The sequence below is a fragment of the Nitratidesulfovibrio sp. D1 genome (genome assembly GCF_051133415.1).
GTDB lineage: Bacteria > Desulfobacterota > Desulfovibrionia > Desulfovibrionales > Desulfovibrionaceae > Cupidesulfovibrio.
In genome coordinates this window covers 1-114278 of the sequence record NZ_JBPGNZ010000006.1, presented here as the reverse complement: position 1 = coordinate 114278, position 114278 = coordinate 1, and the positions used below count along the sequence as shown (strand labels likewise).

Below are 114278 nucleotides of genomic sequence, written 5' to 3'. Positions count from 1 at the left end.
CTCGACACCATGCACATCAGCCAGATCGTCGGCCGTCAGCTGCCGTTCCTGTCGATCATCGTGCCCATGTGGCTGTGCGTGACCATGTGCGGCTTCAAGCGCTCGCTGGAAGTGCTGCCCGCCGTCCTCGTGGCCGGCGTGTGCTTCGCCGGTTCGCAGTACGCCTTCTCGAACTTCCACGGCCCGACCCTGCCCGACATCATGTCGGCCATCATCACCATCATCGGCATGGTGCTGCTGCTGCGCGTGTGGAAGCCCGCCAGCACCTGGCACTTCCCCGACGAAACCCCCTCGGCCCTCACCGGTCCCTCGCCCTACTCCCTCGGTGAAATCATCCGCGCCTGGACGCCCTACATCATCCTGGCCATCATGGTGTTCTTCTGGGGCCTGCCGGAAATCAAGCCCTACCTCGACGGCGCCCTGGGCGGCGGGTTCGCCCCGCTGGCCGCCAAGGGCTTTGCCTGGCCGGGCCTGCACAACGCCATCGAAAAGACCATGCCCATCGTGGCCGCCAACGCTCCGTACGGCGCCATGTACAAGCTGAACGTCATCTCCGCCGCCGGTACCGCGATCCTGTTCACCGGCCTGCTCGCGGTGCCCATGATGCCCAAGTACGGCTACGGCCAGGCCATCCCCTGCCTGTTCCGCACCATGCATCAGCTGCGCTTCCCCATCCTGACCATCGCCATGATCCTTGGCCTGGCCCAGATCATGAACTACTCCGGCATGAGCTCGACCATGGGCCTCGCCTTCACCAAGACCGGCTGGCTGTTCCCGTTCTTCTCGCCGCTGCTGGGCTGGCTGGGCGTGTTCCTGACCGGTTCGGACACCTCGTCCAACGCGCTCTTCAGCGGTCTGCAGCGCACCACCGCCACCAGCGTGGGCATGGATCCGCACCTGGCCGTTGCCGCCAACTCCTCGGGTGGCGTCACCGGCAAGATGATCTCGCCCCAGTCCATCTCGGTCGCCACCGCGGCCACCAAGATGGTGGGCCAGGAAGGCCAGCTGTTCCGCTTCACCCTGTGGCACTCCGTGGGCATGACGCTGTTCATCTGCGTGCTCACCATGCTCCAGGCCTACCCGCTGAAGTGGATGCTGCCGTAGCGTGACGGACTTTCGTCCGAAAGCGCGGGGCGGGCATGAATGCTCCCGCCCGCCCCGCGCCCCGCGTGCACCCGCCGGGCGAAAAAAAAGCACCCCCTGGACCTGGTCCGGGGGGTGTCCTTTTTTGTCCGATGCCTGGACCCGCCTTGCGGGCGCGGTCCGGGCGGGCCCCTAGCGCCTGCTGACCGCCAGCATGCCCGCCGCGCCGAACAGGATGGCGGCCGTGGCCTTGTGCTGGACGTGCTCCAGCGACCGGCGCCGCAGCCAGCGGAACACCCGCGCCCCGAACAGGGCGTAGGACACCGCGCTGCTGCCCTGGATGACGAAGAAGCTGGCCGCCAGGATGCAGAAGTGCGCGGTGTAGCGGGCGGGCTCGATGAACTGCGGGAAGAGCACGGTGAACACCAGGATGGACTTGGGGTTGGACATGCCCGTGGCGAAGCCCAGGCAGAACTGCCTGCGCGGCGTGGGGGCCGGGCGGGCGTCCGCGCCGTCCCCGGCCATGGGCGCGGCACGCCAGTTCTTCAGGGCCAGCGCCACCAGGTAGGCCACGCCCACCCACTTGATGCAGTTGAACACCGCCACCGAGCCCTGCACGATGGCCCCCAGCCCGAAATACACCACCACCATCTGCGCGCAGTAGGCGCACGAGCCGCCCAGGATGGCGGGCACGGTGCGCGCGAAGCCGTTGCGCACGCTGGTGGACATGGAGAACATGGTCATGGGCCCCGGCGTGTACGCGATGGCCGTCATGAGCAGGAAATAGGTGAACCAGACGGTGGGCGCCATGCTGCCTCCCTGTGGGGCACGAAAAGGCGCAGGGGTTACCCTTTCGGATAACCCCTGCGAAATTCTGGTGGAGCTGAGGAGAATTGAACTCCTGACCTCTTGAATGCCATTCAAGCGCTCTCCCAACTGAGCTACAGCCCCAAGCGGAAGTAGGTTCTTGCCCGAAACCCCTGGGGTTGTCAACAACCTTGTGCCGAATCGGCGCGGGACGGATGGAAATTCCGGCGGACCGGGTCCGCGTTCATGGCCCGGCATTGACGGATGCGGGCGCTGGTCGTACCACAGCCTCGGGTGTTTCGCCCTTGCGCGCGCCCCGTCGCGCCAGCCTTTTCCGCAACCACAAGCAGCTCCGGAGCCCCGATGCTCACGTTTCCCCGCATAGACCCCGTGGCCATCTCCATCGGCCCGTTGCAGTTCCGCTGGTACGGGCTGATGTACCTGTTCGGCTTCGTCTCCGGGTGGTGGCTGGGCCGCCGCCGCGCCGCCCGGCCCGGCAGCGGCTGGCAGCCGCAGGAAGTGGACGACATGGTTACCTGGGCCATCTTCGGCGTGGTGCTGGGCGGGCGGCTGGGCTACATCCTGTTCTACGACCTGGCCTATTACGTCAGCCAGCCCGCCGCCATCTTCCAGATCTGGCACGGGGGCATGTCCTTCCACGGCGGCCTGCTGGGCGTGCTGTTCGCGGTGTGGATGTACGCCCGGCGCACCGGGCGCGAATTCATGTCCGTGGTGGACTTCGTGGCGCCGCTGATTCCGCCGGGGCTGTTCTTCGGCCGCATCGGCAACTTCATCAATGGCGAACTGTGGGGCGCGCCCACCACGCTGCCGTGGGCCATGGAGTTCCCCGACGGCGGTCCCTTCCCCCGCCATCCCTCGCAGTTGTACGAGGCCGCGCTGGAAGGCGTGGCGCTGTTCGCGGCGGTATGGTGGTTCTCCGGCCGCAAACGGCCGGTGGGCGCGGTGTCCGGCCTGTTCGGCGTGCTGTACGCGGTGTTCCGCTTTGCCGTGGAGTTCGTGCGCGAGCCCGACCCGCAACTGGGCTACCTGGCCTTCGGCTGGCTGACCATGGGCCAGGTGCTGTGCCTGCCGCTGTTCGGCGTGGGGCTGTGGCTGCTGCTGCGCGACCGTGGCGCGGCGGAGAGCCCCCCGTCGGCCACGTGACCGTTCCGTCCGGCTCCGCTGCGGGGAGGGGCCGCGAACCCTTGTGCGGCGCGGTTTTGTTGACAAAACCGGCGTTATGTGAAATGGCGGTGCAGTTGATTTGCCCCGCCAGCACGGGGTCCGCGAGAACGAGACGGAGGAACCATGGCAAAGGAAGATGCCATCGAGGTTGACGGCGTGGTGCAGGAAGCCCTGCCCAACGCGATGTTCCGCGTGGAGCTCGAGAACGGCCACGAAGTGCTGGCCCACATCTCCGGCAAGATGCGCAAGTTCTACATCCGCATCCTGCCCGGCGACCGCGTGAAGGTGGAACTTTCGCCGTACGACCTGACGCGCGGCCGCATCACCTACCGCATGAAGTAGCCTCCGTCCCCCGCCGCCACCCCGTTCCGCATGCCGGACGGATGGTGCGGCCTCCCCGGTCTTGCCTTCCTTGCCCGCCGTTTCCGCGCCCCGCGCGGCAGTGGCGGGCTCGTTGCGTCTGGAGGCGTGTCCGCCCGGCAGCGTTGTGGGGGAGACGGGCTGCCATCACGCCGTGCGCGGTGGTCCGGGCGATCCGTCCGTGCCCTGCTCCGTGTCCGCGTCTTCGGTCACGCCGTCGTCCATGCCATCATCCGGGCCATCATCCGGGCCGTCGCCGGGGCCGTCATCGTACGGGGCGTCGCCGTCCGGTTCCTCGTCATCGGCGTCCTCGGCGTCCTCGGGTCGGGGCGCGAACAGCATGACGAAAAACGCGGCCCCGGTGCGGGTGGCGGCATCCAGCGGGCTTTCCACCCAGATGTCGCCGCCGTGGCTCATGACGATGCGGCGGCAGATGGCGAGGCCCAGGCCCGCGCTGCCGTTCTTGGCCCCGTCGCCGTCGCGGTCCAGCCGGTAGAACCGCTCGAAGATGCGTTCGCGGCTCTTTTCCGGAATGCCCGGCCCCTGGTCGCTCACGCACAGGGTCACCCGGCCGTCGGCGGCGGTGGCGGAAACCCCCACCCGCGTGCGCGGCGGGCTGTACTTGATGGCGTTGTCCAGCAGGTTGCGGAACACCTCCACCAGCCCGTCGCGGTCGGCCAGCACCGGCAGCGGGGCGGCTCCCACGCCGTTTTCCAGCACGATTTCCTTGCGCGCGGCCACCGGCTCCAGTTCGCGCAGGGTCTGGCGCAACACCTCGGCGGCGTCCACGCCGGTCAGGGCCACCTTGTCGCCCTTGTGCTCCGAGCGGGCCAGCACCAGCAGGCTGTTGACCATCTTGGTCATGTGGTTGGCGTTCTTGAGGATGGTGCGCAGGAAGGCGGACATCTGGCCGGGCGAGGCGGGCGGCCCTTCCAACAGCGTTTCGGCGTAGCCCTTGATGCTGGTGAGCGGGGTCTTGAGTTCGTGCGAGACGTTGGCCACGAAGTCGCGGCGGATGTGCTCCAGCTTTTCGCGCTCGCTGATGTCGTGGAACACCAGCACCATGCGCTGGCCCGAGGCGTCGCGGAAGGGCACCAGCGAAATCTCGAAGGCGCGCCCCTCGCCCAGGTCGGTCTGCATGCTGGCGCCGCGCGGGTCGGGCGACACCAGCATTTCGTCCACCATGCGTTGCAGTTCGGGCTTCATGGTGGCCTCCAGCGGGGTGGCCCCCAGCTTGTTGCCGATGCCCGTGAACATGGCGGTGAGCGCGCGGTTCATGGAGTCGATGCGCCCGGCGGCGTCCAGCACCATGACCCCTTCGTGCATGCCGTTGAACACGGCCTCCAGCCGCCCCTTCTGCTCGTTGAGCTGGTGCAGGTGCTGTTCGATGTTATGGGCCATGCCGTTGATGGCGTGGGCCAGCGGCCGCAACTCGCGGCCGGGTATGTCGCGGATGCGCCGGCCGAATTCGCCCTGCCCGATGGCCTGCGCGGCCATGGCCATGGTCTCCATGCCGCGCAGCAGCGGCCGGGTGACCAGCAGGCCCAGCGCGCCGCTGGCCATCAGCGAGAACAGGAAGGCCCACACCAGCCCCTTTTCCATGCGGTCCAGCCGGTCGTGCACCACGGACAGCGGCAGGGCCAGGCGCAGGGTGCCGGGGTCCAGCCCGGCGATGCCGTCCACCTTGCGGGCGGCGTAGATCAGGTCCTTGCCCAGGGTGGCGCTGAAGCGCACGTCGGTGCCCAGCGTGCCGGACCGGGCCTCCACCACCTCCGGCCGGTTGGCGTGGTCCTCCAGCGTGGACAGGCGCTCGTAGGGCACGTCGGAGTCGGCCGTGACGTGGCCGTCCACGATGTAGGTGATGCGGGTGCCCGTGCGGCGCGAGAGTTCCGTGACCCAGCCGTTGAGATGCCGGTACGACGGGAAGGGCGGGTGCTCGCGCAGCAGCCAGTAGGTGGTGTCCACGTCCTCGGCGGCGCGGGCCTTGGCCTCCAGCAGCACGTCGCGGCGCAGGGTCTTGTCGAAATAGAGATAGGGCGGCAGCAGCGCCACGATCAGCAGCAGCCAGGTGCCCACGACGAGCCGTTTGCGCAGGGAGTACTGTTTCATCGTCCTTGTCTCGCGCCGGTTCGTGTCGCGTCCGTCACGCGGATGTTACAATTCGTCGAACGTGTGTCGGCCCGCGCCAGCCGTGGGTCTGCCCGCCCGGATGTGGCAACGGCGGCAGGCCCTAACCCTGCACCGCGCGCAGGAACCCGTAAATCTCCGTGGGGTGGCTTTCCACGCCGTTGGCCACGTAACGGCGCACCACGGCCACCTGGTTGCCGCGCGGGGTGACCGACTCGTCCACCAGCAGGACCACGTCGTAGGGTTCGGCGGCCTGGGGCTGTTCCAGGGTCAGCCACCATCCCCCGTCTTCGGCGGGCTCGCTGCGCAGGGCGTAGTGGTCCGGCGGCTGGAAGGCGAAGGCCAGCATGGCCTTCAGGTCGTTGATGCAGAAGCGGCCGCGCGCCCGCCCGGCCACGCCCAGGAATTCGCCCTGGGGCGACTGCACCACCAGCGGCAGGGCCAGCAGGTGGCGCGGCGGGTCCTGCGGGGCGGGAAAGGCGGCCTCGGGCATGTCGGGCGCGCCGGGCGCGTCGGACGCCGGGACGGCCATGCCGCCGGGGAAGGGCACCACCCGGCCGCCGGAGGTGGCGGCGTGGGAGAGCTTGGCTGAAGTGGCCCCGTCGTCCCCGCCGGTCTCGCCTGCGGGAGCGGCAGGCGCGGATACGGCGGGGGCTTCGGGCTGGGTGGACAGAGTGGGGGCCGTGGGAACCGTGGCGCGGGGAGCGCCCACCGGCGCGGGCGCGTCCAGTCCGGCGTCGCCCGGCGCGGTGCCCAGCAGGGCTTCGAACCGGGCGGCCAGGGCCTGCGCCTCGTCCAGCCAGGCGGGACGGCCAACCGCGCCGACTGCGCCGTCGCCGAGGGGGGCCAGGCCGCCGACCAGGGTTTCGATGTGCTGCACCCGCTTCAGGATGGCGTTCTGTTGTTGGGTAAGCCCCACCATGCTCTTGGCCAGGTTGCTCACCGCCAGGGTGAAGTCCTGCGGCAGTTCCACGCGCGCGGGCTGCGGCGGCGCGGGGGGGACGGCGTCTTCCGCGTCGTCCCGGGCGTCCCTGGACGGGGCCTCCGGCGATATCCACGCGAATTCGGCGGCCAGGCGGGCGCGCACCTCTTCCACCGACATGCCCATCTCGAACAGGTCGCGGATGCGCAGGGACACCGCCGCCGCCTCGGCCGTGAAGCGGATGGGCTTGCCCTGGCTGGCCACCGGGATGCAGTCCGGGAACTTGCGGCGGTAGCTCTTGACCGTGGTTTCGGAGACGCCCAGCATGCGGGCGAGGTCGCGGTGGGTGAGGTTGCCTTCGGTCATGGGAAATCCTTTGCTGTGTCTCGGATGGTGCGATGGCGTGCCGCGCGGCGGCGGTGGCGGGGCGATCACGCGATGGCGCGGGCCCCGTACCCACCGTACCCACCGGCCGGGCGCGGGTGCGCGCTGCGGCGTTGTGTGCTAGGCTGAATCCGTCCGGAAAATCCGGCGCGACGGCCAACGGAACGCGACGGGGGTTGAACCCCGCCGCCCGAGCGGCTATGGTGCGCGCCCGCCGCCGGGCCGCCCCTGCCGGGTGAACGGATATCGCATGCTTATCATGCGACTATCGGTATTTCAACCTGTGATGACAAGGGGTTCGAGTCAAGATATCGTGCGCTTTCCGCAGGGTTTATGATATGACGCCCGGATTCTTTCCGCCATCCGGCGAGGACCGCCCATGCACCGCCTTTTCCGCGCCATCCGTCCGTTGCCGTCCATCCCGGCCTGCTGCCGCCGGGGGCGCGTCCTGCGCCGTGTCCTAGCGGCGGCCCTGACAGTGGCCTGCCTGGCGGCCCTCCTGCCCGGAACGTCCCGCGCCGCCAGTGCCGCCGTCGAACTGACCCTGGCCGTGGTGACCACGCCCGGCTCGGCCCAGCACGTCTGCGCCGAGCGGTTCCGCCAGTTGCTGGAAGAGCGCTCGCAGGGGGCGTACCGGGTGGTGGTGCACCATTCCGGCACCCTGGGCACCGAGACCGAAATCCTGCAACAGCTGCAACTGGGCGGGGTGCAACTGGCCATCATCACCCTGGGCGTGCTCGACCCGTTCGTGCCCGAGGTGAAGGTGCTGGACTACCCCTTCCTGTTCCGCGACGCGGCCGAGGCCGACCGCGTGCTGGACGGGCCGGTGGGAAGGGCGCTGCTGGATACGCTGGAGCGGGTGGGCCTGAAGGGGCTGCACTTTTCCGAGAACGGCTTCCGCCACCTGACCAACAACGTGCGCCCGGTGCGCACCGTGGACGACGTGCGTGGCCTGAAGATCCGCGTGCTGGAATCGACCCTGCACCGCGAACTGTGGCGCGCCCTGGACGCCAACCCCACGCCCATGGGCTGGCCCGTCTACGCGGAATTGCAGCAAGGCGCCATCGACGGGCAGGAGAACCCCCTGTGGGTCATCGCGGAATACCGCATGCCCGAGGTGCAGCGGCATCTTTCGCTGACCGGGCACGTCTATTCCGCCCACGCGGACCTGGCCAACCTGGCCTGGTTCAACGGGCTGCCCCAGGCGGACCGCGCGCTGGTCATGCAGTGCATGGCCAACGCCGCCGCGCACCAGCGGGCGTACAACCGCGAGAAGGACGCCGGCTACCTGCGCCGCCTGCGCGAGGCGGGCATGCAGGTGGTGGACGCGCCGGACCTGGCCTCGTTCCGCGCCCGCGCCGACGCGTTGCGCCAAAGCCCCCTGTTCGCCGAACCGCGCACCCGCGACATGCTGGCCCGCGTGCTGGCGGCGGTGGGGCGCTAGGGGCCGGGCATGACCGCCGAACCAATGTCCGCACCCCCCGCGCCCGAGTTCATGACCACGGACAACGGGAACGGGGGCAACGGCGCGGGCGGGCGGGGTCCCGGCCCTGCCGCGACGCGGGCGCTGCTGGCCGTGGCCGCGCGCTGCGACGCCGTGGCCCGCGTCTGGCTGGCCGGAACCACCCTGGCCATGGCCGGGCTGCTCACCGCGCAGGTGGTCTTTCGCTACGCGTTCAATCATTCGCTGTTCTGGTCCGAAGAACTGGGCCGCGCCCTGCTGGTGCAACTGACCTTCATCGGCGCGTCGGTGGCCTGGCGCGGCCGGGCGCACATCGGCATGGACGCGCTGGTGGCGCGGTTTTCCCCGGAGTGGGCATGGCGGGCGCGGCTGCTGGTGCTGTGCGTGTGCGTGGCCTTTTTCGCGGCCGTGGCCTGGCACGGCGCGCGGTTCACCCTGTTCTTGCTGCCGCAGCAGACGGCGGCCCTTGGCGTGTCGCGGGCCGTGGTCTTCATGGCCGTGCCCGTGGGCGGCGCCCTGCTGACCCTGCACGGGGTGGCGGACCTGCTGGCCCACCTGTGGCCCGGCCCGAATACGTCCGGCCCGAATACGTCCGGTGGGGATGCCCCCGCGCGGGAGGGCTGCTGACATGGTGGGCCTGATCCTGTTCGGCGGCATGGTGCTGCTGTTCGCGCTCAATGCGCCGGTGGCCGTGGCCCTGGGCGGGGCGGCTTTTGCCGCCGTGCTGGCCAAGGGGCTGTCCATGCCCGCCGGGCTGGAGCCCATGCTGGCCGTACAGCGGCTGTACGCCGGGGCGGATTCCTTTCCGCTGCTGGCCGTGCCGCTGTTCATGCTGGCCGGGGAACTGATGTCCGCCGGGGGCATCTCGCGGCGCATCGTGGCCCTGGCCGATGCCCTGGTGGGCCACCTGCCGGGCGGACTGGCGGCGGTTTCGGTGGTGTCGGCCATGTTCTTCGCCGGGGTGTCCGGTTCCGCCGCCGCCGACACGGCGGCCGTGGGGTCCATCCTCATCCCGGCCATGATCCGGCGCGGCTATCCGGCCCCGCTGGCGGGCGCGGTGCAGGCCGCCGGGGGGTGCATCGGGGTGATCATCCCGCCCAGCATCCCCATGATCGTGTTCGGCGCGCTGACCGGTGCCTCCATCGGGCGGCTGTTCGCGGGCGGAGTGCTGCCGGGGCTGCTCATGGGCGCGTCGCTGGTGGCCCTGTGCGTGGTGGAGGCGCGCCGCTCCGGCCGGGCGCCGGAACGGCGCTTCGACGCGCGGGCCCTGTGGCCCGCCATCCGCTCCGGCGCGTGGGCGCTGGGCGCGCCCGCCATCATCCTGGGGTCCATCATCGGCGGGGTGGCCACGGCCACCGAGTCGGCGGCCATGGCCGTGGCCTACGCCCTGCCCGTGGGCCTGTACGCCCACCGCGAACTGCGCTGGCGCGACCTGCCGCGCCTGGCCCGGTGCGCGGGGGTGACCTCGTCGGTGGTCATGCTGATCATCGCCGCCGCCTCGCTGTTCGGGTGGGTGATGGCGCTGGAACGGCTGCCCCAGTCCATCGCGTCGTGGATGCTCTCCCTGTCCGGCGACCGGGTGGCGCTGTTGCTGCTGGTGAATCTGCTGCTGCTGGTGGTGGGCACCTTTCTGGAAACCACCGCCGCCATCCTGCTCTTCGTGCCGGTGCTGGTGCCCCTGCTGCCCGCGCTGGGCATCGACCTGGTGCACCTGGGGGTCATCGTGGTGGTGAACCTGGCCATCGGCATGCTCACCCCGCCGCTGGGGGTGTGCCTGGTGGTGTCATGCTCCATCGCGCGCATTCCGCTGTCGGCCATCAGCCGGGCCATCGTGCCCATGCTGGTGGTGCTGGTCATCGACCTGCTGCTGGTGACCTTCTGCCCGCCGCTGGTGCTCTGGCTGGGCGGGTAATCCGTCCCACAAGGGCCGCGCGCGGGCCCCGCGCGGTCCTAGTCCGCCGGGTCTTCGTTTTCCGCGTCCTCTCCGGACGTTTCGTCACGGCGCGACGGGGCATCGCCATCGGGCATGCCTCCGCCCCCTTCCCCGCTGAAGCCGCCCACCACGTCCAGAAAGCCGCGCAGCAGGGCGTCGTCGCGCCCGGCGCGCCACACCAGGTCCAACCGGATGTCCGGCAGGCCGGGCGCGCCTCCCGGAACATGGGCGGCGTGCTCCACGTCGCGGTACACCACGCCCTCGCGCGGTTCGCTGCGGGCGGAGGCGGGCACGATGGCCGCGCCCACCCCCGCCGCCACCAGGGCGCGCTGGGTGTTCAGTCCCACCGCCTCCTGCGCCACCTCGGGCGAGAAGCCCGCCGCGCGGCACGCGGCAATGACGGCGTCGTACGCCGCCGGGAACACCCGGCGCGGATAGAGGATCAGCGGCACCCCGGCCAGCGCGGACAGGGGCACCGCCGTGCGCGCCGCCAGCGGGTGACGCGCGGGCAGGGCCACCACCTGCGGCTCGTGCAGGAACGGCGCATGGTCGAAGCCGTCCGGCAACCCGTCCAGGTTGCGCAGCAGGCCCACGTCCAGTTCGCCGGATTCGATGCGCCGCAGTTGCAGCAGGGTGCCCATTTCGCGCAGTTCCAGCCGCACGCCGGGGCAGCGCGCCCGGTAGGCGGCCACCGCCCGTGGAAAGCGCGTGGCCGCCGCGCTGACCACGAAGCCCAGCCGCAGCCGCCCCCGCTCGCCCCGTGCCGTGCCGCGCGCCCGTTCCACCGCCGCGTCCAGCCCGGCCAGCAGGTCGCACACGTCGTCGCGTAGGGCCTCGCCCGTCGGGGTGGTCCGCACGGTACGGCTGGTGCGCTCGAACAGGCGTACCCCCAGTTCTTCTTCCAGCGCCTGGATCTGCTGGCTGAGCGGCGGCTGCGAGACGTGCATGCGCCGGGCGGCCCGCCCGAAGTGCAGTTCTTCCGCCACGGCCAGGAAGTAGCGCAACTGGCGCAGTTCCATGATTGATATCCATTGCGTATTGATTATCGAGAAAATTCGAATTGGACATATCATTCGGTGCGCCGTAGCGTCCAGACCATGGACGCGGCCTTCCGGCCGGTTGGTGCCATACGGACAGGTGGAGCACGACAGGCGGTTCGGGATGTTCCCGGCCGCCCGCTCCATCCACCCGCACGCCATGGGAGCACGCCATGTTCGCCTTCGCCATCATCCAGCCCCGCCCCGACAGACGCCCGCCCGTACTGGTGCGCCTGGCCCTGGCCGTGCTGATGGGTCTGGTGCTGGGCGTGGCCATGGGGCTCGGCCCCACGCTGGCCCCCTGACGCTCTCTCCGTTCGACCGCCACGCGCCCACGGGTCCGCCTGAAGCCCGGACGCGCGAAACAGGACGCCCCCTACCTGCCGGAGGGGGCGTCTTTTGTCGTGCCGTGACCGGGGCGGCGCAGTGGCGAAGCATGCCGCCGGGGCAGAGCGCCAGACCCACGCACCAAAAAGTGCCTGCTTGACCGGGGAGCCCGGCGGAATATTCTGGAGACAGTGACAAAATGCGCCCGGCCCTTTCCGGCAACGCACCAACGCCGTCGATCCCCCCGCCCCCGGCCGTTGGGGGCCGTTCGGGACGGCCGCCGCACGGGCGGGCGCACAGCCGCAGCGAGGTTGCCATGAACGTCCTGATCATCAACGGGCACGAGCCCTATCCCCATTCGCCCGGCGCGCTGAACCGCCACCTGACCGAACTGGCCCGCGCCACGCTGGAAGGGCTGGGCCACGCCGTGCAGGTGACCGAAACCAGCAAGCCCTACGACGTGGAGGCGGAAATCGCCCACCACCAGTGGGCCGACCGGATCATCGTGCAGTCGCCGGTGAACTGGATGGGCTTTGCGTGGAGTTGCAAGAAGTACATGGACCATGTCTATTCCATGGGCACCGACGGCAGGCTGTGCAAGGGCGACGGGCGCAGCCGTTCCGCGCCGGAGTTGCAGTACGGCTCGGGCGGGGCGCTGCGCGGCAGGCAGTACATGCTTTCGCTGACCTTCAACGCGCCCGCCGAGGCCTTCGGCGACGCCGGGCAGTACCTGTTCGGCGGCAAGACCGTGGACGACCTGTTCTTTCCCGCGCACATGAACTTCCGGTTCTTCGGCATGACGCCGCTGGAAACCTTCTGCTGCCACGACGTGATCAAGAACCCGCGCATCGAAGAGGATTGCGGGCGGTACCGGGCGCACCTCACGCGGCTGTTCGGGTAGCGCGTTGTTTCGTGCGAAGAAAAAAGACGCCCCCTGCCAGGGGGCGTCTTTGCTTCGGGCGGGCGAGGGGACGATCCGGCGTTACAGCAGCGGAATGTCCCAGTTGAAGGGGCTGGTCCTGCGGGGTTCGGGCACGGTCTGGGGCGGGTGCTCGTCGATGCGCACGAACAGGGTGTATCCGGCGGCCTCCAGTTGCGGGCGGCGGTCCTCGATGTCCAGCGGCCAGCCGGGGTAGATCCAGGTGTTCTGGCCGTAGCGGCGGGCCCAGAACACCTCGTTCTTGGGGCTGGTGAAGGGCTCGCCCGGCTTCAGCCCTTCCAGGTGATGGCGGGTGACGCCCATGGGCCAGTAGCCGGACAGCACCACGCCCAGCGGCAGGCAGCTCTGGCGCGGCAGGGCCAGGATGTCCTCTCCGGGCAGTTCGGGGCTGACGATGGCGGCGGCGAAGCCCAGCGTGCGCAGCACGGCCAGCGCGGCCGGGTTGGACGTGTTGCAGAAGGGACCGGCGGTCAGCACCAGGTCGCGCCGGGCCTTGTCGTCTCCCGGTTCGCCGAACAGGGCCACCTGCCACGGCGCGTTGAGCACGAAGTGGCGCGCCCCGTCGCGGGCGGCCTGCCGGGCCATGCGCACCCACTGGGCCTCCTCGTCCGGCCAGATCACCGGCGGCAGCCACCACGAGATGCGCGGGTACAGCGTGCGCGACACCTCGCGCAGGGCCTTGGGCGACAGCCACAGGCCCATCACCGTGCCGGGGCGCACCCCGGCCTTGCCCTCGCGGCCGTGCGGCAGCGAGCCGCGCAGGATGACGTCCAGCGGCCGGGCGGGCTTGCCGGGGGCGGGGTATGCCGGGGTGAAGTCCACTGCGCCGCCTTCGCGGTCCCCATTGCGCATGGCCCCCCGATGGCGCTCCAGCTTGGCCTGCCAGGCGCGCACCTCGCGCGTCAGTTCCGGCTCGCGGCGGTCGATGAGGAACACCGGCGTGCCCGATTTCGGCGTCTTGTGGCGCGGCAGGCGCAGGGTGAAGGTGCCCGCCTTGGGCACGTGGCGCGCCACTGGCAGGGTGGAATGCCACGATTCGTCCTCGTAGCCGATGCGCAGCAGGTCCTGCGGCAGCAGATTGAAGCGGGGCTTGAAGAAGATGTCGCCCTCGGGGTTCTGGCCGATCTTGCCCGCCAGCAGACCGGAACTGGTCTGCTCGCCGGGGGCGGTGGGGTCGTCTCCGCGCTGGGGCAGGAACCGGGAGTGGGTGCCGGGGCGGCCAAGGGCCATTTCCAGAATGTCCTCGGCCTGCTTGCGGGCCTTGGGGTCGTCCGGATTGTCGCGCAGCAGCCGGTAGGCCGACACCGCGTAGTACACGTAGTGCGGCCCCTTCTTGCGGCCTTCGATCTTCCACGAGGCCATGTGCGGCACCGAGAGCAGCGTTTTCGCCAGCACGTCCAGGGAAAGGTCGAGGCACGAGAAGAAGCGCCCCTCGCGGCCCTTCTGGCGGTACACCCGGCGGCAAGGCTGCACGCAGCGGCCGCGCAGGCCGCTTTTGCCGCCCATGTAGCTGGACCAGTAGCAGCGGCCGGACACGCAGTAGCACAGCGCGCCGTGCACGAAGAATTCAAGGTCCAGGCCGTCGGGGCAGGCGGCCCCGCAGGCGCGGATTTCGTCGATGTTCAGTTCGCGCGGCAGGATCACCCGGCTGGCCCCCAGGTCGCGCGCCACGGCGAGCGCGGCGGGGTGGGTGACGTTGGCCAGGGTGGACAGGTGCAGTTCGCCCGCGAACCTGGCCTGCCGGGCGATGTCCAGCATGCCGAGGTCCTGCACGATGAGCGCGTCGGGCCGCACGTCGCGGGCCAGGCGGGCCACAAGGCGTCCCGCGGCGCCGGGATCGCCGGGCTTGAGCATGGAGTTCATGGCCACGTAGATGCGGCGGCCTTCGGCGTGGGCCAGGTCCGTCAGCGCGGCCAGTTCGCCGGTGGCGAAGTTTTCCGCCTGCATGCGGGCCGAAAAGTGCTTCAGGCCCAGGTACACCGCGTCGGCACCGGCGGCGAAGGCGGCCAGCGCGGCCTGCATGTCGCCCGCCGGGGCGAGGATTTCGGGCGTGCGCAGGCCGTCGTCCGTTTGGGCGGTGGTGGAGGGGGCGTCGTCGGAACGGGCCGGTGCTCCGGATGCGGCAGCCCCCGTGGACGCGCCGGAGGGCAGCAGTTCCGCCAGTTCCGCCTCGGTCAGGCGGACGCGGCGGTGTTCGCGTTCCGGCGCGCGGCTGTCCACGAAGTCGTCGGCCTTGTTTGCCGGGCGCGCCGGACCGGAAGGACGGGCCGGGCGAGAAGGCCGATCCGTCCGGCGATCGGAGCGGTCGTCCGGCCGCCCTTTGGAGCGGCGGCCGCCGTCGCCGGATGCGCCGCCCCCGGCGCGCGGGTCGGTTGACCAGTCGTTGTCGTGGTCCCGCTTGCCGGGCTTTTTCGGACCGGCCGGGCGCTTGCCCGTGGCGGCGGCGCCCTTTGGGCCGGATGCGGGGCGTGAAGGCTTGCTGGACATGGATATGTTTCTCCGCGGGGGATGAAATATGCGTGGGGGAGGCCCGCCGGGCGAAAAGGCCGGATATGGCCGACGTGCCGGGGGCGGCGTTGCGGCGGGGACGCGGGGGCGTCGCGGTGGCCGCACGGGGAGCAGTGCATCTAACCATAGAACGCCCGCATGGCAACCGCAATGACCCGCGCCCCGGAAACCCGCGCCGCCGCATCCTCCCGGCCCCCCACCGCTTGACCCGGCCCGCGCCGCCGACTACACCGGTATGCACGGGGGGCACGCGCGGTTTCCGTCTCGAGGCGCGCCCGCCCCCCGGCGGCCACACGACGCGGCCACATTCTTTTCGAGGACACCATCACCGCCATGAACACACCCGCCTGCACCGACCTCAAGGTGCTCGACCTCGTTCCCTTCGGACAGACCGGCGGCGAGGCCCGCTTCTTCGCCCTGCGTCTGGAGCGCCCCCAGTGGGCCGACTGGAAGCCCGGCCAGTTCGTCATGCTGCGCCCGGCCGGATGGGCGCTGGACATGCTCTGGGCGCGGCCCTTCTCCATCTGCCGCATCAGCGCCCGCGACCTGGTCATCTTCTTCCAGGTGGTGGGGCGCGGCACCGCGCGCCTTGCCCAACTGCGCACCGGCGACGTGGTGCACGTGTGGGGGCCGCTGGGCAACGCCTTCGCCATGGAGCCGGACACCCCCACCCTGATGCTGGCCGGGGGCATCGGCATCGCGCCGTTCATCGGCTATGCCCACACCCACCCCAAGCCGTGGAATCTGTGGATGGACTTCGGCCACCGCATGCCGCTGGGGTGCTACCCCTTCGAGAGCATCAACGAAAAGATCATGGCTGACAGCCACCACGAGGAAGGCCCCGAGGACCTTTCGCGGTTCATCGAGACCATGGGCCGCCGGATGCGCGAGTTCCGCGACCAGAACGGGCTGGTGCTGGCCTGCGGGCCCACCCCCTTCCTGCGCACGGTGCGCTCGTTCGCGCTGGAATACGGCGTGCGCACCCAGCTTTCGCTGGAAACGCGCATGGCCTGCGGCGTGGGCGCGTGCCTGGGCTGCGTGTGCCGCACCACCGAACGGTGGCCCGACCCGGCCAAGGCGGGCGGCAACGTGCAGACCTGCACGCAGGGCCCCGTGTTCTGGGCCGAGCAGATCACCTTCGACGACGAAACCGCCGCCCCGCCCACGGCCGCCGATGCGCCCGTGCAGGCCTGCGAACGCTAGGGCAAGGGCCAGGATACAATCATGATCGACATGCACGTTACCCTTCCCGGCGGACTGCACCCGCTGACCCTGAACAACCCGGTCATGACCGCCTCGGGCACCTTCGGGTACGGGGTGGAATTCACCCCCTACGGCGACCTGACCAAGCTGGGCGGCATCGTGGTCAAGGGCCTGTCCCTGTCCCCGCGCCGGGGCAACCCCATGCCCCGCGTGGCCGAAACCCCCTGCGGCATGCTGAACGCCGTGGGGTTGCAGAACGACGGCGCGGACTACTTCGTGCGCAACACCCTGCCGAAGCTGCCGTGGCGCGAGGTGCCCGTCGTGGCCAACCTGTACGCCTGCGACCCCGGCGAGTTCGGCGAACTGGCCGGGGTGCTGGCCGCCGAAGAGGGCGTGGCCGCGCTGGAAGTGAACATCTCGTGCCCCAACGTGAAGGAGGGCGGGGTGATCTTCGGCCAGGACCCGCGCCAGGCCGCCAAGGTGACCGAGGCGGTGAAGCTGCGCGCGGGCAGCAAGCCGGTGATGGTCAAGCTGTCCCCCAACGTCACCGACATCGCGCTCATGGCCCGCGCCGTGGAAGACGCCGGGGCCGATGTGCTGTCGTGCATCAACACCCTGACCGGCATGGGCGTGGACATCAGCACCCGCAAGCCCCTGCTGGCCAACGTGGTGGGCGGCCTGTCCGGCCCGGCCATCAAGCCCGTGGCCCTGCGCTGCGTGTGGCAGGTGGCGAAAGCCGTGTCCATCCCGGTCATCGGCATCGGCGGCATCACCAGCGCGGAGGACGTGCTGGAATTCCTGCTGGTGGGCGCGCACGCCGTGCAGGTGGGCACCGCCAACTTCATCCGCCCCGACTTCGCCTTCCGCCTCGTGGACGAACTGGCCGCCCTGTGCGAGCGCATGGGCATCGAGCAGTGGGATGATTTCAGGGGCACGCTGAAGGTGTAGCGCCGCGCGCTGCATGGTCCTGAAGGAAAAAGCACGGCAACGATTTGCCGTGCTTTTTGTTGGTGGGCATTGCTGTGTGGCGGGGAGAAGTTCGTCCGGCATCACCTGCCGTGTCGCGGGCTCAGGTATTGTCGCACCTCTTCCATCCGCAGCATCAGCGTCAGCGGGCTTACGGGAGAAGGCTGAAACCCGCAGCCCGCGTAAAAGGCGGCCGCACGTTCGTGCAGCGCATGCACCAGAATGGCCCGGATGCCCGCGATGTCCGCAGCCTGGACGGTTCGCAGCAGCGCATCGCGCACCAGCGCCCTGCCGATGCCCCGTCCCTGCATGCCGCGGTCAACGGCAAGGCGGGCCAGGATCATCACCGGTACGGGGTCGGGCATGTTCCGCCTGATGCCGCCGGGGGCGATTTCGTGGGCCACGCTGCCCACCGCCAGCGAATAGAAGCCGACGACCCGCTCGACCAGGCTCGTCACGTAGGTGCGGGTGGCCTTGCCTTCGTTCCTGGCCGCTCTTGTGCGCAGCCAATCATCCAGTGCGGGCTCGCCACTGCAGAATTCCGTCAGGTCATGCCGTGGGGTCAGCGCTTCCGGGGCGGCAACGCGTCCGCTCATTCGCCGTCATTCCACGGCGCGGGCGTGGCAAGCAGGCGCTTCAGGGCCGGGTTGTCACGGACCGGCGCATCCAGTGCGGCCTGAAAGGCGTTCCACTGCGCCGTGGAAAGCTGGAAGTGGGTCTTTTCCAGCAACAGTGCCTCGGCGGAGCGCACGGCATGCTCCAGGATGAAGGCCGTGCGGTTCTTGCCCGCCAGCGCTGCGGCCAGATCGATGATGGCCTTCTGCTCCGGGGGAACGCGCAGGTTGATGATGTCGGTGCTTGCCATGGCGGCCTCCTTTGCGGAAAGGCTAAAGCGGGGCGACCTATTTGTCAATACAATGTATCTACGCAAAGGGGCGGGGTTGCGGCGTGCGCCCCATTTGAAAGGCTTTGGGGAAGGCGGGAGGACTTTCCCCCCAATTCTTTTTTCAATGTCATGAACAAAACGGGCCGCGCACCATGAGGTGCGCGGCCCTTGTCTTTCATTGTCTTTTTTCGCGGGTTGCGGGGGCCTACCCGATCCAGTCGTCGTCTTCCTCGATGGGGGCAAAGCCCCGGCGCATGGTGTTTTCGGTCACGCAGCGCGGGTCCATGAACTGCAACAGGTAGTCGGGGCCGCCGGTCTTGGAGCCCACGCCGGACATCTTGAACCCACCGAAGGGCTGGCGTTCCACCATGGCCCCGGTGGAGCCGCGGTTCAGGTACAGGTTGCCCACGCGGAATTCGCGCCGCGCCTTGGCGAGGTTTTCGGGGCTGCGCGAGAACACGCCGCCGGTCAGGGCGAAGCGGGTGCCGTTGGCGATGCCGAGCGCCTCGTCGAAGCTGCCCGCGCGCATCACGGCCAGCACCGGGCCGAAGATTTCCTCCTGCGCGATGCGGTGGTGCGGCTTGATGCCCTCCACGATGGTCAGCGGCACGTAGCAGCCCTCTGCCGGGACGTCGGTGCGCTTCACCAGCACCTTGCCTTCCTGTTCGGCGATCTTCACGTATTCCATGATGTTCTTTTGCAGGGACGCGTCGGCCACCGGCCCCATGTAGTTGGCCGGGTCTTCCGAGGGGCCGATCTTGATGGCCTGCGCCGCCTTGACCAGGCGCTCCACGAAGCGGTCGTAGATGGGGTCGAGCACGATGACCCGCGAGCAGGCCGAGCACTTCTGGCCCTGGAAGCCGAACGCGGAATACAGCACCTGCAACACGGCCTCGTCGAGGTCGGCGTCGTCATCGATGATGATGGCGTTCTTGCCGCCCATTTCGGCGATGACCCGCTTGCACTGCACCTGGCCGGGCTGCACTTTCGCGGCCTTTTCCTGGATGCGCAGCCCCACTTCCATGGAGCCGGTGAAGCAGATCATGCTCACCTGCGGATGTTCCACCAGATAGTCGCCCATCACCGAACTGCGGCCCGGCACGTAGTTGAACACGCCCTCGGGCAGGCCCGCCTCGCGGAAGATTTCCGTGAGGTTGTACCCGATGCGCGAGGCGATGGACGACGGCTTGAAGATCACCGGGTTGCCGGTGACGATGGCGGCGGCGGCCATGCCGATGGCGATGGCGAAGGGGAAGTTCCACGGCGCGATGACCGCGGCGATGCCCTTGGGCTGGTAGAACAGGTGGTTCAGTTCGCCGGGGGCGCGGCCCATGCGGCGCGGCGCGCCGAGGCGCAGCATTTCGCGGGCGTAGTAGTCCAGGAAGTCGATGCCCTCGCCCACGTCATGGAAGGCCTGGTCCCACTGCTTGCCCACTTCCAGCACCTGCCAGGCGGACAGCTCGAACATGCGGCGGCGGGCGATGTCCGCCGCGCGGCGCAGGTACATGGCCCGGTCGGCCGGGGAGGTGTCGCGCCAGGCCGGGAAGGCCTTTTCGGCGGCCTCGATGGCGGCGTCCACTTCCGGCTTGCCGCCCTGGCAGACCTTGGCGATGACCTCGGCCGGGCTCGCCGGGTTGGTGGAGGCGATGGTGTCGTCGGTGGTCACGTCCCTGCCGCCGATGAACAGCGGAATCACGCCGCCCGCCTTGCCGCGCACTTCCGCGATGGCCTTCACGAAGCCCTCGCGGTTGGCGGGTATGGTCAGGTCCAGCATGCTTTCGTTGACGAACGGGGGCAGGCCGTCGGGGCTGGCCTGCATGGGGCGCGGCGGCGGGGTGGCGGCCAGTTCGCGCTCCAGGGTGGCCTGGGGGTTTTCCAGCAGCCGTTCCAGTTCCGCGCCGTCCACGAAGCTCTGGCGCAGGAAGGATTCGTTGGCGGTGTTTTCCAGCAGGCGGCGCACCAGGTAGGCCATGCCGGGGATCAGTTCGCCGTAGGGGCAGTACAGGCGCACGCGCCCGGCCACGTTCTTCAGCCCCTTCCGCACCGGCTCGGCCATGCCGTACAGCACCTGGAACTCGTAGCGGTGGGCGGGCACGTTGAGCGCGCGGGCCGTTTCCATCACCGTGGCGATGGTGCGCACGTTGTGCGAGGCGCAGGCGAAGTAGACGAGGTCGTTGTTTTCAAGGATGCGGCGGGCCAGCTTTTCGTAGCAGATGTCCGATTCCGGCTTGCGGGTCCACACGGGAATCTCCCAGCCGTTCTGCTTGGCCATCACCGTTTCGTAGTCCCAGTACGCGCCCTTCACCAGGCGGATGCCGAAGGGCAGCTTTTCGGCGCGGCCCCAGGCCAGCAGGTCGTCCAGGTCGTGTTCGGTGCAGCGCAGGTAGGCCTGCAAGACGATGGACAGGTGCGGATGGTCGCGGAATTCGGGCATGGTGCGCAGCCGCTTGAACAGTTCCAGCGTCATTTCGCGGTACTTCAGCTGCTCCATGTCGATGCACAGGAAGCCCCCCATCTCCACGATCTTGCGGTAGATGGGCGCCAGGCGCGACAGGATGCCCTGCACGGAGCCTTCCACGTCGCCGGGCTTGGCCTGCGAGTAGAGGGCCGAGGGCTTGATGGACACGTTCACCTTGGGGGTGTGGCCCCAGTCCTGGGCGGCGTCGGGCCCGGCGGTGGCCCCCGTGGAATCGGCCAGTGGGGCCCACTTGGCGTGCTCCTTGGCGATGGCGTCCAGCACTTCAAGGTAGCCGTCGCGGTAGGCGTCGGCCTCTTCCTCGCTCACCGTGGCCTCGCCCAGCAGGTCCACGGTGAAGGCAAAGCCTTCCTTGCGCAGCTTGGCCAGGCCCTTGATGGCTTCCTTGGTGTTTTCGCCGATGATGAAGGTGCGGGCCATGCCTTCGATGTTGGACCGGATGAACTTGCCCATGAGCATGCCGGTGAACGCTCCGCCGAAACCGGCGGCGCCCGCGCCCCACTTCAGCACGGGGGGCACGTCCGCTCCGTCGGCCGAGAAATATTCGCGGATGTGGCGGGTGAGCGCCTCGGAAGTGTTCAGGTAGGGCAGGACGTCCACGAAGCGGAACAGCTGGACCTTGAAGCCCTCGTTCTGCATGGCCCAATCCATGACCTTGCCGGTCCAGAAGCCCTTGTTGAAGATGGACGGGGCCTCGCCGCTGATGCTCTTGAAGAATTCCTTGCCGCGCTCGACGATGCGCGCATCAAGATGCTGTTCCATGCGGTTCCTCCTGGGCGTCGCTCGGGTGTGGTCCCGGCGGATGTGGTGTGGCGGGTCGTGCGGTGTGGTGGAAAAGGCTCCTGCTGTGTCGCGCGGCGGCGGTGCGGGCGGACCCCGGAGATCAGGGAAGGGCCTGTGCCGCCGTGAGGCATGATTTTTCGATATTCGGAACGGTTGTAGGCGCTGGAATGCCAGAAATCAACCCCGTGCGGGCCGGAGAGGGGCGGTCGGTCCCGCGCCAAGACGGGCCGGGGACTGGCGGGCGGCGGGATGGAGAAAACGGCGAGGGCCGCCGGCACCTCGTGGTGCCGGCGGCCCTGTGTTTCGATCATGCGGCCGTTGGATTCAGGCTACTGGTTGGCCTGCGGGGCCTGGCCGTCATGCATGGGGCCGTGGCCGTAGCCCTGGCCGCCCATCATGCCGCCCATTCCGCCATGGCCCATGCCGTGGCCGCCCATCATGCCGCCGCCCATGCCCCTATGGCCCATGCGGCCGTAACCGGGGTTCACGCCCACTTCCTTTTCCAGGCGGGTGTCGAGGGCGGTGTATTCGTTGCGGATCTGGGTGCGCAGGTCGGCCAGTTCGTTCGTCAGCTTGGAAATGGCTTCAGGCTTGGTGTTGGGGTTCACCGACAGGGCGCGCAGTTCGGTGTTCTTGGCCCAGGCCTTGTCCTTCAGCGGCTGGATGCGGGCGTCCGCTTCCTTGTAGATGGCGTCGAACCTGGCCTGCTTTTCCGGGGTCAGGGAGTTGTACACCGCGCCGGTGGCGCAGCCGCCGCCCATGCCCATGCCGCCCATACGGGCGAAGGCGCTGTCGGTGATGCCGGTAAAGGCGAGCAGGCCCGCGAGGGCGACGGTGCCGAGGACGAGATGCTTGGTCTTCATGATGTGTGCTCCTGTTTGGTTGATTCGTTGCCGCCCCTGGCGTCTTCGCTGCATCCGCGATGGATGGCGCGGCCGTGTACTGTGGTGCGGGGCTGGTGCGCTTGTTGCTTGCCCGGGTATGAGCAACCGGCGTGCCAAGGCGCGGTATGTTCAGATAATAATGTGTAATTACACATGAAAAAATCTTGTGATACGCCCGGAAAGACTCCCGGCCGCCTGCACGAAACTCGTGCACATGTATAAAAACTATACGCCACCCCGTGGAAGGCGTATGAAAATCGAACAGGTGTCGCGGCCTCGACCAGCACCGCTCCGGCGGACGCCGCCACGCCGCAAGGAACATCCCAAAGGAACATCCCATGCCTACCGGCAACGCGGCCAATGCGCCGCATGCGACATATGAAGGTTCCGGCCAATCGGGCCAGCGCGGCCCGTCGGGCTTCCTTGGCCTGTCTAGCCTGTCTGGCCGGGGCGGGACCGGTGGCGGCGGCAGCGGCGGCGTGAATGGGCGGCTGCCCTCGCCGTGGCTGATCATCGGGGCCACGGCGGCCCTGGCCCTGGTGCTGGCCGTGCTCACCATGCTCAACCACGACGGCGAGCAGGAATCCATGCGGCGCATCCTTTCGGAAAAGGGGGCCTCGCTGATCCGGGCCTTCGAGGCCGGTGCGCGCACCGGCCTGCGCGGCCGCGCCGGGGGCGAACTGCGGTTGCAGGTCCTGCTGGAGGAAATGGCCGACCAGCCGGACATCCATTTCATCGCCGTCACCGACAGGCAGGGCGTGGTGCTGGCCCACAGCGACCCGCAATGGATCGGCCGCCCCCTGGCCGATCCGGCCACCATGGAGGCCCTGGCCGTGCCCCCGGCCCCTTCGCCGGGCAATGACGGCGGCGGCCAGCAGGCCCGCGACGAGGTGGGCTGGCGGCTCATGGAGGCGGGCGGCCAACGCGCCTTTCTGGTGTACCGCACCTTCATTCCGCTGCGGCCCACCGCGCGGCATATGGGCATGGGCGGGCACATGATGGGCCACGGCATGCGCGCGCCAGAGCACGGCATGGGCGGCATGCCCGGCTGGCTGCGCCGCGAGATGGAGGCGGACACGCAGGCCGGGCGCGACGTCCCGCCGCCGGTGATCGTCGTGGCGCTGGACACGGCCCCCTTTGACGCGGCCCGCGCGGCGGACCGCCAGCACACCCTGATCATGCTGTCCATCCTGGCCCTGCTGGGCGGGGCCGGGGCGCTTTCGCTGCTGTGGTCGCGCCATGCCCGCGCCTCGCGCAGGCTGGTGCGGCAGGCCCAGTCCTTCGCCCTGCACGTGGTCACCAGCCTGCCCGACGGGCTGGTGGTGCTGGACGGCGCGGGCCGCGTGGCCACCTGCAACGCGGCGGCGCGCGACCTGCTGCGCCTGGGCGACGGGGTGCCCGCCGGGGCCTTGCCGGATGCGGTGCTGCCCGCCCCGCTGGCCGGACTGGCCGCCCGGCTGACCGGCGGAACGCACGGCGGCGGGGACGCCCGCCCCGGCGTGCCTCCCGACGTCGCCCCCGGCCTTGGGGCGGAGGTGACCATGGACTGTCCCGTGGCGGGCGGCCCGCCCGTGCCCATGAGCGTGCGCGGGGTGCGCATCGCCGCCGGGGACAGGGACGAGGCCGGGGCCATCCTGATCCTGCGCGACCTGCGCGAGGTGCGCCGCCTTCAGGACGAGGTGCGCCGCCGCGAAAAGCTGGCCGCCATCGGCAGCCTGGCCGCCGGGGTGGCCCACGAGCTGCGCAATCCGCTCAGTTCCATCAAGGGGTACGCCACCTATTTCGGCAGCCGCTTCGCCGAGGGCAGCGAGGACCGCGAGGCCGCGCGGGTCATGGTGCAGGAGGTGGAACGGCTGAACCGGGTCATTTCCGACCTCATCGGCCTGGCCCGGCCGTCGGACATCGCCCCCCGCCCGGTGGACGCCGGGTTCCTGGTGCGCCACGTGCTGCGGCTGGTGCGTCAGGACGCCGCCCACCGGGGCGTGACCGTGCGCGTGGAGCCGGAGGAGGGCCAGGACGCCGCCGGGCCGGAAGGTTCCGTGCCCCGCGACCCGACGCATGACGGCGCGTCGCACGGCCTGCAAGAGCAGCCCGTGCCCCGCGCCTTGCTGGACCCGGACCGCTTCTCGCAGGCGCTGCTCAACGTGTTCCTGAACGCGCTGGAGGCCATGCCGAACGGCGGCGAGCTTTCCGTGCGCCTGGCCGCCGCGCCGGGCGACCGCATCGCGGTCTCGGTGCGCGACACGGGCGGGGGCATCGCGCCGGAACACCTGGCCACCATCTTCGACCCGTACTTTACCACCAAAAGCCAGGGCACGGGCCTGGGCCTCGCCATCGTGCACAAGATCGTGGAGGCCCACGGCGGCGAGGTGTCGCTGCGCTCCGTCCCCGGCCAGGGCACGGAGGTCACCTTCCTGCTGCCCGCCGAACCGGAGGCGGCGCGGGACGAGACACCGGACGGCGCGCGGCCCCGCGCGGATGACGCCGCCCCGGCCGCATCCGGCCTGCCCGGCCCGCCCGCAAAGGACGACGAGATATGACCACAGCCACCATCCTCATCGTGGACGACGACGCGGCGCACCGCTCCATGCTGCGCACCATGCTGCGCGGCTGGGGCTACGCCACCGAAGAGGCCGACGACGGCGAATCCGCCGTGGAAAAGGTGCGCCAGCGCGCCTGGGACGCCGTGCTCATGGACGTGCGCATGGCCCGCATGGACGGCATCGAGGCGTTGCACCGCATCCTGGACTGGAACCCGGCCACGCCGGTGCTGATCATGACCGCGTTTTCCTCGGTGGACACCGCCGTGGAGGCGTTGCGCACCGGGGCTTACGACTACCTGACCAAGCCGCTGGACTTCGACGTACTGCGCCACACCTTGGAGCGCGCCCTGGACCACACCCGCCTGGCCAGCGAAAACCGCGAACTGCGCGAACGCCTGACCGCGCAGGCGGGGCAGGGGGCATCGGGCGCGTTGTACGGCATCATCGGCCGCAGCGCGCCCATGCGCGAACTGGTGGAGATGATCGCCACCGTGGCCCCGTCCGAAGCCACCGTGCTCATCACCGGAGAATCGGGCACCGGCAAGGAACTGGTGGCCCGCGCCCTGCACGCGGCCAGCCACCGCGCCGCGCGGCAGCTGGTGACCGTGAACTGCGCCGCGCTGACCGAAACCCTGCTGGAATCGGAACTGTTCGGCCACGAGCGCGGGGCCTTCACCGGGGCCGACCGGCGGCGCGAGGGCCGCTTCGTGCAGGCCGACGGCGGCACCCTGTTCCTGGACGAGATCGGCGAGATGCCCCTGCCGTTGCAGGCCAAGCTGCTGCGCGCCCTGCAACAGGGCGAGGTGCAGCGGGTGGGCAGCGACACCCCGCTCACCGTGGACGTGCGGGTCATCGCCGCCACCAACCGCGACCTGCGCGAAGAGGCGGCGGCCGGGCGGTTTCGCGAGGACCTGTACTACCGGCTCAACGTCATCACCGTGCACGTGCCCGCCCTGCGCGAGCGCGCGGGCGACGTGCCCCTGCTGGCCGCGTTCTTCCTGGACCGGTACACCGAAAAGAACCGCAAGCACCTCAAGGGGTTCTCTCCCCAGGCCATGGACATCCTGCTGCGCCACGACTGGCCCGGCAACGTGCGCGAACTGGAGAACGCCATCGAGCGCGCCGTCATTCTCGCCACCGGCGACTACGTGACCGAGCGCGAACTGCCGCTGCATCTCGGGACTGGAGGGACGGGGGGGACCGCAGGGACCGGGGGGGGCGGGGGCAACGGCGGAAGCGCTGGGACCGGCGGCTCGGGAAACGCCCCGGCCGACGGCGACGGGCTGGCCCCCTACGCCGGGCTGTCGCTGGAAGACCTGGAGCGCCGGGCCATCGTCGCCACCCTGCGCGAGACCGGCGACAACAAGAGCGAGGCCGCCCGGCGGCTAGGCATTACCCGCGCCACCCTGCACAACAAGCTGAAGAAGTACGATCTGGAATAGGCGTCCGGAACGCGGCACCGTGGGTGCCGGTCAGAGGCGGGTGGGGCTGTGGATGTCCTTCAGGGGCTGTTCCCAAATTAGGGTTTTCGTCCGTTGGCAAGGAAAACGAGCCTGCCATGAGGGAGCATACTCTTCTCGTATTCGACCGATATGGCAGGCGAAGTTTGACGACGCCAACGGGCGAAAGGACAATTTGGGACAGCCCCTACAGTCCCGCGCGGGAGAACACCTCCCCTGCCCGCGCCGCGCCCATACGGGCCACGAACAGTTCGCGCAGGGCGCGGATGTCGGCGGCGCGGGGAATGATGCCCCGGCCGAAGGGGGCGGCCCACGGTTCGCCGCGCAGGAGGGCGCGCGCCCAGGCCCGCACCTCGGACTCGAAGAAGCCCGGGTTGTCGCGCACGATGCGCGCCTTGGCCCTGCCGTCGTCGGCGCGGGCCGCCAGCGAGTAGTTGGCGTCGTGGAACACGTAGTGCAGCAGCGGTTCCGCCACGCGCGCCACCCCGAACCCGGCCATGGCCGCCTGCACCCAGAAGTCCCAGTCCTCGTAGGCCGTGGCGGCGCGGAAGCCCCGGCTGGCCAGCCATACCTCGCGCCGCATCAGCGAGGTGGTGTGGAACAGGTTCTGGGTGCGCAAGAGGTCCGGATGAAAGTCCGGCACCCGCACCACCCGTGAGCCGGTGGGCGATTCCTCGATGTAGTCGGTGCAGGCGATGTGCGGCGAGGGGATGTCGGTGGGCAGGCCGTCACCGGCCCCGGCGGCCAGCAGGGCCGCGTGGGTGCGGCGCAGAAAGTCCGGGGCCAGGTAGTCGTCCGGGTCGCAGAACAGCAGAAAGGGACCGCGCGCCGCCTCGGCCCCGGCGTTGCGCACCGGGCCCGGTCTGCCCACGCGGGGCAGGGCCAGCACGCGGAACGCAGCCCACGGGCCGTCCGTCTGCCAGCGCAGGGCGCGCTCGCGCGAATCGTCGCTGCTGGCGTCGTCCACGAAGACCACTTCCACCGCGTCGGGCGGAAAGGTCTGCGCGGCCAGCGCGCCGAAGAAGCGGTCGAGAAAGCGGCCGTAGTCGTGGTTGGCCACCACCACGGAAATGCGCGGCGTACGCATGTGTTGCTCCCCCTCCCTTGGCATGGTTGCCCGGCGCGCTCGGCGTCCGCCGTTCTTTTCGGCGTATCGGGGGGAAGGTTTAGCGCTCCCGCGCCACGATGCAGCGGGTGGACGGCATGAGCCGGGCGCGCGGCGTTGCCTCTCGACAAGTCGGGGGTCCTGCCGCTACGGTGCGCCTTGCGGCCCGTCCGTTTCACGCTTTCGTGAACCGGGCCTTTCCCGCACACGCCGGATGCGCGCGCCCCGCGCGGAGACGCCATGTCAGCCACACCGCCCGTCCCGACTTCCGCAGATTCCGCCCCGTCCGGCCTGTCCGGCTCTTCCGGCCCGTCCGGTCCTTCCGGGCAGGACGGCGGCATGGAGCACGTCCGCCGCTTCATCGCCGAGCGCGACACCTTTGCCAAGCACCTCGGCATCGAGATCACCGAGGCCGCGCGCGGCTACGCCCGCGCGGTGATGCCGCTGGACGCGCACCACCGCAACGGCGTGGGCATGGCCCATGGCGGGGCCATCTTCGCCGTGGCCGACCTGGCCTTTGCCGTGGCCTGCAACACGCGTGGCAAGGTGAGCGTGAACCTGAACACCGCCATCTCGTTCCTGGCGCCCGGCAGGCGCGGGCCACTGACGGCCGAGGCGCGCGAGATCAGCGCCGCCAGCCGGGTGGCCACCTACGAGATACGCGTCACCGACGGCGAGGGCACGCTCATCGCCATCTGCCAGGCCACGGCCTACAGCAAGAACCAGCCCGTACCCGGACTGGCCGCCGAAGGCGCTGCCGAAGCCGCCAGCACCCCCGGTTCCGCAACCGGTCCCGCATCCGCTCCGGCCTCTTCCGCCAACGCGCGGAGCGCGGACTGAGCCGCACGAAACATAACAGGGAAGCCGCCACGCCCACCCCGTACCGGAAGACGCACGCATGAAACTACGAATGGAATGCATCTTTCGAGACAGGGTGGGCATCGTTTCCGACCTGTCCTCGCTGCTGGCCGGGCAGGCCCTGTCCATCGTCTCCATGGAAGTGGAGCGCCGCGCGGGCGGCGTCACGCCAGCCCCGCCTATCCCGTCAACTTCGCCGAATCCGGCGGACCCGGTCACCGGCCCGGCTCCTGGCCCAATTCCCGGCCCGGCTCCCGGCATGGACCGCGCCTTCGTGTACCTGGAGGCGGACAGCCCCAGCGACGTGGACCGCGCCGCCCTGTTCGAAACCCTGGGCCGCATCCCCGACCTGCTGGAATTCCGCATCGTGGACACCCTGCCCGCCGAGGAGCGCGCCAACCGCTTTCTGGTGCTGCTGGACAACCTGCGCGACGGGGTGCTGTCCATCGACGCGCAGGGGCGGCTGACCTCCATCAACAAGGTGGCCCGCGAGGCATACGGCTGCACGGCGTCCGGTTCCGGCCCGGCTGACCTGTCCGGCCTGCCGCTGGACGCGCTGGGCCTGTCCGACCGGGGCATCCTGGACTGCCTGTCCGGCCGCGAACTGGTGGACGCCAAGCGCGAGGTGGCCACCCCCGGCGGCGGGCGGCTGCAATTCTTCGTCACCCGCAGGCCCATCCGCGACGGCGAGGGCCGCATCATCGGCGCGGTGGAAGTGGCCCGCGACATGCGCGAGATCCGCAAGCTGGCGCGCTCCATCACCGAGCCCGCGCAGGTCACCTTCGGCGACATCGTGGGCCAGCACCCGGCCATCGGGTTCGCCATCGCCTTTGCCCGGCGCGTGGCCGCGACGGATTCCATCATCGCCATCCGGGGCGAGAGCGGCACCGGCAAGGAACTGTTCGCGCGGGCCATCCACACCGCAAGCAGGCGGCAGGGGCCGTTCGTGCCGGTGAACTGCGCGGCCCTGCCGGAACAGCTGCTGGAAAGCGAGCTGTTCGGCTACGAGGCCGGGGCCTTCACCGGCGGGCGGCGCGAGGGCAAGCCCGGCCTGTTCGAGACGGCGCGCGGCGGCACCGTGCTGTTGGACGAGATCGGCGACATGCCGCTGGCCTCGCAGGCCAAGATGCTGCGGGTGATGCAGGAAGGCAGCGTGCGCCGGGTGGGCGGCACGGCCGAGGTGCCCGTGGACGTGCGCATCATCACCGCCACCAACCGCACCCTGGAACGGCTGGTGGAGGAGGGGCGCTTCCGGCAGGATTTGTACTACCGCATCAACGTGCTGCCCATTCACATTCCGCCGCTGAAGGAACGGCCGGAGGACATCGCCGTGCTGGCCGAGCACTTCCTGCTGGGGCTGGCGGCGCGGCTGGGCGGGCCGGTGCGCGCACTGTCGCCGGGGGCGCTGGCGCGCCTTGCGGCGCACCACTGGCCGGGCAACGTGCGCGAACTGAAGAACGTGGTGGAGCGCGCGGCCATCCTGTGTCCGGACGAGGTGGTGGGGGCGCGGTTCATCCTCTTCGCGCATGAACTGGAGGGCGGGCTGTTCGGCGAGTCGGCCCGGTTGGCCGACGGCGTGGCCGACACCGTGGCCGACGCGGCGGCCCTGGCGTCCGGCCATGAGCACCGCCATGAGCTTCGCCATGACGGGGAAGGGCGGCTCAAGGACATGATTGCCGTTTTTGAAAAACGGATCGTCTCCGATGCCGTCGCTGCTGCGGGCAGTGTGCGCAAGGCAGCAAGAAAGCTGGGTATTTCTCACACCGCCCTGCTCGCCAAGCTGCGTCGGCACGGCCTGAAGCCGGTCTGAAAACTTTCCAGCGGTCTGAAAAGTTTCCAATTGCCCGGCAACGTGATTCCGGGTCTTCTACGCTGTTTATTTGAACAGTGGTGTGAATTACTTCCACTTTGCCGTTCGCCCCTTGTGGCGTCATTCCAATTTTCCGCCCCTCTTCGCTTCTTCCCTCCTCTTTTTTGCTCGTGCAACTCACCGGTCCGATTTGCGTTTTTGTGACTCGCCCGGGAATTTCGGCGTTTCGTCCGATTTTCCGGCAAGTTGGCAAGGTGTTTGCTCTAGGAAAACCGCGCCCGCGCGGGCGCGCCCTGTCCGGGGTTTTCATGCGCGCCGAAACGCACCGCAACACGCCGCACCACCGGCGTATCTGGAGGCTCAGATGATCGTTGGCATCCTGAAGGAGATCAAGAAGGAAGAAAACCGCGTCGCCATGACCCCCGCCGGGGTCGAGGTGATGGTGCACGCCGGGCACACCCTGCTGGTGGAAAAGAACGCCGGTGCGGGCAGCGGCTTTGCCGACGAAGCCTATGCGGAAGCGGGCGCGACCATCGTGGCCACCCCGGCCGAAATCTACGCCAAGTCCGACATGGTCATGCACGTCAAGGAGCCGCAGGCGTCCGAATACGGCCTGATCCGCCCCGGCCAGATCGTGTTCACCTACCTGCACCTGGCCGCCGACGAGCCACAGACCCAGGCCCTGATCAAGAGCGGCGCGGTGTGCATCGCCTACGAAACCATCCAGAAGGCCGACGGCAGCCTGCCCCTGCTCACCCCCATGAGCGAAGTGGCCGGACGCATGGCCATCCAGCAGGGGGCCAAGTACCTGGAAATGGCCCAGGGCGGCAACGGCGTGCTGCTGGGCGGCGTGCCCGGCGTGGACCCGGCCACCGTCGTGGTCATCGGCGGCGGCGTGGTGGGCACCCACGCGGCCCGCATGGCCTGCGGCCTGGGCGCCAAGGTGTACATCCTGGACATGAACCTGGACCGCCTGCGCCACCTCAGCGAAGTGATGCCCTCCAACTGCTTCCCGCTCATGTCGTCCCCGGCCACCCTGCGCAGGCTGGTGCGCGAGGCCGACGTGGTGGTGGGCGCGGTGCTGGTCACCGGCGCCAAGGCCCCCAAGCTGGTCACCCGCGACATGCTGAAGACCATGAAGAAGGGCGCGGTGCTGGTGGACGTGGCCATCGACCAGGGCGGCTGCTTCGAAACCTCCAAGGCCACCACCCACACCGACCCCACCTTCGTGGTGGACGGCGTGGTGCACTACTGCGTGGCCAACATGCCCGGCGCGGTGGCCAAGACTTCCACCCTGGCCCTGACCAACGCCACCCTGCCCTACGCGCTGACCATCGCCAACAAGGGCTGGAAGCGCGCCATGCAGGACAGCTGCGAAATGGCCAAGGGCGCCAACGTCATCGACGGCAAGGTCACCTACAAGGGCGTGGCCGAGGCCTTCGGGCTGGACTACGTGTCCGTGGATACGTTCCTGAACTAGGTTTCACCTCTCCGGGCGCACTGCACTCCGCACCTCCGCGCGGGGCCGGGCGGACCGCCCGCCGCCCGGCTCGCGCACCGCATTTCCCCGACCCTGCCTTTGCATTCCCGGCCCGCCGCGGACGTTCGTCGCGTCCGCGGCCAAAGGCCCGCCCTACGGGGGGCGGGCCTTTTTTCTTTGCCTACTGGATGCGGTGGCGGAACAGCCACCCGGCGGCGGCCATGCACACCGCGCCGATGAGCGCCAGCGGCCACAGTTGCGGGGCCAGCAGGGCCAGGTCCGCCCCTTCCAGGAACACCCCGCGCACGATGATCAGCACGTAGCGCATGGGGTTGACCCAGGTCAGCCACTGCACCGGTTCGGCCATGTTGGCGATGGGCGTGGCGAACCCGGACAGGATGGCGGCGGGCATGGTGAACAGGAACATGCCCAGCAGTCCCTGCTGCATGGTCACCGACAGGGACGAGATCATCAGGCCGATGCCCACCACCGAGAACAGGAACAGCACCAGCCCGGCGTACAGGGTCAGCAGGCTGCCGCGCAGGGGCACCCCGAACCAGAACACCGCCAGGGCCACGATGAACGTGGCTTCGACCAGCCCCACGAGAAAGCCGGGGGCCGCCTTGCCGATCAGCAGTTCCGTGGGGCGGTAGGGGGTGACCAGCATCTGGTCGAAGGTGCCCTGTTCGCGCTCGCGGGCCACGGACAGGGCGGTGATGATCAGCGTGACCACCATGGTCACCATGACCACGATGCCCGGCACGAAGAACCACCGGCTGAGCAGGTTGGGGTTGTGCCAGGCGCGCGTCATCAGCGTGGAGGGCCGTGGCTGCCCGCCGTGGGCGGCCACGTACCGCGCGCCGAAGTCGTCCACGATGGAGGCCATGTAGTTGAGGGCAAGCCCGGCGGTGTTGGAGTTGCGCCCGTCGGCGATGGCCTGGATGGCGGCCTGCGAGGGGGCGGGGGGCGGAACGGAGGATGTGTCCGTGGCATCCCCCCCTGCGGCCTCGGAAGCCGTGCCCCCCACCCCGCCGCGCAGGGTCAGGGCGCGCTCGAAGCCCTGCCCGATGCGCAGCACCAGCCGCACCTGCCCGGCGTCGAGGTAGTGGGCCATGTCCGCGTCGCGGCGCAGTTCCGCCACCACCCGGAAGGTGGGCGACCCGGCCACCCGCGCGGCCAGCTCGCGCGAGGCGGCGCTGCGGTCCTCGTCGTAGATGGCGCAGGGCACGTCCACCAGGTCGAAGGTGGCGGCATAGCCGAAGATGATGGTCTGGAGCAGCGGCGGCAGGATGACCACCGTGCGGCTCTTGGGGTCTTTCAGCAGGGTCAGGAATTCCTTGGCGACAAGCGCCAGCAGGCGGTGCAGCACGGCCAGCGGGCCGGGTGTGGCGGCGGGTGCGTGCGGGGCTGGGGGCATGCGGTCATACATGGTGTTCTCTCCCAGGGGCTGCAACGCCAGAAGGATTTTTGTTCTCTGCCGAGGAAGAATGGTTTTTTATGGAGGGAGTATACTCTTATGGTATTCGGCCGGAATAAAAAACCATTCTGACGACGGCAGAGGGAAAAAGGACCATGGCGTTGACGCCCCCTAATCCAGCCGCTTGCGGCAGCGCAGCCGCGCCACGGTCAGAAAGAACGCCGCCAGCGCGGCCAGGGCCAGCGCGTTGGGCACGATGACCTCCCACACCTCGCCCGCCAGGAAGATGGTCTTCAGCAGGGTGGCGAAGTAGCGCGCCGCGATGATGTACGACACCACCTGCACGAAGGCGGGGGTGCTTTCCAGGTCGAAGATGAACCCCGACAGGAACAGCGCGGGCAGGAAGGTGGCCAGCAGCGCGGCCTGCCCGGCGATGAACTGGTTGCGCGCCAGCACCGAAATCAGCAGCCCCATGCCCAGCGCCGCCGTGAGGAACAGCGACGACGCCCCGGCCAGCACCGCCAGCGAGCCGCGCAGGGGCACCCCGAACAGGTACAGGGCCATGAGCACGGTCAGCACCATGCCGCCCATGCCCAGCACGAAATAGGGCAGCAGCTTGCCGGTGAGCAGTTCGCCCATGCGCACCGGGGTCACCAGCAGGGCCTCCATGGTGCCGCGTTCCCATTCGCGGGCCATGACCATGGCGGTCAGCAGCGCGCCGGTCAGGGTCATGATCAGCACCATCAGCCCCGGCACCAGGAAATGGCGGCTGTCCGAGGTGGGGTTGAACCACATGCGCGTGTCCAGCCGCACCGCCGGAACCTGACCGGCGGCGGCCACCCGGCCGGACAGCCAGCCTTGCCACACCGAGGTGACGTAGCCGGACACGGTGCGGGCGTTGTTGGGGTCCACCCCGTTGACGATGAGTTGCACCGGCACGGTGCCCGTGTCGCCCGCCGGGGGTGCGCCGTCGGGCCGGGCCGTTCCCCCCATAGCCCCGCCGGTGGCGTCGGACAGGCGGCGGGCGAAGTCCGATTGCAGGTGCACGATGGCGTCCACCCGCCCGGCGCGCAGGTCTTCCTCGGCCTGGCGCATGCCGGTGGCCACGCGCGGGCGGAAGGTGTCGGCCAGCAGCAGCCGCGCGGCGAATTCCATGGCCTCCGGCCCCAGGTCGTCGGCCACGATGGCCACGGGCACGTCGCGGGCGTCCAGGCTGATGCCGTAGCCGAACAGGAGCAGCAGCACCACGGGCATGACCAGCGCGATGGCGATGGCGCTGGGGTCGCGCACCACCTGCAACCATTCCTTGCGCAGCAGGCCGCGCATGCGCACCGCCAGGGCATGCGGGGCGGAACGTCCGCCGGAGGGCATGGCGGGCGCCGGACCGGACGGGAGCGGCGCGGCGTCGGACAGGGGAGACGTGCCGGGCGTGGCAGGCGTGGGCGCTGCCGGTGCGCTGGCCCGGTGGCGCTCCGCCAGCGCGATGAAGGCCCGTTCGATGGTGGGCGGACTGTCGGGGGTGTCGGGGGCGGGGGGGGCCAGGGCGCGGATTTCCGCCGGGGCGCCCAGGGTCAGCACCTCGCCGCCCACCAGGATGGCCATGCGGTCGCAGTATTCCGCCTCGTCCAGGAAGTGGGTGGTGACGATGACCGTGACGCCCGATTCCGCCAGCGCGGTGATGCGCCGCCAGAACTCGCGCCGGGCCAGCGGGTCCACGCCCGAGGTGGCCTCGTCCAGGAACAGGATGTCCGGTTCGTGCATCAGGGCGCAGGCCATGGCCAGCCGCTGGCGGTAGCCCAGCGACAGTTCGCCGCTCTGGGCGTCGGCCACGCCGTCCAGGTCGAAGTCGCGCAGGGCCCAGGCGATGCGGGCGTCGCGCGCCGGGCCGGAAAGGCCGTAGGCGCTGGCGAAGAAGCGCAGGTTTTCGATGACCGAAAGCTGCCCGTACAGCGAGAATTTCTGGGCCACGTAACCCACCCGGCGGCGGGCGGCGGCTGGGGCCCGGCGCAGGTCCACCCCGGCCACGCGCAGGCTGCCGCCGGTGGGCGGCAACAGGCCGCAGAGCATGCGGAAAATGGTGGACTTGCCCGCGCCGTTGGGACCCAGCAGCCCGAAGATTTCGCCGCGCCGCACGTCGAAGCTGGCCCCCTTCACGGCCATGAACGCGCCGAAGCGGCGCTCGAGGCCGCGCACCTCGATGACGGGTGGCGCGCCCGGTGCGTCGGCAGCGGGGGAGGCGGCCAAGTCGGGCGGCGTACAGTCCGGTTCGGGCGGGGCGGGGGTATCGGCGGGCGCGGGCTCTTCGCCCGTGTCCGGTCCCTGCGGCAGCGCGGCGAACAGGGCCAGGAAGCCGTCCTCGAAGCCGGGGGCGCGGGGATGCAGGCGGCCTATCGTGCCCGCCTCCTGCCCTTCTCCGGCCAGCAGGCCGCAGTCCACCAGCGCCCGCGCCGCTTCCGGGGTGTCCGTGAGCAGGCGCACCCCGCCCGCGTGCAGCACCGCATCGGTGACGCCGGGGGCCGCGCCCAGCAGGGTCTGGGCCGCGCGGGCGCGCACGGCGGGGGTGACAAACCAGGTGCGCCCCGTCAGCGGCCGGGTGAAGTCGCCGGGCGGGCCGTCGCCCACCAGCCGCCCGTGATGCATGATGGCCACCCGGTCGCAGTGTTCCGCCTCGTCGAGGTAGGCGGTGCTGACCAGCACGGTGATGCCGTGCCCGCGCACCAGCGAGAACACGATGTTCCACAGTTCGCGCCGCGACAGCGGGTCCACGCCCACGGTGGGTTCGTCCAGCAGCAGCAGCCGGGGCGAGCGGACCAGGGTGCAGGCCAGCCCCAGCTTCTGTTTCATGCCGCCGGAAAGCCGCCCGGCCAGCCTGTCGAGGAAGGGGGAAAGGCCGGTCATGCGCATCAGCGCGGGCCAGCGCTCGGCCTTTTGTGCGGCTGATACCCCGTGCAGGTCCGCGTACAGGGACAGGTTTTCGGCCACGGAAAGGTCTTCGTACAGGCCGAAGCGCTGGGGCATGTACCCGATGGCCGACTGCACGGCCTGCGCCTCGGCCACGGTGTCGCGGCCGAGCACCGTCAGGCTGCCCGCGTCGGGCAGCAGCAGCCCGGCGGCCAGGCGCAGCAGGGTGGTCTTGCCCGCGCCGTCGGGGCCGAGAAGGCCGTTGATGGTGCCGGGGGCGAGGTCCAGCGTCACCCCGTCCACGGCGCGCACCTCCCTGCCTGCGGCGCGGAAGGTCCGGCACAGCCCGCGCGCGGAGAACACGGGCGAGGGGGAGGTCATTGGGAGGCCTCGGTCTGCGCCGTGGGGGGGGCCTCGGTCTGCGCCGTGGGGGAAGCAGAGGCGGTCGCGTTGGCCTGTCGTGTCTCGCCTGTCCGCACGGGCACCGCGTGGCCCTCGCGCAGGGTGACCGTGGCGGGCATGCCCAGGCGCAGCACGTCGTTGGGGTCGCGTACGAACACGCGCGCCTCGTACACCAGCGAGGTGCGCAGTTCCGGCGTTTCCACGTTGCGGGGGGTGAATTCCGCCGTGGGCGAGATGAACCCCAGCCAGCCCTCCAGCGGCTGGCCGGGCCGGGCGTCGATGGCCACCTCGGCGGGCATGCCTTCGTGCACCCGGCCGAGCTGGGTTTCCGTCAGGTAGGCGCGCACCCACTTGGGGTCGGTGATGGCCACGGTGCACACCGGGCGCTGGGCAGAGGCCATGTCGCCCGGCTCCAGCAGGCGCGAACGCACCACCCCTGACAAGGGCGCGCGCAGTTCGCTGTCCGCGCGGCGCTGCTCCAGCACGGCCAGGTCGGCCCGCTGGGCGGCCAGTGCGGCGCGGGCCTCGTCGATGTCCTCGCGCCGGGGGCCTTCCTCCACCAGGGCCAGCTGGGCCTGGGCCACGCGCAGGCGGGCGGCGGCCCGGTCGCGCGCGGCCAGGGCGTCGTCCACGTCCTGCTCGCGCGCGGCCCCGGTGCCGGACAGGGCGCGCAGCCGGGCAAAGGTGCGCTCGGCGTTGGCCAGTTCCACGGCGGCGGCGTCGGCATCGGCGCGGGCGCGGCGCTTTTCCTGCGGGCGCGAACCGTTCTCCAGCCGGGCCAGCGCGGCGGCCTGCGCGGCCACGCGGGCCTTGGCGCGGGATATCTCGCGGTCCAGGCGGTCGGTTTCCAGCACGGCCACCAGCGCGCCGGGGGCCAGCCGGTCGCCCTCGCGGGCCAGCACCCGCGCCACGCGCTCGGCGTCCTTGAAGGCCAGGGAAACCTGGCGCAGGTCCACGTTGCCGTACAGCACCACCGGCCCCGCGTCGGGCGCGGGGCGCAGGGCGCGCCAGGCCAGCGCGCCGCCGGCCATGCACAGCACCAGCACGGCGAGGACGAGAATGCGTTTCTTCATGCGCTGCTCCGGGTGCGCGCGGGGTCCGCGCGGTGTCGGTTCCGGGATGACGGCCCCAGCCTAGTGGGGCGGCGGGCAAAAGTAAAATTCAAATTTAAATTTTGAATTTGACACTGCCCCCGTGGCTATCCTATAGCATGCGCATGAAGAAGTCGTCCGATCACAAGGGCCATGCGGCCGCCGCAAGGGGCGCGGCCCGCGAGCAAGGCCGCGAATCCACCCGCCAGCGCCTGCTGGAGGCGGCGGGCATGGTCTTTGCCGAGCACGGCTACGACCGGGCCACGGGCAAGGAAATCTGCGACCTGGCCGGGGCCAACCCGGCGGCCATCAACTACCATTTCGGCGGCAAGGACAAGCTGTACGCCGCCGCCCTGCACGAGGCGCACCGCCGCTTCCTCACGGCCGAGGACCTGCGCGCCTCGCTGCCGCCCGGCGCGCCCCCGGCCGAGCGGGTGGGCATCATCATCCGCGACCTGTTGTCCAACCTGCTCACCACCGACCCCGCGGCCTGGCAACTGAAGCTGATGACCCAGGAGATGATGCGCCCCACGCCCTTCCTGGACGAACTGGTGCGCGCCGAGATTGCGCCCAAGTCCATGTTCCTGCGCGGGGCGGTGTCCGAACTGCTGGGCCAGCCCGACAGCCATCCGTCCGTCCAGCTTTCGTGCATGAACATCATCGCCATGTGCCTCAGCCTGTACCTGAACCGCGAGATTTTCCGCCGGGTGTTCCCCGGCCTTGCCCTTTCGGCCGACGGGCTGGAACTGCTCACCGCGCACACCCTGGCCTTCGTCACCGGCGGACTGCGGCAGGTGGCCGCCATTGCGCCGGGGCCGCCATTGCCGCAGGAGACGCCATGAACGCGCACCGCGCACCGGCGGGACATCCCCGCGCCTTGCGGGACCTGTTCCCCTTCCTGACGCTGTCCGTCCTCCTCTTTTCGGGGTTTGTCCTTTCGGGCTGCGCCGTAGGGCCGGACTACGACCGGCCCGTCCCGCCCGCCGCGCCCACGGAGTGGAGCGCCGCCACGACCCGGCCGGAACTTTCCGCAGCCGCAGGCAAGGATGGCGCTGCCTCCGGCGGTTCCGGGGCCGCCCGCGCCGCCGTGGCCGCCGCCGCCCCCGACGGCCAGTGGTGGGACCGCATGGGCGACCCGCTGCTGTCGGAACTGGTGGCCACGGCCGTGGGGCACAACAACGACGCCCTGATGGCCGCCGCCAACCTGCGCGAGGCCCGCGCCGTGGTGGGCGTGGCCCGGGGTGCGCTGCTGCCCGAGGCGGCGGCGGGCGGCAGCTTCGAGCGCAGCCGGGTGAGCAGCAACACCCTGACCGGGCAGTCGCTGGACGCGGCCCGCATGCCCCTGGAAAGCGACCTGTATCAGGCCGGGTTCGACGCGCGGTGGGAAATCGACATCTTCGGCGGCGCGCGGCGCGGCGTGGAAGCGGCCCGCGCCCGGCAGCAGGCCGCCGAGGCCGGGCTGTCCGACGTGCAGCTTTCGGTGGCGGCGGAAACGGCCCGCGCCTACGTGGAACTGCGCGGCGCGCAGGCCCGGCTGGACGTGGCCGAACGCAACGCCGACGCCCAGCGCCGCACCCTGGACCTGGTGCGGCTGCGCCGCGACGTGGGCGTGGCCAGCGACATGAACGTGTTGCAGGCCGAGGCCCAGTTGCAGCGCACCGAGGCGTTGGTGCCCCCGCTGCGCGCGGCCACGGACGCCGCCATCCACCGGCTGGGCGTGCTGTGCGGCATGGCCCCGGCCGCCCTGCGCGACCGGCTGGCCCCGCGCGCCCCCCTGCCCGCCGTGCCCGACCTGGTGCCCGTGGGCCTGCCCTCGGACCTCTTGCTGCGCCGCCCGGACATCCGCCGCGTGGAGCACGAACTGCACGCGGCCACGGCCGACATCGGCCAGCGCGAGGCGGACCTGTTCCCCAAGTTCTCGCTCACCGGCTCGTACGGGCTGAACAGCATCCATTTCTCCGACCTGTTCCGCGACGACAGCCGCGCCTGGACCATCATGCCCGGCGTGCGCTGGGCCATCTTCGAGGGGGGGCGCACCCGCGCCGCCGTGGCCGCGCTGGAGGCCCGGCGCGAGGCCACCCTGGAGCGCTGGCGCAAGACCGTGCTGGTGGCCTTCGAGGAGGTGGAAACCTCGCTGGCCCGCTACGCCGAATCCTTCGTGGAACGCGAACGGCTGTCCCGCTCGCTGGACGCGCAGGCCGAAGCCACCCGGCTGGCCAAGGTGCGCTACATGGAAGGCGTGGACGATCTGCTGACCGTGCTGGACGCCGAGCGCCGCCAGCTGGAGGTGGAAGAGGCCCTGGCCCGCAGCCGTTCCGGCGTGCTGCTGCACCTGGTGTCGCTGTACAAGGCCCTGGGCGGCGGCTGGACTGAAGGAGCCGGGGGGGCCGGACCCGATCCGGCGGCCCCGGCGGAGACGCAGCCCGCGCCCCGGGCCGCACGCCAGTGACGCGCCCTGCGGCGGGCGGCACGCCCCGGCAGGGGCTTGCATGACGGCGCGCTCCGTGCCATGACGGCGCACCGTCCGGCGTCATGTCTTCCGGCGTCATGCCCGGAGCGGCGCGCCGGGTTTCATCCCTTCCGGACAGAACGGACCTTTCCAAAGGAGGCCCCATGCCCGTCATTCCCATGATCCTGACCGTGCTCGGCGCGTGGCTGTGGTACCAGGCGTTCGTGGCGTGGAAGCGCCACAAGGCCGGTGACCCCAAGGCCAAGGCCGTGGCCATCGTCTGCGTGGCGGGCGCCCTGGTCGCCATGCTCGGCGGCGTGCTGGGCGGCCTGCCCAGGTAACGCCGCCCCCGCCTTTTCCCACTGCCCGCACGACGAAAAACGCGGCGTCTTCGCAGGAAGACGCCGCGTTGTCGTTGGTCCGTCATCCGCCGGACTGCCGGGTTGCCGGACTGGCGCGGCTGGCGCGGCTGACGCGGCTGACGCGAGTTGCCGTCAGTCCGTGGTTTCCGGGCGGCAGGGGGGGCATGCCCCCGCCTCGTCCCTATCCTGCCCATTCTGCCCACTCAGGGCCTCCAGCTTGTCCAGCAGGCGCAGCATCACCGTGTGGGCGATGGCCACGTGCTCCTCGGGGATGTCGTCCATCAGTTCGTCGCGCAGGGCGAAACCGGTGTCCAGCATGGCGTCGTACACCGGGCGGGCCTGGCCGGTCAGGGCCACCAGCTTCACCCGGCGGTCGGTTTCCGACGGCTGGCGGCGCACCCAGCCCTCCTTTTCCATGCGGTCCAGCAGGCGCACCAGGGTGGGGCCCTCCACGCCCAGCAGTTCGGCCACGCGGCCCTGGGGCAGCGTGCCGTGCTCGGACAGCAGCCAGATGACCACCCAGCTGGTGTCGGACAGACCCATGGGGCGGAAGCGCCGGTCGAACTCGGCCCGCCAGGCGCGGGCCAGTTCCTTCACGGTGTGGCCGAAGCCGTGCGCGCCATGGCGCTCGGCGCGGTCCACCCGGCAGCGGCGGCATTCGCTCATTGCGCGGTCGCCACGGCCTTTTCGGACGGTGCCGCGTCATTGCGGGCCTCTTCCGGCTGCTGCGGGGCGATGCCCGCCCAGCCGCCGCCCAGGGCGCGGTAGATCTCGACCACGGCCACCAGCTGGTCGCGCTGGGCCGAGGCCAGGGCTATCTCCACCTCGAACAGGGTGCGTTCGGCGTCCAGCACTTCGAGGTAGCTGGAATACCCGTTGTCGTAGCGCAGCCTGGCCAGGTGCAGCGAGCGGCGCAGCGCGGTGATCTGGGTGGTCTGCGCCTCCACCACGCCGCGCGCCTTGCGGTTGGACACCAGGGCGTCCTGCGCCTCGCGGAAGGCGTCCTGCACGGCCTTTTCGTATCCGGCCAGGGCGGCGCGCTGGCGCGCCTCGGCCGCCTCCACCCCGGCCTTGACCCGGCCGAAGTCGAAGATGGGCATGGTCACGCTGCCCGCGTACCGCCACGTGCCGGAAGGCCCGGTGAACAGGCGGGTCAGGTCGGTGCTCTCGTAGCCCAGCAGGCCGGTGAGCGAGATGGACGGGAAGTACGCCGCCTTGGCCACGCCGATGTTGGCGCTGGCCGCGGCCAGCTGCTGTTCCGCCTGCACGATGTCCGGGCGGCGTTCCAGCAGGGCCGAGGGCAGCCCGGCGGGCACGCTGGGGGGCACGGGCACGGCGTCCACGGCCAGGCCGCGTTCCACGGTGCCGGACACGATGTCGCGCGGGCTCCTGCCGGTCAGCACGCCCAGCGCGCCTTCGCTGGCGGCCACGTTGTATTCCAGGGTGTGCACGGTGGACCGGGCGGCGGCGGCTTCGGCAATGGCCTGGCGGTAGTCCAGTTCGCTGGTCAGGCCCAGTTCGAAGCGCACCTTGCGCAACTCCTGGGTGGATTCGCGCGAGGCCAGCGTGTCGCGGGCCACCTGCAATTGCTGGTCGTAGGCGCGCAGGTCGAAGTAGGTGCGGGCCACCTGCGCCGTCAGGGCCAGGCGCACGGTGTCGCGCGCGGCCACGGTGGACAGCAGTTGCGCGCGGGCGGCCTCGGTGGCGCGGCGGTAGCGGCCCCACAGGTCCACCTCGTACGACAGCGCGCCGCCCACGTTGTGCAGGTCCTGGATGCGGGTGTCTTCGGTGAACGAGTTGAGGCTGTTCAGCGAATAGCGCTGGCGCTCGGAACCGCCCCTGGCGTCCAGCCGGGGCATCTGGTCGGCCCGGGCAAGGCCCAGTTGGGCGCGGGCCTCGTCCACGTTGGCGATGGCCTTGGCCAGGTCGCGGTTGTGGTCCAGCGCGGCGGCCACCAGGGCGTCCAGCGCCGGGTCGTCGAAGCCCTTCCACCAGCCGTCCTGCACGTCGCCCGCGTCGGCCGTGCCCTCGCGCCAGGCGTCGGGCAGGTCCATGGCGGGCCGGGCATGGTCGGGGCCGAAGGCGCAGCCGGTCAGCATGGCCGCCAGCAGCACCGCCGCCAGCGTCCTCGCCAGCAGCGGGGACATCCGCCGTGCCGCGCGGGCGGGGGCGGCCGGGCGCCGCCCCCGGTCGCATGTGAAGCCCTGAAGGCTAGTCATGGCGCTTCTCCTTGTTGCAGGCGTCATCGCCGGATCTCTCCGTGCCGTCGTCCGGCAGGCCCTCGAAGGCCGAGTGGCGGTCCTCTTCGCAGTACTTGCCCACGGCCATGGTGCGCATGGCCTCGGTGCCGCGCATGTGTTCGCTGGCGCCCATGATCAGCCGGTAGAACATGGGGATGAAGAAGGTGGCGATGAAGGTCGCCGCCAGCATCCCGCCGATGACCCCGGTGCCGATGGAGTGCCGGCTGGCCGCGCCCGCGCCGGTGCTGATGGCCAGCGGCACGCAGCCCAGCACGAAGGCCAGCGAGGTCATGATGATGGGCCTGAAGCGCAGGCGGGCGGCCTCGATGGCCGATTCCACCAGCGAAAGCCCCTCGTGCCGCTTGATCACCGCGAATTCCACGATGAGGATGGCGTTCTTGGCCGCGAGGCCGATGAGCGTGACCAGCGAGATCTGGAGGTACACGTCGTTGGCGAGGCCGCGCAGCCACACCGCGCAGATGGCCCCGAACAGGGCGAACGGCACGGCCATGATGACCGCCAGCGGCAGCGACCACTTTTCGTACTGCGCCGCCAGGATCAGGAAGACCATGACCAGGCCCAGCACGAACACCAGCGACGAGGAGCCGCCGGTCTGCTTTTCCTGGTAGGCGGAACCGGACCAGGCCAGGGTGAATTCCGCGGGCAGCACCTCCGCCGCCACCTGCTCGACGGCCGCGATGGCCTGGCCCGAGCTGTACCCGGCGGCGGGGCCGCCCACCACCTTGGCGGCGGGGAACACGTTGAAGCGTTCCACCACCTCGGGGCCGGTCACTTCCTGCACGTCCACCAGCGAGGTGAGGGGGATCATCTCGCCCGAGGTGGCGCGCACGAACACGTTGGCCACGTCCGCCGGGCGGGCGCGGAAGTCGGCCTCCGACTGCATCTGCACCTTGAAGGTGCGGCCGAACTTGTTGAAGTCGTTGACGTAGCTGGCCCCGAAGGTGGCCTGCATGGTGTCGAAGATGGTGTTCACCGGCACGCCCAGGGCCTTCGCCTTGTTGCGGTCCAGGCTGATGAACAGCTGCGGCGCGTTGGCGCTGAAGGTGGTCTGCACGCCCGCCAGTTCCGGCCGCCTGGCCGCGGCGGCGATGAGCTTGTTCACCGTGGCGGCCAGGTCCTTGCTGTCGCCTTCGCCGCGGTTCTGCACGTACAGTTCGAAGCCGCCGGTGTTGCTCATGCCCGAGATGGGCGGCGGGTTGAAGGCCAGCACGATGCCTTCGGGCACGCCCATGCCCACGCCGAAGACCTTGCGGGCGTAGTCGAACGACGACTGCCCCGGCCCCTTGCGCTCGTCCCACGGCTTCAGCGGCACGAACGAGGTGACGAAGTTGGGCTTGGGCACGCCGGAGAGCAGGTCGTAGCCGGTCAGGGTGATCAGGTTGGCCACGCGGGGGTCTTCCATGTGGCTCTTGTCGATCAGGTCGGCCACCACGCGGGTGCGTTGCAGGCTGGCGCCGTCGGGCAGGATGGACAGGCCGATGATGTAGCCCTGGTCCTCGTCCGGGGCGAGGCCGCCGGGCACGATCTGGAAGAGGTGCCAGGTGACGCCGCCAAGGCAGGCGAACAGCACCAGCGCGAGGCCCGCGCGGCGGATGAGGAAGGTCACCCCGCCGGTGTAGCGGTGGGTGACGCGTTCGAACCACCCGTTGAACCAGCGGAAGAAGGCCGGCGGTTCATGATGGCCGGGCTTCAGCATCAGCGCGCACAGGGCGGGCGTCAGCGTCAGGGCCACCAGGCCCGAGATGACCACCGACACCGCGATGGTGATGGCGAACTGCTTGTACATCTGCCCGGCAAGGCCGCCCATGAAGGCCACGGGAATGAACACCGAGCACAGCACCAGCACGATGGCGATGACCGGCCCGGTCACTTCCTCCATGGCCTTGATGGTGGCCTTGCGCGGCGTCAGCCGCTCGGAGGCCATGATGCGCTCCACGTTTTCCAGCACCACGATGGCGTCGTCCACCACGATGCCGATGGCCAGCACCAGGCCGAACAATGTCAGCGTGTTGATGGAGAAGCCCAGCGCGTACATGCCCGCGAAGGTGCCCACGATGGACACCGGCACCGCAAGGCAGGGGATGAGCGTGGCCCGCCAGTTCTGCAGGAACAGGAACACTACCAGGAACACCAGCACCATGGCTTCCACCAGGGTGTGCACCACCTCGTTGATGGAGATGCGCACGAACTTGGTGGTGTCGTAGGGGATGGAATAGCTGATGCCGTCGGGGAAGCGCTGCGACAGTTCCTGCATCTTGGCGGCCACGCGGTCGGCCGTTTCCAGCGCGTTGGCCCCCGGCGTCAGGAACACGCCCACGGCCACCGTGGGCTTGCCGTTGAGCTGGGTGCGGACGTCGTAGTCCTTGGCGCCCAGTTCCACGCGGGCCACGTGCTTGAGCAGCAGGGTGGAGCCGTCGGACTCCGCGCGCAGGATGATGTTCTCGAATTCCTCGGGGGTGGTCAGGCGGCCCTTGGTGGTGACCAGGTAGTTCAGTTCCAGCGGGCTGCTGGACGGCTCCTGCCCGATGCGCCCGGCCGCGAACTGGGCGTTCTGCTCGCGGATGGCCAGCGCCACGTCGCCGGGGGTCAGCTTGAGCTGGGCCAGCTTGTCCGGGTGCAGCCAGACGCGCATGGAGTAGTCCTTGGCCCCGAAGATGGCGGCGTCGCCGACGCCGGGCAGGCGCTTCAGCTCGTCCACCACGTTCACCAGCACGTAGTTGCTGATGTACACCGAGTCGTACCGGCCGTCGGGCGAGAAGGTGTTCACCACCTGAAGGATGGAGGGCGACCGCTTGGTCACCGTGACGCCCTGGCGGCGCACTTCTTCCGGCAGCGCGGCGGTGGCGGCCTGCACGCGGTTGTTGACGTTGATGGTGGCCTGGTCGGGGTTGGTGCCCACGGCGAAGGACACGGAAATGGTCATCGCGCCGTTGCCGGCGCTGACCGAGTTCATGTACAGCATGCCGTCCACGCCGTTGATCTGCTGTTCCAGCGGCGAGGCCACCGTGGCCGCGATGACCTCGGGGCTGGCGCCGGGATACACGGCGGAGACGATGACCTGCGGCGGCACGATTTCCGGATACTGCGCGATGGGCAGCGTGCGCATGGCCATGAACCCCGCCAGCATGATCACGATGGAGATCACGCACGCGAAGATGGGGCGGTGTATGAAAAAGCGTGATATCATTGCGGAATCCTGCTAAGGGCGCGAGCTAGGAGCCCTGGTTTGCGGCTTTGGTCGCATTTCCGGCGGGGGCCTGCCCGTTCTGGCCGGACTGGCCTGATTGGCCGGATTGGGCTTCGCGCGGCTGGCCGATGGTCACCGGCTGGCCGGGGCGCACCTTCAGAAGCCCCTCGACCACGTAGCGTTCACCGGCGGCAAGACCCTTTTCCACGATGTATTCGTTGCCGATGGGCAGGCCGATCTCCACGGGGCGCGGCTGGGCCACATCGCCTTCGCCGATCACCCACACCATGGGGCCCTGCTGGGTTTGCAGCACGGCGCGCTGGGGAATGGCCAGGGCGTTGTTGTACACCGCGCCGGTCATGATCACGCGCACGAACTGGCCGGGCAGCACTTCCGCCTCGGGGTTGGGGAATTCGGCGCGCACGCGGATGGTGCCGGTCAGCGGGTCCACCAGCGGGTCGATGAAGTTCACGCTGCCGGTGCGCTTGTAGGTGGAGCCGTCGATGAGGCGCACGGTGACGTCGTAGCCCTTCTTGGGCAGGGTGATCTTGCCTTCCTCTCGCATGCGGCGCAGGCGGAACAGGTCCACGCTGGGGGCGGAGTAGTTCACGTACACCGGGTCCACCTTGGAGATGGTGGTCAGCAGGCTGCCGTCGGCGGTGGTGGTGACCAGGCTGCCTTCCGACCGGGTCTCCTTGCTGGTCATGCCCGAGATGGGGGCCTCGACCCGGGTGTAGCCAAGGTTGATGCGCGCGGTCTTCACGCGGGCGCGCGCCTCTTCCAGCGCGGCCCTGGCCGAATCGAACTCGGCCACGGCGTCGTCGCGGTCCTTCTGGCTGACGGCGTTCTCGCGGTACAGGGGCAGCACGCGGTCGCGGTTGCTCTGGGCGCTTTGCAGGCGCGCCTCGGCCTGGGCCTGCTGGCCCAGGGCCTGGTCCAGGTCCGCCTTGAACGGTTCGGGGTCGATCTCGAACATCAGGTCGCCCTTCTTCACCGGGCGGCCTTCCGCGTAGGCGCGGCGCAGCAGGATGCCGCCCACCCGGGCGCGCACCTCGACCTCGCGCGAGCCCGCCGTCTGCCCCACGTATTCGTAGGTCAGGGGCAGGTCGCGCGGCTGCACCTCCTGCACCACCACCAGCGGGGCGGGCGCGGCCTTGGGGGCGGCGGATTCGTCCTTGCAGCCGGCCAGCATGGCCGCCAGGGCCAGGACCAGGGCGAACAGCCCCATGTGCAGGGCAGGCAGGGGCCGCGCCATGGCGGCGGCTCCGGCGCGGGGGCGGGGAGACGGAATGGGGAAGCGGTGTTGCATGGGGTGGTTCCTCCTCGGCGCGGCGTGGGATACGCCCGGTGCGCCGACATGCGGGGCGGTTGGGTGTGTCTCCCGGAATTCCGGTGCGCCGTGCCGGTCCGCGTTGCGACGGGGCGGGCTGGAAACGGAAGGAATCCGGTAGGGTGCTATTCTGTAGCGAGCTATCGAAGTGTCGCGTTCTACATGGGCCGGTGGGGACCGTCAACCCCGCGCCGCGCCACGGTCCGGCGGGGCGGGCGCCCGTGCCGGGGGCCGTGCGCCCGTGCCGGAGGTTGTGCGCCGGACATGGTGGCGATGCCGCCCATGGTGAAGCGGACCACGCCGTCCACGATGCGTTCGAGGGACTCGGGAGTGGGATCCTCGCGTCCGTAGATGTGGGCGATGGCGCCCCGGCCGTTGAAATAGAAGGTGATGTGCCCGAAGATGGCCAGCAGGCAGGTGCGCAGCACTTCCGGATCGTCGGCCGCCGGGCCCAGCAGCCCGCGCAGGATGTCGTCCAGCAGGTTGTTGACCGGGACGATGTGCTCGCGGATCAGGGCGTCCGAGGCGGGGCCGGGGTTGATCATCTCCAGCGACACCAGCTTGCCGTGCGCTTCGCTGACCGGGTCGTCGCCGCCGCCCAGCACGCGCAGCACCAGCCCGTGCACGAAGGCGCGCAGCCGTTCCTCGGGCGTGGATTCCGGCGTCACCCCCACGTCCAGCGGGAACGTGGCCTGGCAGGTGCGCATGTAGTGGTCCAGCATGGCGGCGTACAGCCTGTCCTTGCCGCCGAAATGATAATTCACGGCGGCCACGTTGGCCCCGGCCCGGCGGCAGATTTCGCGCACCGTGGCCGACTTGTAGCCGTGCTCGGCAAAGACCTCGGCCGCGGCGGCCAGCAGGCGTTCGCGCGTGCCCTGATCCTGCCTGTCCCGGCAGTCTTGCCTGTGCGGAGTGTCCGGCCTGTTTGGCCTGTTTGGCCTGCCCCGTTCGTCGGGAGGGGAGGCGCGGCGGGGGTGGTCCTGCCGTCCGGCCGTGCGGCCGTGGTCGCTCATTGTCCGCATCCTGTCGTTTCGCCGGTTGCCAACATAGTTTCAAATCCAAAATTCAATCATTGTTTGAGGCGTGGATATGCCGCCGGGCCACCCCTGTCAACCCTTGGCCGCCCGCGGGGGGCTGCAAGGGGGGCGGGCGGAATATCATGGCGTCATCTTGCGGACGGGCGCGGGTATGGGTGAATGATTTTTCGGGCCGGGCTCCCGGCGGGCCGGACAGCCGGGGCCGGGACCGGAACGGCGTTTGCCGCGCCCGGCCCCGACCCGGCGTCATCAGGACATCACCGGAAGGTCATCGTATCAGTCGGCCGGGCCTTCGCCCCAGGCGCGCATGCTTTTGGCCACCTTCTTGCGCACGCCCCGCCACGTGTCGCGGGTGAGCGCGGAATGCTCCATGGCGTCCAGCATCTTGCGGTACATGGGCAGCGGCACGGCAAAGCTCATTTCGTCGGTCTTCATGAACTTGCGGGCCGAAAGGTCGAACCCGCCCAGCACGGCGCGTTCTTCGCCGCGCTGCTGGTAAACCAGCGGCCAGGCGATGAGGCTGCCGCACCCGGCGCTGAACGGAGAGGCCACGGCGTTGTGGCTGCCCGTGGCGTAGCAGGCCAGCGAGAACAGGCCGTTCAGCGCTTCCGGCCGAGCGAAGAAGGCCACCACCAGCGGCTCCTCGTCGTCGCCGAACTGGCCCAGCGGCTTGAGCACACAGTATTTGGCCGGGGCTTCCGGAGGAATGGTGTCGTCCATGAAGGCGCGCATGGACTGGTGGTCGGGCAGGTAGTGCTCGCCTTCCATGGGCGTGCCGGGAATGCCCGTGGTCACGTAGAAGATGTTGGTTTCCAGGTACGGGCGGTACATGCCGGAATAGAAGCCGCCGCCCATGCAGCCGCAGGCTTCGTGGCTGATCCACGCCGCCTTCTTTTTCTTGCGGGCCAGCCACACGTTGCCCATGAGGCAGGAAAATTCGTTGGCGAAGGCCTTGTGCCAGTCGATCTGCCCGGCGGCCTCGCGGTCGCGGGTGAATATCTCGCCGGGCTTGGGGCCGAAGCCGTCGGCGGGTTTCTGGTCGGTGTAGTGCACGCCGAAGGGTTCCTCGTCGTGGCCCAGCAGTTCCAGCAGGCGTTGGGTACGTTCGATGACGGTCTGCATGGCGTTCCTCCCGTGTTGTTGGGGAATGGCAAGGCCGCGCGGCGGCCCCTCTTTCCGTGTGGCGTTCCCTGTTGCCGCGCGGCGGCCCGGTTCAGCGCTCGGTGGCGCGCAGGGTTTCCTTCACCGTGGCCAGCACCCGTATGCAGGTGGCGTGGTCCTGCGGGCTGACGTCCTTCAGGGTGAGGGCCAGCACCTCTTCGGTGACGGCCCGGCTGCGTTCCTTGAGTTCGTCGGCCTTTTTCGTGGCGCTGATGACCTTGCGCCGGGCGTCGGCAGCGTCGGGGGTGCGCACGATGAGCCCCTTCCGCTCCATGGCGGCGAGCGCGCGGCTCATGCTCGTCTTGTCCACGCATGCGATGTGGGCCAGTTCGTCCTGGCCGATGCTGCCCCGGTTCCAGACGAGCACCAGCACCCCCCACTGTTCGGCGGTGAGGTCGATGCCCTCCCGGGCCATCCTGCGGCGGAGAAAGGCGGCCATGAGCCGGTTGGCCGTGATGGTCATGAACCCCAGGTCTTCCAGGACATAGAAATCGTTGTTCATGACAACTATCGTGCCAAGGATGGTTGTCATTGTCAACTAGTCGCGCAGGGAGGAGGGAAAGGGCGTTTCGCGCCGAAGGCGGGAGGGAAGGCGCAGGGCATGGACCGGGCCGCGCGCGGGGCGGCCGGAAGAATGGCCGGGGCTACCGGGCCTCGATGCGCTCCACGGCCCCGGCGGGACGGCCCGCCTGGGCTTCCAGCTCGGCCTGGCAGTGCACGCACAGCCGGGTGGTGGGGCGGGCCAGCAACCGGGGCAGGGGGATGTCGTCGCCGCAGGCGTCGCACACTCCGTAGTCGTGGGCGTCCATGGCGCGCAGCACACCCTCGATTTCGCGGATGCGCCGCCCGGCGCGGTCCAGAAGGGTCATGCTGAGGGCCAGTTCGCTGATGCGAGAGGCGAATTCGTTCTCGTCGGCGCAGGCTTCCACGCCGCCCTCCACCAGCAGCTGGCGGCGCAGGTGGGTCAGTTCGGCTTCGAGGCGGCGGCGGATTTCGACGTGATGTCGGTCGGTCATGGCGCGTTCCTTCCGTGGCGCGGCGCAGGCTGGCGGGCCGCGCGGGCTGCGGGGCCATCCTGTCGTGCGGTCGGCCCCGGTTTCCGGACACTGCCCCTTCTGCCCCACGGGCGGGAATGGTGCGCGACGGCGGGGCGACGGGCCGCCGACAATCGGGTGACGCGCGCGCCGCCCATCTCCCGCCCCGGCGGCCCTTCACGCAATGTTCACCGGCCGGTCATGGCTTCTCCACCTGACGCGCCTATCCATCCATGCAACAGGACTCCACTTCGCGGAACAGGCACGCGGCCGCCACGGGACGGAAACCGCCCGCCACGCCGCCCGCCGGTCACCCGCGCCACCCGTCTCCGGCCGGAACGGCCACCCCAGGAGGACGCATGGACAGGCTCCGCCCCCGCACCCCCGCCGATTCCATCCCGCCCCTGCTGCATCCCGTGCGCCCCCGCTCGCTGGTGCCCGCCGCCGTCCGGCGCATTCCCGCGCCGTTGCGCATCCCGCTGCTGCGCCTGTTGGGCGTGGGCCGCATCGATTCGCTGTACCGCGCCCTGCCCCAGGGCGAATCGCCGCTGGATTTCGCCCGGTTGGCGCTGGACGTGCTGGGCGTTTCCGTGCGGGCCGAGGGCGAGGGCTTCGAGGGCGTGCCCGCCGCCGGTCCCCTGATACTGGTGGCAAACCACCCCTTCGGCGCGCTGGAGGGGCTGGTGCTGGCCAGGGCCCTGCTGCCCGTGCGGCCCGACCTGCGCTTTCTGGCCAACTACATGCTGGCGGCGGTGCCGGAACTGCGCGGCCTGATCTTTTCCGTGGACCCCTTCGGCGGCGACGGGGCGCAGCGCCGCAACATGGCGGGCCTGCGCAGCGCCATCCGCCACGTAGCCGGGGGCGGCGGGCTGGTGGTGTTTCCCTCGGGCACGGTGTCGCACCTGCAACCCTCGCGGCGCGAAATCACCGACCCCGCCTGGCAGTCCACCGTGGGGCGGCTGGTGCGCCGCACCGGGGCCGACGCCCTGCCCCTGTATTTCCACGGGCGCAATTCCATGCTCTTCAACCTGATGGGCCTGGTGCACCCGGTGGCGCGCACGGCCATGCTGCCCAAGGAACTGCTGCGCAAGCGCAACACCACGGTCACCCTCAGCGTGGGGCGGCCCGTGGCCGCCGCCACCCTGAACGAACTGCCCGACGACGAGGCGCGCACCGCCTACCTGCGCATGCGCTGCTATGCGCTGAAGCCCAAGCCCCGCCGGGTGCTACCCCTGCCCTTGCCCTTGTCCCTGCCGGGACGCGCCGTGTCCGGTACCCCCGGCGGGCAGGCGGCGCGGCGCATGCGGCCCATCGCCGCCGCCCGGCCGCCGGAACTGCTGGAGGCGGAACTGGCCGCCATCCCGGCCGCCGACGTGCTGCTGCGCGAGGGGCCGTGGACCATCGTGGAGACCGCGGCGGACCGTTCGCCCGAACTGGTCCGCGAAATCGGCCGCCTGCGCGAAGTGACCTTTCGCGCGGTGGGCGAAGGCAGCGGCGCGCCGCTGGACCTCGACGCCTACGACGCCACCTACCGCCACCTGGTCCTGTGGCACGAGGGCGACCGCGCCCTGGCCGGGGCCTACCGCCTGGGCGAGGTGGACGCCATCCTTGCCGCGCAGGGCCAGCGCGGGCTGTATTCCTCCACCCTGTTCCGGTTCCGCCCGGAATTCTTCGCGGGCGCGCCCGCGCTGGAACTGGGCCGGGCCTTCGTGGCGGAGGGCCATCAGCGCGACTACGCCCCCCTGCTGCTGCTATGGAAGGGCATCGGCCGGTTCATCCTCAAGCGCCCCGGCGTGCGCCGCCTGTTCGGTCCGGTGAGCGTGAGCCTGGACTACACGCCCTACTCGCTGAACGCCATCATGGACTACCTGGCCCGCCATCACGGCTGCGCCGCCACGGCCCGGCTGGTGCGCGGCCGCACCGCCCCGTCCATCCGCCAGCCCGGCTGCCTGCGCCGCATCGAACCCGCCGGGCTGGACTGGAACGCGCTGTGCGCGCTGGTGCGCGACATGGAGGGCGGCCGCACCATCCCCATCCTGTTCAAGCACTACCTGAAGCTGGGCGGGCGCATCGCCACCTTCCACGTGGACCGCGCCTTCGGTTCGCTGGACGCCTTCCTGGTCATCGACCTGCTGGAATCGCCGCCACGCATGCTGCAACGGTTCATGGGCGCGGACGGGCTGGAGCGCTACTACGCCCAGACTCCCCGCGCCGCATCGGCCGGGGGGGCCTAGGCGTTCGCGCGGTTGACAGACGCCGCCATGCGGGTACCCTTGCCGCCATATACCGGCGGAATGCCGCGCATGCCGCAGGGCGGCGGCGCGGGCCGCCGGAAACGGAGGCACCCATGATCTACGTGGTCAGCGCCTGCCTGGCGGGCGTGGCCTGCCGCTTCGACGGAGAGGCCAACCCCCGCGAGGGGGTCATCGAACTGGTGCGGCAGGGGCTGGCCCTGCCGGTCTGTCCGGAACAACTGGGCGGGCTGCCCACGCCGCGCCCGCCGTGCGAACTGCGCGACGGCCAGGTGCTGTGCCGCGAGGGCGACGGCGCCTTGTCCGACGCCACGGACGCCTTTGCCAAAGGGGCGGAGGAAGGGGTGCGCCTGGCCCTGCTTGCGGGCTGTACCGAGGCCATCCTGAAGGCGCGCTCGCCCTCGTGCGGCTGCGGGCGCATCTACGACGGCAGCTTTTCCCGCACCCTGGTGGACGGCGACGGGCTGTTCGCCGCCGCCTTGCGCAAGGCGGGCATCACGGTGCGCTGCGACGAATAGCCGGGCGGGCAGGGTGTATCCGTTTTGCACACGTGCAGCCTTTTTGTGCAAGCGAGATGTGCATCGTGTTGCACAAACAAAGTCTGCACATTTTCCTGAAAAAATATAATGCGCTGAAAAGACAGTATTTCAATGTTTGGCACGCCCTGTGCTTATTCTCCGTCAGCGCATGACAACGCTGCCCTTCGCAGAGTGCAAGCCCTGGCCTGATCCCCCTGGCCGCCGCGACCCGCCGGTCGCGGCGGCCCCCCCCCTCCCCCGGCACGCGCCGGTGGAAGGGACCACCGAAAGGGAACGGGGAAGGAAAAGGACGAAGCGCCCGAAGGCAACCCACGTGCGGCCCGGCACGTTCCGGGCGGCAGGGGAACTCCGCGAGGCTCTTCGCGGATACGGTGGACGTGTGGCGTCCCGTTCTCCCGCCGCTCCTGGCCCCTCTCCGGTTCCCCCCTTGCGGAGAAGGGCACGGGCAACGAATTCGCGGCAACGGCCGCCGGACCAAGGCGACGGTCCGGACGGCCGAAGCGATACGGGCGCACCGGCAGCCTGCCGAAAAGCACCCGCACTGTGCCGGACCGACCTCCTCCTGTCCGCACGGTATCTCCAGCCGGGGGCTCGGAGCCCCCGGAAGCGACCAGCGGCCGCCACGGCGACCGACAAGATAGTGCCCAAAGCACATGAGACAGCGACCAGCCCAAACTCCTCCTTCGTTGATGCAGTGACCGCAGGGGCGGCGGGACAGCCCACCCGCCGCCCCCCTCTCCGGACTCCTCTTTGCCCGACAGACCGACCCCCCTTGCGGAAACCCGGCCCCAGCGGCCGGGTTTCTGTTTTCGGCGGCGCGCCCCTGCCCGCCCGCGTTGACACCCGTCGCCTCCCGCGACTACCATCCGCCCGGATTCAGGGTGTTTCCGGACGCCGGAGCGCGCTCCGGTCCTTCGGGCTCCAGACGGCCCCGGCCCCTGCCGGACCCGCATCCCTCAGCCACGCAAAAGGACAGGCATGGACAGCTACATCGTTCGCGGCATCCTCATCGGCGGCTCCCTCGGCGTGTTCGCGGCCCTGCTGGGCTTCAGCGACAGCATTCCCCGCGCCTTCGGCGTGGGCATGATCGGCGGGTTCCTGGCGGGCATCACCCTGGAACGCCGCCGCAGGAAGTAGCCCGCGCCCTTCCGTCCCTTTCCGTTTTTCCGGCCGTTATCGCCGCGCCAATGCAAACGGGCCGCCCCGGCAATGCCGGAGCGGCCCGTGTCGCGTCGTGCGCGGAGCGGTCTGCTATTTCTTGGCCTTGGCCGCCGCCTCCAGCGCCATGTCCACGGCGTCGGAGAACAGGTCCAGCGGCAGCGAGCCGCGAATGACCAGGTCGTTGACCAGGAAGTACGGGGTGCCCTGCACGTTCAGCGCGCGGGCCTCGGCCATGTCTTCCTCTATGAACTCCTTGACCTTCTTGCCCTTGATGTCCTGGGCCAGGCGCTTCATGTCCAGCCCGGCCTCGGCGGCGGCCTTCTTGAGGAAGGGTTCGCCCTCGGCCACCAGCTTTTCGCGGTCGCGGAACACGGTTTCATAGAACGCCCAGGCCTTCTTGCCGTCCTGCAAGCCCGCGGCCACGTGGTATTCCGAGGCCAGCCGGGCGTTGTCGTGGCTGTCCAGCGGCATGTGCTTGAAGACGTAGCGCACCTTGTCCTTGTAGTTGGCCAGCAGCAGTTCCATGGTGCCCGCCGCCTGCTGGCAGTAGGGACAGGTGAAGTCGGAGTAGGCCACGATGGTCACCGGCGCGTTGGCCGGGCCGCGCATGGGGCGGCCTTCCAGGTTGGCCTTCTTGGGCTGGGTCAGGTCCGTCTGCCACTGGGCGATGAGCGCCTTCTTGCGGCGCACGTTGGAGCCCTGCTGGGCGATTTCCAGCACGGTTTCGCTGTTGTCGCGTAGCACTTGCAGGATCAGGTCGGGATTTTCGCGCAGCAGGTCGCGCAGGGCGGCCTTCAGCTCTTCGTTGGAAGCGGAGGCGGCCTGCGCGGGTGCGGGCGTCACCGAGGTCACGGCAAGGGCCAGCGCCAGCAGCAGGGGGATGAACAGGGTGCGGAGCATGCGTCTTCTCCCGGAAAGGGGGGATGGTGGGCGGGGCAGGCGCGCCCGGAAAGGGCACGTCCGGAAAGGGCCGGAAACCGGACGGAAGCGGGCGCGCAACGGTACCCGCCCCTTCTACACGCCCGCGCATGCGGGGGCAAGTTTGCGGGCGCTTGCCGACGGTTGCGGATGCGCGGGCCGGAAATGAAGTCGGGCGGCGGCGACGGCGCGGTAAGGAGGTGTCCGCGTCGCCGCCGCACGCCCGGTCTACCGTCGGGGTGTGGCGGAAAGATGAAGGGGGCAAGGGACAATGCGGGGACGGTCCCTACCCCATGCCGAACAGCCGGGCGCAGGCCACGGCGGCCATGCCCACGGCGATGGTGCCGAAGAAGCTGCCCGTGCGCCACGCCACCAGCGTGGCGGGCACGGCGGCCAGCAGGTACAGGTTGTCGGCGGCCATGTGCACCGCGCCCGCCCGCATGGTCAGGTCCGGGGCCAGCAGGGCGGCCAGCACCGCCGGGGGCACGAAGGACAGCCAGCGGGTGATGACGGGGTTCAGTTCGCGCTGCGACAGCAGTTGCAGGGGCACGGCGCGGGGGATGTAGGTGACGGCAAGCATGCCGCACAGCATCAGGAAGAAGGTGGTGGTCATGTCCGGTCTCCTCGCGGCGCGGCTACAGGGTGGGGGCGCGGCCCGGCCCGGTCGGGTCCGCCAGCCCGTCCAGCCCGTTCAGGTCATCCGTTCCGTCCGTTCCGTCTGGGCCGTCCGGCTTCCGGTCGCCGTCGGCGTCCGCCGCGCACCGTGCCGCATGGGCCCGCGCGGGCAGCAGGGTACACAGGGTGGCGGAACACACCGTGGCGATGATCACGTTCCACTGCCCGGCCCCGGCCAGGGCCAGCAGCACGGACAGCACCCCGGCCAGCACGGCGGCCAGCGCGAAGCGCCGCGCCTTGCGGCAGTACGGCAACAGCAGGGCGATGAACATGGCGGGCAGGGCGTAGTCCAGGCCCAGGGGGCGCACATCGGCCACCAGTTCGCTGCCGAACACGCCGATGATGGTGCCCAGAACCCACGAGGCTTGCGCGGTCATGTTCAGGGCCAGGGTTTCGGCGCGGGGCGGTTCCGGCCGCCGGTCGCCGGGGGCCGAGGGCAGGCGGCCTGCATGCAGGGCGAAGGTCTCGTCCGTGAGCTGGAAGGCGAACAGCCATTGCAGCGTGCGCGGCCAGCGGCGCAGGGCCGGGGCCAGGGCGGCGGACATGAGCAGGTGGCGCAGGTTGACCACGAAGGTTGTCAGCACCACCGTGGCCGGGGATGCCCCGCCCGCCAGCAGGCTGACCGTGATGAGCTGGGCCGACCCGGCGAAGACCATCAGCGACATGCACACCGCGCCCGATGCGGGAATGCCGGTCTTGCGGGCCAGCACCCCGAAGGCGAAGGCCACCGGCACGTAGCCGAGCACGATGGGCAGGGCCTGACGCATGCCGGACAGCACGGCGGCCCGGCGGGACGCGGGCGCGGCAGCCATGCCGCGATGTGGCCCGGACTGGTGCTGGCCGGACTGGTGACCCTTGCCGGGCGACGAATCGGTATCCATGGTGCAACCTCCGGGTTGCACATGACCATGAAATCTGTCACCTGAACAGATACAGTCAAACTGAAAAACAAGCATAACAGATGGCGCGTCCGGCCGCATCCGCCCCTTCCGTCCGCGCCGTCTTGCCCGTCTTGCCCGTCTTGCCCATCAGGAGAGAGACCCCCATGCCCGCCCGCCCGGTTGCCGTCATGGTCCGCAACGTCGATCCGGACGCCGCTTCAGCACCCGCATCCGGGCAGCCATCCGGCCCGGCATCCGGCGTCTCCGGCGGCGCAGCCGCCTTCCACTACCACCGGGTGGAGCGCCACGTGGCGGACATGATCCAGTCCGGACGGTTCCGCCCCGGCGACCGGCTGCCGTCCCTGCGCGGGCTGGCCACCTCCATGGGGCTGTCCATCGCCACCGTGGGCCACGCCTATCTGGAACTGGAGCGCAAGGGCATCATCGAGGCGCGGCCCCGCTCCGGCTATTTCGTGCGCCGGGGCATGCGCGGGCTGCCCGTGCCACAGGCCCGCCCGGAGCCGCCCACCGGCCCGCGCGAGGTGAACCGCGCCCGGCTCATCTCCACCGTGCTCGAAGCCGTGGGCAACCGCGACCTGGTCCCCTTCGGGGTGCTGTGCCCGGACGAATCGCTGCTGCCGGGCCGGGCGCTGGGGCGCATCCTGTCCGAGGTGATGCGCTCGCGCGCGGGCGAGGCCGCCGCCTACGCCACCATTCCCGGCGACCTCGAACTGCGCCGCCAGATCGCCTGGCGGCACCGCGAATGCGGCGTGGGAGCGGGGCCGGACGACATCCTGGTCACCAACGGCGCGGTGGAGGCGCTGTACATCGCCCTGCGCTGCCTGACCCGGCCCGGCGACATCGTGATGATCCAGTCGCCCACCTACTACTGCTTCCTGCAACTCATCGAATCGCTGGGGCTGCGGGCCATCGAGGTGCCCAGCACCCCGGAGGCGGGCGTGGACCCGCGCGACGTGCGGCACATCCTGGACCGGCACAGGGTGGCGGCGTGCGCCTTTTCGCCCAACTTCAACAACCCGGACGGCAGCCTGACCCCCGACGACGCCAAGCGCGAAATCCTGGACATGCTGGCCGGGCGGGGCATCCATCTTATAGAAGACGACGTGTCCACGGACCTGCATTACGGCCCGTCGCGGCCGTCCACCTTTCTGCAATGGGACGCGCACGGGCTGGTCACGCTGTGCTCGTCGTTCTCCAAGACCGTGGCCCCCGGCTTCCGCATGGGCTGGATGGTCACCGGGCGCATCGGCGAGCGCGCGCGGGAGATAAAGGCCACCACCAACGTCTGCGGGGCCACCCTGCCCCAGTTCGCCATGGCCGAATACCTGCGCCAGGGCCTGCTGGAGCGGCAACTGCGCCGCCTGCGCACCGCCTTTTCGCGCCAGATGCAGGCCATGCGCATGCATCTGGCCGACTGCTTTCCGCCCGGCACCGGCGTGACCCGGCCCGAGGGCGGCGGCGTGCTGTGGGTGGAACTGCCGCCCGGCACCGACGGTGTGGAACTGTTCTTCCGCGCGCGGCAGGCGGGGATATCCGTGGCTCCGGGAGCCGTGTTCAGCACGCAGGAAAAGTTCGCCAACTACCTGCGCCTTGGCTGCAACGGCCTGTGGAACGAACGCATGGCCGAAGGGCTGCGCACCCTGGGGCGGCTGGCCGGGGAGTGCCGGGCGGGAGCGGGGGCGCGGTAAGGACGGGACGGACGAGGTCGGGCGTACAGGGTGCAACGGAAGAAAATGACAGGTGTGCAACGGGCCGGAGGAGCGATTCTCCGGCCCGTTGCGTTTGCATCGAGAGTGGAGGACCAGGGGGCCGAGGGAGGGGCGAGGCTGTGGTGCAGCGCAAGGGCCGGAACCGGCGTCCGGGCGGCATTGTCGTGTTCCCGGGGGGGCTCCGGTTTTTTGCGTCATGGCCGCGCACCCCTGGGACCGCCCCGCAACCCCCTTCCGATCCTCCTGCGGTCGCATTCATCCGCAAGGCATGGGGTTAGCGTGGCCCTGCGCCATCGGGGCGCGCATTTCCACTGGCGGCGGGGCGCCCTGCAACCCGTCCCGCCGCCTTGCCTGCACCACATGGGTACGCCGCTTGGCGTCCGAAGCATCGCATCCATCTATACACGGAGGCGCGTATGAACTACGGCTTGTTTTCGTCCGGGCTGAGGAATGCTGACGATCCCCGTCGCCGCAACCTGGCGGGTTCGCTGGAAGGCGTGGTGGGCCGCGCCCGCTCGGCGCGCACCATGCAGGATTGGCCCCCGGCGGGCAGCCTGCGTTGTCTGCAAACGCGGCCTGCGGACATCCGGCAGCGTTAACGCCGCAAAAGTCTCCTCGCCGTAGCGCTGCTACGCCTTCGTCGTCTTTTCCGCCGTTGCCTTGCGGCTGTCTCGCATGCCGCGCTTTCGCCATAACGCAGGTTGCCCGCCGGAGTCCGGTTGGCGAGTTGGTGCAGGGCATCCGCACCATCGACGCCTTCGGCCACGACGGGCTGGACCCGTTGCCCGACGACGAGGACAAGGACTGGCGGCAGCGCTTCCAGCGCGCCATGTTCGACGACACCGGCGTTCACGACCTGCAAGATTATGCCGTGTTCCGGCAACCCCGCGACCGGGGCCACGACGTGTTGCAGGAAGAGCGCATGCGCGACATCTTCGAGCGCAGAAACGTCCCGCGCTCGGAACGGCAGCCCCCGAAGGCCGACGACGAGGATGACGGAAAGTGGCGCGGACCTGCTCCTGCCGAAGGCAAAGGATCGCTGGCGCTGTTTTCGAACAACGCCGGAAGCGGTGGCGGCCCCGAGCGGAACAACGCGCCAGGCACGCGCTGGTGGGAACGCGCCATGGAGACGGCCTTTCCGCAGGACGTGCATCCCTGGCAACGGCGTATGCCTTCCGCCGGACAGGAGCGTTCGCCCCGCGTCGGCGCAATGTTGCACCAATGGCCCGACGCAACGGACGACGAGCGACGATGACCTGGCGCTACGCGGCGGGACGGCTCCGGCGCGGGAAACGCAGGACGATCCCTTTGCGGGCACCCTGCTGGCGGCCAACCGCAACGGCAGCGCCCAGCGCAATGGCAGCGTCACGGACGCGGGGGGCGGCGCAGGAGGAGGCAAGGTCGCCCATGGCCGCCGCACGCCGCCGCGGGAGGATTTCGCCGACCCGTCAAAGAACATCCTGCGGCCGGACAGGATACTGGACTACTACCGCAAGCCCGGCGACATCACCATCCTGCACGAGACCACGGGCAAGGGGCTGGAAACCGTATCCAGAACGGGGTCCTGCGGGCCGTACCAGTTGACCGGAGGGACGCTGAAGGATTTCATGAAAAGTCCCGAAGCGGCGAGCCTGCCGGAAAAGTACTGGGCGCTGCAAGACGACCCCAAGGCCATTGTACAGCATGGCCGGAAATGGCCCGCGAGCATCCCGATGCGTTGTCCGCCGCCAACGAGGCGTATATCCAGAGAACGCATTACGAGCCGACACTGAAAGCCTTTGAAAAGGCAGGGCTTGTACGGGATCGGAAGCCATCAAAAACGCGGCCCTTTCCATGGGGGTGCATACAGGTGGGGGCGGATTTACAAAACACTTCGAAAAATTGATGCCAAGCAAGGAAGAGTTGGAAAAGATGGATGTCAAAGGACAACTGGATGCTCTTTCCAATGCCGTGCATCAACGATTTGGCGAGGAAAGTGAAATTGGCAGGCGCGTTTCCTCAGAGTATGTGAATTTAAAGAACTTGCATGATGCACTGACTTCTCAGGGAGAGCCAGATGGCGGGGAATAAGTGGTTGGCGATTATTTTATTGTTGGCCTTTGTTGCATGGACAATGCCGGATGCGGCGCATGCGGAAGTGGTCGAGGGCATTGTGGGTGCCTTTTATATTCGCACCAGTCAGGGAGACGTTGCATACCGCGACGAGGGTGACCCGTTTCCCGCAAAGGTGCACGAGGTGTGCACGTTCGGCGACCTGTGCCGGATAACCGGAACAGTGGGGCCCACGTTGCGCATCGGCCCCGCGTTCATGCGCATCGAAGGCGTGCGGCGGTTGTCCGCCGCTCCACGTGTGCCCTTCGACGTCACGGGCAGGGTGCGCAAGACCACCAAGGGGGTACTGGACCGTGTGGGCATCGGGGGGCACCCCGGCCCTTTATTTCATGGGGGCGTCGCAGGCGGCCCGACGGATTGCGGCGACATGCGCCGACGGGGATATCTGCCGGGTGCGCGGTCTGGGGACCTCGGACGAGGAAGACGGACGCAGGGTCATGCCCGCCGTGGTGCAGGACGTGGAACTCGTTCGGCGCGCACGGCTGCTGACCGTGGAGATTGTGGGAACAAGAGGGTGCGGCAGCCTGCCCGTATGCTATGTGATTGGTGATGGGGACGAGTACTTGGAAGGGCTTGAGAATTTTTGGGATACGTCCGTGGACAGGAAAGCTCCCACGTGCGAGCGGAGCCGGGTCATAGCCCTGGTGCACGATACCGACCCGGAACAGGCCGTGGACCTGCTGGCCGTGGGCTGCGCCCGTCCGTATGCCAGCGACATTCCGGCGGCGGTGGAGGGTGGGCCGCAGTGAGCGGCGCATGCCGTGGACAGGCGGAGGCGCGGGTGATGGAAACGTGAGGTGGAGCTAGGCAAACGGGCCGGAGGAGTGATCCTTCGGCCCGTGGCGTTTGCGGGGGATGGGGGGGGAGGGGCCGGGCGTGGACTACCGCGCCAGCGGGTCGGTGTCGCTTTCGGGCGCGAAGAAGAAGGCGGTGTCGAAGGGGCCGAAGCTGCCGGTGTCGGCCATGATGGTGAAGAATTCCACCCGGCCGTAGCGGCGTAGGCGTTCCTCGGTCACGCCGTTGCGGGCGTAGTAGTCCGCGCGGGGCTGCGGGTTGCGGGTTTCGGTCAGGTCGTACACGGCCTCGTCGGTTTCGCCCCAGGCGTGCAGCACCCATTTGTCGTGCAGGTGCAGCCAGGCGTGCACCACGCGGCAGTCCTCGCATTCGCTGGCCACTTCCAGCGCGGCGTCGAAGCAGGCCGGGCGGTGCGCCCCGGCGGCGCACTGGCAGTCGTGGTCATGGTCGTGGCCGCATCCGCAGGCGTCGGACTGGGCAGGCTGGGGGGGCTGGAAGGGATCGTGGCTGTGCATGGGGCGTATCCTTGCGCGCCGCGTGGCGGCGGTGGTGCGTGACGGTGGTTGCGCGTGCCGGGCCGGAAGTGTCAGGCCGGTGGGCCGCATGCCGCAGTGAGCGAGCCCGGCTCCGCGTCCTGCCCGGTGACGGTGCGCCGAAAGGGCGGTGCACGTCAAGACGGCGGTGTACGGACGGTGGGTGAATGGCGCGTGAATGGCGCGGGACGGGCGGCTGATGCCGCCCGTGTTGCCGCGACTACGCCGTTTTCGCCGTATCGCCGTTGTCCGCACCGTCGCCCAGCGCCAGCAGGGCCGCACCCAGGGCGTTGCCCACGTCGTAGCGGGCCGGAAAGGTCACCGTGGTGGACAGCGCCCGCGCCACGGCGGGCAGCAGATGACGTGACGCCGCGCCGATGCCCACCATGGGCACCCCCAGCGACACGTTGACGCGCAGCAGCGCATGCCGGTGCCGCTGGGCCAGATAGGCCGCGAAGTTGCCTCCCACCTCGCGCCGGGCCACGTGCTGGACCACGGCGTCCTCTATGCGCCGGCTGGCGGCGGCCAGCACGGCGCGGGCCGCGTCCTGCGGGGTGTTGGGCCGTGCGCCCTCGCCCGCCGCGACGGGCGGCAGCAGTGCGGCCAGCGCCCGCGCCCCGGCCAGCGCGGCGGCGGGGTTGCCCGCCCCGGTCGGCAGATCGGCCAGATCGGACAGTCCGGAAAGATCCAGCAGGCCCAGCACGTGCAGGGCGTCGGTGGGGGTGAATCCGGCCACCTGCACGGTGCGCTGGCGCACCAGCCTGTCCACGACCCGCTCCAGCGTGCTTTCCGGCAGGCGCAACGCGCGCAGCAGGTCGCCCGCCGGGGTGGGGCCATGGGCGCGCAGATGGTCCAGCACCGCGCGTTCGGCGGCGTCCCCATATGGTGGGGAAGGTGGGGACGGTGGGGACGGTGCGCCCTGTGCGGGTGGCGCGCCGTGTCCGCCGCTGTCCGTGCCGTTGGGCCCGCCGCATGCGCCCTCGCGGCGCGCGGGACAGATGCACCGCGCCCGGCCGCCGGGCCGCAGCCATTCCGCCGGGTCGGGCAGGGGACCGGCCATGCACAGCGGCACCACGCGCTGCGGCCCCACGGACAGCGCGCCGTCGGCCTCGGGCCGCACCAAGCTGTCGCCGCCCACGCCCACGGTGAACATTTCCACCGCCTTCACGTGGGTTTCCCAGTCGCCCACCACCATGCCGTCGGCCTGGATGACCGGACGGCCCCGGCGCAACAGGGTGACGTCGGTGGTGGTGCCGCCCACGTCCACGATGAGGGCGTCCGGCGGGGGTGGCGTGTCTGGCGCCGCACCCTCAGCCGAGCCGGGGGCCGCGCCCGGCGTTGCCCCGTCCCTGTTCGCTCCCCTGTTCGCTCCTCCGTCACCATCCGGCAGCCGCCCAGCGGCAAATGCCGCGCCGTACCCGGCCATGGCGGCCGGGCCGCTGGCCACGGTGGCCGAGGCGTTGCGCAGGGCCGCGTCCATGGGCATGGCCGTGGCGTCGCCGCGCACCACCAGCACGGGGGCGGCAATGCCAAGGTCTTCCAGCGCGGTGCGCACCCCGTCCAGAAAGCGGCGCATCACCGGCAGCAGCCGGGCGTTGAGCACCGCCGTGGCCGCGCGCTCCTTCATGCCCGCGCGCGAGCTGGCCAGGTGCGAGCAGAACACCGGCTTGGGGTCCACCATGCCGATGGCCCGCTCCGCCACCAGTTCGTGGGCCGGATTGACGAAGCTCATCATGCCGCACACGGCGTAGGCGTCCACCCGGTCCTTCATCAGGCGGATGGAGTCCACCAGCCGGTCGAGGGCCAGCGGGGCCTCTTCCGAGCCGTCCAGCCTGTGGCCGCCGGGGATGGCGTCCATGGACGCGCAGGGCACGGTGATGCGCCCGGCGTAGCCGATGATGAACAGCCCCACCTCGGCCCCCTGCCCTTCCACCACGGCGTTGGTGGCCAGGGTGGTGGACACGGAGACCAGGTCCACGGCGCTGGCGGGCAGGCCGGACGCGGCCAGCGCGGCGGCCATGGCCCCGGCCATGCCCCGGCCCAGGTCGTGGTGGGTGGTGGGCCGCTTGGCCGATGCCACCACCCGGCGGGTGGCGGCGTCCACCAGCACGGCGTCGGTGCAGGTGCCGCCGGTGTCCACGCCCATGACGTAGCGGACGGGCCGGTCGGGCCGGGCTGGTTGGGCGTCGGCAGCCGTGGCGGCGGGGATGCGGGGTTCACTGGTCATGAAAAAACCTTGAAATACGAAAGATGATATCGAGATCCCGCCGGGTCTAGGCCAGTTTCAGGCCGTTGGCTACCGGCCGTTCCGGCACGGCCAGCACCACGCTGCCGTCTGCCTGCGCGAAGCCGGTGACCAGGAATTCCGAGCGGAACGGCCCGATCTGCCGGGGCGGAAAGTTCACCACCCCCACGATCTGGCGGCCCAGCAGGTCGCCCGCTTCGTACAGGTGGGTGATGCGCGCGCTGGACTTCAGCACGCCGATGCCTGGCCCGAAGTCGGCCCACACCTTCCACGCGGGGCTGCGGGCTTCCGGAAATTCCTCCACCTGCACGATGGTGCCGGTGCGCAGTTCCACCTTCTCGAAGTCGTCCCAGGTGATGGCGGGTAGGCCGGATGCGGCGGCGGGGGTGGTCATGGTGCGTTGCTCCCGTGATGCAATGGTGTGTGCCGGCTGCGGCGCGCAATGGCGCGGGCCGGGCCATTTATTCCGGTTTGGTGGCGGCGAACAGCGCGCCTTCGGTGACGGACGAACTGCGATGGCCGGTGCGGCCGATGCAGGCCGCGTCGTGGAATCCCGCCTCGCGGAGCATGGCCAGGAACACCGTTCCCGGTACCGCGCCGCCCTGTCAGCGGAACCAGCAGGACACCACGTCCGGGCCCTGCGGGGCGGGGCCGTCCAGTATCTGGTCGGCCAGGCGCAGGTGGCCACCGGGCCGCAGCACCCTGTGGATTTCGCGCAATGCGGCGGGCTTGTCCACCACCAGGCTGAACACCCCGTTGGAAATGACCACGTCGAAGCTGCCGGAGGCAAAGGGCAGGCGTTCCGCCCCGGTCTCCACGAAGCGTATGGGGGCGGACTGTTCCGGGGCGCGGTGCGCGGGGGCAATGGCGTCGTCCATGGCGGCAAGATTGGCGCGGGCGCGGTCCAGCATGTGCGGACTGGCGTCGGCCCCGGTCACCGCGCCGCCGGGTCCGGCCAGCAGGGCGGCGCACAGGGTGTCCACTCCCGCGCCGCAGCCCACGTCCAGCACGGCGTCGCCGGGGCGCACCGGGCAGGCGGCCAGTTCCGGCGGCAGGCAGCGGTCATGGGGGGCGGTGTCCGGGGTGCCGCCATGCGGCGCGGCGGGGGACCCGTCGTCAAAGCGGACGCCGAAACATACCGGGGCATCCAGTTCCGCATCCGGCATGTCGTTGAACATGTCGCCCGGTACGCCGCTGCCCGAGGCGGACACCTGCTCCGTATGGTCCGGTTCCGGCAGGAAGCACACCGGCGGCCACACGCAGGCGTCCACGGCCGCGAAGGGGTTGCCCACCCCGCAGAAATGCGCGCGCACCCCGGCGGGCAGGCGGCTGGTGAGCGCCCCGTCGTAGCCCAGCCCGGCCAGCCCGGCGTCGCCCACCGGGTAGCGGAACTTGCCTTCCGGCCCCTGGGCTACGGCGATGAAGCGGTCGCGCACGGCGCGGGCGACGAGCGCCCGTTCCGCCGGGCCGAGTCCGGCGGCGCAGGAATCGCCAGCGAAGGGCGGCGTGCGGCGGTGCATGGGTTCCTCGTGAAGGAGGTTGCGGTGTCGGCGCGGGCCGGTCCGTGTGGCGTGCGCGGCGGATGCGGCTGCCCGTGGTTGTCATAGGGGCGGCGCGGCGTGCCGTCAACGAGCGCTGCGCGGCAGGTTCGCCGCCGCGCCGCCCGGAACGGAAACGGGACGCGGGCTTCCTGTCCCGCGCCCCGTGGCGTCGCGCATCCGGCAGTTATGGCGTCCGGCTATTCCTTGGCGGCCTCCGCCAACTGGCGGCCCAGGGCGCGGCAGCGCTCCAGCCCTTCGTCGTCGGGGTTCCACGCCTCGCGGGTCGGGTCGCCCACCTGCGAGAAGCCGCACTTGGCCAGCCGTTCGGCCAGCACCTTGGGCGATTCGCCGCTCCAGCCGTACGAGCCGAAGGCGGCGGCCTTCTTGCCCCGGAACTTCAGCCCTTCCACCTCTTCCAGCAGGCCCGCCACCGAGGTCAGGACGCCCCGGTTCACCGTGGGCGAGCCCACAGCCAGCACCTTGGACCGGAAGATCTGGGTGATGATGTCGTTCTTGTCCACCAGGCCGGAGTTGAACAGCTTCACCGTCAGCGTCGGGTCCGCCTGCGCGGCCCCGGCGGCGATGGCCTCGGCCATGCGCCGGGTGGAGTTCCACATGGTGTCGTACACCACGCTCAGCTGGTGCTCGGCGTAGTTGGCCGCCCATTCCTGGTAGCGCCGCACGATCTGCAACGGGTCCTTGCGCCAGATCACCCCGTGGCTGGGGCAGATCATGTCCACGGTCAGGCCCAGCGCCAGCACTTCGTCAATCTTTTTCGTCACCAGCGGGCTGAACGGGGTCAGGATGTTGGCGTAGTACTTGATGGCCTCGGCCCACAGTTCGCATTCGTCCACCAGGTCCGCGAACATCAGTTCCGAGGCGTAGTGCTGGCCGAAGGCGTCGTTGCTGAACAGCACGTTCTCGCCGGTCAGGTAGCACATCATGGAATCGGGCCAGTGGAGCATGGGCATTTCCACGAACACCAGCTCGCAGCTGCCCAGCGACAGTGTGTCGCCGGTGCGCATCACCCGGAAGTCCCAGTCCGCGTGGTACTGGCCCTTTAGCGACTTCACCCCGTTGGCCGAGCAGTACACCGGCACCTTGGGGATGTGGCGCATCAGTTCCGGCAGCGAACCGCTGTGGTCCGGCTCGCCGTGGTTGGCGATGACGTAGTCGATGGACGAAAGGTCCACCACCCGCGCCAGGTTGGCCACGAATTCGCGGGCGTACGGACCCCACACCGTTTCGATGAGCGCGGTGCGGCCGCCGGGGTCGCGCACCAGATAGGCGTTGTAGCTGGAGCCCTTGTGGGTGGAATATTCCTGCCCGTGGAACGTGCGCAGTTCCCAGTCGATCTTGCCCACCCAGTGGACGCGGTCGGTCAGTTGCATGGCCTGCCTCCGTGCGGCGCGCGTGGCGCACCCTTCCGGCAGCGCCGCGTGACGCGGAAGGGTGAAAAAGGGGATTGCCGATGGTGTCAGGCTGGCAGGATACGCGGCAGCTGTCAACCGGGCCGGAATGGCCCGGCGGGCAAGGGGGCGTGGCGGGCGCCCCGGCCGGGAGGCGGCGCGGAAAACGGCGGAGGGGATGGCCCCTCCGCCGTCGGGCGTGGCGAGTGTCCCCTGTGCCCCGATGCGTTGGACAGGACCCCGGCCGCCGGTCGCCATCGGCTGCCGGACGGGATTCCGCCAGCGTGGGGCGGGAGGGGGATGTGCCCGCCGGGGTGCCAGTGCGGCCCGGCGGACGGTGCGCGGTTCTAGGCGCGGCCCCGGTCAGGCGTGGCAGCCGGCGCGCGGCGCATCCTCGCCGGACACCCATACGCACTCTTCGGACGAGGCGCGGGGAATGCTCACGGTCAGCACGCCGTCCTTGAGGGACGTGGACACGCCTTCGGCCACCGCATCGTCCGGCAGCACCAGAATGCGCCTGAAGGTGCCGGACTTGCGCTCCATGCGGTGCCAGCCCCGGCCCTTGTCCTGCGGCGAGGCGTGCATGCGGCCGGTGATGAACAGCCGCCTGCCGTCCACGTGAACGTCCAGGTCGGGATCATCGCTCACGGCGCCATCGCCGTTGCCGTCCGAGGCACGGGCAAGGCCGGGCGCGTCGGCCACGACGACGTAGGCGTCATCCTCCACCGCGATGTCCACCGCAAGGCGGCGGGTGCCTTCAAAGCCGCACTCGGCGGATTGCAGGGGCATGGCCGTGTACACCAGTTCCTCCGCCCCCGCCAGCTCCATGAGCCTGCGGACCTTTTCCCGTTCGTCAGCGCATTCCACGTCGTAGGGAATGGGGGCCGCACGGCGGCTGTCATCATGCCGGCCGGAACCGGCGTCTTCGCGTTCGGCACCCCTGCGGAACCAGTTCCGGGGGTGCAGTGCGTCCAGTTTCATGGCGGTTCCTCCGTTGTCTTCACCGGCGGGACATGCGCCGCGTGGCCGGGCTCCAGATGGCACGACCCGGATGGCTCGACCCCGGATGGCCGGGTCGCCGTGCGCGAGGCTCCGTGAACAACGGTCTGCCGGGCCTCCCGTGACGCGGGACGCCGGGCGTGCAGGACGGCGGGGGACATGGGGCCGGATCGCGCGGCGCGCGCCGGTTCACAACTGAAAATAATTATCATCCAAAACTTGGCAACCGCCGCCGCAATGCTTTCGTCCGTAGCGGACGCACTGCGCAGGCGGCGCGAAAAGGGCGGGACGCCCGGCCGTTGCCGTGGCGTCCCGCCCCATGTCATCGCATGCGTTGCCGCGGCTTACGCTTCGTCGTGCTGCATGCGCTCGATGAGCCTGCGCAGCGAATGGGCCTGGGTCGCCAGTTCTTCCACCGCGCGGGCCGACTCGTTCATGCCGGCGGAGGTCTCGCCCGAGATGCGGTTGATCTCGTCCACGGCCCGGTTGATCTCCTCGCTGGCGGCGGACTGCTGCTCGCTGGCCGTGGCGATGGAGCGCACCTGGTCGGTGGCCTGTTCCACCAGGGTGACGATCTCGCGCAGGGCCTCGCCGGAACTGCCCGCAAGGCCGGTGGCCTCCTCGATGGACGCCACGGCGCGCTCCACGTGCTCCACGTTGCGGCGGGTGCCCTGCTGGATGCCCGTGATGGCCTCGCCCACCTCGCGGGTGGCCTGCATGGTCTTTTCGGCCAGCTTGCGCACCTCGTCGGCCACCACGGCGAATCCGCGCCCGGCGTCGCCCGCGCGCGCCGCCTCGATGGCGGCGTTGAGCGCCAGCAGGTTGGTCTGGTCCGCGATGTCCGAAATCACGTTCATGATCTTGCCGATGCCGTCGGCGCGGCGGCCAAGGTCGGCCATGTCGTCCTTCAGGGCCACGGCCTGGCGTTCCACGGCGCCTATCTCTTCCACCACGCGGCCCACCACGGCGGCCCCGGTGTCGGCCTTCTGCCGGGCGTGCTCGGCGGTTTCCGCCGCCTGCGAGGCGTTGCGGGCCACCTCGAGCACGGTGGCGTTCATCTCTTCCATGGCGGCGGCGGTTTCCGCCACGCGCTGCGACTGCACGGCCGCCCCCTGGGTGGACTGGCTGATCTGGGCGGAAAGCTGTTCCGAGGCGGACCCCACCACCTCCACCACGCCCTGCAACTGTCCGGCGGCGGCCAGCATGCCCTCGCGCCGCGCCGACTGGGCGCGCCGGGTGGCTTCCTCCGCCTGCGCCATGGCCGCGCGGGCGCGTTCCGCCTCGGCCGCCGCGTCGCGGGTGGCGGCCTCGGCCTCGCCGATCTTGGTCTTCAGGTTGTCCACCATGGTGCGCAGGCTGTCGGCCAGCTGACCCACCTCGTCGCGCTGGTCGATGTCCAGCCGGGTGTCCAGCCGTCCTTCGGCCACGGCAGAGGCGAACACCACCCCGCGCCGCAGCGGCCGCACGATGGAGACGGTCAGCAGCACGCCCGCCAGCAGCGCCAGGGCGGGCACGGCCACCATCAGCACGGAGATCATCGTGCGCCGCCCAGAGGCGGTCTGCGCGGCGGCCTGCTGCTGGGCCTTGGCCGAGGCCATGTTCACGGAAATGACGTCGCCCAGTTCCTTGAACAGCACGCGGCTGCGCTCCGTGGCCGGGCCCAGCACGAAGGCCGCGGCCTTGTCGTGGGCGGCGGTATCGCCGGGGTTGCGTTCCCAGCCGCCGATGAGGGCGGCGGCCTCGGCCATGTCGCGCTCGAAGGCGGCAAGGCTGTCCAGGAATTCGCGCCACTCGGCCTGTTCGGACGCGCCGTGCTCGATGGCCTCGTACCGGGCGATGCCCGACTTGAAGGCCGTGACCGCGTCCGCCAGGTTCTTGTACTGGCGGGCCCTGTCGGCCAGGCCGGGGATGAGCAGGGTGCGGTGGGCCACGGTGACGTTGCGCAGGTTGAAGCGCGCCTGGGCCAGGGATTCGATGCCCGGCAGGTACACGTCGGAAAGTTCGGTCTGCGCGGCCAGTTGTTCGCGCATGCTGACGTAGCCCGTGATGCCGAGGCCCATGGAAAGCAGGGCGACGAAGATGAAACAGGAAACGAGACGGGTGCCGATTCTGACGTTGCGCATGCAAAGCCCCCCTTGCGGTGCCATACGTGCATGGTGTGGCCCTTCCGGCGCCCGCAAAGGGCGGCGGCCGGAGGGGCGGGACGGTGATGGAACGCGGCGCGGCCGTGCCTTTCGGATGGTGCCGCGCGGGACGGACTTTGCCGGTAGAAAGCAGCGCTACACCGGATGCCAGTGCCCGTGCAATCATTTTCGCATGTGCGGCGCGCCTGTCGGTGACCTGGGTCACGAACGGGGCGTTGCAATGGGCGGCCGGGCCGGGTATGCCTGAAATGGGGCCGGAGTCCGCGCTGGCGGGCATCCGGCATCCCGCGCCGCCGGTTTGCGCCGGACTGCCCGCCCCGCGCGCCGATTCCGTCCGCAGGTTCCGTTTCCGGCCCGTTCCGTTCCGCCAACTTACAGGAGCACAACATGACGCAGCGCGTTCAGGTGGGTGGCCTGCAGATCGCAGCGCCGCTGTATGACGTCATCGTCCGCGACATCGCGCCGGGCACCGGCGTGGACCCCGACCGGTTCTGGACGGCCCTCGAGAACATGGTGGAGACCATGACCGGCAGGAACCGCGCCCTGCTGGCGAAACGGGCCGGATTGCAGGACGCCGTCGACGCCTGGCACCGCGAGCGGCGCGGCGCTCCGCACGACGGGGCCGCCTACGAGGCCTTCCTGCGGTCCATCGGCTACCTGGTGGCCGAGGGGCCGGACTTCGCCGTGACCACCGAAGGGGTGGACCCGGAAATCGCCCTGGTGGCCGGGCCGCAACTGGTGGTGCCCATCACCAACGCCCGCTACGCCCTGAACGCGGCCAACGCCCGCTGGGGCAGCCTGTACGACGCCCTGTACGGCACCGACGTGATTCCCGAAGACCCGGCAGAGGGCGGAGCGCCGCGCGGCGGCGCGTACAATCCCGCGCGCGGGGCGCTGGTGGTGGCGCGGGCCGCCGCCTTCCTGGACCAGGCCTTCCCGCTGGCCAGGGGCAGCCATGCCGACGCGGCGCGCTACGACGTGCGCGGCGGCCGCCTGACGGTCACCCTGAAGGACGGCGCGGAAACGGGCCTGGCCGACCCGGACCGCTTCGCCGGGCATTCCGGCGCGCCCGCCGAAGGCAACGGCGCGGTGCTGCTGCGCAACCACGGCCTGCACGCGGAAATCCGCATCGACCGCGAGCACGCCATCGGCCGCGAGCATGCCGCCGGGGTCAGGGACGTGGTGCTGGAGGCGGCCATGACCACCATCCTCGACTGCGAGGACTCCGTGGCCGTGGTGGACGGGGCGGACAAGGCCCTGGCCTACCGCAACCTGCTGGGCCTGTTCCGGGGCGACCTGTCGGCCGAATTCCCCAAGGGCGGGCGCAACGTGTTGCGCACCCTGAACCCCGACCGCGAGTACGTCGGCCCCGATGGCGCGCCGTTCGCGCTGCCCGGCCGCAGCCTGCTGCTGGTGCGCACCGTGGGCCACCTGATGACCACCGACGCGGTGCTCGCCCGGTCCGGCGAAGAGATTCCCGAGGGCATGCTGGACACCCTGGCCACGGCCTACATCGCCCTGCACGACCTGCGCGGCACGGCCCGCTACCGCAACAGCCGGACGGGCGGGGTGTACATCGTCAAGCCCAAGCAGCACGGGCCGGAAGAGGTGGCCTTCACCGTGGAGCTGTTCCGCATGGCCGAAGACGCCCTGGGCATGCCGCGCAACACCCTGAAGATCGGCATCATGGACGAGGAGCGCCGCACCACCCTGAACCTGAAGGAATGCATCCGCGCGGCGGCCGAGCGGGTCATCTTCATCAATACCGGCTTCCTGGACCGCACCGGCGACGAGATTCATACCTGCATGGAGGCGGGTCCGGTGGTGCGCAAGAACGCCATGCGCGGCGAACGCTGGATCACCGCCTACGAGGACTGGAACGTGGACGTGGGCCTGGCCTGCGGCCTTGCCGGGCGCGCGCAGGTCGGCAAGGGCATGTGGGCCAAGCCGGACATGATGCGCGAGATGGTGGAAACCAAGATTGCCCACCCGAAGGCCGGGGCCAATTGCGCGTGGGTGCCCTCTCCCACCGCCGCCACCCTGCACGCCATGCACTACCACGCGGTGGACGTGGCCGCCGTGCAGAAGACCCTGGCGGGCCAGCGCCGCGCCACCCTGGCCGACCTGCTGACCCTGCCCCTGCTGCCGGAAGACCCGGCGAAACGCCCCACCCCGCAGGAGGTGGAGGAGGAGTTGGCCAACAACGCCCAGTCCATCCTGGGGTACGTGGTGCGCTGGGTGGAACAGGGCATCGGCTGCTCCAAGGTGCCGGACATCACCGACGTGGGGCTGATGGAAGACCGGGCCACCCTGCGCATTTCCAGCCAGCACATCGCCAACTGGCTGCACCACGGCATCTGCACCCGCGAGCAGGTGGTGGAGGTGCTCAAGCGCATGGCCGCCGTGGTGGACCGCCAGAATGAAGGCGACCCGGCCTACCGGCCCATGAGCGCCGACTTCGGCGCCAGCGTGGCCTTCCAGGCCGCGTGCGACCTGGTGCTGCTGGGCCGCGAGCAGCCCTCGGGCTATACCGAGCCCATCCTGCATGCCCGCCGCCGGGAGGCCAAGGCCAGGTTCGGCATTGCGTAGGGCACACGCCGCCGCAAGCCATTGAAACACCGCCCCGCCGGACATGTCCGGCGGGGCGGTTGCGTTACGGGCGCCGTCCGGCCTGCCGCGCGTCTTTCCTCTTGCCCGCTCCCCCGGCCTTCACTATGTTGAGATAATGGAGGCTCCCCCTCTTCGTCTCCGGACGCGGGTCATGCGCGGCGCGCCGCCCGTCCCGGAATTTCCGCATTCGCCACGGCAGGCCGCATGCCGCCGTCACATATGGAGGTTGCCATGAAGGTGCTGATGATCGTCACGTCCAACGACAGGCTGGGCGATACCGGCCACAAGACCGGGCTGTGGCTGGAGGAATTGGCCGCGCCCTATTACGTGTTCGTGGACGCCGGGGCGCGGGTCACCCTGGCCTCGCCCAAGGGCGGGACCGCGCCCGTGGACCCGCGCAGCGAGACGGAAGAAGCCGGGAGCAAGGCAACCCGTCGCTTCACGGCGGACCCGGCGGCCATGGCCGCCCTGAAGGACACCGTGCCCCTGGCCGAGGTGCGGCCCGAGGACTACGACGTGCTGTTCTACCCCGGCGGGCACGGCCCCCTGTGGGACCTGGTGGACGATGCGCGTTCGCTGGCCATCATCGAGAACATGCACCGCTCGGGCAAGCCCGTGGCGGCGGTGTGCCACGGCCCGGCCGTGCTGGCGCGGGCCACCGCGCCGGACGGCAAGCCGCTGGTGGCCCGGCGCAACGTGACCGGGTTCTCCAACGCCGAGGAGGACGCGGTGGGCCTGTCGCGGGTGGTGCCCTTCCTGTTGCAGGACGAACTGACGCGCCTTGGCGCGAAATACGAGCGCGGCCCGCTGTGGGAGCCACACGTGGTGGTGGACGGGCTGCTGGTCACCGGCCAGAACCCGGCCTCGTCGGAGCGCGCCGCCCAGGCCGTGCTGGAACTGCTGGCCCGTTCGTGCGGCTGCGCGCCGTATCCGGGCGAGCCCGTCAGGGAGCCGGGGGCGTAGTCCCGTCGCCCCCGTTGCCCCCGTCACCGGTCGCTGCGGGCCGCAGCAGGCAGGCGATGGCGTGGAACACGGTCTGCACGTAGCGGCCGGACAGCACTTCCGGCAGGGGGAAGCAGGGCGGGTCCCCGGCGGGCTCGCACCCGGCCAGGGCCGTGAAGGTACGGCGCGACAGGTCTTCCAGCGGCCGCTCCAGCATGCCCACCCATAGCCGCTCGCGCTCGCCGTCGTCATCGGGGGTGCCGGGGGCGGGCGGCAGACCGGGGGAAGGAGGGATGTCGGACAGGCGGCAGCGCAGCGGGCGGCGGGCGAACAGCATGCACCGCCCGTCCGGCTCATCGGGTGCGCCCATGTCCGCCGCCGGGGCGGTGTCCCCGGCATCCGCATCCGCGCCCGCATCCGTGGCCCGCGCCGTCCGGGCCAGCAGCGGACAGGCGATCCGGTCCGCCGGGGCGTCGCCGCCGCTCGCCCCGCGTGCCGTTCCGTCTTCTTCCGTCATGTGCGCGGACACGGCGCGGTGCGCGCGGCAGGCCTCCTGCACGGCCCCGCGCTGGGCGGCGGTAAGCAGGGTGTCGGCGCTGCGGGCCAGGGCCGCCGCCTCCACCAGCGTCACCACCGGGGGCACGCGACAGCAGCGGGCGTGGTCGCGGCCGCACTGCGGCGCGTCGGCCATGCCGGGCATGGCGCGCAGGGCCGCGTCCAGCCGGGCGGCCAAAGCCTCGTATTCGGCCAGCACGGGCAACAGGTCGTCGTGACGGGCGGGTTCGGGCGCGGGTTCGCGCAGGGTCAGGGGACGGTTGCGGCGGCCGTAGCGGCGCAGGGCGCTCCACTGGCGGTAGTTGGCGGGCTTGGAGCGCAGGCGGCGCATCAGCCGTTCGGTGCGGCGTTGGCCCATGCCCCGGCGCAACAGGTAGGCGTTGAGCACCGTGCCGGTGCGGCCGATGCCGTAGCGGCAGTGGATGTACACCCGGCGACCCAGGTACACGGCCTCGTCCAGCCAGTCCAGGGCCTGTTCCAGGGCGGCCTCGTCCGGGGCGTGCTCGTCCTCTATGGGCAGGTAGAACACGTCGAAGCCCTGCTCCTGCTCCAGTTCCGCCAGCACGCACAATTCCTCGCACAGGTTCAGGATGGCCTGGATGCCCTGCTCGCGCAGGGCGTCGAGGTGCTCGCGCGTTACCGGCGCGGGCCCGGCGGCGATGTGCGGGGTGACCCAGGTGACCGGGAACGCGGGATGGCCCGAGGGGGCCTGGGTGGTCAGGGCGTCGCGCAGGAAGGCGGCCACCCCGCGCGCGGCGCGCAGCAGCAGGCCGCCCCGGCGCGGGCCGCCCCCACCCGGCGAAGACGCTGGCGGCGACGCGCCGGACCCGCTCATGGCGCGCCCCCGCCCGCCGTGTCCAGCCGGGCCAGGAAGTCGTCGGCCATGGCCTCGGCCTCGTCGGCGTCGCCGATGCGCACGTCCAGCAGGCGGGTTTCCGCCAGCAGCATGCCCAGCATGGCCAGGCGCTTCTGGATCACCGCCTCGGCGTCCGGGCCGTGCCGGGCGTCCAGCAGGTCGCCGCGCGTCTTCACGGCAAAGCCCTGCCGGGCCAGCACCCGTTCCAGCACGCGGATGCGCAGCTCGCGCCCTTCCGCCGCCGCGCCGCCGCCCTTGAACCGGAACTGGATGTAGTTGGTGCGGTCTTCCGGCGCGCACAGGGTGTCCACCAGCGCGAAATGGTAGCCGAAGCGCATCATCAGGTGCGCGTAGTGGGCGGAGATGACCGCGTAGCTGGCAAGCTGGGGCGCGTCGCGCCGGAAGATGCCCGCGCTGATGCGGTCCAGCTCGTTCCAGTCCGCCGCCGGGGGCATGTTGGCCCACAGCTCGCGCGCGGCGGACAGGCCGAACCACAGCGCCCACATGGGCGTGGAGCGGAAGTCGTCGGGGCCGATCTCCTCCTTGCCCGCCGCCGTGGGGAACAGCCCGTCCTCGATGTTCAGCACGTACATGATCATGGGCACGTCGGTGCGCAGCTTCTTGGCCCCGCCAAGGCCGCGCCCGCCGCGCCCCACGAGAGAGAACATCTCGGCCACGCCGCGCTCGTGGGCGAAGCGCACCAGGTCGTGCATGGACCGGCAGTTCTCCGGCGCGAAGTCGCTGGAGGCCGGGTCCGTCAGGTTCAGCCTGGCGATGTGCTGCATGGCCCGCGCCAGCCTGCGCATGCCGCCGTGGCGTTCGCGGGCCGCAGCCGCCGCCCTGCGCCGGGCGCGGGGCAGCGTGCCGTCCCCTTTTTCGTGGGGCGGCCTGCCCCCGTGAATGCGGCCGGTGGCCCCGTCCACGGTGACCACGGCCCCGTCGGGGATGGCGGTGAACGGGTCGGCGATGCCGGTGACCACGGGCAGCCCGAACTCGCGGGCCACCGAGGCGAAATGGCAGGCCCGGCTGCCGGTCTGGGCCACCACGGCTTCCAGCCGGTCAATGATCCGGGTCAGCGAGGGACCGAGGGTGGTGGTGACCAGCACGGTGCCCTGGGGCATGTCGCCGATCTCGCAGCAGATGGCCGCGTGGCGGGCCGTGCCGCTGCCGACCCCGGCGGAGACCGGCTCGCTGCCTTCGGCCAGCAGGGGCAGCGCGTCGTGGGATGCGTCGGCTGCCGGGGCGGCATCCCCCGCGTCATCCACCCCGGCGGCCCGCTCCGGCACGACGCCGTGCTCCGTGCCGCCGGGCACCGGGCGCGACTGCACGATGAAGATGCGCCCTGTCTGGTCCAGCACCCATTCCACGTCCTGCGGTTCTCCGAACAGGTGTTCCAGTTCACGGCCGTAGCGGGCCAGCCGCTTCATGTCCTCTGTGGTCAGCAGTGGCGTGGTCAGCAGGGGGGTGGCGGGCGCCGGGTGGGTCTGGCCCCGTGGCTGTTCCGCCGCTCCCGGCGCGGGCCGTTCCAGGATGCGGCTGCGCGGCCTGCGCGACAGCCACGCCGATTGCGCGGGCGTGTCGCCGCTGACCAGCACGTCGCCGGTGCCCGCCACGGCGTGCACGGCAGTGACGCCCTCGGCCAGTTCCTCGGCGGGCAGGCGGCGCGGCGGGTCGGGGTCGCGGGTGTAGATCACCCCGGCGCAGGCCGCGTCCAGCATGGGCATGAGCAGCGCGGCCATGGGGGTTTCCGCGTCGGCCAGGCCGTGCAGGATGCGGTAGGACAGCGCGCGCGGCTGGTACTTGGAGGCCACCACCCGCTTCCAGGCGGTGCCCGCGTGGGCGGGCTCCACCCGCAGCACGCTGGCGTACTGCCCGGCGAAGGACACCGGGCCGTCTTCGGCCACGGCGCTGCTGCGCACGGCCAGCGGGGCGCGCTGGGGGCTCATGGCGTAGGCGGCGGTAAGGATGTCCTCCTCCAGCCGGGGCGGCAGTTCCGCCTCCAGGATCATGGCCCGCAACTCCTCGGAGATGGCGGCCAGCTCGTCCGGCCGCGACAGGCGCAGGCGGCGCAGGCGCGCGTCGATGGGCTCGCGCAGTTCGTTGTGCTCGATGAAGTAGTGGTAGGCGGCGGCGGTGACCACCGTGGCGTCGGGCACGGGCAGCATGGTCTCGCGCCGCACGGCGGCCAGGCGCGCGGCCTTGCCGCCCGCCCGGTCCGGGCGCTGGTGCGCCTCGGCCAGGGGGATGACGTAGGGGGGCGCAAGGTCCGGCTCGGGCACGCTGACGGCCATGCGCATGTAGAAGGCGATCTTGTTGCAGTAGTCGGCCAGGCCCATGTACCGGGCGGGGTTCATCTCCATCAGCTGGCCCAGCATGGCGCGCACCGCGTCGTCCAGCTGGTCGGCCAGTTCGATCACGCGCGACCAGTCCACCTTCTCGTTGCCGTAGTGGATGTCCTCCAGTTCGGCGATGAGTTCGAGGCTGCGCGAGTCGTGCCGCAGCAGTTCGCGGAAGGCGTTGTACTTGCGCCGCAGCAGGGTGCCGGGCGCGAAGACCTGGTAGGTCCAGTGACGGAACAGTTCGCCGATGGCCATTGCGCTCCTTCGGTGGGCAAGCCGTGGTGACGGAAAGATATCGCAGGGACGCTACGCGCCCAGCACCTCGGCCACCTTGCTTTCCAGTTCGTCCTTGTCGATGGGCTTCACGCAGTACTCGTTGGCCCCCAGGCGCAACGATTCGCGGGCCGTCTCCAGCGTGGGGTAGCCGGTGAGCATGATGACCCGGATGTCCGGGCGCAGCTTCTTCAGCTCTTCCAGCACTTCCACCCCTGTCATGCGCCGCAGCTTCATGTCCAGGATGGCCAGGTCCGCGCCCTTGCCGCGCACGTGGGCGATGGCCTCCTCCTCGTCCGTGAACACCGAGACCGCGTGCCCCTTGCGCTCCAGGATGCGCTTGATGAGCACGCCCGCGTCGATGACGTCGTCCAGCACGATGATGTCCGCCATGGGCTTCCTTCCTTCGCTCCCCACAAATGAAAAATTTGGGGGGGAGGGGTTCGGGGAGGGAGACCCTTGTCAAAGGGTCCCCTCCCCGGTTCGTTCTTTCGCATTTTCTGCCGGGTCTTCCGGCTGCACCTTCTCCCTGGGGTCGATGTCGGGCAGGTCGGCGGCCCCTTGGGGTTCCAGGGGCAGGACCACGCGGAACACCGAGCCGGGGCCGCGCACGGCGCCCTGGGGCATATCTTCGTCGATGAAGCCGGGCGGCAGGGGGCTGTGGGCTTCGATGAAGCCTTCGTGGTCCTCGATGATGCCGAAGGACACGGACAGTCCGAGGCCGGTGCCCTTGCCCACGGGCTTGGTGGAGAAGAACGGGTCGAAGATCTGTTGCAGGTTGGGTTCGGGGATGCCGATGCCGGTATCGGCGAACCAGGCGGTGACGGTCATGTTCACGATGTCCAGCCGGGTGCGCACCTTGATCAGCCCGCCGCCGGGCATGGCGCCCGAGGCGTTGTGCAAGAGGTTCATCCACACCTGCTTCAGCTTTTCGGGCGCGCCGTAGATGACGGGCAGCCGGTCGTCGAGGTCGGCGAGGATGGTCACGTTCTCCAGCGAGAAGGTGTGGCGCACCAGCGAGACCACTTCCATGATGGAGTTGTTGAAGCACATCTCCTTCTTCTGGCTCTGGGTCTGGCGCGAGAAGCCCAGCAGGTCGGAGACGATCTTGCGGCAGAACTTGGCCTGCTTCTCGATGATTTGCAGATCCTGGTGCATCTGGCTTTCGGCGGGCACGTCCTCTTGCAGCAGCTGCGCATAGCCCAGGATGATGCCGAGGGGGGTGTTGATCTCGTGCGCCACGCCCCCGGCCAGCTTGCCCACGGATTCCATCTTCTGCGACTGGATGAGCTGGTCCTGGTAGCTGCGGATGGCGGTGATGTCGCGCGCGGTGGACAGCACGCCGATGATGCGCCCGCCCTCGTCGAACACGGGCACCTTGACCAGGTGGAACCATTCGTCGCGGCCGTGGCCGAAGTCCGCGGCGGCGTCGCTTCCGGCCCCGCTTCCATTCCCGCCCCCGCTGTCGCCCCCGCTCTGGCCCCCGCTCTGGTTCAGGACGTCGCGGCGGTCCTGCGCCTCGCGGTACACGGGCATGCCGGTGGTGAGGACGGCGCGGTTCTCGGCCACGCGCATCTCGGCCGTATCGCGCGGGAACAGCTCGAAGTCGTTCTTGCCGATGATCCCGGACGGGGGCAGGCCCAGCCAGTCGGCAAAGGCCTTGTTCACGGAAAGATAGCGCAGGTGTTCGTCCAGCAGGGCCATCCGGTCGGGGGTGACTTCCAGGATGGTGCGCATGATGCCCTGCTGACGGGTCAGGTCGCGCTCGGTCTCGCGCAGGTCGGCGATGTGGGCGCGCAGGGCGTGGGCCATGACGTCGAAGGTGTCGGCCAGTTCCTCTATCTCGTCTCCCGCGAAGGTTTCGTACACCTCGCACTGGCGGCACTGGGCGAGCTTGGCGGGGTAGGCCCGGCCGTCGCACCCGGCGCAGGCGGTGCCCTTGACGTACCAGCAGCGGCGTTCGGTGTCGCCGTAGGCGGGGCAGTCGGTGCGGCCGCACAGCCGCTGTTCCCAGCAGTTGCGGCGCAGGGAGGTGGTGGCGGGCAGGTGCAGGTTGCCGCGCACGATTTCCTCGGCGTGCACCTTCAGCGCGCCGATGCGGGCGGTGATGCGCTTGGCGAAGTGGGCGCTGATGACCACGGCCACCAGCAGCGCCACCACCGAAAGCCCGCTGATGGCCAGGATCATGCCGTTGACCACGTCCAGCACCTTGGTGCGCGAAAGGCCGATGCGGACGGCGCCGAACTCGCGCCCGCCCACCATCACCGGCGCGGCGAAGTCGTAGATGCGCTCGCGCCCGGTGTCCAGCAGGCGCACGGCAAGGTGGCCGTCCTCGGCCTTGTTGGTTTCCAGCAGGTCCAGCGGGAAGGTGCGGCCGAAGGTGTGGGCCAGCACCTGGCCGCGGTCGTCCACGATGAAGGCGTAGACGATGTCGCTGTCCACGTTCAGCACTTCGTCCACCAGGTTCCTGAGGCGCAGGAAGTCGGTGGACAGCATGGGGTCGGCCGCGCGCAGGGCCAGGTTGGAGGCCAGCACCGCGCCGCGCCGCTTGCTTTCCTCGATGAGCGCGTTGGCCGCGATGCGCGTGACGAACACCGACAGCAGCGCGGCCACGAACAGCACGATGAGCGTGATGCCGAGGTTGAGCTTGCGGCGGAAGTTCAGGCGGCGCAGCGGGTTCATTCGACGCCTACCTTGGACGAGTCCAGCCGTAGCTTGGAGAACAGTTCGCGGCAGGGGTCGTAGTCGCTGTCGGTGGTGGGAATGATGCCGCGCATGCCCGCCGCGGCCAGGATGCGTTCGTGCTCGGGGTCGTTTTCCGAAAGGGCGAACATGGCGGCGGCGATGCGCTGCACGATGTCCGGGTCCAGCCCCTTGCGCGCGGCGTAGACCCAGCTGGGGTATTCGCGGGTGTTGGCCACCACCTTCAGGGCGGACAGGTCCACCTTGCCTTCCAGGATGCCCAGGGTGCCTTCGCGGATGGAGGCGATGTCGTAGCGGCCCGCGTACACGCCGAGCACGGCCTTTTCCTGCTTGCCGCCGGGGCCGGGGGCAAAGGCGATTTCGGCGAAGTCGCTTTCGGACAGCCCCTTGTCGTGGAAATGGCCCAGCACGAACAGGTAGCCGCCGGCGGAATAGGGATCCACGGCGATCCAGCGCTTGCCCCGGCAGTCCCGCTCGTTCTTGATGGCCGAGTTGTCGGCCCGGGCGATGATCTGCCCCCGGAAGGTGGCCCGGCCCGAGGGTTCGACGATGCCCGCGAAGGCCCGCGCGCCGCTTTGCGCCAGCAGCACGTAGGTCATGGGGTTGGAGAACGAGATGTCTATCTCGCCGCGTTCCACCATGCGGCGGTGCGCCTCGAAGGTGTCGGGGAACACCTGGCGGATGGCGAGGCCGGTGGCCTTCTGGAGGTATTCCACAAGGGCGCGGTGGCGCAGGTACGAGGTGGAGTGGGAATACTGCGGCAGGTAGGCGTAGGTGATGGCGGGCACCGCCTCGGGCGCCTTCACCTCGGCCCGGCGGGTCATGTCCACCCGGGTCACGGGTTCCGCGTCCCACCACAGCTGGATGGCGGCGGCGATGGCTATGACGAGGGCGGCTATGGCGAGAAAGCGGGTGCGCACCGTGTGGCTCCGGAAGGGAAAGGCGGCCCTAGCCGCCCTGGCCGCCCCGGCCGTCCCGGCCGTCCCGACAGCCGGGGTCGCCGGGGGCGGGGGCGTGCGCGGGTTCTTCGCGGGGGATGTTGGCGGGCGGCGTGGCGGCCCAGGCCTGCAAGCGGGTGAACCACCCTATTCTGGACATGACGTTGGCATAGATGATGCGCAGCGGAATGTACAGGAGCAGGAACCAGAACAGGATGGAGGGCTGCTGCCCGATGAGCGGGGCGTCCCACGGCAGTTCCGGCGTGGCCCCGGCAAAGCGCATGTCCATCCAGGCCAGGGCGAAGGGCAGGGGGATGATGGACACGCAGAACATGGCCCCGCCCAGCGAGAAATAGTGGCCGAACGCCTCGTGGGCCTGCCTGTTGACCGCCTTGTAGCTTTCCTTGTCGCCCGCGCGCAGGGCCGCTTCCGACAGCTTGTGATGATGTTCCATGCCGTGGCGCAGCTCCGCCAGGCGGCGGCGGTTGATGCGCGTGGCGCACAGCGACAGCGCGCTGCCGAACGCGATGCACCACAGGGCCAGCACGGCCGTGCCCAGCGCGAAGCCCGCCAGGGCGTTGCCCGGCAGGCGGTAGGGCGCGATGAACAGGGGGTCCAGCCAGGCAAGGGCGGCGTGCAGGGTATCCATGATGGGTGCAGGTTGCCTCTGTTCGGAAGAAAAGTGAAGGGGGGCGGGGCGCAGGCCCCGCCCCCCGGCGTATCGCGGAGCGGACTCGGCTAGCCGAAGATGCGGTAGTTGAAGAAGCCGCGCAGCACGTAGTCGATGCCGACGTACAGGGCCAGCACGATGAAGAGGCGCTTCAGCCACATGTCGGAGAAGTACTTGGAGGTGCGGGGGCCGATGATGGAGCCCAGGAAGATGCCCACCAGTTCGGTGCCGATCAGGGTCCAGTCGAGCGGGGTGCCCTTGCTGACCAGGGTGGCGATGGAGGTGACCATGGAGATGAGCACGGCCAGGGCAGAGGTGCCGGCGGCCAGGTACATGGGCAGCTGCGAGATGCTGGTCAGGAAGGGCACCAGCAGGAAGCCGCCGCCCACGCCGAGGAACGCGGCGATGGCGGAGATGACGATGCCGCCCACCACGGGCAGGATGGGGTTGAACGAGAATTCCACGCCCGAGAAGGTGAACACGCAGCGGGTGAGGCTGGTGGAGATGACGTGCACGCCGATGGACTTTTCATCCACCTGCTCGCCGCTCTTGATCTTCTTCACCGCTTCTTCGAAAGCCTTGGCGGCTTCCTTGGCCTTCTTCTTGGAAGCCTGGCCGGCGGGAGAGGTTTCCCAGAACAGGTACACGCCCAGCACCAGCACGAACAGGCCGAAGTAGCCCTGGTACTGCGAGAACGACACCTTGCCCGCGAAGAACGTGGCCGAGCCCCACGCGCCCAGCAGCGAGCCCGCGCCAAGGGCCAGGGCCAGCGGCAGCACCAGGCGGCCCATCTTGTAGTAGTTGAACGAGGAGATGAGGGACGAGAAGCCCACCAGCCACTGGTTGGACGCGCGGATGGAGTCGGTGGCCATCTTGTTCAGGGGCAGGTCCTTGCCCAGCGTCTTGACGTAGCCGCCAAGGCCGAACACCGTCATGTGGCCGACACCGGCCATGACGCCGCCGAACGCGCCCACGGTGGAGAATATCCAGCCCACCCAGATCGCCCAGGCAAAGGACAGGATGGGGCTGACGTGGGGGGCGCCGGGAATGCCGAGGAAGCCTTTGGGGTCGTCGGGCTTGACCTTGCCGGCCTGGACGGCGCCGTCGATGGCGTCGGACAGCTTGTCGGCCCAGGCGGGCTCGAACCACAGAAGGCTGACGGCAACGACGGCCGCGAGCAACAGCAGGTGTTTGGTGTGCTTGGACACGGTCTCTCTCCTTGGGATGGTTTTCGGTGCGCTTCCGAAACGGGAACGGGGGCCGCCGCCCACGGGGGGCGACATGGCGGCGGCCCCCGTCGTGCCTACTTTTCTTTCTTGAAGATGATCAGCGGACAGTTCTTGCAGACGTCCGCGCCGGGGAAGTTGTCGCCGGGGCGGGTGATGGCGCTGCTGCCAAGGTTGCGCTTGCGTTCCAGCAGGCGTTCCACGGTAAGGCCCATGTGTTCGCCGGGGATGACGAAGTTGATCTCGCCGCGCTCGGTCTTGCCCGCGTTGTAGCTGCCGGAGCAGGCGGGCAGCATGTTGGCGGTCTTTTCCAGGTACGAGTACACGGTGCCGCCGCAGGCCGAGGAGTTCATGGTCACGTTGGTCTTCAGCGGGTGCTGGTCGGTGGCGGCCATGTAGTCCACGGCCAGGTGGTAGGCCTGCATGTTGTCACAGTAGAAGTGGATGACCGAGGGATCGACCACGGCGTCGCCCAGCGGCCCCACGGCGATGGCCTTCAGCCCTTCGGGCAGGCGCGGCTTGGAACGCACGAAGCGTTCGGCCTGGGCCAGGTCGCGCACGTACTTGGCGTGGCTCTTGATCTCGTTGTCGTCGATTTCCTTCCAGCCGAAGGACACCAGGGCGTTGGAGCAGCCCAGGCCCTCGGGGCCGGACAGCACGGTCTGGCCCTTCATGCGCGCGGCGATTTCCCACTGGCAGAAGGTCATGGGCTTCACGGGCAGGTAGAACTCGGCCTTTTCCTTGAAGGTTTCCAGTTCCGCCTCGTCGAAGAAGAATTTGACGGCGATGGGGTAGTGGTACAGACGCAGTTCGTCCATCAGGACCTGCTGCATTTCCTTGTAGCTCAGCGACATGTGCGTTCTCCTCGGGCGTGCGGCCCGTGTTGCGTGTCGTGCCTGCCTGGGCGCGGCGCTGCCGCGCAGCCTGTGGCGGGACGCCGCATCCGTTCCTGTCCGTTCCTGCCTGGGCTTGTCAGGGCATGCTCGTCATGCCCGCGCAGGCGGGGGATGGAACCGGCGATGCTCCCGGCGAAGGAGGGTGCGAGCCTTCGGCGGGGCCGTGGTGCGCATCCGGTGGTTCTGCCTGGGCCTGCCAGCCGGGGCAGCCGGATACGGGATGGCGGCGTGTCGGTAGGCCGCCCCTACCAGCCGTGAAAAAACCGGGCAACGGAAAACGGGAATGCGAAAAAATGCACTTTGCGCACAAGCGAAGCAGGGTGACGCCAGGTATTTTTGTGAGGTTTATGTGAAATAAATAATGAATATTTATTTTACATGAATGAATGCTGATAGGAGCGGTCGCTACAGGCGAGAGCAGCGGAAGTGCGGGGTGTTTTCCCGGTTGCATATCATGTCCGGCGTGGAATGGACATATGAATGTGCCGCAAACCGGGAGCGGCGGACGCCATGGATGCAACCCGGTTGCATTCGTGCCGCGCGCGGGGTATGCGGGCGTGGCGGTGCGCATCCACCGGCCGTTCCACCGTCCGCCATTTTCCCGTCACCGCACCATCCACACCATTCCCGCCATCCCCGCCATCCCATGGACGCACGCCTCATCCATCTCGCCCAGACCGCGCTTGCCGTGTTTCTCGAAGCCCTGCCCTTCCTGGTGCTGGGCTCGCTGGTGTCCGCCTGCATGGAGGTGTTCGTGCCGCGCGCCTGGGTGGAGCGGCGGGCGCCCAAATCCCTGCCGGGGGCGCTGGCCTTCGGGGTGGCGTTGGGCACGGTGCTGCCCACCTGCGAATGCGGGGTGGTGCCCGTGGTGCGGCGCATGCTGTCCAAGGGGGTGCCTGTGCCCGCTGCCGTGGCCTACATGCTGGCCGCGCCGGTGGTGAACCCGGTGGTCATGGTTTCCACCTGGGTGGCCTTTCGCGGCGATGTGCTGATGACCGGGCTGCGCGCGGCGGTGGTGGCCGCCACGGCGGTGGCGGTGGGCGTTTCCGTGCGCCGCATGGCCGTGGACCGCGCATTGCGCCCCAATTCGCCGGGCGCGTCCGGTTTGCCGGACGCCTGCGGGTGCGGCTGCGGGCATGACCATGACGAAGACCGCCCCCTCCCGCACCTCGTTGAAGCGCCGCTGCTGCCGCACTTCCGCGAGGTGGAGGACGCCCTGGCCGCGTCACCCGCTTTCGCCGCGTCCTCCGTCACCGTGTCCCGCGCGGCGCAACTGCACGGGGTGGCCCGGCACATGACCGCCGACCTGCTGGACGCCTGCGCCTGGCTGCTGCCCGGCGCGCTGGCCGCCGCCGCGTTCCGCACCTTCACCCCGCCCGAGGCGTTGTTCCTGTTCATGGACAGCCCGGCCCTGGCCATTCCGGCCCTGATGGGGCTGGCCGTGCTGCTCAGCGTGTGCTCCGAGGCCGACGCCTTCGTGGCCGCCTCGTTCGTGGGCTTTCCCGCGTCGGCCCGGCTGGCCTTCGTGGCGCTGGGCCCCATGCTGGACCTGAAGCTGATGGCCATGTACGGCGCGGCGTTCCGGCGCGGGCTGGTGCTGCGGCTGGTGGTGCTGCCCACCCTCTGCGTGTGGGCGGCGTGCATGCTGCTGGCCGGGCTGGGGGTGCTGGAATGAGCCCCGTCCGTTCTGTCCACCCTGTCTGCATGTTCCGCCGACCCCCGGCCGCCGTCCTTGCCGATGCCGCGCTGCTGTGGGGCATGGCCCTGGTCATCGCCTGGCTGGGCTGGTCGGGCAACTACTCCATGCTCCTGAACCCGCGCTTTCTGTGGCTGACCCTGCTCACGGGCGCGGCGCTGGCCGTGCTGGGCACGGCGGTGCTGCTGCGCGGCGTGGCCGGAGCCTCGTCTGGGTCCCGGCCGGGACCGCGCCCCGTGCCCCTGCGCCGGGCGCTGTTGCTGGGGCTGTTGCTGTGCGTGTGCCTGACGGCCACGGTGGACTGGTGGGGCCTGGATGCCGCGTCCCCGCAGGGAGGCATGGTGACGGGGCGGCTTGGCGGCGAGGTGGCGGACAGCCTGCCGCCCGCCGACGCCGGGAGCGGTTCCGATGTCCGGCCCACCGCCCGGCCCGCCGCTCCTTATGACGACCCGGACGCGTTTGCCGGTCCGCCCGACACCTGGGAAGCCTCCGGCAAGCCCGGCTCCTTCGACGACGCGCCGGTGCCCGACGGTGGAGAGGACGAATTGGGGCCGCGCGCCACGTACGCGGACAAGGAATACGTGCGCATCAACCTGGCGGAACTGTTCCTGCTGGAGCAGCGCAACAGGCCGGAGGAATTGGCCGGGCGCTACGTGTTCCGGGGCGCGGTGACCCGCCACCCCGCGCTGGACGCCCAGGGCGCGGTGGCCGTGTTCCGGGTGAGCCTGTACTGCTGCCTGGCCGACGCCACGGCGGGCGGTTTTGCGGTGCGGCCCGGCGTGCGGGAGCCCGCCGGAAAGCCGCACGCGGACGCCCGCCCCGCCCCGGCACAGGGCGCCGCCCTCGCACAGCCCGTTCCGGCGTCGCGGGACATCCTGGCCGGGCTGAGCGACGGCCAGTGGGTGGAGGTGTACGGCCACCTGACCCGCGAAAAGCTGCCCGGCAAGCTGGCCCGCCTTGCCCCGCGCGACGTGTTCGCCGGGTCGCTGAATCCCGGCTGGGTGTTCACGGCGGACGCGGTCCGGCTCATTCCGCCGCCGGGCGACCCGTTCATCTTCCAGTGGCGCGAGGCCGAACCCTATCTGTGGTAGGCGCGGTGCCGGACGCGCGTCCTCATCCTGCCCCATTCGCCTTGCCCCACGCGCATGACAAGACCGGGAGCGGCCCTGCGGCCACTCCCGGTCGTTTCGTTCATGCCCTCGCGGGGCCTCGCCCGCCCCTACGCCGTCTTGGGCGTGGTCACTTCGTCCACAAGATACAGAATGTTGCGGTACGGAATCTTGCCGTGCAGCGACAGGCCGATCTCGCAGGTGCGGCTGGTGGAGTAGCCTTCCTCGCAGATTTCCACCTGCCGCCGCAGTTCCTTCAGCGCGCCCGCGTTCAGTTCCGGGAAGCTGAAGCCCCGGTCGCCCGCGAAGCCGCAGCAGAACACGTCTTCCGGCACGATGACCTGCTCGGCGCACAGTTCGGCCAGTTGCTTGAACTTGCCGGGCAGGCCCAGCTTCACCGCCGTGCAGGTGGAGTGGATGGCGATGGTGCGCTCCGCCTTGCGGAAGTCCAGCGCCTGCGTCAGGTGGTCCAGCGCGAACTCGATGGGCTCGTACAGCTTCAGGCGCTTGTCCAGGGTTTCCTTCATCCGGTACAGGCAGGGGCTGGTGTCGCACAGCACGGGCACGGAGCCATTGTCACTGACCTTCAGCAGGGCTTCGGACAGTTCCTTGGCCTTCATGTCGGCCTGGGCCTTGAAGCCCTTGCTCTCGAAGGGCTGGCCGCAGCACAGCTCGCCCAGCTTTTCCGGGAACAGCACGTGGTAGCCCGCCTTGAGCAGCAGGCCGATGGTCTTGGCGGGCAGCGGATCGCGCTGCTCGTCGTCGCGGGCCGGACCCATGGAGCGGGCGATGCAGCTGGGGAAGTACACCACCTTGCGGTCGGACACCGGGCCGCGCGGGGCGTGGGCCGGGGCCGACGCCCCGGTGGGCATGGCCCGCGTCCACAGCGGGACCTTTTTCAGCGAGACCACGCGCAGGAATTTCGCGCCCTTGTCCATGACGTCGGAGCCGAGCACCCGGTGCAGCAGGTCCGCCCCGGTCAGCGCCACGGACACGGTGCGGCACACCCCGGCGTAGTGGCGGGCCACCCAGTCCGCCGCCTTTTGCGCGCGCGGCCCCACCTTGTCGGCGCGCAGTTCCTTGATGAACGCGCCGGTGTTGATGCCCACCGGGCAGCGCGTGGCGCACAGGCCGTCGGTGGCGCAGGTGTTGTCGCCCAGGTAGTCGTAGCCCGAGAACAATTGTTTGAGGAGACTGCTTTTTTCGTCCCCCGCCTTCATGCGCGAGATTTCGCGCCAGCCCACGATGCGCTGGCGCGGGGTGAAGGTCACGTCCTTGGACGGGCAGATGGGTTCGCAGAAGCCGCACTCGATACACTTGTCGATGATGGTGTGCGCGGCGGGCAGGGGCTTCAGGTTGCGGATGTGCGCTTCCGCGTCGGGGTTGATGATCACGCCGGGGTTGAGCAGCCCGTGCGGGTCGAACAGGGTCTTCAGCTCGCGCATCAGCAGGAAGGCGTCGCGCCCCCATTCCAGTTCCACGAACGGGGCCATGTTGCGGCCGGTGCCGTGCTCCGCCTTGAGCGAGCCGGAGTAGGTGCCCACCACCATGGCGGCCACGTCGTCCATGAAGGCGCGGTAGCGGTCCACCTCGGCCTGGGTGTTGAAGTCCTGCGTGAACACGAAGTGCAGGTTCCCTTCCAGGGCGTGCCCGAAGATGATGGCCTCGTCGTAGCCGTGTTTGACGAACAGGGTTTGCAGTTCCAGGGTGGCGTCGGCCAGCGAGGCGATGGGGAAGGCCACGTCCTCGATGATGACCGTGGTGCCCACCTTGCGCACCGCGCCCACGGCCGGGAACAGGCCCTTGCGCACGTTCCACAGGATGCCGAATTCGGCGGGCACGTCGGTGAAGGCCACCGGGCGGATCTTGGGAATGGCCTCGATGGACGCGGTGATGCGGGCGATCTGGTCGTCCATGGTGGGCTTGTCACCCGCGCGGGTTTCCACCAGCAGGGCGGCGGCGTCGGCAGGAAGGCCCTGCAAGCCGTCGGGCATGCCGGGCTTGTCCTCGACGGAGCGCAGCGAGGCGCGGTCCATCATTTCCACGGCGGACACGGGCTGCTGGCGCAGGATGATCGTCGCCTCGCAGGCGTCGCGGATGGTGGGGAAGATGATCAGTGCCGACGCCTTGTGGGCGTGCTCGGTGACCGTGTGGTAGGTCACCTCGCTGATGAAGCCGAGGGTGCCTTCCGAGCCCACCATCAGGTGCTGGATGATGTCGAACGGGTCGGCGAAGTCCACCAGCGCGTTCAGGCTGTAGCCGGTGGTGTTCTTGATCTTGAACTTGCGGGTGATCAGGTCGGCAAGGTCCGGCTTGCCCATGATCTGCGCCCGCAGCGCGGCCACGCCGTTGACGATTTCCGGATGATTGCGCTGGAACGCGGCGCGGCTCTTGGTGTCGGAGGTGTCCAGCACGGTGCCGTCGTGGAACACGATGCGCATGTGGCTGAGCGTCTTGTAGCTGTTCTCGGCCACGCCGCAGCACATGCCGCTGGCGTTGTTGGCCACGATGCCGCCGATCTTGCAGGTGTCGATGGAGGCCGGGTCCGGCCCGATCTTTTTGCCGAATTCGGCCAGCAGCCGGTTGGCGTGGCTGCCGATGATGCCGGGTTGCAGGCGTATCTTGGTGGCGTTGTCGAAGATGGCGTACTTGCGCCAGCCGTCGCCCAGGCGGACCAGGATGGAATCGGTCACGGCCTGGCCGGAAAGGCTGGTGCCCGCCGCGCGGAAGGTCATGGGCAGGCGGTGCCTGTTGGCCAGCTTGATGACGCCCACCACCTCGTCCTCGTTGTGGGTGTCCACCACGATTTTCGGGATGAGCCGGTAGAAGCTGGCGTCGGTGCCGTAGGCCAGGGTGCGCAGGGGGTCGGTGAACACGTTGCGGCGGGGGATGAACTCCAGAAGTTCCTTCAGAAAGGTCTGGTACGCGGCGGGGAGCATGCATGCCTCCTGTTGGGCGGTTGGCGGGCAGCCTTGAGGGCGGGAGTGTGTCTGTGGTCGCGGGCGGGCCGTGCATGTGCCATGGGCGCAGGGACAACCGGCGGACAAGTATGCCTTGCCGCGTTGCCTTGCCCCAGTTGGCCTGCTCTGGACGAAGCACGGGACACCGGGAATTTCCACCCTAGCACGGGGGCGCGGGCGTGGGAAGGGGGGAGGCGGAAAAGGGGTGGGCGCTCACGCGGCGAGGGCGGGGCGTGAGCGCTGGTTCGTCCGCCCTGTCCGCAGCCGCCCGGCAGCTACCACTCCACCGGCACCCGGACGGCCTTTCCGTCCTTGTTGGTGAACAGCAGGTAGCCTTTTTCGCGGCCGTGCAGGAACAGGGCGCGGGTGATTTCCACGTCCTTGCGGCAGTATGCGGCGATGAGGTCCAGCCGCTGTTCCTTCCACCATTGCAGGGCTTGCAGGCCATCGGCGGACTTGGGCGTGCCGAAGGTGGCTTGGGCCAGGTTGTCCAGCGAGATGCGGTAGGACAGGCGGGCCTTGACCTTGGCCAGCATGTCCAGGGTGGGCAGGGTGTGCAGGTCGTAGGGGGCGAAGGGCGAGAGCACCGCGTAGTCGAAGCGAGAGATGTTGAAGCCCACCACAAGGTCCGCCGCGCGCAGGCGGTCGAGCATTTCGGGCACCCGGTCCTGCTCGTAGGGGGTGTAGGAGTCGTCGGCGGCGTCGTACAGCACGGCCACGCTCACGCCCATGCGGTCGGCCCGGTGCCAGCCGCCCACCTCCGCCGCCGCGCGGCGGGTTTCCACGTCCAGCACCATGTAGCGGCCCACGGGGGCGAGAATCCTTCCGTCCGGCGTTGACGCGAAGAGCGGCCCTGCGTCGCGGATGTTCGGGGTATTGTCCGGGGTCATGACGTGCTCCTTGGGGGCGTGTTCCGTGGGGGGAGTGCCGGTTGCGGGCGGCCCGGTTTCGGCATGTCGCGCGGGTGTTGCACGACGGTACGCCATCCCTTCTTCCATGTACTGGAAATCGTGGTGCGTTGTCCCCCCCTGCTCCAGCCCCGGCTGCACCGGGTCGGATTCGGGCGCGCCGCAGGCCATGCGGTCCAGCAGGAACAGCGCGCCCGCCTTGTCGATGGGCCGGTTGCCGGAGCCGCACTTGGGCGAGTGCACGCACGAGGGGCAGCCGGTTTCGCACGGGCATTCGGCCATGGCGGCGCGGGTGGCCCGGAACAGCGCGTCGGCGTCGGCAAAGGCGGCGCGGGTCAGCCCGGCCCCGCCCGGCAGGCCGTCGTAGATGAACACGGCGGGGCGGCCCACCTGCGGGTGCATGGGGGTGGAGATGCCGCCCAGGTCGTTGCGGTCGGTCATGACCAGCAGCGGCAGGATGCCGATGGCGGCGTGCTCCAGCGCGTGGATGGCTCCCATGAAGTGCAGCAGTTCGTTCTCGGTGGCGATGCGCGCGGCGTCGGGAATCTCGAACCATAGCCCCTCGGTCTCGAAGACGAAGGGCGGCGCATCCAGCGGCACCACGGACAGCAGCCGCTGGCCGGACACGCTGCGCTTCTCGTACCCGGTGATGGTTTCGGTCACGCGCAGCTTGCCGAGGAACACGCGGGTGCCGCAGGCCACGCACTGGTCGTGGATATCCAGGATTTCCGTGGTCTTGTTGCCGCGCACGCGGGTGAACCACGACACGCGGGCCTGCTCCGCCACCACCTTCTGCGCGCCGGGGTCCAGCCGGGTGACCACCCAACTGCGGCCCCGGTGCAGGTACACCGCGCCGGGATGGGTTTCGCGGTAGGCGCGGTGACCGTCCACGCTGCCGATGATGACGCCGTCGCCGTCCTCGATGGTGAAGGTGTTGCCGCTGCCGCGCAGGTCCACGTGGCGGTGCGGCCGCTTGCGCGCGGCCAGCAGCGTGGCGCCGTCGGCGCTGCGCAGCACCAGCCCTTCGGATTCCAGTTCCGCCAGCGCGGCGGCGGCCCCCGGCGCGGCCAGCCACGGCTCGTCGGCAGGAAGGGGAAGCTCCGCTGCCGCGCATTCGATGTGCCGCTTGGCGATGACCGGGTTGTCCGGGTTGACCACGGCATGCTCGGCGGGCCGGTCGAAGAACTCGTCGGGGTGCCGCACGAAGTACTGGTCCAGCGCGTCTTCCCCGGCCACCAGCACCACGGCAGACTCCTGCCGGGCGCGGCCCACCCGGCCCCCGCGTTGCAGGGTGGACATGACCGTTCCGGGGTAGCCCACCAGGATGCACAGGTCCAGCCCGCCGATGTCTATCCCCAACTCCAGCGCGCTGGTGGAAATGACCGCCAGCAGGTCGCCCCCGGACATGCGCGCCTCGATGTCGCGCCGCTCCTCGGGCAGGAACCCGGCACGGTAGGCGCTGATGCGGTCGCGGTACGGCCCGGCCTTTTCCGCCGCCCACATGCTGATGAGTTCGGTCATGCGCCGCGACTGACAATAGACAATGGTGCGCAAGCCCCGCGCCAGGGCAGAGCGCAACAGCTGGATGGCCGCCGTGGACGGGCTGTCGTCCGGGTTCACGAACACGAAGTGCCGCAAGCCCTGCGGCGCGCCACTTTCTGTGATGACTTCGATGGAAGATGCGCCGGAGTTTGTGCAGGGGGCGCTGCCCCCTGCACCCCCGCAAGGGGGCAGCGCCCCCTTGACCCCTTTTGCGGAGCCGTTGCGTGCTTCGCCCGCATCGGCTCCGAGGTTTGTTGATTCGTTCCCCCCTATCGAAAAGTTTTGGGGGATGGGGGTGTGGGGGAAGGAGACCCTTTCTACGCTCTGCGGACGCCATTCGTAAGACTCGCGCGTTGCGCACGATGGCCGTAGGGCTCGCAAGCTCGCCCAACGGCCACGCTCCGCGCCCTTCGGGTCGGTCTGCGCGCTCGTCCAACGGCTGCCGCAAAGGGTCCCTTCCCCCACATTCGAATTCAATGTTTCAATGCCACCCAACCCCGTGAGGTTGGCGGCCAGTTCGCCAGGATTGCCCACGGTGGCGGAGCAGAACACGAAGGTGGGGTGCGCGCCGTAGCGGGCGCACACGCGCAGCAGGCGGCGGAACACCTGGGCCATGTGCGCGCCCAGCACGCCGCGGTAGGTGTGCACCTCGTCCACCACGATGAAGGCCAGCGAGGCCAGCAGGCTGGTCCATTGCTGGTGATGCGGCAGGATGGCCAGGTGCAGCATTTCCGGGTTGGTCAGCAGCACGGTGGGCGGGTTCTGGCGGATCTTGCGGCGGAAATGGTCGGTGGTGTCGCCGTCGTAGATGGCGGCGCGGGGGCGGGCGTCGGCGGGCCACGCGGCGGTGAGGTTGTTGAAGGTGGAAAGCTGGTCCTGGGCCAGGGCCTTCAGCGGGAACAGGTACAGGGCGCGGGCGTCCGGGTCGGACAGAAAGCGCTCCAGCACCGGCAGGTTGTAGACGTGGGTCTTGCCGCTGGCCGTGGGCGTGGCGACGACGACATGCCGTCCGGCGCGGATCAGGTCGGTGGCGCGGGCCTGATGGGTGTACAGGTCGCCGATTCCGTTGCGGGCCAGGATGTCGCGGATGGCCTTGGGCCACGGGCGGCGGTTGGGGGCGTGGTCGGCCTCGCGCGCGGGCAGGGCGCGGTGGTGGGTGACCTGCCGCCCGAAGGGCGAGGCCAGCAGCGCGGTGATGTAGTCGCGCACGGGGTTGTCCGCGTCGAAGTCGAAGGGGGGACGCGGCGCGGCGGGGGTATGGTCCTGTCCCGGAATGCCGGGTGATTCCGGAACGTCTGGTGATTCCGGGAAATCTGGGGAGTGGGGCATGGGCTGGGGATGCGCCCGGCGGGCCGGGGGCGGGTTGCGAACGGGGGCGGAATGCGCGGGGCCACGGGGGGCCTTGCCTCGACGTAGGGCAGGGGGGCGGGGTTGTCAACGTGGCCGGGCGGGCGGGGACGGCGCCATGAAAAAGGGCAGGCCATGGGCCTGCCCTTGTGCGTTGGCGTAACGGCGGGGAACTAGTCTTCGGTCCCTTCGCCCTTGTCCTTCTTTCTGTCCTTGCGGCCGGACGTGTCCTTGCCGCCCTTTTCGGGCTTGTCCTTTTTCTTGTCCGGCTTGGCCTTTCCGTCCTTTTCGGATTTCTCGGCCTTGTGGCCCTTTGCCTTTTCCGGCTTGTCGGCCTTTTTCAGGGCCACATCCAGGTCGATGTCGGACACGTCCTCCACGTCGGCACAGCCGAGGGGGGCAATGTGGTCGCGGCCGGGCAGGTTGGCCACCTCGTCGCAGGCGGCCACGGTTTCATCGTCGGGGATGCGCCAGGATATCTCGAGCGAAAACTTGCCCCGCCCGTCGCGGATCTTGGCTTCCACGTCGACGTCCACGGCTTCCGGCGGGCTGAGCACCATGGTCTCGTCGCCCTTCTGGACTTTCAGGCAGCGTTCCTTCAGCCCTTCGGCCAGCGCCTCGACGACGCCCGCCGCGTCCGCGCAGAGCAGCCGGGTACTCAGGGATATCTTCTGCTTTTCCATGGGGCACCTCCGTGGTGCGGTTTGTCGTCCTTACCGACTATGCGGCGACGGTGACCACCCGTCAAGGTAGGGAAATCCGAAACTGGTGCGCCGCGTGGGGCTGAACTTTTAGGGGGAGCGCAGACCACCCCCCTGTTTAATGCCCCGTGATATTGTACTTCTTCAGTTTGTATTGCAGCAGGCTCTTGGAGATGGCGAGCAACTCGGCGGCCTTGACCTGCACGAAGTCGGCGCGGACCAGGGCGCGGCGGATGAGGGCGGCCTCGATGCGCTCCAGGGTGTCGGCCAGGTCGAGCTGCACGGGCAAGAGGTCCACAGCGCTTTTCAGTTGCGCCTCTTCGTCGCGCAGTTCCGGGGGCAGATCGTCCACACGGATGGTGTCGCCGGAGACGAGCACGAGGCAGCGTTCCACCACGTTCTGCAACTGGCGGATGTTGCCGGGCCATTCGTAGCCGGTCATGTAGTCCAGGGCTTCGGGGGTGAAGGTCTTGGGGGTGACGCCGTTCTCGCGGGCCAGCTTGTCCACGAAGTGGGCCACCAGCAGGGGGATGTCCTCGCGGCGTTCGCGCAGGGGCGGCAGGGCGATGTGCACCACGTTGAGGCGGTAGTACAGGTCTTCGCGGAAATTGCCCTTTTCCACCTCTTCCTGAAGGTTCTTGTTGGTGGCGGCCACCACGCGGATGTCCACCTCGACCTCTTCGGTGCCGCCCACGCGCTCGAAGCGGCGTTCCTGCAACACGCGCAGCAGCTTGACCTGAAGCTCGGGGGTCAGTTCGCCGATCTCGTCCAGGAACAGCGTGCCGCCGCCCGCCTGCTCGAAGCGGCCCCGGCGCATGGCCACGGCCCCGGTGAACGATCCCTTCTCGTGGCCGAACAGTTCGCTTTCCAGCACGCCGGGGTTCAGGGCCATGCAGTTGACCGAGACGAACGGCCCCTTGTTGCGGGGCGAGGAAAAGTGGATGGCCCGCGCCACCAGTTCCTTGCCGGTGCCCGATTCGCCGGAGATGAGCACCGTGGAACGGCTGGGCGCGGCCCGGTCGACCATGGCCAGGGTTTCGCGGATGGCCCTGCTTTTGCCGATGATCTGGTGCATGCCGTAGCGTTCTTCCAGATTTTCGCGCAGCACGCGGTACTGGCGGTGCATGCGCGCGAGCTCGGCCGCGTTGTGCACGGACAGCAGCAGTTCGTCATTGGAGAAGGGCTTGGTGATGTAGTCGAACGCGCCGTACTTCATGACCTCCACCGCGCTTTCGATGGAGCCGAAGGCGGTCATGATCAGCACGGGGATGTGCGGCCAGTTCTTCTTGACCTGTTCCAGCACTTCGCGCCCGGTGATCTTCGGCATCTTCATGTCGGTGACGATGACGTCGACCTCCGACTCTTCCAGAAAGGCGAGGCCGGTCTCCGGGTCGTTGAGTGCGGTGACGGTGTAGCCCGCGTCGGACAACAGGGCTTCGAGCACGAGCAGGTAGTTCTTCTCGTCGTCGAGCACGAGCAGATGCGTCTTGTCGTTCATGGCGGTTCCGGTTGCGGTGTCGTGGCGCCGGGCGCGCGGCGCGGCGGTGCCGGGGAAGGCCCAAGGGACAGAAAATAGGGCCGGATGGCCGCGCGCGCAACCCGTGAGAGGGCGTTTGCCCCCAATCGGGGGCTATTCGCTGCGCAGGGGCAGGCGCACGTACACCACGGCGCCGCCCTCGGGCGCGTTGTCGATGCGCAGGCTGCCGCCGTGGCTGGTGATGATGGAGTTCACGATGGGCAGGCCAAGGCCGGTGCCGTCATCCTTGGTGGTGAAGAACGGGTCCAGCAGCCGTTCGCGGTTGGCCGGGTCGAAGCCGGGGCCGCTGTCGCGGAAGGCGAACTCGGCCTCGTCGCCGTCGCGGCGGGCGGTGACGGTGACCGAGCCGGGGCCGTCCATGGCCTGCAACGCGTTGACCATGATGTTGTAGAACGCGCGGTACAGCAGGTCCCCGTCGCCGGAAACGGCGATGCCCGGCTCCGTCTCGCGGGTCACGGCGACCTCGCGGCGGGCCAGTTCGCCCTCCAGGAAGCCCAGCACGCGGTCGAGCACGCCGTCCGTCTCCACCGGGTCCTGCCGGGGCTGGCGGGGCCGGGCGTAGTCCAGGAAGTCGTTGACCGTCTGGCTGAGCCGCTTGGCCTCGTCGTAGATGGCTTCAAGGATGCGCGCGGTGACCGGGTCGGAACTGCTGGGGCGTTTCAGCAGCAGTTCCGCGCTGGAGCGGATGATGCCCAGCGGGTTGCGTATCTCGTGGGCGATGCTGGCCACCACGCGGCCCATGCCCGCCAGCTTTTCGTGCTGGTGCAGTTCGCGCTCCAGGCGCTGCTTTTCCTGCATGCGTTCGGCCATGACCCGCTCGGCCCGGCGGATGAACACCAGCAGCATGCCGAACAGCACCAGCGAGGACAGGCTGGCCGTGCCGATGATCAGCCACTGGAAGGCGATGATGGCCCGGGTGTCGTTGGTGATGTCCTGGGTCATTTCCAGCACGCCCATGATCGGGCTGTCGTCGTCATCGTCGATGCGGCCCAGGCGGTTTTCCACGCGCAGGGGATAGGTGGTGCGCAGGATGAAGCTGCCCGGCTCCAGCCGGGGGGTGAACAGGGCCTGCCAGAACGAGATGTCCGCGTCGATGGTGTAGCTGGGGTCCTCGTCGCGCAGGGCCACGGTGATTTCCGGCCCGGCCAGGTCGGTGCGGCCAAGGTCCGCGCGGTCGGTGGAATACGACACGATCTTGCCGTGGTCGTAGATGCGCACCCGCGAGACCTGCAACCCGTGGATCACCGACTGCACCAGCTGGTCCAGCCGTTCGTACTGCACCGGCTGGCGCAGGGCGATGCGCCCGAAGCCCACCAGCGTGGGCAGGGTGAAGCGCCGGTAGATCTGGTGGTTGAGGTTTTCCGCCAGCAGCGAGGCGAATTCCTGCTGCTTGCGGAACATGGTGTTGCGCGCCGAATCGGTGATGATCACGGACATCACGATGCTGGTGGCCAGGATGAGCACCAGCGACACCCACGACAGGAAGCGGGCGAAGCCGAAGGGCAGCCCCCCCGGCAGTTCGAAACGGCGCGGCACCGGCTAGAACTCCTGCGACTGTCCGGACCGGCCGAGGAAGGCGGCAAGGTCCGCCTCTTCCGCCGGGTAGCCGGGCGCGCCCAGCCGGGCGTTGGCAAGGCGCTTGCCAAGCTCCACGGCGGGCTGGTCCAGCGGGTTGATGTTCATGAGCCAGCCGGTGAACAGGGTGGCCAGTTCCAGCAGGCCCATCAGACGGCCCGCCGCCGCCTCGCCGGTGTGGCCCATGCGCAGTTCCACAAGGGGCACGCCCTGCCCGGCAAGGGCCATGCGGGTGCCCAGACCTTCGGCGTCCAGCAGTTCGCCGAAGCGGCGGCCCTTCAGGAAGGCCCACTTGTCCGGCAGGCTGGCCGGGAAGGGGCGGCCCTGCGGCAGGCCGGGGCAGGTCAGGAACAGGCAGCCCTTGTCGCGCGGGCCGTCCAGAAACATCTGTTGCAGGGAATGCTGGTCGGTGACGCCCACGGCGGGCAGGGGCATGGTGCCCTTGCCTTCCTTGCCCAGGCTTTCGGCCCACAACTGGGCGAACCACGGGCCGAACGGAGCCCACAGCGGCACGTAGCAGAAGAAGATGAGCTGCGAATAGCCCGCGTCGGCCAGGGCCATGTTCCACAGGGCCAGTTGCCACGCGGGGTGGCCGGGCAGGGCGTGGGCCGGGTCGGCCACCAGGTCCGCCCCGGCGGCCTGCGCGCCGTCCAGCAAGGCGCGCCAGTCCAGCCCCATGAACGCGGCGGGCACCAGCCCCACGGCGGAGAGCACGGAATAGCGGCCGCCCAGATGGTCGGGCACGGGCAGCGAGGCGAGATTCGCCGTCTGCGCCTCTTGCCGCAGGAAGCCCGCCTTCTCGTCGGTGACCACCAGCATGTGCTCGCGCCAGGCGTTGCCCAGCGTTTCGCGCAGCCATTCCTTGGCCAGGAAGTACTGGGCCAGCGTTTCGATGGTGCCGCCCGACTTGCTCACCGCCACCACCAGGGTCTGTTCCGGCGGCAGGCTGGCGAACCATGCCTCCAGCGTGTCGGCGTCCACGTTGTCGGCTATCCACAGCCACGGGCCGTCGTGGCCGGGCCGGTCCTGCCGGGGAAAGAAGGCCTTCTGCAACGCCCGCGCGCCCAGCGCCGAGCCGCCGATGCCCAGCAGCACCATGTGCCGGTAGCGGGACAGGGTGGGCTGGAGCGCGGCAAGGCCCGATTCCAGCGCGTCGCGGTAGGGCATGTCGATGAACGGCAGGTGCCCGGCGGCCAGTTCCGCCTTCAGGCGGTGGGCCATCTCGCCCTTGTGCAGGTCGTGCGCGGCGGCGGCGTCGGGGGCCAGGCGGCCCAGCGGCGCGGCGGGCCAGGCGTTGGTCCAGTCGAGGCGGTGGGGCTGGGGCATGGTCATGCTCCTTGCGGGCCGGGGAAAAGGCCCATGCGTGCGTGCCGGTGATGCGCGGCGGGGCCGCGCCATACGTGAGGCGAACATTCGCGGATGCCGCGCCGCCGCGCGGGCGGGACTAGGGACGCGGCGGGCGAAGCGGCGGCATGCCCCGGCTGGTCGCGTGCGCGAACCGCGCGGGACATGCCGCCGTCATATCGTACTTTCCGGCGAAGGGCGAGGCCGGTGCGCAACGCGGGTGCATTCCCGTAGCGGCACTTTTCCAAACGAGGATTTTCGTCCGTTGGCAAGGAAAACGAGCCTGCCATGAGGGAGTATGCCTCAGCCGTTAGGCGAGCTTGCGAGCCTTACGGCTGAGGACCGCAGCGCGCTCTTATCGTATTCGACCGATATGGCAGGCGAAGTTTGACGACGCCAACGGGCGAAAGGACCGTTTGGATTAGCCGAACAGGACCTTGGCGACCTTGTCCAGCGCGATCATCAGGGTGTCGTCGGACACCGCGTACGAGAAGCGCAGGCAGGCGTCGTCGCCAAAGGCCGCGCCCGGCACCAGCGCCACGTTGGCCTGCTCCATGATGTAGGTGCACAGGCTGGCCGAGTCGGGCAGGGCCGGGGTGAACAGGGCGCTCATGTCCGCGAACAGGTAGAACGCGCCGTCGGGCGTGGGGCAGACCACGCCCGGCCACGACGAAACCACCCCGTGGGCCAGGTCGCGCCGGCGGCGGAAGGCCTTCTTCATTTCCTCCACCGCGTCGTAGGGGCCGGTGAGGGCGGTCAGCGCCGCCTTCTGGGCCACGGAGCAGATGTTCGAGGTGGACTGGCCCTGGATCTTGGTCATGGCCTTGATCAGGTCGGGGTGGGCCAGGGCGTAGCCCACGCGCCAGCCGGTCATGGCGAAGGTCTTGGCCAGGCCGTTGACCACGGCCACGTTCTCGGGGTGGCGTTCCCACCAGTCGCACACGCTGACGGCCTCGGCCGGTTCGTACACCAGCCGGTCGTAGATTTCGTCCGAGATCACGAACAGGTCGCGCGCGACGGCCCATTCCATGATGGCGTCGGTTTCCGCGCGGGAATAGCAGGCGCCCGTGGGGTTGGAGGGCGAATTCAGCAGCAGCGCGCGGGTTCTGGGGGTGACGGCGCGGTCGAGTTCCTCGGGCGTGACCTTGAAGCCGCGCTCCGCCGGGGAGGCCACCGGCACGGTCACGCCGCCCGCCAGTTCCACCAGCGCGGGGTAGCTCACCCAGTAGGGGGCGGGCACCAGCACTTCGTCGCCGGGGTTGAGCAGGCACTGGAAGAGGTTGTACAGTGCCTGCTTGCCGCCGTTGGTGACCACCGTGGCTTCCATGGGGGCCTCCACCCCGTAGAACCGCGCGAAGTAACCGCACACCGCCTGGCGCAGTTCGGGAATGCCCGGCACCTGGGTGTAGCGGGTGAAGCCTTCGTCGATGGCGGTCTTGGCCGCCTCGCGCACGTGTTCCGGGGTGGGGAAGTCGGGCTCGCCTACGGCAAGGCTGACCACCTGCACGCCCTTGGCCTTGAGTTCCAGCGCCTTGGCGTTGACGGCCAGGGTGGCCGAGGGCTTGATGCGGGTGAGACGGTCGGAGATTCTCATTACGGTGCGTCCTGTTCGCGTGGTATGATGTGCGCGGCCGCGCGGCTTTTTACGTCGTGCAGGCCGCGCCCGTTCCGGCCGGGCCGCGTCTGCTCTCGGCGGCTGGTTACCAGCTTACGGGGCGACTGTAAATTGGGGAAACATCAAAACATACCGGCAGGATGCGCGCGGAGTGGTCCGTGCCGTGCCGCACGGTGCGCAGTATGCGCCAACCTGCCGTAAGGAAAGACGATGTCAGGGGATGGAAAGCGACGCGGAAAAGGGGACGCCACGCAGGCGCGCGCCGGGGGATCGGCCGCGCCTGATGGCGCGGGGAGTGACAGTGGGGTCACGGGCGGGGAGCGTGCCGGGTGCGGAAAGGGCGCCGGCAAACCAGGAGAAGGGCTGCCGGGCATGGGCACGGCGGGCTACGGCGCGCCGCTGCTGCCGTTTCCGCCCGGCTGCGTGGTGGGCCGCTTCGTGCGGCGGGTGAAGCGGTTCAGCGTGGAACTGGAACTGGATGGCGAGCCCTTGTGGGTGCACAGCAACAATTCCGGGTCCATGCTGGGGCTGATGCGCCCCGGCGCGGCGGTGCTGGCGTCGCCCGCGCCCAACCCGGACCGCAAGCTGAAATACACCCAGGAACTGGTGCGCTGCGGCGGCAACGGGCCGCGCGGCTTCTGGGTGGGGGTGAACACCTCCGTCCCCAACCGGCTGCTGGAAGCGGCCTTCCACGCCGGGCGGCTGCCGTGGGCGGCGGGGTACACCACCCTGCGCCGCGAGGCCAAACGCGGCGAAAGCAGGCTGGACGCCCGGCTGGACGGCCCCGGCCTGCCCACCCTGTGGGTGGAATGCAAAAACGTGACCCTGGTGGAGGACGACGTGGCCGCCTTTCCCGATGCCGCCACCGAGCGCGGGGCCAAGCACCTGCGCGAGATGATGGACATCGTGGCGCGCGGCGAACGCGCCGCCGGGTTCTACCTCATCCAGCGGCCGGACGGGCATTGCTTCGGCCCGGCCGACTACATCGACCCGGCCTATGCTGAACTGTTCCACGAGGCCCGCGCGGCGGGCGTGGAAATGCACCCCCACCGCGCCTTGGTGGGCATGGCGGGGGTGGACATCGGGGGCGAGGTGGCGGTGGCGGGGGGATAACCGGGGCGGGATCAGGCCGGTTCCGCAGTCTGCGCGTTCTGCCCCTTTTGCAGCCGTTCCAGCGCGGCCTGCTTGCGGGCCTCCCACACCTTCATGCCCACGCGGCGGCCAAGGTCGGCCTGGCGGGCGCGCAGCAGCGCCTCCGCCGCCTCGCGTTCGCCCTGCTGGTTGAGCATGGCGACCGATTCCAGGTCGCGCAGGTACTTTTCGCATTCGGCGATGATGCCGGACAGGTCGATGGCCGAAAGTTCTTCCGGCACGCGGACCGATTTGACCTTGCGGGGCATGGCGTTCTCCGTGGGGCGCGAGTGGGCGCGGGCACGCTGGACAGCGGAATCCTTGCAGGAAGCCCGGTGACGGGGGCATCGCGGGGCCGAAGGGATGGAGCCCGTGGCGGCCCGTCGCGGCGCTTGCCGAAGGCTTGCCGGAACGTGCGCGTCAGGTGGCCGATGCACGTTCCGTCGTGCGGCCAGTAATACAGATGGTATCCGGAACGTCAACAGGTGGCAGGGGTGTTCAGGGGCGTCCCGGGAGTGTTTGGGGCGCGCGCGGGCCCGCGCCGCTTGACGGGCCGCGTCCCGCCGCGTATGGGGCCTGTTCCGCCATGCCGGGCGCATCTTCCGGCGCAGGTCCGTTACCGGCTGACGCGGGCGGCGTCCGCATCCCCAACATTCCTTCGTCACATCCCGTCCGGCCCCGGCGGCTGGCCGCAACCGGCCGCACGTCCGCCGTTTTTTCGCGCCGTTCCTTGACGCACGGCCCGCGCTGTGGAACATGCGGCGGAGAACACGACCTTTTTCCGCAAGGAGTCCATATAATGTCCAAGTCCGAACACCGCTGCGGCTGGGTTGCCCTGCTGGGGCCGCCCAACGCGGGCAAGTCCACGCTGCTCAACGCGGCGCTGGGGCACAAGGTGGCCATCGTCACCCCGCGCGCCCAGACCACCCGCAACCAGATCGTGGGCATCCTGTCCGAGCCGGACGCGCAGGTCATCTTCATGGATACCCCCGGCATCCACCAGCAGCGCGGCCGCATGAACAAGATGCTGCTCCAGACGGCGTGGCAGTCCATGCACAGCGCCGACGTGATCCTGGTCCTGCTGGACGCGGACCTGTACATCAAGAAGCCCGACTTCCTCGAACGCGACGTCAAGCCGCTGATGGACGCCGTGGCGTCCGACGAGCGCCCGGTCATCGTGGCCGTGAACAAGGTGGACCTGTTCCGCGACAAGTCCAAGATGCTGCCCCTGCTCATCGATCTGCAGAAGATCTGGCCCAAGGCCGAGGTGTTCCCCGTCTCGGCCCTGACGCGCGACGGCCTGCCCGAACTGGTCAAGCTGGTGAAGTCCAAGCTGCCCGCAGGCCCGGCCATGTACCCCGAGGACCAGCTGTCCACCCTGCCGGTGCGCTTCATGGCGGCGGAAATCGTGCGCGAAAAGCTGTTCCTGGCCCTGCGTCAGGAACTGCCCTATTCCGTGGCCGTGGAGATCGAGAAGTGGGACGAGGAGGAAGAGCGCGGCTTTGTCACCATCCACGCGGTGATCTACGTGGGCCGCCCGTCGCACAAGTCCATGGTCATCGGCAAGGCCGGGGCCACCATCAAGGACATCGGCACCAAGGCCCGCGCCGACATCCAGGGATTGCTGGAAAAGAAGGTGCACCTTGAACTGTGGGTCAAGGTGCGCGAAGGTTGGACCGAGGACGTGGGCTTTCTGCGTTCGCTGGGCCTGACCGACGAGTAGTGGCGGGTAGCGGGCCAACCGCACCCGCATGCCGGTCGTATTCCACGCGCCGTCCGTCCGCCGTAAGCCGTGCGGCGGGCGGCGCTCACGCTTTTCGCCATCCGGAACGAGAGCCATGCCCGATATCGCCGCTTCCGCCTTTCTGCCGCCCGACGCCGCGCGCGCCCTGCTGGACCGCTGGGCCGCCGTGCGCGCCCGCGTGGACGGCGCCGCCCGCGCCGCCGTGCGCGACCCGGCCGGGATCACCCTGGTCGCGGTGTCCAAGTACCACCCCGCCGCGTCCGTGGCCGCGCTGGTCGCGGCGGGCCAGCGTGATTTTGGCGAGAATTATGTGCAGGAAGCACTACGGAAACAGGCCGAAGTTGCCGATATGACGGGTATGGGTCCGGATGCCCTCCCCGGTGCAGGGGGCGAAGGCCCGCGCTGGCATTTCATCGGCCACTTGCAGAGCAACAAGGCCAGGGACGTGGTGGGGCGCTTCGCGCTGCTGCACACCGTGGACTCGGAAACCCTGGCCCGCAAGCTGGACCAGCGCCTGGCCGCCATGCCCGCGCAGGGGGCCGGGGGCGCGCCGCCGGTGCAGGACATTTTGCTTCAGGTGAACATCGGCGACGAGGCGCAGAAGTCCGGCGTGGACCCGGACGAACTGCCCGCCCTGGCGGACGCCGTGCTGGCCCTGCCGCGCCTGCGCCTGCTGGGGCTGATGTGCATGCCGCCCATATTCGACGACGGCGAAGCCTCGCGCCCGTTCTTCGCCCGGCTGCGCGAACTGCGCGACGGGCTGGCCGCCCGCGTGGGCCTGCCCCTGCCGCATCTTTCCATGGGCATGTCGCACGACGTGGAAGTGGCCGTGGCCGAAGGGGCCACCATCGTGCGGGTGGGCACGGACATTTTCGGCCCGCGCCCCGCGCGAGGGTAGGCCGGGGCTCCCGAAGGGGGCAAACGGGCAGGTGGGGCGCTTTTCCGAGCGCCTCCGGCGGGCAGGGGGCATGGCCCCCTGCACCTCCGATTTTTCCGATAAGCGTCCGGCATACACAGGGCGCGCACGGGGCACGCATCAACCACCCGCGCACGGAGCAAGGGCACCCGCATGGATCTGGCAACCGTACTCGGCATCCTCATCTCGTTCGGGCTCATCGGCACGGCGCTGGCCATGGGCGGCAATCCGCTGTTCTTCGTGGATTCGGCCGCCCTGCTCATCGTGCTGGGCGGCACCCTGGGGGCCGCGCTGGTGCATTACCCGCTGCCCGTGGCCCTGCGCGTGCTGTCCATCACCCGCAAGGCGTTCTCCACCAAGCTGCACCGCGCCGACCTGGTCATCGACCAGTTCATGGAATTCGCCCACCGCGCCCGGCGCGAGGGGCTGCTGTCGCTGGAGCCCGCCGTGCGCGGCCTGGACGACCCCTTCCTGCGCAAGGGCCTGCAACTGACCATCGACGGGCTGGAGCCCGACGCCATCCGCGAGATCATGGAAACCGAGATCGCCGCGCTGGAGACGCGCCACTCCATGGGGGTGGACATCTTCAACGCGCTGGCTTCCTACGCCCCGGCGCTGGGGCTGGTGGGCACGCTCATCGGCCTCGTGCAGATGCTGCGCGCCATGAACGACCCCTCGGCCATCGGTCCGGCCATGGCCGTGGCGCTCATCACCACCTTCTACGGGGTGGTGCTGGCCAACCTGGTGTTCCTGCCGCTGGCGGGCAAGCTGCGCCACCGCAGCAAGGAAGAGGTGCAGCTGATGGAGATGCAGCTGGAAGGCATCCTGGCCATCGCCAGGGGCGAGAACCCGCGCATCATCCTGGAAAAGCTGACCTGCTACCAGCCCCCGCGCGAGCGCAGGACCGGCTAGGCCTGTTGACGCTATGGTCTTTTTGCCTCCTGCCTTCGTCAGAATGGTTTTTCATTCCGGTCGAATACGATAAGAGTATGCTCCCTTCATAAAAAATCATTCTTCCTTGGCAGGAAACAAAAATCCTCAATAGCGTCGACAGGCCTCGCAAGGATAATCCCCCACACGGAGCACGGACCATGGCGCGCGTCAGGCGGAAACCGCAGCCCGCAGGCATCACCCAGCCGCCGTGGCTCATTACGTACTCCGACCTGATGACCCTGCTGCTGAGCTTTTTCGTGATGCTGGTGGCCATTTCGGTCATCGACGAGCGCCGCCGGGTCATGGCCGTGGGTTCGGTGGCGGGCAGCTTCGGGCAGGAACAGGGCGCGGCCAGCCTGCGCGACGCGGCCGACGGCCGTCCCGTGCCGGGCGTGGCCCCGGTGGGCGACGCGCCCCCGCGCGGCCGCGACCTGACCCCCCTGCGCGAAATGCTCTGGGAAGACGCCGAGCACGACATCAACTATCAGGAAAACGGCTACATCCAGATATTCTCCATCAACGGCGAGGTGCTCTTCCGCACCGGCTCGGCCGAACTGACCGAGCGCGGCGCGGCCCTGCTGGCCCGCGTGGCCCCGGTGCTGCGTGGGGTAGAGCACCCGGTGCTCATCGCCGGGCACGCCTCTCCCGCGCGCGACGAAGAGGGCATCCTGTTCCGGCTGCGCGGGGACGACCGGTCGCTGCCCTCGCCGTGGCGGCTCTCGCTGGGCCGGGCCACGGCGGTGTACCGCAAGCTGGCGGACCTCGGCGTGCCGCGCGGCAGCATGCTCATGGAAGCCCACGGCGACACGCGCCCCCGCTTCGACAACCTGACCCCGGACGGGCGGCGCGCCAACCGCCGGGTGGACATCGTGCTCGACCGGCGCAACGCCGAATGGGCCCGCCGCATGGAATCCCTGAAGGACGGCGCGCCCGTGCGCGAGACCTTCCAGTACAAGGGGTTCCGGTTCGACTTCGTCATGCCCGGGGGCGATGCCGCGCCCGGCGGGATTGGCGGGACTGGCGGGGCTGGCGCGGGGCCGGGCGCGGGGCCGGACGAGGGAGGGCGCTGACATGTCCGACACCCCTCCTTCATCCCTGGGGCCACCGCCTGCGCGCCCCCATGCGCCGCCGGGCGCGTCCCGCCCGCGCCGCGCCAGCGACGAGAGCAAGTCCCGCCAGTTGTGGCTGCTGACCTATTCCGACCTGGTCACCCTGCTGCTGGCCTTTTTCGTGCTGATGCTGTCCATGTCGTCCATGAACCGGGTGACTCTGTCGCGCATCAGTTCCCATTTCGGGGAAACGGGCGAGCAGGGCGCGGGCGTCACCGGCACCGTGCCGGAGCGCATCCGCCTGCTGGAGCCGTTGCTGGCGCGGCCCGCGCAGGTGTACGCCCACCAGCGCGAGATCAAGGAACTGCTGTTCCCCGGCGCCGAGTTGCCCCCCGGCATGGACCGAAGTACACTGGACAAGAACCTGCGGATACTGGAACATCCCGATGGCGTGGTGCTGGCCCTGACCGACGACCTGCTGTTCGCCCCCGGCCAGTGGCAACTGCGCGAGACATCCCGGCCCCTGCTGGGCATGCTGGCCGAAGTGCTGGAATACGTCACCGCCGACGTGGCCATTGCCGGGCACAGCGACCCGGCCGCCGAGGGCGGCACGGACGGCGGTACGGATGGCGGCATGGGGGGCGGCGCGGCCGGATACGAACTGGCCGGGCGGCGTGCTCTGACGGTTTTGGAATATTTCGTGCAGAGAAAACTTGACCCGGCCCGGTTTTCCGTCGCGGGCTATGGTCCGGACCGGCCGTCCCTGGCGGGGCAGCCCCCGGCGCCCGGCGCGACGGGTTCATCGGACCCGTCGGCCCCATCGGGCGCATCGGGCGGCCCCGGCGATCAGCCCGGTCAGGCCAGTCGGGCCGATCAGGCCAGCGAGGACGGAGCGGCGGGTTCCGAAGCCCCTGACCGCAACCGCCGGGTGGAAATTCTGGTGAAGACCACGCCGAGGCTCGGCGGATATCAGTAGCGGCCGCCGTGCGCGGCCCGGTGGGCGGCCAGTCCGCGCGCCGCAACGTCCATCTGCCCAAGGAGCGAGCGCAGTGGCGGAAGAAGCCGCACCCCCCAAGAAGAAGTCCGGCAAGCTGAAGTGGATCATCCTCGTCCTGCTGCTGTTCGTGCTGGCTGGCGCGGGCGGCGGTGCGTACTGGTGGTTCGTCATGCGGCCCGCCGCGCAGCCTGCGGAGGGCTCCCCCGAGGCGGCCAAGACCGAGGCCAAGGCCGACGCCAAGGGCGGCGAAGCCCCGGGGCGCAACGCCAAGGTGGCCAAGCTGCCCACCTTCCTGGTGAACCTGGCCGACCCCACGGGCCGCCGCTACCTCAAGCTGACCATGGAGGTGGAGGTGGGCTCCGACGCCACGGCCAAGGAACTGGAAGGGCAGTCGGCCAAGGTGCGCGACGCGGTCATCCTGCTGCTGTCCAGCAAGTCGTACGCCGACCTCGCCCCCATCGAAAGCAAGTTGCAGCTCAAGAACGAGGTGGCCGACCGCCTGAACCAGATTCTGGGCGGCCCCAAGGTGCTGCGGGTGTACATTACCGAAATGGTCATCCAGTAAGCGTTTGTCGCGCAAGAGGAATACCCATGAGTGACGGCAAGGATGTCGATCAGGATCTGCTGGCGGCCCAGTGGGCTGCCGCGCTGGAGGACGAGGACGGCGGGGATGACGCGCCCGCGTCCGCGCCCGCGTCCGCGCCCGCTGGAGCGGGCGGGGGCGACGACGACGCCCGCTTGGCCGAGGAATGGGCCAAGGCCCTGGCCAGCGAAGAGCAGACCCAGTTGAAGAAGGAAAAGGAGCAGGGCTTCTTCGCCCAGGCCGCGCGCGAGGCCAAGTTCAAGGATTTGACGGAAGAGGCCAAGTCGCCCCGGCCCGACAGCGGACGCCGCGAACTGGACTTCATCCTGGACATTCCGCTGGACGTCTCGGCGGAACTGGGCCGCACCCGCCTGCTGATCAACGAACTGCTCCAACTGGGCCAGGGGTCGGTCATCGAACTGAACAAGCTGGCAGGCGAACCGCTGGAAGTGTACGTCAACGGCAAGCTGGTGGCGCGCGGCGAGGCCGTGGTCATCAACGAGAAATTCGGCGTGCGCCTGACGGACATCATCAGCCCCATCGAACGGGTGAAGCAGCTTGCTTAACGCCACCGAGCCCGCAGTGGACGCCGCCGCGCAGGCGGAGGGCGCGGTGCGCGCCGCCATTTCGGCCAACGCCACCCTGGGCGATGCGGCCCAGGCCCTGCCCCACGCGGCAGGCCAGATGGCGGGCCGGGCCGCCGACGCCGTCAACGCCACCATCGCGCACGTCAATGCTACCGTGGGGGCCACCATGGGGGCCACCGCGGGCGCGTCGGACGGCCTTGCGGCCGCCAGCGTGCCCGCCTTTTCGTGGAGCGGGTACATCCAGGCCGTGGGCGTGCTGTTCCTGCTGGTGGGCCTGCTGTGGCTGGCCCTGTGGGCCGTGCGCCGCCACGGCGGACTGTTCCGCGCCGTGCCGGGCGCGGGCGGCTTCTCGCGCGACGACCTGCGCCTGGAGGCGCAGCTGCCCATCGGGCCGCGCAAGGGCCTCATGGTGGTACGCTTCTTGAACAAGCGTTTGCTGCTGGGCGTCACCGACCAGCAGATAACGCTACTCACGGAGCAGGACCTTGACCATGAGCACGGCAGCGACGACGCAACCTCCGATCCCGGAAGCCCTCCGGACCTGTCTGGCCAGCCTGGCCAGCCCGCCCAGTCTGGCGGACGCGGCCCCGGCGGCTTCTCCGCGGTGCTGGGGCGTGCGCTCGGCAAGGGACGCGCACCTTCCGGCGGCTGATGCCGCCACCGTCATTTCTTCCCGCGCACCGGCCAGATGGGGCGTCACCCGCCTGACGGAAGAGCCCTGCCCCGCCGCCATTCGCACGCCGTTCCGGATTCTCGCGCTGCTGGCGCCCCTGTCCCTCCTGCCGCTCCTGTGCGGCGGCGTGGCCCATGCGGCGCAGGATCTGGTCATGCCCACCATGCAGCTTACCTTGGGCGCGGGCCAGACCGAGCCGGAAAAGGTCTCGCTGCTGCTCGAAATCCTGTTCATGCTCACGGTGCTCTCGCTGGCCCCGGCCATCATGCTCACCGTGACCAGCTTCACCCGCATCATCATCGTGTTCCACTTCATCCGCCAGGCGCTGGGGGTGCAGCAACTGCCGCCCTCGCAGGTGCTGGCCAGCCTCGCCATTTTCATGACGGTGGTGATCATGATGCCCGTGGGCAAGCAGATCAACGACACCGCCCTGCAACCGTACCTCGAGGAGCGCATCGGCTTCACCGAGGCGCTGGACAAGGCCCAGGTCCCGCTGCGCTCGTTCATGTTCAAGCACACCCGCGAGAAGGACCTGTCCATCTTCTACGCCATCACCAAGATGGAACAGCCGCGCACCAAGGAAGAGGTGCCCACGGTGATGCTGGCCGCCGCCTACGTCATCAGCGAGTTGAAGACCGGGTTCACCATCGGCTTCCTGATCTACATCCCCTTCCTGGTGCTGGACATGGTGGTGTCCAGCATCCTGCTGGCCATGGGCATGATGATGCTGCCGCCCATGATGGTCTCCATGCCCTTCAAGCTGCTGCTCTTCGTCATGGTGGACGGGTGGGCGCTGCTGGTGGGGTCGCTGGTCAACAGTTTTGCGGTCTGAAGAGGTACATCACATGACGCCGGAAATGGTCATCGCCTTCGCGCGCCAGTCCATCGAAATCGCCCTGCTTATCTCCTTGCCCATGCTGGGCGTGGGCCTGACCGTGGGCGTGGTGGTCAGCATTATCCAGGCCGCCACCCAGATCCAGGAAATGACGCTGTCGTTCATTCCCAAGATCGTCTCCATCTTTCTCGCGCTGCTCATCTCGTTTCCGTGGATCATGGACAAGATGATCACTTACACGCGAGATGTTTTCCTGAATATTCCAAACTTCATCCGGTAGTTTCCTGCCGCCTTGCGCGGCGGTTGCCGGACGCGGAAAAGCCCCCGTTCTTCCTGGTGGAAGGGCGGGGGCCTTTGTGCGCGTGCGGATGGAGATGCCGTGCGCGGCCCGTCGGGAGCCCGGCTATCCCTTGTGGCGGCGCGCCGCGAAGCACCCCACAAGGATGGCCCCGGCCTGGGCCACGTTCAGCGAATCGAAGTCGCGGGCCATGGGAATGGCCAGGGTGAAATGGCAACGTTTGGCCACGTTGGGCCGGATGCCGGTGTCCTCGTTGCCCAGCACCAGCACGGCCGGGGTGCGCAGCGGTTCGGTGAACGGATTGCGCGGCCCGCTGCCGGGCTTGCCGTCCCCGTCCGCACCGGTCCCGCCCGCCGCTCCACCTGCCGCCCCACCTGCTGCATAGACGGTGTAGCCCGCCTCGTCGGCTTCATCCAGGGCGCGGGCCAGGTTGGTCACCTTGGCCACGGGCAGCTTTTCCAGCGCACCGGCGGCGGCGCGGGCGGCGGCCCCGCCAAGGGCGGCCCCGCCGTGGCGCACCACCACCAGCCCCGCCGCGCCCAAGGCGTACAGGGTGCGAGCCAGGGTGCCCACGTTGCCGGGGTCCTGCACCTGGTCCAGCGCCACGATGAGCGGCAGCGGCGCGTCGGGCGCGTCGCGCAGGATGTCGCCCAGATCGGCGAACCCGGCGTCGAACACCCGGGCGATGACCCCCTGATGTGAAGAATGCGAAGGCCGGGAAGCGCGCGGGGAACGGTCGGCCCGCTCCCGCTGCCCCGGGCGGGGGGCATCGCCCGCGTCGTCGTCCGCGCCGTCAGCTGGGCCGTCATTTGGGCCGCCGCCTTCCAGGGTGTCCCAGGCGGCGTCGTCATCGGCGAAAAGGTCGTCCTCGGCGGGTTCCGGCAGGCCCGGCTCGGCCTCGGCCTGCCCGGCGGGCTGCCCGATGGCCTGGCCGGACGCGAACAGCCGGTCCAGGGTATGCGGCTCGGCAAAGGTGAAGCGCACCCGCGCCTCGCGGCACAGTTCCACGATGCGGTCCACCTCGCGGCCGCGCTTGCCCTTGCGGATGAACACCGCCTCCACCCGGCCGGGGTCGGACTCCAGCAGTTCCAGCACCGGCTTTACGCCGGGCAGGATGGAGCACGGGGACTCCGGGGTCTGGAGGGCGTCGGGCGTGACGTCCCGGCGGGTTTCGCGGCGTCCATCGGCGGGCCGGTCGCGGTGCGGCGCACGGTCGGGCCGGCCGGAACGTTCCTGCCGGTCGGACCTGCCGCCACGGCCGCGCGGCGCGTCGCCACGTCCTTCGGGGCGGCCGGAATGGGGGCCGCCGGGGCGTCCCGCGGGACGGCCATCCTTGCGGTTGCGGTTTCCGGAGCGGGAACGGTCGTCCCGCGCATCGTCGTTACGGGCATCGCGCGGCGCGTCATCGCGCGCGACGGTGCCCCAAAGGGGGTGCTTCTTGGGCATGTTTCGCTTTCGCCCGGACGGGCGCTGGTAGACGGGTTGCGTTCGATGGGCGGCATGAGGTAGGGTCGGGCAGCCGTTCACATCGCAGGTACCCTTGAACGTGCTTCCGTGCAAGGGGCTTGGGCGATGGCCCGGCCCGTGCCTCCGGCATCCCCATGCAGTCCGCCGACGCCCAGACGCCCCGCCGGATGCCCCGCCAGGGCACCTGCCGGATGACCTGCCGGACGACCCGCCGGACGGTTCTGCGGACGACCCGACACACGCTCCTTCTCGCGGCCCTCTTCCCGCCGCTCCCAACACATCCGGAATATCCATGCAGCGAACCAGACTCCTGTCCTCCGCCCTGCGCGCGCGCCGTGCCGCCCGGCTCGTGCTCGTGCTGGCGGCGGTGGCGTTGTTGGCCGCCGGCTGCGCGCCCAAGAAGAATATCCCCCCCGTCCAGCCCGTGGAAGCCTGCCCGGTGCCGCCCAGCGCCACCGCTCCCGCCGCCGACCCCGAAGAGGTGGTGGAACTGCCCATCCCGCCTGCCGACGACGGCGTGCCCCTTACCCCGCAGGAATGGGCGGCCCTCAATTCCACCGGCGAACTGGACAAGGACCTCACCCCCGAGGCCCGGCGCGATGTCGAGTTGCACTTCAAGTATTTCACCCACCGCGCGCGCGGCACCTTCGAGCGCTACCTGAAGCGCTCGCAGAACTACCTGCCGCACATCCGCGAGGTGTTCCGGCAGCAGGGCATCCCGGAAGATGTCGCCTACCTCGCCATCGTCGAGAGCGGGTTCAATCCCAACGCGGTGTCCCCGGCGGGCGCGGCGGGGGTGTGGCAGTTCATGCCCCACACCGGCATGCGCTACGGCCTGTCGTACAACTGGTGGATGGACGAGCGGCGCGACCCGTTCAAGTCCGCCCGCGCGGCGGCCGACTACCTGCAGAAGCTGTACGGCGACTTCGGCGACTGGCATCTGGCGCTGGCCGCGTACAACGCGGGCGAGGGCAAGATATCGCGGGCGCTGGAAGGCACCGGGGCCGAAGATTTCTTCGACCTGCGCGCCAAGAACCACATGCTCGACGGCAAGGCCCAGCTCAGGGACGAGACGCGCCAGTACGTGCCCCGGTTCATCGCCGTCACCAAGATCATGCGCAACCTGGAATCCCTGGGCTTCCAGGCCCCGGACTACAACTGCGCGCCGAAGCTGGAGCCGCTGCGCGTGAAGCCCGGTACCGACCTGATGGCCCTGGCCCAGGCCATGGGCCAGAACTGGAACGATTTTTCGTCCAACAACCCGGCCTTCCGGCGCTACATCTCGCCGCCGGATTCCCACACCACCGTCTACGTGCACGCCATGCACCTGGATGCGGCCAACGCGTTCCTGGCCAAGCCGCAACAGCGCAGCTACGCGGGCTGGCGGGTGTACAAGGTGCGCCAGGGCGACACGCTGGACCGCATCGGCAAGCGCTGCGGGGTGCCCGTTTCGGTGCTGAAGCGGGTCAACAAGTCCGGCGGCAAGCTGCAAGTGGGCCAGGAACTGATGATCCCCGGCGGGGGCGATGCGTCGGGCTTCACCGCGCAGGCCGAGCCGCCGTCGTCCAAGGCTGCGTCTGCTGCGAAACCGGGCAGGCCGGACAGATCGGAGAAGCCGTCCTCCGCCCGCACCCGCGACATCGCCGAGCGCCGCGCCACCTACATCGTCAAGCAGGGCGACACCCTGTACGGCATCGCCAGGGCTCAGGGCAGCAGCGTGGAAACCCTGCAAAAGGCCAACGGCCTTTCCGGCATCGCCCTGCAGGTGGGGCAGAAGCTGTACATCCCCGACGCCGGGGCCGAGGCCACGGCCATCGCCCGGCAAGAGGCGGAAGCCGCCAACAAGGCCATCGTGGCCAGCGCTTCGCGCGGCAACGCGGAACGGGCCGCAACGCCGGTGGCCGTGGCGTCCACGTCCAGGGGGGCGTCCGCAAAGCCCGCAGCCGCGCAGGCCGCCGCGCCGCTGGGCCGGGCCATCGTGTACAAGGTGCAGGAAGGCGACACCATGTGGGCCATCGCCCGCAAGTTCAACGTGCCGCCCAAGGACCTGCTACGCTGGAACAACCTGGACCGCGACGCGCAGCTGAAGCCCGGCGACCGGATCACCGTGCACGCCGCCCAGTAGCGGAACGCCGCATCACGTATCTCCCCGACGCCCCGGCCCCGCCGGGGCGTCGTCGTTCGGGCGGAGTGCATTTTGGCTGGCGGGGCAAAACCACGGCTGGCGCGGGGTTGCGGGGAAACTCCGGGATACGGTCAACCGGCTGACGAAAAAGATGTTGACGCCGGGTGGCGAAGCGCATAGATACCCCCTTCGCCGCAACGGACAGCGTCCGACGCGGCACCGCTCTTTCAGCCGGATCAACAGGTTGCCGCTTTCCGGATTCCTTCGACGGGGTCCACGGGGTCTTCGGGAAAAAACGAGGAAAACGAAAAAAGCGGTTGACACCTGGCGGGGCGCTGGGGCATACATGCTCCTCGCCGCGACGGGAAGCCCCGGCGGGGCGAGGTCGCAAGACCGCGGTTCCAAGACCATGGTTCTTTGACAAGTAAATAGCGAGTCGGGAAGGAATCAGCCTTTACGATATAATCAATCGTGCGGGTGCGCCAATTACGGTGCGTTCGTGC

General features: G+C 69.7%; 90 protein-coding genes and 1 tRNA gene (1 of these 91 running past the window's edge). 42 read left to right on the top strand and 49 right to left on the bottom strand.

Going from position 1 to position 114278, the window contains the following annotated elements; all coding sequences use genetic code 11:
* Positions 1–1104, top strand: partial view of an L-lactate permease gene (locus tag ACR4XJ_RS13465; protein ID WP_434755685.1) — the 3' portion only. 552 nt of this gene lie to the left of the window's left edge; the window shows 1104 of its 1656 coding nt (coding positions 553–1656); its start codon lies off the left edge, out of view; its stop codon occupies positions 1102–1104.
* 171 nt (positions 1105–1275) lie between these two features.
* On the opposite strand, the gene ACR4XJ_RS13460 is transcribed toward ACR4XJ_RS13465, so the two are convergent.
* Positions 1276–1893: a LysE family translocator gene (locus tag ACR4XJ_RS13460; RefSeq protein ID WP_434755684.1), complete on the bottom strand. Its 618-nt coding sequence runs from the start codon at positions 1891–1893 to the stop codon at positions 1276–1278.
* A 65-nt stretch (positions 1894–1958) separates the two neighbouring features.
* A tRNA-Ala gene (locus ACR4XJ_RS13455) sits at positions 1959–2034 on the bottom strand.
* Positions 2035–2253: 219 nt separating this feature from the next.
* Here ACR4XJ_RS13455 and lgt point away from each other — a divergent pair.
* Complete coding sequence (lgt, locus tag ACR4XJ_RS13450; protein ID WP_434755683.1) at positions 2254–3054, top strand: prolipoprotein diacylglyceryl transferase; 801 nt, start codon at positions 2254–2256, stop codon at positions 3052–3054.
* A 144-nt stretch (positions 3055–3198) separates the two neighbouring features.
* Entirely contained in the window at positions 3199–3417 is a 219-nt protein-coding gene (gene infA, locus ACR4XJ_RS13445) for a translation initiation factor IF-1 (RefSeq protein ID WP_007525542.1), read from the top strand.
* 165 nt (positions 3418–3582) lie between these two features.
* Here the strand turns inward: infA and ACR4XJ_RS13440 are convergent, their stop codons facing one another.
* Both ACR4XJ_RS13440 and ACR4XJ_RS13435 read right to left on the bottom strand, forming a co-directional pair.
* Positions 3583–5544: an ATP-binding protein gene (locus ACR4XJ_RS13440; RefSeq protein ID WP_434755682.1), complete on the bottom strand. Its 1962-nt coding sequence runs from the start codon at positions 5542–5544 to the stop codon at positions 3583–3585.
* Positions 5545–5665: 121 nt separating this feature from the next.
* Positions 5666–6850 carry a MerR family transcriptional regulator gene (locus tag ACR4XJ_RS13435; protein WP_434755681.1) on the bottom strand — a complete coding sequence of 395 codons (1185 nt, stop codon included), beginning with the start codon at positions 6848–6850 and terminating at the stop codon, positions 5666–5668.
* A gap of 397 nt (positions 6851–7247) precedes the next feature.
* Here ACR4XJ_RS13435 and ACR4XJ_RS13430 point away from each other — a divergent pair, with 397 nt between their 5' ends.
* The 3 genes from ACR4XJ_RS13430 to ACR4XJ_RS13420 are packed head-to-tail and all read left to right on the top strand — an operon-like array spanning position 7248 to position 10242.
* Positions 7248–8312, top strand: a complete 1065-nt coding sequence (locus ACR4XJ_RS13430) for a TRAP transporter substrate-binding protein (RefSeq protein ID WP_434755680.1) — start codon at positions 7248–7250, stop codon at positions 8310–8312.
* A gap of 9 nt (positions 8313–8321) precedes the next feature.
* Positions 8322–8957: a TRAP transporter small permease gene (locus tag ACR4XJ_RS13425; RefSeq protein WP_434755679.1), complete on the top strand. Its 636-nt coding sequence runs from the start codon at positions 8322–8324 to the stop codon at positions 8955–8957.
* 1 nt (position 8958) lies between these two features.
* Positions 8959–10242 carry a TRAP transporter large permease gene (locus ACR4XJ_RS13420; RefSeq protein WP_434755678.1) on the top strand — a complete coding sequence of 428 codons (1284 nt, stop codon included), beginning with the start codon at positions 8959–8961 and terminating at the stop codon, positions 10240–10242.
* Between the two features lie 38 nt (positions 10243–10280).
* Here the strand turns inward: ACR4XJ_RS13420 and ACR4XJ_RS13415 are convergent, their stop codons facing one another.
* On the bottom strand, positions 10281–11282 hold the full coding sequence (locus tag ACR4XJ_RS13415) for a LysR substrate-binding domain-containing protein (protein ID WP_434755677.1): 1002 nt from the start codon (positions 11280–11282) through the stop codon (positions 10281–10283).
* Between the two features lie 191 nt (positions 11283–11473).
* On the opposite strand from ACR4XJ_RS13415, the gene ACR4XJ_RS13410 reads away from it, so the two are divergent.
* A complete protein-coding gene (locus ACR4XJ_RS13410) occupies positions 11474–11605 on the top strand; it encodes a hypothetical protein (RefSeq protein ID WP_434755676.1) in 132 nt (43 codons plus the stop codon).
* Positions 11606–11943: 338 nt separating this feature from the next.
* A complete protein-coding gene (locus ACR4XJ_RS13405) occupies positions 11944–12528 on the top strand; it encodes an NAD(P)H-dependent oxidoreductase (RefSeq protein ID WP_434755675.1) in 585 nt (194 codons plus the stop codon).
* 81 nt (positions 12529–12609) lie between these two features.
* Here ACR4XJ_RS13405 and ACR4XJ_RS13400 read toward each other — a convergent pair whose 3' ends face one another.
* Positions 12610–14589, bottom strand: a complete 1980-nt coding sequence (locus ACR4XJ_RS13400) for a peptidase U32 family protein (protein WP_434755771.1) — start codon at positions 14587–14589, stop codon at positions 12610–12612.
* A gap of 819 nt (positions 14590–15408) precedes the next feature.
* On the opposite strand from ACR4XJ_RS13400, the gene ACR4XJ_RS13395 reads away from it, so the two are divergent.
* On the top strand, positions 15409–16278 hold the full coding sequence (locus tag ACR4XJ_RS13395) for a dihydroorotate dehydrogenase electron transfer subunit (protein ID WP_434755674.1): 870 nt from the start codon (positions 15409–15411) through the stop codon (positions 16276–16278).
* A gap of 21 nt (positions 16279–16299) precedes the next feature.
* The gene (locus tag ACR4XJ_RS13390) at positions 16300–17226 is read left to right on the top strand and encodes a dihydroorotate dehydrogenase (protein ID WP_434755673.1); all 927 of its coding nucleotides are present in this window, start codon (positions 16300–16302) and stop codon (positions 17224–17226) included.
* A 101-nt stretch (positions 17227–17327) separates the two neighbouring features.
* Here the strand turns inward: ACR4XJ_RS13390 and ACR4XJ_RS13385 are convergent, their stop codons facing one another.
* From ACR4XJ_RS13385 to ACR4XJ_RS13370, 4 genes are all read right to left on the bottom strand, one after another.
* On the bottom strand, positions 17328–17840 hold the full coding sequence (locus ACR4XJ_RS13385; protein ID WP_434755672.1) for a GNAT family N-acetyltransferase: 513 nt from the start codon (positions 17838–17840) through the stop codon (positions 17328–17330).
* A complete protein-coding gene (locus ACR4XJ_RS13380; RefSeq protein WP_434755671.1) occupies positions 17837–18109 on the bottom strand; it encodes a DUF1778 domain-containing protein in 273 nt (90 codons plus the stop codon). The genes ACR4XJ_RS13385 and ACR4XJ_RS13380 overlap by 4 nt, the downstream gene beginning before the upstream one ends.
* Before the next feature lie 226 nt (positions 18110–18335).
* Entirely contained in the window at positions 18336–21368 is a 3033-nt protein-coding gene (gene pruA / locus ACR4XJ_RS13375; RefSeq protein ID WP_434755670.1) for an L-glutamate gamma-semialdehyde dehydrogenase, read from the bottom strand.
* 350 nt (positions 21369–21718) lie between these two features.
* Entirely contained in the window at positions 21719–22252 is a 534-nt protein-coding gene (locus ACR4XJ_RS13370) for a periplasmic heavy metal sensor (RefSeq protein ID WP_434755669.1), read from the bottom strand.
* Between the two features lie 359 nt (positions 22253–22611).
* Here ACR4XJ_RS13370 and ACR4XJ_RS13365 point away from each other — a divergent pair, with 359 nt between their 5' ends.
* Both ACR4XJ_RS13365 and ACR4XJ_RS13360 read left to right on the top strand, forming a co-directional pair.
* The gene (locus ACR4XJ_RS13365) at positions 22612–24813 is read left to right on the top strand and encodes an ATP-binding protein (RefSeq protein ID WP_434755668.1); all 2202 of its coding nucleotides are present in this window, start codon (positions 22612–22614) and stop codon (positions 24811–24813) included.
* Positions 24810–26258: a sigma-54-dependent transcriptional regulator gene (locus tag ACR4XJ_RS13360; RefSeq protein WP_434755667.1), complete on the top strand. Its 1449-nt coding sequence runs from the start codon at positions 24810–24812 to the stop codon at positions 26256–26258. Before ACR4XJ_RS13365 ends, ACR4XJ_RS13360 begins: the two co-directional genes overlap by 4 nt.
* 205 nt (positions 26259–26463) lie before the next feature.
* On the opposite strand, the gene ACR4XJ_RS13355 is transcribed toward ACR4XJ_RS13360, so the two are convergent.
* Positions 26464–27363: a glycosyltransferase gene (locus ACR4XJ_RS13355; protein WP_434755666.1), complete on the bottom strand. Its 900-nt coding sequence runs from the start codon at positions 27361–27363 to the stop codon at positions 26464–26466.
* Positions 27364–27621: 258 nt separating this feature from the next.
* Between ACR4XJ_RS13355 and ACR4XJ_RS13350 the strand changes: the two genes are divergently transcribed.
* The 3 genes from ACR4XJ_RS13350 to ald all read left to right on the top strand — a co-directional run bounded on the left by ACR4XJ_RS13350 (position 27622) and on the right by ald (position 31529).
* Positions 27622–28221 carry a PaaI family thioesterase gene (locus ACR4XJ_RS13350; protein WP_434755665.1) on the top strand — a complete coding sequence of 200 codons (600 nt, stop codon included), beginning with the start codon at positions 27622–27624 and terminating at the stop codon, positions 28219–28221.
* Between the two features lie 58 nt (positions 28222–28279).
* Entirely contained in the window at positions 28280–30049 is a 1770-nt protein-coding gene (locus ACR4XJ_RS13345; RefSeq protein WP_434755664.1) for a sigma-54 interaction domain-containing protein, read from the top strand.
* 364 nt (positions 30050–30413) lie between these two features.
* Positions 30414–31529, top strand: a complete 1116-nt coding sequence (gene ald, locus ACR4XJ_RS13340) for an alanine dehydrogenase (RefSeq protein WP_434755663.1) — start codon at positions 30414–30416, stop codon at positions 31527–31529.
* A 181-nt stretch (positions 31530–31710) separates the two neighbouring features.
* Here ald and ACR4XJ_RS13335 read toward each other — a convergent pair whose 3' ends face one another.
* The 3 genes from ACR4XJ_RS13335 to ACR4XJ_RS13325 form a co-directional block, all read right to left on the bottom strand.
* Positions 31711–32958 (bottom strand): ABC transporter permease, encoded by a 1248-nt coding sequence (locus tag ACR4XJ_RS13335; protein WP_434755662.1) that lies wholly within the window; start codon positions 32956–32958, stop codon positions 31711–31713.
* Between the two features lie 159 nt (positions 32959–33117).
* On the bottom strand, positions 33118–36228 hold the full coding sequence (locus ACR4XJ_RS13330) for an ATP-binding cassette domain-containing protein (protein ID WP_434755661.1): 3111 nt from the start codon (positions 36226–36228) through the stop codon (positions 33118–33120).
* Complete coding sequence (locus ACR4XJ_RS13325) at positions 36225–37322, bottom strand: HlyD family efflux transporter periplasmic adaptor subunit (protein WP_434755660.1); 1098 nt, start codon at positions 37320–37322, stop codon at positions 36225–36227. Before ACR4XJ_RS13325 ends, ACR4XJ_RS13330 begins: the two co-directional genes overlap by 4 nt.
* Positions 37323–37465: 143 nt before the next feature.
* On the opposite strand from ACR4XJ_RS13325, the gene ACR4XJ_RS13320 reads away from it, so the two are divergent.
* The 3 genes from ACR4XJ_RS13320 (at position 37466) to ACR4XJ_RS13310 (ending at position 40130) form a co-directional block, all read left to right on the top strand.
* Positions 37466–38182, top strand: coding sequence for a TetR/AcrR family transcriptional regulator (locus ACR4XJ_RS13320; protein ID WP_434755659.1), 717 nt, complete (start codon positions 37466–37468; stop codon positions 38180–38182).
* On the top strand, positions 38179–39789 hold the full coding sequence (locus ACR4XJ_RS13315; RefSeq protein WP_434755658.1) for an efflux transporter outer membrane subunit: 1611 nt from the start codon (positions 38179–38181) through the stop codon (positions 39787–39789). Before ACR4XJ_RS13320 ends, ACR4XJ_RS13315 begins: the two co-directional genes overlap by 4 nt.
* A 164-nt stretch (positions 39790–39953) precedes the next feature.
* The gene (locus ACR4XJ_RS13310) at positions 39954–40130 is read left to right on the top strand and encodes a hypothetical protein (protein ID WP_434755657.1); all 177 of its coding nucleotides are present in this window, start codon (positions 39954–39956) and stop codon (positions 40128–40130) included.
* A 153-nt stretch (positions 40131–40283) separates the two neighbouring features.
* Here the strand turns inward: ACR4XJ_RS13310 and ACR4XJ_RS13305 are convergent, their stop codons facing one another.
* The 8 genes from ACR4XJ_RS13305 to ACR4XJ_RS13270 form a co-directional block, all read right to left on the bottom strand.
* Complete coding sequence (locus tag ACR4XJ_RS13305) at positions 40284–40817, bottom strand: MarR family winged helix-turn-helix transcriptional regulator (protein ID WP_434755656.1); 534 nt, start codon at positions 40815–40817, stop codon at positions 40284–40286.
* Complete coding sequence (locus tag ACR4XJ_RS13300; protein WP_434755655.1) at positions 40814–42370, bottom strand: efflux transporter outer membrane subunit; 1557 nt, start codon at positions 42368–42370, stop codon at positions 40814–40816. Before ACR4XJ_RS13300 ends, ACR4XJ_RS13305 begins: the two co-directional genes overlap by 4 nt.
* Entirely contained in the window at positions 42363–45599 is a 3237-nt protein-coding gene (locus tag ACR4XJ_RS13295; RefSeq protein ID WP_434755654.1) for an efflux RND transporter permease subunit, read from the bottom strand. Before ACR4XJ_RS13295 ends, ACR4XJ_RS13300 begins: the two co-directional genes overlap by 8 nt.
* 25 nt (positions 45600–45624) lie before the next feature.
* Complete coding sequence (locus tag ACR4XJ_RS13290) at positions 45625–46854, bottom strand: efflux RND transporter periplasmic adaptor subunit (protein WP_434755770.1); 1230 nt, start codon at positions 46852–46854, stop codon at positions 45625–45627.
* Positions 46855–47087: 233 nt separating this feature from the next.
* Entirely contained in the window at positions 47088–47942 is an 855-nt protein-coding gene (locus ACR4XJ_RS13285; RefSeq protein ID WP_434755653.1) for a TetR/AcrR family transcriptional regulator, read from the bottom strand.
* A 300-nt stretch (positions 47943–48242) separates the two neighbouring features.
* Positions 48243–49088 (bottom strand): DUF169 domain-containing protein, encoded by an 846-nt coding sequence (locus ACR4XJ_RS13280; RefSeq protein ID WP_434755652.1) that lies wholly within the window; start codon positions 49086–49088, stop codon positions 48243–48245.
* Between the two features lie 91 nt (positions 49089–49179).
* Complete coding sequence (locus ACR4XJ_RS13275) at positions 49180–49629, bottom strand: MarR family winged helix-turn-helix transcriptional regulator (protein ID WP_434755651.1); 450 nt, start codon at positions 49627–49629, stop codon at positions 49180–49182.
* 142 nt (positions 49630–49771) lie between these two features.
* On the bottom strand, positions 49772–50143 hold the full coding sequence (locus ACR4XJ_RS13270; protein WP_434755650.1) for a TraR/DksA family transcriptional regulator: 372 nt from the start codon (positions 50141–50143) through the stop codon (positions 49772–49774).
* Positions 50144–50520: 377 nt separating this feature from the next.
* Between ACR4XJ_RS13270 and ACR4XJ_RS13265 the strand changes: the two genes are divergently transcribed.
* The 3 genes from ACR4XJ_RS13265 (at position 50521) to ACR4XJ_RS13255 (ending at position 54089) form a co-directional block, all read left to right on the top strand.
* A complete protein-coding gene (locus ACR4XJ_RS13265; protein ID WP_434755649.1) occupies positions 50521–52395 on the top strand; it encodes a lysophospholipid acyltransferase family protein in 1875 nt (624 codons plus the stop codon).
* A 113-nt stretch (positions 52396–52508) separates the two neighbouring features.
* Entirely contained in the window at positions 52509–52931 is a 423-nt protein-coding gene (locus tag ACR4XJ_RS13260) for a DUF523 domain-containing protein (protein ID WP_434755648.1), read from the top strand.
* Positions 52932–53930: 999 nt separating this feature from the next.
* On the top strand, positions 53931–54089 hold the full coding sequence (locus ACR4XJ_RS13255; protein ID WP_116307242.1) for a hypothetical protein: 159 nt from the start codon (positions 53931–53933) through the stop codon (positions 54087–54089).
* Positions 54090–54203: 114 nt separating this feature from the next.
* On the opposite strand, the gene ACR4XJ_RS13250 is transcribed toward ACR4XJ_RS13255, so the two are convergent.
* From ACR4XJ_RS13250 to ACR4XJ_RS13240, 3 genes are all read right to left on the bottom strand, one after another.
* The gene (locus ACR4XJ_RS13250) at positions 54204–55013 is read right to left on the bottom strand and encodes a DsbA family protein (RefSeq protein ID WP_434755647.1); all 810 of its coding nucleotides are present in this window, start codon (positions 55011–55013) and stop codon (positions 54204–54206) included.
* Positions 55014–55317: 304 nt separating this feature from the next.
* Positions 55318–55644 carry an AzlD domain-containing protein gene (locus ACR4XJ_RS13245; RefSeq protein WP_434755646.1) on the bottom strand — a complete coding sequence of 109 codons (327 nt, stop codon included), beginning with the start codon at positions 55642–55644 and terminating at the stop codon, positions 55318–55320.
* A gap of 22 nt (positions 55645–55666) precedes the next feature.
* On the bottom strand, positions 55667–56587 hold the full coding sequence (locus tag ACR4XJ_RS13240) for an AzlC family ABC transporter permease (RefSeq protein ID WP_434755645.1): 921 nt from the start codon (positions 56585–56587) through the stop codon (positions 55667–55669).
* A 164-nt stretch (positions 56588–56751) separates the two neighbouring features.
* On the opposite strand from ACR4XJ_RS13240, the gene ACR4XJ_RS13235 reads away from it, so the two are divergent.
* From ACR4XJ_RS13235 to ACR4XJ_RS13215, 5 genes are all read left to right on the top strand, one after another.
* A complete protein-coding gene (locus ACR4XJ_RS13235; RefSeq protein ID WP_434755644.1) occupies positions 56752–58296 on the top strand; it encodes a PLP-dependent aminotransferase family protein in 1545 nt (514 codons plus the stop codon).
* Positions 58297–58733: 437 nt separating this feature from the next.
* Positions 58734–58916: a hypothetical protein gene (locus ACR4XJ_RS13230; protein ID WP_434755643.1), complete on the top strand. Its 183-nt coding sequence runs from the start codon at positions 58734–58736 to the stop codon at positions 58914–58916.
* 131 nt (positions 58917–59047) lie between these two features.
* A complete protein-coding gene (locus tag ACR4XJ_RS13225; RefSeq protein WP_434755642.1) occupies positions 59048–59572 on the top strand; it encodes a hypothetical protein in 525 nt (174 codons plus the stop codon).
* 629 nt (positions 59573–60201) lie between these two features.
* A complete protein-coding gene (locus ACR4XJ_RS13220; RefSeq protein ID WP_434755641.1) occupies positions 60202–60387 on the top strand; it encodes a hypothetical protein in 186 nt (61 codons plus the stop codon).
* A gap of 434 nt (positions 60388–60821) precedes the next feature.
* Positions 60822–61178, top strand: coding sequence for a hypothetical protein (locus ACR4XJ_RS13215; RefSeq protein WP_434755640.1), 357 nt, complete (start codon positions 60822–60824; stop codon positions 61176–61178).
* A gap of 132 nt (positions 61179–61310) precedes the next feature.
* Here ACR4XJ_RS13215 and ACR4XJ_RS13210 read toward each other — a convergent pair whose 3' ends face one another.
* The 7 genes from ACR4XJ_RS13210 to ACR4XJ_RS13180 all read right to left on the bottom strand — a co-directional run bounded on the left by ACR4XJ_RS13210 (position 61311) and on the right by ACR4XJ_RS13180 (position 70074).
* Positions 61311–61739, bottom strand: coding sequence for a hypothetical protein (locus ACR4XJ_RS13210; protein ID WP_434755639.1), 429 nt, complete (start codon positions 61737–61739; stop codon positions 61311–61313).
* Positions 61740–61977: 238 nt separating this feature from the next.
* A complete protein-coding gene (locus ACR4XJ_RS13205) occupies positions 61978–63984 on the bottom strand; it encodes a hydantoinase/oxoprolinase N-terminal domain-containing protein (protein ID WP_434755638.1) in 2007 nt (668 codons plus the stop codon).
* Positions 63985–64030: 46 nt separating this feature from the next.
* A complete protein-coding gene (locus ACR4XJ_RS13200) occupies positions 64031–64396 on the bottom strand; it encodes a tRNA-binding protein (protein WP_434755637.1) in 366 nt (121 codons plus the stop codon).
* A 211-nt stretch (positions 64397–64607) separates the two neighbouring features.
* Positions 64608–65522: a methyltransferase domain-containing protein gene (locus tag ACR4XJ_RS13195; protein WP_434755636.1), complete on the bottom strand. Its 915-nt coding sequence runs from the start codon at positions 65520–65522 to the stop codon at positions 64608–64610.
* A gap of 218 nt (positions 65523–65740) precedes the next feature.
* Positions 65741–66934 carry an anaerobic nitric oxide reductase flavorubredoxin gene (locus ACR4XJ_RS13190; protein ID WP_434755635.1) on the bottom strand — a complete coding sequence of 398 codons (1194 nt, stop codon included), beginning with the start codon at positions 66932–66934 and terminating at the stop codon, positions 65741–65743.
* Positions 66935–67315: 381 nt separating this feature from the next.
* The gene (locus ACR4XJ_RS13185) at positions 67316–67933 is read right to left on the bottom strand and encodes an Hsp20/alpha crystallin family protein (RefSeq protein ID WP_434755634.1); all 618 of its coding nucleotides are present in this window, start codon (positions 67931–67933) and stop codon (positions 67316–67318) included.
* Positions 67934–68295: 362 nt separating this feature from the next.
* Positions 68296–70074, bottom strand: a complete 1779-nt coding sequence (locus ACR4XJ_RS13180; RefSeq protein WP_434755633.1) for a methyl-accepting chemotaxis protein — start codon at positions 70072–70074, stop codon at positions 68296–68298.
* 408 nt (positions 70075–70482) lie between these two features.
* Here ACR4XJ_RS13180 and ACR4XJ_RS13175 point away from each other — a divergent pair, with 408 nt between their 5' ends.
* Both ACR4XJ_RS13175 and ACR4XJ_RS13170 read left to right on the top strand, forming a co-directional pair.
* Entirely contained in the window at positions 70483–72684 is a 2202-nt protein-coding gene (locus tag ACR4XJ_RS13175) for a malate synthase G (RefSeq protein WP_434755632.1), read from the top strand.
* Positions 72685–72936: 252 nt separating this feature from the next.
* Positions 72937–73668, top strand: a complete 732-nt coding sequence (locus tag ACR4XJ_RS13170) for a type 1 glutamine amidotransferase domain-containing protein (RefSeq protein ID WP_434755631.1) — start codon at positions 72937–72939, stop codon at positions 73666–73668.
* Here ACR4XJ_RS13170 and ACR4XJ_RS13165 read toward each other — a convergent pair.
* The 8 genes from ACR4XJ_RS13165 to ACR4XJ_RS13130 all read right to left on the bottom strand — a co-directional run bounded on the left by ACR4XJ_RS13165 (position 73649) and on the right by ACR4XJ_RS13130 (position 84061).
* Positions 73649–75037, bottom strand: a complete 1389-nt coding sequence (locus ACR4XJ_RS13165; RefSeq protein ID WP_434755630.1) for a protein-tyrosine phosphatase family protein — start codon at positions 75035–75037, stop codon at positions 73649–73651. The two genes, ACR4XJ_RS13170 and ACR4XJ_RS13165, sit on opposite strands and share 20 nt — an antisense overlap.
* The gene (locus tag ACR4XJ_RS13160) at positions 75034–77652 is read right to left on the bottom strand and encodes a PEP/pyruvate-binding domain-containing protein (RefSeq protein WP_434755629.1); all 2619 of its coding nucleotides are present in this window, start codon (positions 77650–77652) and stop codon (positions 75034–75036) included. The genes ACR4XJ_RS13165 and ACR4XJ_RS13160 overlap by 4 nt, the downstream gene beginning before the upstream one ends.
* Before the next feature lie 51 nt (positions 77653–77703).
* Entirely contained in the window at positions 77704–78063 is a 360-nt protein-coding gene (locus ACR4XJ_RS13155; RefSeq protein WP_007525627.1) for a response regulator, read from the bottom strand.
* 69 nt (positions 78064–78132) lie between these two features.
* Positions 78133–80352, bottom strand: a complete 2220-nt coding sequence (locus tag ACR4XJ_RS13150) for an ATP-binding protein (RefSeq protein WP_434755628.1) — start codon at positions 80350–80352, stop codon at positions 78133–78135.
* Positions 80349–81293, bottom strand: a complete 945-nt coding sequence (locus ACR4XJ_RS13145; protein ID WP_434755627.1) for a phosphate/phosphite/phosphonate ABC transporter substrate-binding protein — start codon at positions 81291–81293, stop codon at positions 80349–80351. Before ACR4XJ_RS13145 ends, ACR4XJ_RS13150 begins: the two co-directional genes overlap by 4 nt.
* Before the next feature lie 28 nt (positions 81294–81321).
* Complete coding sequence (locus ACR4XJ_RS13140) at positions 81322–81960, bottom strand: hypothetical protein (protein WP_434755626.1); 639 nt, start codon at positions 81958–81960, stop codon at positions 81322–81324.
* A gap of 89 nt (positions 81961–82049) precedes the next feature.
* Positions 82050–83189 (bottom strand): sulfite exporter TauE/SafE family protein, encoded by a 1140-nt coding sequence (locus ACR4XJ_RS13135; RefSeq protein WP_434755625.1) that lies wholly within the window; start codon positions 83187–83189, stop codon positions 82050–82052.
* Between the two features lie 95 nt (positions 83190–83284).
* Positions 83285–84061 (bottom strand): DUF169 domain-containing protein, encoded by a 777-nt coding sequence (locus ACR4XJ_RS13130; protein ID WP_434755624.1) that lies wholly within the window; start codon positions 84059–84061, stop codon positions 83285–83287.
* 688 nt (positions 84062–84749) lie between these two features.
* Between ACR4XJ_RS13130 and ACR4XJ_RS13125 the strand changes: the two genes are divergently transcribed.
* Together ACR4XJ_RS13125 and ACR4XJ_RS13120 are read left to right on the top strand one after the other, a co-directional pair.
* A complete protein-coding gene (locus tag ACR4XJ_RS13125; protein ID WP_434755623.1) occupies positions 84750–85778 on the top strand; it encodes a permease in 1029 nt (342 codons plus the stop codon).
* Positions 85779–85807: 29 nt separating this feature from the next.
* Positions 85808–86890 (top strand): hypothetical protein, encoded by a 1083-nt coding sequence (locus tag ACR4XJ_RS13120; RefSeq protein ID WP_434755622.1) that lies wholly within the window; start codon positions 85808–85810, stop codon positions 86888–86890.
* Positions 86891–87018: 128 nt separating this feature from the next.
* On the opposite strand, the gene ACR4XJ_RS13115 is transcribed toward ACR4XJ_RS13120, so the two are convergent.
* The 7 genes from ACR4XJ_RS13115 to ACR4XJ_RS13085 form a co-directional block, all read right to left on the bottom strand.
* Positions 87019–89847 (bottom strand): FAD-binding and (Fe-S)-binding domain-containing protein, encoded by a 2829-nt coding sequence (locus tag ACR4XJ_RS13115; RefSeq protein WP_434755621.1) that lies wholly within the window; start codon positions 89845–89847, stop codon positions 87019–87021.
* Between the two features lie 296 nt (positions 89848–90143).
* Positions 90144–93647, bottom strand: coding sequence for a DEAD/DEAH box helicase (locus ACR4XJ_RS13110; protein WP_434755620.1), 3504 nt, complete (start codon positions 93645–93647; stop codon positions 90144–90146).
* Positions 93648–93838: 191 nt separating this feature from the next.
* Positions 93839–94348: an amphi-Trp domain-containing protein gene (locus tag ACR4XJ_RS13105; RefSeq protein ID WP_434755619.1), complete on the bottom strand. Its 510-nt coding sequence runs from the start codon at positions 94346–94348 to the stop codon at positions 93839–93841.
* Between the two features lie 136 nt (positions 94349–94484).
* Entirely contained in the window at positions 94485–95864 is a 1380-nt protein-coding gene (locus tag ACR4XJ_RS13100; protein ID WP_434755618.1) for a sigma-54-dependent transcriptional regulator, read from the bottom strand.
* Positions 95865–95996: 132 nt separating this feature from the next.
* Positions 95997–97439: a sensor histidine kinase gene (locus tag ACR4XJ_RS13095; protein WP_434755617.1), complete on the bottom strand. Its 1443-nt coding sequence runs from the start codon at positions 97437–97439 to the stop codon at positions 95997–95999.
* A gap of 3 nt (positions 97440–97442) precedes the next feature.
* Entirely contained in the window at positions 97443–98804 is a 1362-nt protein-coding gene (locus tag ACR4XJ_RS13090) for a glucose-6-phosphate isomerase (RefSeq protein ID WP_434755616.1), read from the bottom strand.
* A gap of 439 nt (positions 98805–99243) precedes the next feature.
* The gene (locus tag ACR4XJ_RS13085) at positions 99244–100416 is read right to left on the bottom strand and encodes a pyridoxal phosphate-dependent aminotransferase (RefSeq protein WP_434755615.1); all 1173 of its coding nucleotides are present in this window, start codon (positions 100414–100416) and stop codon (positions 99244–99246) included.
* Positions 100417–100809: 393 nt separating this feature from the next.
* Here ACR4XJ_RS13085 and sfsA point away from each other — a divergent pair, with 393 nt between their 5' ends.
* Positions 100810–101550 (top strand): DNA/RNA nuclease SfsA, encoded by a 741-nt coding sequence (gene sfsA, locus ACR4XJ_RS13080; protein WP_434755614.1) that lies wholly within the window; start codon positions 100810–100812, stop codon positions 101548–101550.
* Between the two features lie 11 nt (positions 101551–101561).
* Here the strand turns inward: sfsA and ACR4XJ_RS13075 are convergent, their stop codons facing one another.
* Entirely contained in the window at positions 101562–101837 is a 276-nt protein-coding gene (locus ACR4XJ_RS13075) for a hypothetical protein (protein WP_434755613.1), read from the bottom strand.
* 530 nt (positions 101838–102367) lie between these two features.
* Here ACR4XJ_RS13075 and era point away from each other — a divergent pair.
* The 10 genes from era (at position 102368) to fliQ (ending at position 110165) form a co-directional block, all read left to right on the top strand.
* The gene (era, locus tag ACR4XJ_RS13070) at positions 102368–103291 is read left to right on the top strand and encodes a GTPase Era (protein ID WP_434755612.1); all 924 of its coding nucleotides are present in this window, start codon (positions 102368–102370) and stop codon (positions 103289–103291) included.
* Positions 103292–103406: 115 nt separating this feature from the next.
* On the top strand, positions 103407–104210 hold the full coding sequence (locus tag ACR4XJ_RS13065) for a YggS family pyridoxal phosphate-dependent enzyme (protein WP_434755611.1): 804 nt from the start codon (positions 103407–103409) through the stop codon (positions 104208–104210).
* 171 nt (positions 104211–104381) lie between these two features.
* On the top strand, positions 104382–105140 hold the full coding sequence (locus ACR4XJ_RS13060; RefSeq protein ID WP_434755610.1) for a motility protein A: 759 nt from the start codon (positions 104382–104384) through the stop codon (positions 105138–105140).
* Between the two features lie 179 nt (positions 105141–105319).
* A complete protein-coding gene (locus tag ACR4XJ_RS13055; RefSeq protein ID WP_434755609.1) occupies positions 105320–106231 on the top strand; it encodes a flagellar motor protein MotB in 912 nt (303 codons plus the stop codon).
* Position 106232: 1 nt separating this feature from the next.
* A complete protein-coding gene (locus ACR4XJ_RS13050) occupies positions 106233–107186 on the top strand; it encodes a flagellar motor protein MotB (RefSeq protein WP_434755608.1) in 954 nt (317 codons plus the stop codon).
* Positions 107187–107259: 73 nt separating this feature from the next.
* Positions 107260–107772 (top strand): flagellar basal body-associated FliL family protein, encoded by a 513-nt coding sequence (locus ACR4XJ_RS13045; protein ID WP_434755607.1) that lies wholly within the window; start codon positions 107260–107262, stop codon positions 107770–107772.
* A gap of 26 nt (positions 107773–107798) precedes the next feature.
* Positions 107799–108356 carry a flagellar motor switch protein FliN gene (fliN, locus tag ACR4XJ_RS13040; protein ID WP_434755606.1) on the top strand — a complete coding sequence of 186 codons (558 nt, stop codon included), beginning with the start codon at positions 107799–107801 and terminating at the stop codon, positions 108354–108356.
* Positions 108349–109029: a flagellar biosynthetic protein FliO gene (gene fliO, locus ACR4XJ_RS13035; RefSeq protein WP_434755605.1), complete on the top strand. Its 681-nt coding sequence runs from the start codon at positions 108349–108351 to the stop codon at positions 109027–109029. Before fliN ends, fliO begins: the two co-directional genes overlap by 8 nt.
* A 175-nt stretch (positions 109030–109204) precedes the next feature.
* Positions 109205–109882 carry a flagellar type III secretion system pore protein FliP gene (gene fliP, locus ACR4XJ_RS13030; RefSeq protein WP_434755769.1) on the top strand — a complete coding sequence of 226 codons (678 nt, stop codon included), beginning with the start codon at positions 109205–109207 and terminating at the stop codon, positions 109880–109882.
* Between the two features lie 13 nt (positions 109883–109895).
* Positions 109896–110165: a flagellar biosynthesis protein FliQ gene (gene fliQ, locus ACR4XJ_RS13025; RefSeq protein ID WP_434755604.1), complete on the top strand. Its 270-nt coding sequence runs from the start codon at positions 109896–109898 to the stop codon at positions 110163–110165.
* Positions 110166–110288: 123 nt separating this feature from the next.
* Here fliQ and ACR4XJ_RS13020 read toward each other — a convergent pair whose 3' ends face one another.
* Positions 110289–111629 carry a TrmH family RNA methyltransferase gene (locus ACR4XJ_RS13020; RefSeq protein ID WP_434755603.1) on the bottom strand — a complete coding sequence of 447 codons (1341 nt, stop codon included), beginning with the start codon at positions 111627–111629 and terminating at the stop codon, positions 110289–110291.
* A gap of 313 nt (positions 111630–111942) precedes the next feature.
* Between ACR4XJ_RS13020 and ACR4XJ_RS13015 the strand changes: the two genes are divergently transcribed.
* Complete coding sequence (locus ACR4XJ_RS13015) at positions 111943–113775, top strand: LysM peptidoglycan-binding domain-containing protein (RefSeq protein WP_434755602.1); 1833 nt, start codon at positions 111943–111945, stop codon at positions 113773–113775.
* Positions 113776–114278 lie beyond the last annotated feature (503 nt).

What these genes read in the sequence shown, in the direction of transcription:
- ACR4XJ_RS13460 (WP_434755684.1), bottom strand. Translation starts at nt 1,893, where the DNA reads ATGGCGCCCACCGTCTGGTTCACCTATTTCCTGCTCATGACGGCCATC.
- lgt (WP_434755683.1), top strand. Translation starts at nt 2,254, where the DNA reads ATGCTCACGTTTCCCCGCATAGACCCCGTGGCCATCTCCATCGGCCCG.
- infA (WP_007525542.1), top strand. Translation starts at nt 3,199, where the DNA reads ATGGCAAAGGAAGATGCCATCGAGGTTGACGGCGTGGTGCAGGAAGCC.
- ACR4XJ_RS13440 (WP_434755682.1), bottom strand. Translation starts at nt 5,544, where the DNA reads ATGAAACAGTACTCCCTGCGCAAACGGCTCGTCGTGGGCACCTGGCTG.
- ACR4XJ_RS13435 (WP_434755681.1), bottom strand. Translation starts at nt 6,850, where the DNA reads ATGACCGAAGGCAACCTCACCCACCGCGACCTCGCCCGCATGCTGGGC.
- ACR4XJ_RS13430 (WP_434755680.1), top strand. Translation starts at nt 7,248, where the DNA reads ATGCACCGCCTTTTCCGCGCCATCCGTCCGTTGCCGTCCATCCCGGCC.
- ACR4XJ_RS13425 (WP_434755679.1), top strand. Translation starts at nt 8,322, where the DNA reads ATGACCGCCGAACCAATGTCCGCACCCCCCGCGCCCGAGTTCATGACC.
- ACR4XJ_RS13420 (WP_434755678.1), top strand. Translation starts at nt 8,959, where the DNA reads ATGGTGGGCCTGATCCTGTTCGGCGGCATGGTGCTGCTGTTCGCGCTC.
- ACR4XJ_RS13415 (WP_434755677.1), bottom strand. Translation starts at nt 11,282, where the DNA reads ATGGAACTGCGCCAGTTGCGCTACTTCCTGGCCGTGGCGGAAGAACTG.
- ACR4XJ_RS13410 (WP_434755676.1), top strand. Translation starts at nt 11,474, where the DNA reads ATGTTCGCCTTCGCCATCATCCAGCCCCGCCCCGACAGACGCCCGCCC.
- ACR4XJ_RS13405 (WP_434755675.1), top strand. Translation starts at nt 11,944, where the DNA reads ATGAACGTCCTGATCATCAACGGGCACGAGCCCTATCCCCATTCGCCC.
- ACR4XJ_RS13400 (WP_434755771.1), bottom strand. Translation starts at nt 14,589, where the DNA reads ATGCAGGCCGCGCTGGCCGCCTTCGCCGCCGGTGCCGACGCGGTGTAC.
- ACR4XJ_RS13395 (WP_434755674.1), top strand. Translation starts at nt 15,409, where the DNA reads ATGAACACACCCGCCTGCACCGACCTCAAGGTGCTCGACCTCGTTCCC.
- ACR4XJ_RS13390 (WP_434755673.1), top strand. Translation starts at nt 16,300, where the DNA reads ATGATCGACATGCACGTTACCCTTCCCGGCGGACTGCACCCGCTGACC.
- ACR4XJ_RS13385 (WP_434755672.1), bottom strand. Translation starts at nt 17,840, where the DNA reads ATGAGCGGACGCGTTGCCGCCCCGGAAGCGCTGACCCCACGGCATGAC.
- ACR4XJ_RS13380 (WP_434755671.1), bottom strand. Translation starts at nt 18,109, where the DNA reads ATGGCAAGCACCGACATCATCAACCTGCGCGTTCCCCCGGAGCAGAAG.
- pruA (WP_434755670.1), bottom strand. Translation starts at nt 21,368, where the DNA reads ATGGAACAGCATCTTGATGCGCGCATCGTCGAGCGCGGCAAGGAATTC.
- ACR4XJ_RS13370 (WP_434755669.1), bottom strand. Translation starts at nt 22,252, where the DNA reads ATGAAGACCAAGCATCTCGTCCTCGGCACCGTCGCCCTCGCGGGCCTG.
- ACR4XJ_RS13365 (WP_434755668.1), top strand. Translation starts at nt 22,612, where the DNA reads ATGCCTACCGGCAACGCGGCCAATGCGCCGCATGCGACATATGAAGGT.
- ACR4XJ_RS13360 (WP_434755667.1), top strand. Translation starts at nt 24,810, where the DNA reads ATGACCACAGCCACCATCCTCATCGTGGACGACGACGCGGCGCACCGC.
- ACR4XJ_RS13355 (WP_434755666.1), bottom strand. Translation starts at nt 27,363, where the DNA reads ATGCGTACGCCGCGCATTTCCGTGGTGGTGGCCAACCACGACTACGGC.
- ACR4XJ_RS13350 (WP_434755665.1), top strand. Translation starts at nt 27,622, where the DNA reads ATGTCAGCCACACCGCCCGTCCCGACTTCCGCAGATTCCGCCCCGTCC.
- ACR4XJ_RS13345 (WP_434755664.1), top strand. Translation starts at nt 28,280, where the DNA reads ATGAAACTACGAATGGAATGCATCTTTCGAGACAGGGTGGGCATCGTT.
- ald (WP_434755663.1), top strand. Translation starts at nt 30,414, where the DNA reads ATGATCGTTGGCATCCTGAAGGAGATCAAGAAGGAAGAAAACCGCGTC.
- ACR4XJ_RS13335 (WP_434755662.1), bottom strand. Translation starts at nt 32,958, where the DNA reads ATGTATGACCGCATGCCCCCAGCCCCGCACGCACCCGCCGCCACACCC.
- ACR4XJ_RS13330 (WP_434755661.1), bottom strand. Translation starts at nt 36,228, where the DNA reads ATGACCTCCCCCTCGCCCGTGTTCTCCGCGCGCGGGCTGTGCCGGACC.
- ACR4XJ_RS13325 (WP_434755660.1), bottom strand. Translation starts at nt 37,322, where the DNA reads ATGAAGAAACGCATTCTCGTCCTCGCCGTGCTGGTGCTGTGCATGGCC.
- ACR4XJ_RS13320 (WP_434755659.1), top strand. Translation starts at nt 37,466, where the DNA reads ATGAAGAAGTCGTCCGATCACAAGGGCCATGCGGCCGCCGCAAGGGGC.
- ACR4XJ_RS13315 (WP_434755658.1), top strand. Translation starts at nt 38,179, where the DNA reads ATGAACGCGCACCGCGCACCGGCGGGACATCCCCGCGCCTTGCGGGAC.
- ACR4XJ_RS13310 (WP_434755657.1), top strand. Translation starts at nt 39,954, where the DNA reads ATGCCCGTCATTCCCATGATCCTGACCGTGCTCGGCGCGTGGCTGTGG.
- ACR4XJ_RS13305 (WP_434755656.1), bottom strand. Translation starts at nt 40,817, where the DNA reads ATGAGCGAATGCCGCCGCTGCCGGGTGGACCGCGCCGAGCGCCATGGC.
- ACR4XJ_RS13300 (WP_434755655.1), bottom strand. Translation starts at nt 42,370, where the DNA reads ATGACTAGCCTTCAGGGCTTCACATGCGACCGGGGGCGGCGCCCGGCC.
- ACR4XJ_RS13295 (WP_434755654.1), bottom strand. Translation starts at nt 45,599, where the DNA reads ATGATATCACGCTTTTTCATACACCGCCCCATCTTCGCGTGCGTGATC.
- ACR4XJ_RS13290 (WP_434755770.1), bottom strand. Translation starts at nt 46,854, where the DNA reads ATGGCGCGGCCCCTGCCTGCCCTGCACATGGGGCTGTTCGCCCTGGTC.
- ACR4XJ_RS13285 (WP_434755653.1), bottom strand. Translation starts at nt 47,942, where the DNA reads ATGAGCGACCACGGCCGCACGGCCGGACGGCAGGACCACCCCCGCCGC.
- ACR4XJ_RS13280 (WP_434755652.1), bottom strand. Translation starts at nt 49,088, where the DNA reads ATGCAGACCGTCATCGAACGTACCCAACGCCTGCTGGAACTGCTGGGC.
- ACR4XJ_RS13275 (WP_434755651.1), bottom strand. Translation starts at nt 49,629, where the DNA reads ATGAACAACGATTTCTATGTCCTGGAAGACCTGGGGTTCATGACCATC.
- ACR4XJ_RS13270 (WP_434755650.1), bottom strand. Translation starts at nt 50,143, where the DNA reads ATGACCGACCGACATCACGTCGAAATCCGCCGCCGCCTCGAAGCCGAA.
- ACR4XJ_RS13265 (WP_434755649.1), top strand. Translation starts at nt 50,521, where the DNA reads ATGGACAGGCTCCGCCCCCGCACCCCCGCCGATTCCATCCCGCCCCTG.
- ACR4XJ_RS13260 (WP_434755648.1), top strand. Translation starts at nt 52,509, where the DNA reads ATGATCTACGTGGTCAGCGCCTGCCTGGCGGGCGTGGCCTGCCGCTTC.
- ACR4XJ_RS13255 (WP_116307242.1), top strand. Translation starts at nt 53,931, where the DNA reads ATGGACAGCTACATCGTTCGCGGCATCCTCATCGGCGGCTCCCTCGGC.
- ACR4XJ_RS13250 (WP_434755647.1), bottom strand. Translation starts at nt 55,013, where the DNA reads ATGCTCCGCACCCTGTTCATCCCCCTGCTGCTGGCGCTGGCCCTTGCC.
- ACR4XJ_RS13245 (WP_434755646.1), bottom strand. Translation starts at nt 55,644, where the DNA reads ATGACCACCACCTTCTTCCTGATGCTGTGCGGCATGCTTGCCGTCACC.
- ACR4XJ_RS13240 (WP_434755645.1), bottom strand. Translation starts at nt 56,587, where the DNA reads ATGGATACCGATTCGTCGCCCGGCAAGGGTCACCAGTCCGGCCAGCAC.
- ACR4XJ_RS13235 (WP_434755644.1), top strand. Translation starts at nt 56,752, where the DNA reads ATGCCCGCCCGCCCGGTTGCCGTCATGGTCCGCAACGTCGATCCGGAC.
- ACR4XJ_RS13230 (WP_434755643.1), top strand. Translation starts at nt 58,734, where the DNA reads ATGAACTACGGCTTGTTTTCGTCCGGGCTGAGGAATGCTGACGATCCC.
- ACR4XJ_RS13220 (WP_434755641.1), top strand. Translation starts at nt 60,202, where the DNA reads ATGCCAAGCAAGGAAGAGTTGGAAAAGATGGATGTCAAAGGACAACTG.
- ACR4XJ_RS13210 (WP_434755639.1), bottom strand. Translation starts at nt 61,739, where the DNA reads ATGCACAGCCACGATCCCTTCCAGCCCCCCCAGCCTGCCCAGTCCGAC.
- ACR4XJ_RS13205 (WP_434755638.1), bottom strand. Translation starts at nt 63,984, where the DNA reads ATGACCAGTGAACCCCGCATCCCCGCCGCCACGGCTGCCGACGCCCAA.
- ACR4XJ_RS13200 (WP_434755637.1), bottom strand. Translation starts at nt 64,396, where the DNA reads ATGACCACCCCCGCCGCCGCATCCGGCCTACCCGCCATCACCTGGGAC.
- ACR4XJ_RS13195 (WP_434755636.1), bottom strand. Translation starts at nt 65,522, where the DNA reads ATGCACCGCCGCACGCCGCCCTTCGCTGGCGATTCCTGCGCCGCCGGA.
- ACR4XJ_RS13190 (WP_434755635.1), bottom strand. Translation starts at nt 66,934, where the DNA reads ATGCAACTGACCGACCGCGTCCACTGGGTGGGCAAGATCGACTGGGAA.
- ACR4XJ_RS13185 (WP_434755634.1), bottom strand. Translation starts at nt 67,933, where the DNA reads ATGAAACTGGACGCACTGCACCCCCGGAACTGGTTCCGCAGGGGTGCC.
- ACR4XJ_RS13180 (WP_434755633.1), bottom strand. Translation starts at nt 70,074, where the DNA reads ATGCGCAACGTCAGAATCGGCACCCGTCTCGTTTCCTGTTTCATCTTC.
- ACR4XJ_RS13175 (WP_434755632.1), top strand. Translation starts at nt 70,483, where the DNA reads ATGACGCAGCGCGTTCAGGTGGGTGGCCTGCAGATCGCAGCGCCGCTG.
- ACR4XJ_RS13170 (WP_434755631.1), top strand. Translation starts at nt 72,937, where the DNA reads ATGAAGGTGCTGATGATCGTCACGTCCAACGACAGGCTGGGCGATACC.
- ACR4XJ_RS13165 (WP_434755630.1), bottom strand. Translation starts at nt 75,037, where the DNA reads ATGAGCGGGTCCGGCGCGTCGCCGCCAGCGTCTTCGCCGGGTGGGGGC.
- ACR4XJ_RS13160 (WP_434755629.1), bottom strand. Translation starts at nt 77,652, where the DNA reads ATGGCCATCGGCGAACTGTTCCGTCACTGGACCTACCAGGTCTTCGCG.
- ACR4XJ_RS13155 (WP_007525627.1), bottom strand. Translation starts at nt 78,063, where the DNA reads ATGGCGGACATCATCGTGCTGGACGACGTCATCGACGCGGGCGTGCTC.
- ACR4XJ_RS13150 (WP_434755628.1), bottom strand. Translation starts at nt 80,352, where the DNA reads ATGAACCCGCTGCGCCGCCTGAACTTCCGCCGCAAGCTCAACCTCGGC.
- ACR4XJ_RS13140 (WP_434755626.1), bottom strand. Translation starts at nt 81,960, where the DNA reads ATGGATACCCTGCACGCCGCCCTTGCCTGGCTGGACCCCCTGTTCATC.
- ACR4XJ_RS13130 (WP_434755624.1), bottom strand. Translation starts at nt 84,061, where the DNA reads ATGTCGCTGAGCTACAAGGAAATGCAGCAGGTCCTGATGGACGAACTG.
- ACR4XJ_RS13125 (WP_434755623.1), top strand. Translation starts at nt 84,750, where the DNA reads ATGGACGCACGCCTCATCCATCTCGCCCAGACCGCGCTTGCCGTGTTT.
- ACR4XJ_RS13120 (WP_434755622.1), top strand. Translation starts at nt 85,808, where the DNA reads ATGTTCCGCCGACCCCCGGCCGCCGTCCTTGCCGATGCCGCGCTGCTG.
- ACR4XJ_RS13115 (WP_434755621.1), bottom strand. Translation starts at nt 89,847, where the DNA reads ATGCTCCCCGCCGCGTACCAGACCTTTCTGAAGGAACTTCTGGAGTTC.
- ACR4XJ_RS13110 (WP_434755620.1), bottom strand. Translation starts at nt 93,647, where the DNA reads ATGCCCCACTCCCCAGATTTCCCGGAATCACCAGACGTTCCGGAATCA.
- ACR4XJ_RS13105 (WP_434755619.1), bottom strand. Translation starts at nt 94,348, where the DNA reads ATGGAAAAGCAGAAGATATCCCTGAGTACCCGGCTGCTCTGCGCGGAC.
- ACR4XJ_RS13100 (WP_434755618.1), bottom strand. Translation starts at nt 95,864, where the DNA reads ATGAACGACAAGACGCATCTGCTCGTGCTCGACGACGAGAAGAACTAC.
- ACR4XJ_RS13090 (WP_434755616.1), bottom strand. Translation starts at nt 98,804, where the DNA reads ATGCCCCAGCCCCACCGCCTCGACTGGACCAACGCCTGGCCCGCCGCG.
- ACR4XJ_RS13085 (WP_434755615.1), bottom strand. Translation starts at nt 100,416, where the DNA reads ATGAGAATCTCCGACCGTCTCACCCGCATCAAGCCCTCGGCCACCCTG.
- sfsA (WP_434755614.1), top strand. Translation starts at nt 100,810, where the DNA reads ATGGGCACGGCGGGCTACGGCGCGCCGCTGCTGCCGTTTCCGCCCGGC.
- ACR4XJ_RS13075 (WP_434755613.1), bottom strand. Translation starts at nt 101,837, where the DNA reads ATGCCCCGCAAGGTCAAATCGGTCCGCGTGCCGGAAGAACTTTCGGCC.
- era (WP_434755612.1), top strand. Translation starts at nt 102,368, where the DNA reads ATGTCCAAGTCCGAACACCGCTGCGGCTGGGTTGCCCTGCTGGGGCCG.
- ACR4XJ_RS13065 (WP_434755611.1), top strand. Translation starts at nt 103,407, where the DNA reads ATGCCCGATATCGCCGCTTCCGCCTTTCTGCCGCCCGACGCCGCGCGC.
- ACR4XJ_RS13060 (WP_434755610.1), top strand. Translation starts at nt 104,382, where the DNA reads ATGGATCTGGCAACCGTACTCGGCATCCTCATCTCGTTCGGGCTCATC.
- ACR4XJ_RS13055 (WP_434755609.1), top strand. Translation starts at nt 105,320, where the DNA reads ATGGCGCGCGTCAGGCGGAAACCGCAGCCCGCAGGCATCACCCAGCCG.
- ACR4XJ_RS13050 (WP_434755608.1), top strand. Translation starts at nt 106,233, where the DNA reads ATGTCCGACACCCCTCCTTCATCCCTGGGGCCACCGCCTGCGCGCCCC.
- fliN (WP_434755606.1), top strand. Translation starts at nt 107,799, where the DNA reads ATGAGTGACGGCAAGGATGTCGATCAGGATCTGCTGGCGGCCCAGTGG.
- fliP (WP_434755769.1), top strand. Translation starts at nt 109,205, where the DNA reads ATGCCCACCATGCAGCTTACCTTGGGCGCGGGCCAGACCGAGCCGGAA.
- fliQ (WP_434755604.1), top strand. Translation starts at nt 109,896, where the DNA reads ATGACGCCGGAAATGGTCATCGCCTTCGCGCGCCAGTCCATCGAAATC.
- ACR4XJ_RS13020 (WP_434755603.1), bottom strand. Translation starts at nt 111,629, where the DNA reads ATGCCCAAGAAGCACCCCCTTTGGGGCACCGTCGCGCGCGATGACGCG.
- ACR4XJ_RS13015 (WP_434755602.1), top strand. Translation starts at nt 111,943, where the DNA reads ATGCAGCGAACCAGACTCCTGTCCTCCGCCCTGCGCGCGCGCCGTGCC.